The sequence below is a fragment of the Streptomyces sp. NPDC054866 genome, from assembly GCF_053610745.1.
Map to the genome: position 1 here is coordinate 1,144,328 of NZ_JBSGZA010000001.1, position 115,343 is coordinate 1,259,670.

At 67.8% G+C, this 115,343-nt stretch carries 97 protein-coding genes, 1 tRNA gene and 8 pseudogenes (2 of these 106 running past the window's edge); 48 read left to right on the plus strand and 58 right to left on the minus strand.

Features of this window, described 5'->3' with window-relative positions; all coding sequences use genetic code 11:
* The 6 genes and pseudogenes from ACWGI2_RS04815 to ACWGI2_RS04840 all read left to right on the plus strand — a co-directional run.
* On the plus strand, window positions 1-117 hold the 3' end of the coding sequence (locus tag ACWGI2_RS04815) for a hypothetical protein (protein WP_453693896.1). The gene continues 261 nt to the left of window position 1, outside the view; only the last 117 of its 378 coding nucleotides appear in the window; its start codon lies off the left edge, out of view; it ends in the stop codon at window positions 115-117.
* 76 nt (window positions 118-193) lie between these two features.
* Window positions 194-670, plus strand: coding sequence for a hypothetical protein (locus tag ACWGI2_RS04820; protein ID WP_453693898.1), 477 nt, complete (start codon window positions 194-196; stop codon window positions 668-670).
* Between the two features lie 39 nt (window positions 671-709).
* On the plus strand, window positions 710-1,144 hold the full coding sequence (locus tag ACWGI2_RS04825; protein ID WP_453693900.1) for a hypothetical protein: 435 nt from the start codon (window positions 710-712) through the stop codon (window positions 1,142-1,144).
* Between the two features lie 108 nt (window positions 1,145-1,252).
* Complete coding sequence (locus ACWGI2_RS04830; protein ID WP_453693902.1) at window positions 1,253-1,639, plus strand: hypothetical protein; 387 nt, start codon at window positions 1,253-1,255, stop codon at window positions 1,637-1,639.
* A gap of 447 nt (window positions 1,640-2,086) precedes the next feature.
* Window positions 2,087-2,499: pseudogene (locus ACWGI2_RS04835) on the plus strand (transposase family protein).
* A gap of 82 nt (window positions 2,500-2,581) precedes the next feature.
* On the plus strand, window positions 2,582-3,283 hold the full coding sequence (locus ACWGI2_RS04840) for a hypothetical protein (protein ID WP_453693904.1): 702 nt from the start codon (window positions 2,582-2,584) through the stop codon (window positions 3,281-3,283).
* Window positions 3,284-3,324: 41 nt separating this feature from the next.
* Here ACWGI2_RS04840 and ACWGI2_RS04845 read toward each other — a convergent pair whose 3' ends face one another.
* The gene (locus ACWGI2_RS04845; protein ID WP_453693906.1) at window positions 3,325-4,263 is read right to left on the minus strand and encodes a hypothetical protein; all 939 of its coding nucleotides are present in this window, start codon (window positions 4,261-4,263) and stop codon (window positions 3,325-3,327) included.
* A gap of 128 nt (window positions 4,264-4,391) precedes the next feature.
* Between ACWGI2_RS04845 and ACWGI2_RS04850 the strand changes: the two are divergent.
* Window positions 4,392-4,729 (plus strand): annotated as a pseudogene (locus ACWGI2_RS04850) (transposase family protein); the annotation flags it as partial.
* Between the two features lie 118 nt (window positions 4,730-4,847).
* Here the strand turns inward: ACWGI2_RS04850 and ACWGI2_RS04855 are convergent.
* Window positions 4,848-5,288 carry a DUF6188 family protein gene (locus tag ACWGI2_RS04855; protein WP_453693908.1) on the minus strand — a complete coding sequence of 147 codons (441 nt, stop codon included), beginning with the start codon at window positions 5,286-5,288 and terminating at the stop codon, window positions 4,848-4,850.
* 285 nt (window positions 5,289-5,573) lie between these two features.
* On the opposite strand from ACWGI2_RS04855, the gene ACWGI2_RS04860 reads away from it, so the two are divergent.
* Window positions 5,574-5,987, plus strand: coding sequence for a DUF6086 family protein (locus tag ACWGI2_RS04860; protein WP_453693912.1), 414 nt, complete (start codon window positions 5,574-5,576; stop codon window positions 5,985-5,987).
* Window positions 5,988-6,029: 42 nt separating this feature from the next.
* On the opposite strand, the gene ACWGI2_RS04865 is transcribed toward ACWGI2_RS04860, so the two are convergent.
* The 7 genes from ACWGI2_RS04865 to ACWGI2_RS04895 form a co-directional block, all read right to left on the minus strand.
* A complete protein-coding gene (locus ACWGI2_RS04865) occupies window positions 6,030-7,628 on the minus strand; it encodes an ISL3 family transposase (protein ID WP_453693914.1) in 1,599 nt (532 codons plus the stop codon).
* Between the two features lie 444 nt (window positions 7,629-8,072).
* Complete coding sequence (locus ACWGI2_RS04870) at window positions 8,073-8,285, minus strand: bacteriocin immunity protein (protein WP_453693916.1); 213 nt, start codon at window positions 8,283-8,285, stop codon at window positions 8,073-8,075.
* Between the two features lie 174 nt (window positions 8,286-8,459).
* Window positions 8,460-9,176, minus strand: a complete 717-nt coding sequence (locus ACWGI2_RS04875) for a hypothetical protein (RefSeq protein ID WP_453693918.1) — start codon at window positions 9,174-9,176, stop codon at window positions 8,460-8,462.
* A 321-nt stretch (window positions 9,177-9,497) separates the two neighbouring features.
* Window positions 9,498-14,042, minus strand: a complete 4,545-nt coding sequence (locus tag ACWGI2_RS04880) for a DUF6531 domain-containing protein (RefSeq protein ID WP_453693920.1) — start codon at window positions 14,040-14,042, stop codon at window positions 9,498-9,500.
* Window positions 14,043-14,049: 7 nt separating this feature from the next.
* Window positions 14,050-14,361 (minus strand): hypothetical protein, encoded by a 312-nt coding sequence (locus ACWGI2_RS04885; RefSeq protein WP_453693922.1) that lies wholly within the window; start codon window positions 14,359-14,361, stop codon window positions 14,050-14,052.
* 64 nt (window positions 14,362-14,425) lie between these two features.
* Window positions 14,426-15,517, minus strand: a complete 1,092-nt coding sequence (locus tag ACWGI2_RS04890) for a hypothetical protein (protein WP_453693924.1) — start codon at window positions 15,515-15,517, stop codon at window positions 14,426-14,428.
* A gap of 2 nt (window positions 15,518-15,519) precedes the next feature.
* A complete protein-coding gene (locus ACWGI2_RS04895) occupies window positions 15,520-16,167 on the minus strand; it encodes a hypothetical protein (protein ID WP_453693926.1) in 648 nt (215 codons plus the stop codon).
* A 375-nt stretch (window positions 16,168-16,542) separates the two neighbouring features.
* Here ACWGI2_RS04895 and ACWGI2_RS04900 point away from each other — a divergent pair, with 375 nt between their 5' ends.
* The 3 genes and pseudogenes from ACWGI2_RS04900 to ACWGI2_RS04910 all read left to right on the plus strand — a co-directional run.
* Window positions 16,543-16,722, plus strand: coding sequence for a helix-turn-helix domain-containing protein (locus ACWGI2_RS04900; RefSeq protein WP_453693928.1), 180 nt, complete (start codon window positions 16,543-16,545; stop codon window positions 16,720-16,722).
* Window positions 16,723-17,491: 769 nt separating this feature from the next.
* Window positions 17,492-18,112: a hypothetical protein gene (locus ACWGI2_RS04905; RefSeq protein ID WP_453693930.1), complete on the plus strand. Its 621-nt coding sequence runs from the start codon at window positions 17,492-17,494 to the stop codon at window positions 18,110-18,112.
* A gap of 257 nt (window positions 18,113-18,369) precedes the next feature.
* Window positions 18,370-19,073: pseudogene (locus ACWGI2_RS04910) on the plus strand (transposase); the annotation flags it as partial.
* A gap of 132 nt (window positions 19,074-19,205) precedes the next feature.
* Here ACWGI2_RS04910 and ACWGI2_RS04915 read toward each other — a convergent pair.
* Window positions 19,206-20,024: a WD40 repeat domain-containing protein gene (locus ACWGI2_RS04915; RefSeq protein WP_453694662.1), complete on the minus strand. Its 819-nt coding sequence runs from the start codon at window positions 20,022-20,024 to the stop codon at window positions 19,206-19,208.
* A 450-nt stretch (window positions 20,025-20,474) separates the two neighbouring features.
* Between ACWGI2_RS04915 and ACWGI2_RS04920 the strand changes: the two genes are divergently transcribed.
* Window positions 20,475-20,660: a hypothetical protein gene (locus ACWGI2_RS04920; RefSeq protein WP_453694696.1), complete on the plus strand. Its 186-nt coding sequence runs from the start codon at window positions 20,475-20,477 to the stop codon at window positions 20,658-20,660.
* A gap of 114 nt (window positions 20,661-20,774) precedes the next feature.
* On the opposite strand, the pseudogene ACWGI2_RS04925 reads toward ACWGI2_RS04920, so the two are convergent.
* From ACWGI2_RS04925 to ACWGI2_RS04990, 14 genes and pseudogenes are all read right to left on the minus strand, one after another.
* Window positions 20,775-21,422: pseudogene (locus tag ACWGI2_RS04925) on the minus strand (caspase family protein); the annotation flags it as partial.
* Window positions 21,423-21,432: 10 nt separating this feature from the next.
* Complete coding sequence (locus ACWGI2_RS04930; RefSeq protein WP_453693932.1) at window positions 21,433-21,786, minus strand: effector-associated constant component EACC1; 354 nt, start codon at window positions 21,784-21,786, stop codon at window positions 21,433-21,435.
* A 146-nt stretch (window positions 21,787-21,932) separates the two neighbouring features.
* Window positions 21,933-22,055, minus strand: a pseudogene (locus ACWGI2_RS04935) (IS5/IS1182 family transposase); the annotation flags it as partial.
* Window positions 22,056-22,204: 149 nt separating this feature from the next.
* Window positions 22,205-22,363 (minus strand): annotated as a pseudogene (locus ACWGI2_RS04940) (LysE family transporter); the annotation flags it as partial.
* Between the two features lie 125 nt (window positions 22,364-22,488).
* Window positions 22,489-23,259 (minus strand): hypothetical protein, encoded by a 771-nt coding sequence (locus ACWGI2_RS04945; RefSeq protein ID WP_453693934.1) that lies wholly within the window; start codon window positions 23,257-23,259, stop codon window positions 22,489-22,491.
* Window positions 23,260-23,510: 251 nt separating this feature from the next.
* Window positions 23,511-24,350, minus strand: coding sequence for an extensin (locus tag ACWGI2_RS04950; RefSeq protein WP_453693936.1), 840 nt, complete (start codon window positions 24,348-24,350; stop codon window positions 23,511-23,513).
* Window positions 24,347-25,273, minus strand: a complete 927-nt coding sequence (locus tag ACWGI2_RS04955; protein ID WP_453693938.1) for an NlpC/P60 family protein — start codon at window positions 25,271-25,273, stop codon at window positions 24,347-24,349. The genes ACWGI2_RS04950 and ACWGI2_RS04955 overlap by 4 nt, the downstream gene beginning before the upstream one ends.
* Window positions 25,274-25,275: 2 nt before the next feature.
* A complete protein-coding gene (locus ACWGI2_RS04960) occupies window positions 25,276-26,247 on the minus strand; it encodes a replication-relaxation family protein (RefSeq protein ID WP_453693940.1) in 972 nt (323 codons plus the stop codon).
* A 24-nt stretch (window positions 26,248-26,271) separates the two neighbouring features.
* Window positions 26,272-28,668, minus strand: a complete 2,397-nt coding sequence (locus tag ACWGI2_RS04965; RefSeq protein WP_453693942.1) for a type IV secretory system conjugative DNA transfer family protein — start codon at window positions 28,666-28,668, stop codon at window positions 26,272-26,274.
* Window positions 28,665-30,494, minus strand: a complete 1,830-nt coding sequence (locus ACWGI2_RS04970; protein ID WP_453693944.1) for a VirB4 family type IV secretion system protein — start codon at window positions 30,492-30,494, stop codon at window positions 28,665-28,667. The genes ACWGI2_RS04965 and ACWGI2_RS04970 overlap by 4 nt, the downstream gene beginning before the upstream one ends.
* Window positions 30,494-31,399 (minus strand): PrgI family protein, encoded by a 906-nt coding sequence (locus ACWGI2_RS04975; protein WP_453693946.1) that lies wholly within the window; start codon window positions 31,397-31,399, stop codon window positions 30,494-30,496. The genes ACWGI2_RS04970 and ACWGI2_RS04975 overlap by 1 nt, the downstream gene beginning before the upstream one ends.
* Window positions 31,396-33,084, minus strand: coding sequence for a hypothetical protein (locus ACWGI2_RS04980; RefSeq protein ID WP_453693948.1), 1,689 nt, complete (start codon window positions 33,082-33,084; stop codon window positions 31,396-31,398). The genes ACWGI2_RS04975 and ACWGI2_RS04980 overlap by 4 nt, the downstream gene beginning before the upstream one ends.
* A gap of 398 nt (window positions 33,085-33,482) precedes the next feature.
* The gene (locus ACWGI2_RS04985; RefSeq protein ID WP_453693950.1) at window positions 33,483-34,010 is read right to left on the minus strand and encodes a pilin; all 528 of its coding nucleotides are present in this window, start codon (window positions 34,008-34,010) and stop codon (window positions 33,483-33,485) included.
* Window positions 34,011-34,185: 175 nt separating this feature from the next.
* On the minus strand, window positions 34,186-34,941 hold the full coding sequence (locus tag ACWGI2_RS04990; protein WP_453693952.1) for a hypothetical protein: 756 nt from the start codon (window positions 34,939-34,941) through the stop codon (window positions 34,186-34,188).
* Between the two features lie 332 nt (window positions 34,942-35,273).
* On the opposite strand from ACWGI2_RS04990, the gene ACWGI2_RS04995 reads away from it, so the two are divergent.
* From ACWGI2_RS04995 to ACWGI2_RS05020, 6 genes and pseudogenes are all read left to right on the plus strand, one after another.
* The gene (locus tag ACWGI2_RS04995; RefSeq protein WP_453693954.1) at window positions 35,274-35,984 is read left to right on the plus strand and encodes a hypothetical protein; all 711 of its coding nucleotides are present in this window, start codon (window positions 35,274-35,276) and stop codon (window positions 35,982-35,984) included.
* An 11-nt stretch (window positions 35,985-35,995) separates the two neighbouring features.
* Window positions 35,996-36,976 (plus strand): TRM11 family SAM-dependent methyltransferase, encoded by a 981-nt coding sequence (locus tag ACWGI2_RS05000; protein WP_453693956.1) that lies wholly within the window; start codon window positions 35,996-35,998, stop codon window positions 36,974-36,976.
* Window positions 36,963-37,520: pseudogene (locus ACWGI2_RS05005) on the plus strand (DNA cytosine methyltransferase); the annotation flags it as partial. The gene ACWGI2_RS05000 and the pseudogene ACWGI2_RS05005, both read left to right, overlap by 14 nt.
* A gap of 507 nt (window positions 37,521-38,027) precedes the next feature.
* A complete protein-coding gene (locus ACWGI2_RS05010) occupies window positions 38,028-38,285 on the plus strand; it encodes a hypothetical protein (RefSeq protein WP_453694697.1) in 258 nt (85 codons plus the stop codon).
* Between the two features lie 226 nt (window positions 38,286-38,511).
* Window positions 38,512-39,204 (plus strand): excisionase family DNA-binding protein, encoded by a 693-nt coding sequence (locus tag ACWGI2_RS05015; RefSeq protein ID WP_453693958.1) that lies wholly within the window; start codon window positions 38,512-38,514, stop codon window positions 39,202-39,204.
* A 485-nt stretch (window positions 39,205-39,689) separates the two neighbouring features.
* Window positions 39,690-40,667 carry a tyrosine-type recombinase/integrase gene (locus ACWGI2_RS05020; RefSeq protein WP_453693960.1) on the plus strand — a complete coding sequence of 326 codons (978 nt, stop codon included), beginning with the start codon at window positions 39,690-39,692 and terminating at the stop codon, window positions 40,665-40,667.
* A 192-nt stretch (window positions 40,668-40,859) separates the two neighbouring features.
* Here the strand turns inward: ACWGI2_RS05020 and ACWGI2_RS05025 are convergent, their stop codons facing one another.
* Window positions 40,860-41,051: a hypothetical protein gene (locus ACWGI2_RS05025; RefSeq protein WP_453693962.1), complete on the minus strand. Its 192-nt coding sequence runs from the start codon at window positions 41,049-41,051 to the stop codon at window positions 40,860-40,862.
* Between the two features lie 797 nt (window positions 41,052-41,848).
* On the opposite strand from ACWGI2_RS05025, the gene ACWGI2_RS05030 reads away from it, so the two are divergent.
* A protein-coding gene (locus ACWGI2_RS05030) for an IS5 family transposase (protein ID WP_453694663.1) occupies window positions 41,849-42,672 on the plus strand; the annotation gives its coding sequence in 2 pieces (ribosomal slippage) (window positions 41,849-42,200 and window positions 42,200-42,672; 825 coding nt in all).
* A 219-nt stretch (window positions 42,673-42,891) separates the two neighbouring features.
* On the opposite strand, the gene ACWGI2_RS05035 is transcribed toward ACWGI2_RS05030, so the two are convergent.
* A complete protein-coding gene (locus ACWGI2_RS05035; RefSeq protein ID WP_453693964.1) occupies window positions 42,892-43,380 on the minus strand; it encodes a hypothetical protein in 489 nt (162 codons plus the stop codon).
* Window positions 43,381-43,641: 261 nt separating this feature from the next.
* Complete coding sequence (locus ACWGI2_RS05040; protein WP_453693966.1) at window positions 43,642-44,922, minus strand: IS701 family transposase; 1,281 nt, start codon at window positions 44,920-44,922, stop codon at window positions 43,642-43,644.
* Window positions 44,923-45,009: 87 nt separating this feature from the next.
* Here ACWGI2_RS05040 and ACWGI2_RS05045 point away from each other — a divergent pair.
* From ACWGI2_RS05045 to ACWGI2_RS05095, 11 genes and pseudogenes are all read left to right on the plus strand, one after another.
* Window positions 45,010-45,560, plus strand: a pseudogene (locus ACWGI2_RS05045) (IS701 family transposase); the annotation flags it as partial.
* Window positions 45,561-45,990: 430 nt separating this feature from the next.
* A complete protein-coding gene (locus tag ACWGI2_RS05050; RefSeq protein WP_453693968.1) occupies window positions 45,991-46,248 on the plus strand; it encodes a PqqD family protein in 258 nt (85 codons plus the stop codon).
* Between the two features lie 221 nt (window positions 46,249-46,469).
* Window positions 46,470-46,973 (plus strand): CPBP family glutamic-type intramembrane protease, encoded by a 504-nt coding sequence (locus tag ACWGI2_RS05055; RefSeq protein ID WP_453693970.1) that lies wholly within the window; start codon window positions 46,470-46,472, stop codon window positions 46,971-46,973.
* A gap of 83 nt (window positions 46,974-47,056) precedes the next feature.
* The gene (locus tag ACWGI2_RS05060) at window positions 47,057-47,860 is read left to right on the plus strand and encodes a nucleotidyltransferase domain-containing protein (protein ID WP_453693972.1); all 804 of its coding nucleotides are present in this window, start codon (window positions 47,057-47,059) and stop codon (window positions 47,858-47,860) included.
* 44 nt (window positions 47,861-47,904) lie between these two features.
* Window positions 47,905-49,164, plus strand: coding sequence for an MFS transporter (locus ACWGI2_RS05065; protein WP_453693974.1), 1,260 nt, complete (start codon window positions 47,905-47,907; stop codon window positions 49,162-49,164).
* Between the two features lie 89 nt (window positions 49,165-49,253).
* Entirely contained in the window at window positions 49,254-50,219 is a 966-nt protein-coding gene (locus ACWGI2_RS05070) for a polyprenyl synthetase family protein (RefSeq protein WP_453693976.1), read from the plus strand.
* A gap of 93 nt (window positions 50,220-50,312) precedes the next feature.
* Window positions 50,313-51,176, plus strand: a complete 864-nt coding sequence (locus ACWGI2_RS05075) for a hypothetical protein (RefSeq protein WP_453693978.1) — start codon at window positions 50,313-50,315, stop codon at window positions 51,174-51,176.
* Window positions 51,173-52,918, plus strand: coding sequence for an adenosylcobalamin-dependent ribonucleoside-diphosphate reductase (locus ACWGI2_RS05080; RefSeq protein WP_453693980.1), 1,746 nt, complete (start codon window positions 51,173-51,175; stop codon window positions 52,916-52,918). Before ACWGI2_RS05075 ends, ACWGI2_RS05080 begins: the two co-directional genes overlap by 4 nt.
* A 1-nt stretch (window position 52,919) precedes the next feature.
* Window positions 52,920-54,167 carry a DegT/DnrJ/EryC1/StrS aminotransferase family protein gene (locus ACWGI2_RS05085; RefSeq protein ID WP_453693982.1) on the plus strand — a complete coding sequence of 416 codons (1,248 nt, stop codon included), beginning with the start codon at window positions 52,920-52,922 and terminating at the stop codon, window positions 54,165-54,167.
* Window positions 54,148-54,858 carry a flavin reductase family protein gene (locus tag ACWGI2_RS05090; protein ID WP_453693984.1) on the plus strand — a complete coding sequence of 237 codons (711 nt, stop codon included), beginning with the start codon at window positions 54,148-54,150 and terminating at the stop codon, window positions 54,856-54,858. The genes ACWGI2_RS05085 and ACWGI2_RS05090 overlap by 20 nt, the downstream gene beginning before the upstream one ends.
* Window positions 54,845-55,741, plus strand: coding sequence for a hypothetical protein (locus tag ACWGI2_RS05095; RefSeq protein WP_453693986.1), 897 nt, complete (start codon window positions 54,845-54,847; stop codon window positions 55,739-55,741). Before ACWGI2_RS05090 ends, ACWGI2_RS05095 begins: the two co-directional genes overlap by 14 nt.
* Before the next feature lie 41 nt (window positions 55,742-55,782).
* Here ACWGI2_RS05095 and ACWGI2_RS05100 read toward each other — a convergent pair whose 3' ends face one another.
* Window positions 55,783-56,280, minus strand: coding sequence for an NUDIX domain-containing protein (locus tag ACWGI2_RS05100; RefSeq protein WP_453693988.1), 498 nt, complete (start codon window positions 56,278-56,280; stop codon window positions 55,783-55,785).
* A gap of 78 nt (window positions 56,281-56,358) precedes the next feature.
* Between ACWGI2_RS05100 and ACWGI2_RS05105 the strand changes: the two genes are divergently transcribed.
* The 7 genes from ACWGI2_RS05105 (at window position 56,359) to ACWGI2_RS05135 (ending at window position 69,908) form a co-directional block, all read left to right on the plus strand.
* Entirely contained in the window at window positions 56,359-57,117 is a 759-nt protein-coding gene (locus ACWGI2_RS05105) for a class I SAM-dependent methyltransferase (RefSeq protein WP_453693990.1), read from the plus strand.
* Window positions 57,118-57,456: 339 nt separating this feature from the next.
* Window positions 57,457-57,765 carry a transposase gene (locus ACWGI2_RS05110; RefSeq protein ID WP_453693992.1) on the plus strand — a complete coding sequence of 103 codons (309 nt, stop codon included), beginning with the start codon at window positions 57,457-57,459 and terminating at the stop codon, window positions 57,763-57,765.
* Window positions 57,762-57,881, plus strand: a complete 120-nt coding sequence (locus tag ACWGI2_RS05115) for a winged helix-turn-helix domain-containing protein (RefSeq protein ID WP_453694664.1) — start codon at window positions 57,762-57,764, stop codon at window positions 57,879-57,881. The genes ACWGI2_RS05110 and ACWGI2_RS05115 overlap by 4 nt, the downstream gene beginning before the upstream one ends.
* A gap of 127 nt (window positions 57,882-58,008) precedes the next feature.
* The gene (locus tag ACWGI2_RS05120; protein WP_453693994.1) at window positions 58,009-58,455 is read left to right on the plus strand and encodes a transposase; all 447 of its coding nucleotides are present in this window, start codon (window positions 58,009-58,011) and stop codon (window positions 58,453-58,455) included.
* 627 nt (window positions 58,456-59,082) lie between these two features.
* A complete protein-coding gene (locus tag ACWGI2_RS05125; RefSeq protein ID WP_453694665.1) occupies window positions 59,083-62,838 on the plus strand; it encodes a LamG-like jellyroll fold domain-containing protein in 3,756 nt (1,251 codons plus the stop codon).
* A 103-nt stretch (window positions 62,839-62,941) separates the two neighbouring features.
* A complete protein-coding gene (locus ACWGI2_RS05130; RefSeq protein ID WP_453693996.1) occupies window positions 62,942-69,451 on the plus strand; it encodes an RHS repeat-associated core domain-containing protein in 6,510 nt (2,169 codons plus the stop codon).
* Window positions 69,429-69,908, plus strand: a complete 480-nt coding sequence (locus tag ACWGI2_RS05135; RefSeq protein ID WP_453693998.1) for a hypothetical protein — start codon at window positions 69,429-69,431, stop codon at window positions 69,906-69,908. The genes ACWGI2_RS05130 and ACWGI2_RS05135 overlap by 23 nt, the downstream gene beginning before the upstream one ends.
* A gap of 804 nt (window positions 69,909-70,712) precedes the next feature.
* Here the strand turns inward: ACWGI2_RS05135 and ACWGI2_RS05140 are convergent.
* From ACWGI2_RS05140 to ACWGI2_RS05150, 3 genes are all read right to left on the minus strand, one after another.
* Window positions 70,713-71,963, minus strand: a complete 1,251-nt coding sequence (locus tag ACWGI2_RS05140; protein WP_453694000.1) for a tyrosine-type recombinase/integrase — start codon at window positions 71,961-71,963, stop codon at window positions 70,713-70,715.
* Window positions 71,964-72,515: 552 nt separating this feature from the next.
* The gene (locus tag ACWGI2_RS05145) at window positions 72,516-72,905 is read right to left on the minus strand and encodes an integrase core domain-containing protein (RefSeq protein WP_453694002.1); all 390 of its coding nucleotides are present in this window, start codon (window positions 72,903-72,905) and stop codon (window positions 72,516-72,518) included.
* A gap of 251 nt (window positions 72,906-73,156) precedes the next feature.
* Complete coding sequence (locus ACWGI2_RS05150) at window positions 73,157-73,420, minus strand: hypothetical protein (RefSeq protein WP_453694004.1); 264 nt, start codon at window positions 73,418-73,420, stop codon at window positions 73,157-73,159.
* A 919-nt stretch (window positions 73,421-74,339) separates the two neighbouring features.
* On the opposite strand from ACWGI2_RS05150, the gene ACWGI2_RS05155 reads away from it, so the two are divergent.
* The 4 genes from ACWGI2_RS05155 (at window position 74,340) to ACWGI2_RS05170 (ending at window position 76,591) form a co-directional block, all read left to right on the plus strand.
* Window positions 74,340-75,440 (plus strand): pentapeptide repeat-containing protein, encoded by a 1,101-nt coding sequence (locus ACWGI2_RS05155; protein ID WP_453694006.1) that lies wholly within the window; start codon window positions 74,340-74,342, stop codon window positions 75,438-75,440.
* 40 nt (window positions 75,441-75,480) lie between these two features.
* Complete coding sequence (locus ACWGI2_RS05160) at window positions 75,481-75,693, plus strand: DUF6181 family protein (protein WP_453694008.1); 213 nt, start codon at window positions 75,481-75,483, stop codon at window positions 75,691-75,693.
* Window positions 75,694-75,852: 159 nt separating this feature from the next.
* A complete protein-coding gene (locus ACWGI2_RS05165) occupies window positions 75,853-76,110 on the plus strand; it encodes a hypothetical protein (protein ID WP_453694010.1) in 258 nt (85 codons plus the stop codon).
* 347 nt (window positions 76,111-76,457) lie between these two features.
* A tRNA-Pro gene (locus tag ACWGI2_RS05170) sits at window positions 76,458-76,591 on the plus strand.
* 85 nt (window positions 76,592-76,676) lie between these two features.
* Here the strand turns inward: ACWGI2_RS05170 and ACWGI2_RS05175 are convergent.
* From ACWGI2_RS05175 to ACWGI2_RS05190, 4 genes are all read right to left on the minus strand, one after another.
* Window positions 76,677-76,955 carry a hypothetical protein gene (locus tag ACWGI2_RS05175; protein ID WP_453394657.1) on the minus strand — a complete coding sequence of 93 codons (279 nt, stop codon included), beginning with the start codon at window positions 76,953-76,955 and terminating at the stop codon, window positions 76,677-76,679.
* 175 nt (window positions 76,956-77,130) lie between these two features.
* A complete protein-coding gene (locus tag ACWGI2_RS05180; protein ID WP_453694012.1) occupies window positions 77,131-77,937 on the minus strand; it encodes an alpha/beta fold hydrolase in 807 nt (268 codons plus the stop codon).
* Window positions 77,938-77,999: 62 nt separating this feature from the next.
* Window positions 78,000-78,623, minus strand: coding sequence for a TetR/AcrR family transcriptional regulator (locus tag ACWGI2_RS05185; protein WP_453694014.1), 624 nt, complete (start codon window positions 78,621-78,623; stop codon window positions 78,000-78,002).
* A gap of 143 nt (window positions 78,624-78,766) precedes the next feature.
* A complete protein-coding gene (locus ACWGI2_RS05190) occupies window positions 78,767-82,669 on the minus strand; it encodes a type I polyketide synthase (RefSeq protein WP_453694016.1) in 3,903 nt (1,300 codons plus the stop codon).
* A gap of 266 nt (window positions 82,670-82,935) precedes the next feature.
* Between ACWGI2_RS05190 and ACWGI2_RS05195 the strand changes: the two genes are divergently transcribed.
* A complete protein-coding gene (locus tag ACWGI2_RS05195) occupies window positions 82,936-83,982 on the plus strand; it encodes a hypothetical protein (protein WP_453694018.1) in 1,047 nt (348 codons plus the stop codon).
* Between the two features lie 87 nt (window positions 83,983-84,069).
* Here the strand turns inward: ACWGI2_RS05195 and ACWGI2_RS05200 are convergent, their stop codons facing one another.
* A complete protein-coding gene (locus tag ACWGI2_RS05200; protein WP_453694020.1) occupies window positions 84,070-85,467 on the minus strand; it encodes an MFS transporter in 1,398 nt (465 codons plus the stop codon).
* A gap of 238 nt (window positions 85,468-85,705) precedes the next feature.
* Between ACWGI2_RS05200 and ACWGI2_RS05205 the strand changes: the two genes are divergently transcribed.
* Window positions 85,706-86,578, plus strand: coding sequence for a helix-turn-helix domain-containing protein (locus ACWGI2_RS05205; RefSeq protein ID WP_453694022.1), 873 nt, complete (start codon window positions 85,706-85,708; stop codon window positions 86,576-86,578).
* Between the two features lie 3 nt (window positions 86,579-86,581).
* Here ACWGI2_RS05205 and ACWGI2_RS05210 read toward each other — a convergent pair whose 3' ends face one another.
* From ACWGI2_RS05210 to ACWGI2_RS05275, 14 genes are all read right to left on the minus strand, one after another.
* Window positions 86,582-88,180, minus strand: a complete 1,599-nt coding sequence (locus ACWGI2_RS05210; protein ID WP_453694024.1) for an FAD-dependent monooxygenase — start codon at window positions 88,178-88,180, stop codon at window positions 86,582-86,584.
* 65 nt (window positions 88,181-88,245) lie between these two features.
* The gene (locus ACWGI2_RS05215; protein WP_453694026.1) at window positions 88,246-89,313 is read right to left on the minus strand and encodes an NAD(P)-dependent alcohol dehydrogenase; all 1,068 of its coding nucleotides are present in this window, start codon (window positions 89,311-89,313) and stop codon (window positions 88,246-88,248) included.
* 43 nt (window positions 89,314-89,356) lie between these two features.
* Complete coding sequence (locus ACWGI2_RS05220) at window positions 89,357-89,827, minus strand: allene oxide cyclase barrel-like domain-containing protein (protein ID WP_453694028.1); 471 nt, start codon at window positions 89,825-89,827, stop codon at window positions 89,357-89,359.
* A gap of 25 nt (window positions 89,828-89,852) precedes the next feature.
* Window positions 89,853-91,496, minus strand: a complete 1,644-nt coding sequence (locus ACWGI2_RS05225) for an aromatic amino acid lyase (RefSeq protein ID WP_453694030.1) — start codon at window positions 91,494-91,496, stop codon at window positions 89,853-89,855.
* A complete protein-coding gene (locus tag ACWGI2_RS05230) occupies window positions 91,496-92,548 on the minus strand; it encodes a phenazine antibiotic biosynthesis protein (protein ID WP_453694032.1) in 1,053 nt (350 codons plus the stop codon). Before ACWGI2_RS05230 ends, ACWGI2_RS05225 begins: the two co-directional genes overlap by 1 nt.
* A gap of 54 nt (window positions 92,549-92,602) precedes the next feature.
* The gene (locus ACWGI2_RS05235) at window positions 92,603-93,352 is read right to left on the minus strand and encodes an SDR family NAD(P)-dependent oxidoreductase (protein ID WP_453694034.1); all 750 of its coding nucleotides are present in this window, start codon (window positions 93,350-93,352) and stop codon (window positions 92,603-92,605) included.
* An 84-nt stretch (window positions 93,353-93,436) separates the two neighbouring features.
* Window positions 93,437-94,456, minus strand: a complete 1,020-nt coding sequence (locus tag ACWGI2_RS05240) for an acyl-CoA synthetase (protein WP_453694036.1) — start codon at window positions 94,454-94,456, stop codon at window positions 93,437-93,439.
* A complete protein-coding gene (locus tag ACWGI2_RS05245) occupies window positions 94,453-94,752 on the minus strand; it encodes an acyl carrier protein (RefSeq protein ID WP_453694038.1) in 300 nt (99 codons plus the stop codon). Before ACWGI2_RS05245 ends, ACWGI2_RS05240 begins: the two co-directional genes overlap by 4 nt.
* Window positions 94,739-95,185: a hypothetical protein gene (locus ACWGI2_RS05250; RefSeq protein WP_453694040.1), complete on the minus strand. Its 447-nt coding sequence runs from the start codon at window positions 95,183-95,185 to the stop codon at window positions 94,739-94,741. Before ACWGI2_RS05250 ends, ACWGI2_RS05245 begins: the two co-directional genes overlap by 14 nt.
* 36 nt (window positions 95,186-95,221) lie before the next feature.
* A complete protein-coding gene (locus ACWGI2_RS05255; protein WP_453694042.1) occupies window positions 95,222-96,961 on the minus strand; it encodes a prenyltransferase/squalene oxidase repeat-containing protein in 1,740 nt (579 codons plus the stop codon).
* Entirely contained in the window at window positions 96,958-98,283 is a 1,326-nt protein-coding gene (locus tag ACWGI2_RS05260; protein ID WP_453694044.1) for a phenylacetate--CoA ligase family protein, read from the minus strand. Before ACWGI2_RS05260 ends, ACWGI2_RS05255 begins: the two co-directional genes overlap by 4 nt.
* A 33-nt stretch (window positions 98,284-98,316) precedes the next feature.
* The gene (locus ACWGI2_RS05265) at window positions 98,317-99,681 is read right to left on the minus strand and encodes an aldehyde dehydrogenase family protein (protein ID WP_453694046.1); all 1,365 of its coding nucleotides are present in this window, start codon (window positions 99,679-99,681) and stop codon (window positions 98,317-98,319) included.
* Between the two features lie 11 nt (window positions 99,682-99,692).
* Window positions 99,693-100,799: a 3-deoxy-7-phosphoheptulonate synthase gene (locus ACWGI2_RS05270; protein WP_453694048.1), complete on the minus strand. Its 1,107-nt coding sequence runs from the start codon at window positions 100,797-100,799 to the stop codon at window positions 99,693-99,695.
* A 233-nt stretch (window positions 100,800-101,032) separates the two neighbouring features.
* Entirely contained in the window at window positions 101,033-103,045 is a 2,013-nt protein-coding gene (locus ACWGI2_RS05275; RefSeq protein ID WP_453694050.1) for a glycoside hydrolase, read from the minus strand.
* 138 nt (window positions 103,046-103,183) lie between these two features.
* Here ACWGI2_RS05275 and ACWGI2_RS05280 point away from each other — a divergent pair, with 138 nt between their 5' ends.
* The gene (locus ACWGI2_RS05280) at window positions 103,184-104,389 is read left to right on the plus strand and encodes an MFS transporter (RefSeq protein WP_453694052.1); all 1,206 of its coding nucleotides are present in this window, start codon (window positions 103,184-103,186) and stop codon (window positions 104,387-104,389) included.
* Here ACWGI2_RS05280 and ACWGI2_RS05285 read toward each other — a convergent pair.
* Complete coding sequence (locus ACWGI2_RS05285) at window positions 104,376-105,767, minus strand: hypothetical protein (protein WP_453694054.1); 1,392 nt, start codon at window positions 105,765-105,767, stop codon at window positions 104,376-104,378. The two genes, ACWGI2_RS05280 and ACWGI2_RS05285, sit on opposite strands and share 14 nt — an antisense overlap.
* A 113-nt stretch (window positions 105,768-105,880) precedes the next feature.
* Between ACWGI2_RS05285 and ACWGI2_RS05290 the strand changes: the two genes are divergently transcribed.
* Both ACWGI2_RS05290 and ACWGI2_RS05295 read left to right on the plus strand, forming a co-directional pair.
* Window positions 105,881-107,158, plus strand: coding sequence for a molybdopterin-dependent oxidoreductase (locus tag ACWGI2_RS05290; RefSeq protein ID WP_453694056.1), 1,278 nt, complete (start codon window positions 105,881-105,883; stop codon window positions 107,156-107,158).
* The gene (locus ACWGI2_RS05295; RefSeq protein ID WP_453694058.1) at window positions 107,158-107,670 is read left to right on the plus strand and encodes a hypothetical protein; all 513 of its coding nucleotides are present in this window, start codon (window positions 107,158-107,160) and stop codon (window positions 107,668-107,670) included. Before ACWGI2_RS05290 ends, ACWGI2_RS05295 begins: the two co-directional genes overlap by 1 nt.
* Here the strand turns inward: ACWGI2_RS05295 and ACWGI2_RS05300 are convergent.
* The 4 genes from ACWGI2_RS05300 to ACWGI2_RS05315 all read right to left on the minus strand — a co-directional run bounded on the left by ACWGI2_RS05300 (window position 107,613) and on the right by ACWGI2_RS05315 (window position 110,354).
* Window positions 107,613-108,305, minus strand: a complete 693-nt coding sequence (locus tag ACWGI2_RS05300) for a class I SAM-dependent methyltransferase (RefSeq protein ID WP_453694060.1) — start codon at window positions 108,303-108,305, stop codon at window positions 107,613-107,615. The two genes, ACWGI2_RS05295 and ACWGI2_RS05300, sit on opposite strands and share 58 nt — an antisense overlap.
* Window positions 108,302-108,517: a hypothetical protein gene (locus ACWGI2_RS05305; protein ID WP_453694062.1), complete on the minus strand. Its 216-nt coding sequence runs from the start codon at window positions 108,515-108,517 to the stop codon at window positions 108,302-108,304. The genes ACWGI2_RS05300 and ACWGI2_RS05305 overlap by 4 nt, the downstream gene beginning before the upstream one ends.
* Window positions 108,514-109,191 carry a TIGR04282 family arsenosugar biosynthesis glycosyltransferase gene (locus tag ACWGI2_RS05310; protein ID WP_453694064.1) on the minus strand — a complete coding sequence of 226 codons (678 nt, stop codon included), beginning with the start codon at window positions 109,189-109,191 and terminating at the stop codon, window positions 108,514-108,516. The genes ACWGI2_RS05305 and ACWGI2_RS05310 overlap by 4 nt, the downstream gene beginning before the upstream one ends.
* Window positions 109,192-109,565: 374 nt before the next feature.
* A complete protein-coding gene (locus tag ACWGI2_RS05315; RefSeq protein WP_453694066.1) occupies window positions 109,566-110,354 on the minus strand; it encodes a glycosyltransferase family 2 protein in 789 nt (262 codons plus the stop codon).
* Between the two features lie 124 nt (window positions 110,355-110,478).
* Between ACWGI2_RS05315 and ACWGI2_RS05320 the strand changes: the two genes are divergently transcribed.
* Window positions 110,479-111,354 carry a response regulator transcription factor gene (locus ACWGI2_RS05320; protein WP_453694068.1) on the plus strand — a complete coding sequence of 292 codons (876 nt, stop codon included), beginning with the start codon at window positions 110,479-110,481 and terminating at the stop codon, window positions 111,352-111,354.
* A gap of 5 nt (window positions 111,355-111,359) precedes the next feature.
* Entirely contained in the window at window positions 111,360-112,472 is a 1,113-nt protein-coding gene (locus tag ACWGI2_RS05325) for a sensor histidine kinase (protein ID WP_453694070.1), read from the plus strand.
* 68 nt (window positions 112,473-112,540) lie between these two features.
* On the opposite strand, the gene ACWGI2_RS05330 is transcribed toward ACWGI2_RS05325, so the two are convergent.
* The 3 genes from ACWGI2_RS05330 to ACWGI2_RS05340 form a co-directional block, all read right to left on the minus strand.
* Window positions 112,541-113,263, minus strand: coding sequence for a hypothetical protein (locus tag ACWGI2_RS05330; protein WP_453694072.1), 723 nt, complete (start codon window positions 113,261-113,263; stop codon window positions 112,541-112,543).
* Between the two features lie 45 nt (window positions 113,264-113,308).
* Complete coding sequence (locus tag ACWGI2_RS05335; RefSeq protein WP_453694074.1) at window positions 113,309-114,358, minus strand: NAD-dependent epimerase/dehydratase family protein; 1,050 nt, start codon at window positions 114,356-114,358, stop codon at window positions 113,309-113,311.
* 156 nt (window positions 114,359-114,514) lie between these two features.
* Window positions 114,515-115,343, minus strand: the 3' portion of a protein-coding gene (locus ACWGI2_RS05340) for a carboxyl transferase domain-containing protein (protein ID WP_453694076.1). Its footprint extends 593 nt past the window's final position; only the last 829 of its 1,422 coding nucleotides appear in the window; its start codon lies off the right edge, out of view; it ends in the stop codon at window positions 114,515-114,517.

Below are 115,343 nucleotides of genomic sequence, written 5' to 3' on the forward strand. Positions count from 1 at the left end.
GACGCCGAAGCCGCCCGCATCACCGCCACCCAGCTGACCCAGGCCTGCGCCGCCCGCCAGTGGACCACCACCACCCTGCGACGCCTGCTCACCGCCTACGCCGCCAGCACCCCCTGACCCGCCACTGGGCCGCCGCCTTCCGGGCGGCGACCCCCACTCCGGACAACGAAAGCCAATGAGAAGGAAGCCGACCATGACAAGTCTCGCCGAACGCGCACACGCCGCCGCCGTCTTCATCCGGCACAACAAGGCCGTCAGCCCGCACGGCCGCTATCGCGGCGAAGAACACGCCATGACCGCCGTACGCCTGGCCGCGGCCCTCGGACTCGGCCTGGACCAGATCACCACCGAACCGGACTGGCTGCGCCGCCGCACCGCCCCCGGCGAGCCGGTCCTGGCCACGGCCACCTGCCCGGACAACGGCGAGCGGTACGTCTTCCTCACCCGATTCCCGATCTACGAGGACGAACCGTTCGAACTCCTCGGCCCCTGCCCCGAATGCACCGCCCAGGTCCCCCTGGCGAGCATCCGCCACCTCGCCGATCTCGGCACCCACCTCGCCCACGCCCCCATCACGAGCGCAGACCTCACCCGCCCCGGCAGCGTCCCCGACACCTTCCCCACCGACCAGGCCCACACCACCACCTGCCACTACGGCGAAACCCCCTGAGCCCCAGCACACCCCCCCGTACGGAAGGACCCCCAGGCCATGAACAACCCGACCAGTCGCGTACGCGGCACCGCCAAGAACTTGTCAGCCGACACGAGTTCACCTGCCACCGAGCCGATGGAACCAGGCGAGCAAGCCGTACGCGAAGTGCTCGGCAACGACGAGGCCTACCGCCTCCTGCGCACCCGCGCCCACGGCGGCACCTCCGACGCCCTGCTGGCCCAGCTCGTCCTGGACACCGCCAAGGAGGTCGACCGGCTCTACGCCCGCCTGCGACTGCAGGCCGCCCACGCCCGAGACCGCCTCAACGACGCACTCAACTGCCGCCGCACAGCCGCCTTCATCCCCATCAGCGGCGTACTCAACTCCTGCGGCCACAGCACCGACCTGCTGGCCGCTCGAACCGCCCAGCAGCTCAATCAGCTCGGCCTGGTCCTCGACGCCTACCGCGCCTCCCGCCCGCCAACCACGTGACACACCCCGGGCCGCCCCTCCCAGAGCGGGCGGCCCGGGCCACCGCCCCATAACCGAAACACCAACAGAACTACCGGGCACTGCACCGCACATGGAGAAGGACCCGTCATGCGCCTGAACGACCATGCCATCCTCACCGCCCTACTGCCCGCGGACACCCGCCTGTGGTGGCCGATCATCGGCGACCACGCCTACGCCAGCCCGGCCCAGGACTCCCCGGTACGCGTCATCCTTGCCATCCACCGGGGCTCCACCACCGGCACGCCTCTCGGCCTGACGCTGCGCGCCGTTCACCTCCAGCGCGGTGAACTCGACACCACCGTGCTGCCCTTCGACCGCGACGAAGACCCCTGGCAAGTCGCGAACTTCAACTTCACCACCGGCACCGTCCGACCCGGACCCTGCTTCGACGCATATTTCCGCCAGGTCCACGCCTACCGGGACGTGTGGCAGAACGGCCGGAGCCGCCCGCCGGAGGCGCCTCTACCTGGGTAAGAGCTCCGCGCATGTACAGTCCGGGCCGTGCGGCGGCAGTGTCTCCCTGACCAAGGTTCGGTATCAGTGTCCGCGGCGCCGATCCGCGCGCATGGCGGGCTGCGGGTGGACAACGTGTCCATGGGCACGGCGACGATCACTCCGGTGGCTAACAAGCCGACGTTCCTCACCCTGACCGGCGGCAACATCAAAGGCACGAACTTCGTGCCTTTGTCACACCCAACGCCTCAGTGCCTGGCAAGAAGGTCGTGGGCGTCAGCGTCACCGGCGTCTCATCAAGCGGCCTGACGATCTGGGTGCACCGCACCAACACCACGCAGACCCAGGTGCACTGAACCTCTTCCAACCTCACGGGTGGTTGGGCTGGCAGCCCCGGCGGCGGGCATGAAGAAAGCGCCTGGTAGACGGGTTCACGACCAAGATCACCAGTCCGCCAGGAGCTTTCGCGTGCTTGTCTACCCGTCCGGCACTGATCTGTCCAGCCGCACTCTGGGGCATCTCTCCGGTCTTCTCGCAGGTCACCGTCGTCGGATCGGTTCACGCTGGCGTCGCCTGACCTGCGGCCAGCAGGTCCTGCTCGTCCTGGCCCACCTGCGCTGCGGCGACACCTACGCCCGCCTTGCCGCAGGCTTCCGCATCGGGATCAGGACGCCGGCCCTGCGATCCGTGTCCCGATCCGTGGCAAGCACCTGCGCGGCTGGCGCCGACGCCACAATCGCGATCACGCCAAGATTCGCAGCCTCGGCGAACGCGCCATGGTCATCCTCAAGTCTTGGCGGCTCCTGCGGAAACTCCGCTGCAGTACCACCCGGATCACAGCCGCTGTCCGTGCCGTCGTTGCCCTCGAACTCGCCACCTGATCAAGATGGGAAGGGCTCTCTGCGCGATGACTGGCCGGCACGGTGACGGTCCGCTCGCGGGATGCTCGTAGGCTTGCATGCCATGACGACGCGGATAGCGGGGGATCAGGTGCTCAATCCGTGGACCCGCACGACCAAGAACGCACCGTACGCGGTCCCCGAAGACCTGCCGCACTTGCAAGCCCTCGCCGCCGCCCAAGTCCACCCCTCGCACGCGCCGTACCAGCTCAACCTGTCACTCCCGCCGGAACCGTTCATCGGCTTCCACGACGCGCCCCTGGTCATGCTGCTGGCCAACCCAGGCGTGAGCGACGCAGACCCGGCCGCCTACGCCCGGCCCGGCGCGACCGAGCGCACCCTGCAACACATCGCGAAGGCCGGCGGGACCCCCAACCACTTCCTGACGAACCCCGACAAGGACCATCCAGGACTCCGGTGGTGGTCCCGGACCCTGAACGGCCTGACGAAGCAGGGGTACAGACATGACGAACTCGCCCGGCAGATCCTTGCCGTGCAGTTCCACGGCTACCACTCGCAATCGTGGCGGCCGATCCCGTACACACTGCCCTCCCAGTCCTTCGCCTTCTACCTGGTGCGCCGCGCCATGTCCCGTGACGCGGTGATCGTCCTCGGGCGCATCGCGGCCACCTGGAAGATCGCCGTGCCGGAGCTGGCGTCGTATCCGAATGTGGTGACGCCGAAACAAAACCGGAGCGTGCAGATCAGCCGGGGCAACTTCAGCCCTGAGAACTTCGAGCGGATCGAGCAAGCCCTCAAGAGCTGAGCACGCACAGCGATGCGGTGCGCGCCTAGCGGGAAAAGCGGTCAGAGGTTGGCGCGCGCTTCGGCCAGCTTCACGTCCGCCGCCCGCATCTCCCCGCATGCCTGCGGGTGCCTCTGATTCATCTCCTCAAGCCGTACCGGCGACTTGGACAGAGCCGTGGTCGCCTTCTGGTCCAGTTCGGCGTCGAACTCGTACGGCTTTTGCGAGCCGATCGGTGCCGGTCGCGGCGACGACTTCACATGCGCCATCGCCGCGATCTTTCCTTCGACCCCGCCGAAGTAGATCCACAGCCGGTCGCCGTCCCTCATCCGCTTCAGCGGCTTCCCGAGCCACCACTCGGTCGGACCGGAGTCTTCGCGCGCCAGCCTCGAGACCCGCGCTGGGGTGGAGGGGCCGTTCTCGATCGTGTCGCGCTCCGGGTCCAGGCAGTACAGCCAGTCCCGAGGGCCGACAACCTGGTAGACGGCGCGTCCGCCTCGGTTCGGAATCTTTTCCAGCACCATTTGCTCGGTCAGCGCCCGCAGCAGTGCGCGGGCCCGCTTTTCGTCGGTCTCCCAGCCGTAGCTGTTCATGGTGGCGACGACGCGGGCCGGGTCCCACTCTCCGTCCTCGCCGGTCACCCGGCTCTCCAGCACGTCCACCTGGGTCAGCCGTGTCTGATTGCGTGGCCGGCCGTGCCGTTCCAGCAGGTCGTACAGCTTTGCCGCGCCCATGTTCGCGGCGATGCCGAGGGCGCTCCGGTCCACGGCGCCGCTCTCGTCGACCGCCACGATGGCCCTCTCCCGCCAATCCTCCAGTCCCTCCAGCAGCCTGGTCACGGCTTCGATGTCCCGCCACAGGTCATGAGGCGCGGCCTGCTCCGACAGCAGCACCTTGTCTTGCAGTGCGGCGCGCACCACTCGGGCGAGCTGATCGGAGGAGACCACGACGCTCTCCTGGCTTCCGTCGTCACCGAAATTAAATTCAACCCGCGTCGCCATGACGACTCCCCTTCTCTGGGTTGGAGAGGAGGTTACATCCTGCTTCTGTCGGCGCGCCACTGCTTTGACGGCACTGGGCAGTTGGGCATCCCGAAGCGACCGGTCAGGTCGCGGGCGCGGCCCGGGGTGAGGTCATCGAGGTCCTGGCCGCCCGTGCCCCGACCCTGGCCGAGGCCATAGGACCGCCACAGTCAAGGCGTGCGTCATCCTGGACGGCACACTGCTGCCCATCGACAAGATCACCGTCGAAACCCCGTACTACTCGGGCAAACACAAACGGCACGGCATGAACGTTCAGGTCCTCACATTGGGCCGACTGCTGTGGGCTTCCCCGGCCCTGCCCGGCTCCGCCCAAGACCTGACCGCTGCCTGCTAGCGCGGGATCGTCGACGCACTCGCCGCCGCGGGACTGAGGTGCTGGGCGGACAAGGTGCACCAAGGCGCCGGACGGCAAATCCGAGTCCCTTCCGGGACCGTCGGCTCTGCGGCGCGATCGTCGACAGGCTCACCTTCGGCAGCAACATCATCGAGACCGGCACCGACTCCTACCGCCTCGCACGGACCCGCGCTCAACAGACCGATGGCTAACGGCTCTTGGTATCTCCGGCTCCCGGAGTCCCGGACCACACCGCAAGTTCTCCGCCCGGCATCGCCACGAAGCGGCAGCCTCCCGGGCCCGTCACCTGCCAGGCCTCAAATGCCGGATCCGGCTGGCAGGTGAGCTCCAGCCCATTGTCGAAGGCCAGTTGCAGCGTCCCCGTCTTGAAGGCGACAGCCGATACGACGTTGGCGCCGAACAAGGCCAGAGCAGCCGCCACATCCTGCCGATCAGGATCCAACAGCTTCTCCCGACGGTCTCCGGCGGATGGATCCGGCGACAGCCGGCAGGGGCCTTCCAGGACAACCCACACACCCGCCTCGAGCAGTAGCGACAGCTGATAGTCGACGGTGATCTTGGTGACGCCCAACCCCCGAAACCCCAGGACCCACCGATCTTCGTGCTCGGCAAAGCCAGATTCGTTCACCACCGCACGATGCACTGCGACAGTCCGATCGCGCCAACTAGTTCCCCTCAGGGACCTCAACATCACCGGCAAGTGGGGCCAAAACTCACCGGGGATCAAGGCCACTCCGAGGCCCGAGTGGGGCCAAAACCCATTCCCAAACGGGGCCAACGCTCATCCGTGAAGCCAGGAGCACCGACGTCGTGAAGGCTGGCTCTATTCACGAGTTCCGGCTCTGGTCCACTTTTCGTGGAGGGCTGACTGACCGTAATGTCGGCCTCCTATGACCAGCAGTGAGAGGCTGACGTGAGCCAGTACTACGACTTGGGCGACCGAACCCTGTGGAACCCGTCCAACGGGGCGTCCCGGCTGTTCATGAGCCAGGTCACCGTCTATCAAGCCGAAGTGGGTCTGCCATCCGGCATCGGCCCCATGGAAGCTGATGAGTGTCAGATCGACCCCATCTCATTCGCAGTGTTCGTCGACGCCCTGCTCGACTGGCATAGCAAAACCAGACACGCCGTCATGGCCACACTGTCCGAAGGGTTCGTTGCCACGGTGCTGGCCTTGGCTGAGACGGCGAACATCGAGGTGAACTGGCCGACGACCGAGCGCGCCGAGAGCCATTATCTCAAGACGGCTTCGAACCCCCATGCAAAGGAGTGGACAGCCGCGCTGCAGCAGAAGTCACGGGAGCTCGTCCGACACATGGCGCCCTGAGCTTCATCTGCCCGCACCTTTCGGCAACTCGCGAACGTGGCCCTACGTGTAGAGCAGGACACGCTTGCGGAGGAGACCGAAGCCGCCTCGGCCGAACATCTGGCGCTTGAGCATTTTGATCCTGTTGACGTGGCCTTCCACGACGCCGGAGTTCCAGGGCAGGCTGAGGCCAGCCGTGACGGCGTTGAGGTCGCGCAGGAGGTGCTGAGCGAAGTGGCGAAGGCTGGGCAGTTCGGTGGTGGCACTGGCTGCTTCGATCCAGTCGTGGAGCCGGTCGCCGTGTAGGTGGGTGAGCATGTGGCCGAAGAAGCGCACGTGCTCGGCGAGTGCCGTCAGTTCGGGGCAGTTGGCCAGGGCTGCTTTGAGCTGGATCCGGTCACACTCCGCCAGGGCGTCGGGGTGGGTGAGGATCCAGCGCGTGACCGCGCGGGCCGATGGCGGCCGGGGGCCGACCGGTTGGGGCTTGCCGCGAAGAGTCCTGCTGATGTAGTCGCGGACGCTGGCGTATCCGCGTGGATAGCCCTGTTCCTTGATCTCCTCCCACAGTTTCCAGGCGTTGGTGCAGCCTTCCTGCCAGCGCTGATCGAGGTAGGGCTTGTAGGCGTCGAGCCTGGTCGCACGGCCTTGCCACTGACCGGTGAACATCTCCTCCGGAGTCGTGGCGCGGGAGAAGCGCAAGATCGTGTTGAGGGTCATGCCGAGCTGCCGGGCGACGAACCGCTTGCTGTGACCGGCGGCGAGGAGGGCGTGAATGGTCGCGTGCTTGGCGCGGGTGCGCTCGGCGAACCGGTGCCCTGTCGGCCAGGGCGACGAGCCGGTCGGCTCCGCCTGCTCTTGCAGTTTCTCCGGCCGTGCCGGCATGGGACGCAAGCAGCCTCGGTGCCGGTAGACGCATTCTTCCGCGGCTTCGCCCAGGTTGTGCCACAGGTGCCATCGGTCGGCGACCTGGAGGGCCTGTGGGGCGCCGCGGGTGGCGCCTTCGGCGAAGAAGGTGGCCCGGTCACGACAGATGATCTCGATGCCGGGCCGCTCGGCGAGCCAGACCGCGAGCGTGTCGGCCTCCCGGTCGGGAAGGAGGTCGATCGGACGTCGTGTTTCGACGTCGACAAGCACGGTTCCGTAGACGCGGCCTTTTCGCTGGGCGTATTCGTCCACGCCGACCACGCGGGGCGTGGTGGCGGCGGGATCCGGAAGGGAGGCGATCAGCCTCAGCAGGGTATTCCGGCTCACCGGCGCCCCGAAGGTAGCCGTCATACGGGCGCCTGCCCGGCCTGCGAGCGCAAGGCCGACCGACACCAGTGTCGATCGCAACTGCTCCGTACGTCGTCCGAACCGGCGAGTGAGCCCTGGGACTTGCTCAGCGAAGGTCTTGCGCGGGCAGCAGTGCTTGGCGCAGACGAGCCGCCGCACCCGTAACGACACCACGACGGACTTGCCCGCCGTCGGCAAATCATGAGGAAACCGCAGGTAGGAGCCATGTATTCGCCCCGACCAGCATCCGCACCCCGGGCAGGCCGCCCGTCCTGCGGTCGTACGAGCGTCGATCCGGACGACCGTGTCGGTCACCTCGACCGATTCCACCAATACGCCCTCGACCGAGGAGAACAGCAGCTCATCCAGCTGTGGCAGCACTTCGTTCACGGCGAAGAACTGTCGACCACACCACCGTCCAGCCCGGCGATTTTCGGGCGAACTCAACCGGCATCACGTGAAGATCAACGGTCACCCTGCGTACGCGACCACACGATGTGGACCAGAGCCGTAACTGGTGAACAAAGCCATGAAGGCCGTCCTCGTCCTTCACTACGCCTCAACGTGAGGTTGGAAAGGGCTCACTGGATGATCGTCGGAGAGGACTGAAATGCCCGTGGATGATCGAGTCCGGTGACTCTGCTCGCGCCGTGCCGCACGTCGGCATGCTCGGTTGCAGGACAGCCGTTCACTGCCCTCTTCCACAGGAACATCGAGCCCCCTCAGGGGCAGGTGTATGCGCTGCGGCCAGGAACTCACCGATCTCGTAGCCGCCTACGCCTCCGGAGAGCAGAGCGGAACGGAGCAAAGGGAGTAGGCCAACCTGCTACGCCACTACAGTTCGATGGGGCGGTACGCCAATGCCTGGTCGACCACTTGCTCTGCGGTCAGCGGGGGGTCCTGGTAGAAGATCAAGTCAGATACTCGCGGGTGCGGAACACTCACCATCAACTCTTCCAATAGTGCATCTTCTTCCACTTCCGGAAGAGTCGCATCAATAAACTTCTGCACTATCTCGATGAGTTCCGCGCGAGCCTTGAGGGACACTGAGAACCTCCCTTCAAGGCAACTCTCATCTAGCGGAATGGCAATCGTCTCTGAGTTTTCTTGCGTCTTGAATCATGATCATTTAATGATCGAGATTCACGTCGGGCAAACACTCTCTCTTGTTCTGGAAGGTCTCCGTTCGTTGGGTAAGCCCGGCGGTCATGCTGCAGTTGATCACTGCAGGGTGATTTGGTGTTCGTGTGTGGGATCCGAGGGACAGGCGAAGATACTCAAGGAGCCGTCTCTGCCTACAGTGACACGGGTGGGGATGTTCGCCTCGAGCTCCTCGGCGAGGTGGCGGTCCTCCACCGGCGCCCAGCTCATGGTCTCGTCATCCCACTCGGTGCTGGCGATGGTCAGCAACGGGCTCATCGGCGTGCCGCAGCCACACACGACCTCGTATGGGTCACTGGTCTCCCAGGTCGCATATCCTCCGACCTTCCACCCGGGTGCCGTGGAGAGGTCAGTCTGATAGCGAGGCGGCTCGACATCCTCGAAGTCGTCAGTCTCCGCTTGCCCTTCCTCCCATCCGTAAATCCGCTCCTGCAGCCCGGGGTCCAGCAGCCCGACGTATTCATGCTCCGTGACACGCTCAGGGTGCAGAACGCAGGGCTCGGGCACGTACTCATCGTCCCCGACCACCGCGGGGAGCGGAGGGTGTGCCAGGAGCTCGCCGACGTCTGATGAGTTGCGCCACTCGATGTGGATGCCCGGGGTCGCCAGATCACCGTGCGCGCTGAAGGGGCACCACAGGACCTGGAGCAGATCGGCTCCCTCAGGTGTGGGAAGGCCCGGAACGTCCCGAGCGAAGAGCTGTGCCAGGGGCAGCAGCGGGACAGGAGAGGTGTCGGTGCCCTCCGAGACGTGGTGTTCTTGCTCGAGCGTGGACAAGTGCTGCAGCTCCTCCGGGGTCGGACCGCTGCTCGGAGACCTGCGCCACGCCGCCGCGAGGATGCGGCGCCACTCATGAACGTCTTCGACCCTGCGGCCCCGATCCCGGGCATGCGGCTCCCGGCAGGTGGGCCACGGTTCATCAGCAGGCCACAGAAACAGGCCCCCGACGGAACTGTCGGTGGGCTTGGGGCTGCCAGGGCGAGGGTGCAGACGAGTGCAGTCCCGTCGATGAGAGCTCAGCTCGGGGAAGACTGCTTCGATGTCTACCGGCCGTGGCGGGGTGGTCCGGGTCATTGCTTGCCTCACATTGCAGTCGGTCTACTTGGGGACAGGGATTCGTACGCCGGCGGCGGGATTTTCCAGGGGCCGGTTCAGGCTGAATCCGCGGTCGCCGTGCGCCGAGATGTTGAGCCTGATGGGTACGGGGTTTGTTCCCTCGTAGACGGGCACGACTGAGTACTGGACGTTTTCTCCCTTCGCCACCACCTTGTATACATCTTTCTCGATTCCGCGCATTACTGGGGTGTTCACTGGATTCTGTGTCAATGTGACCAGATTCCGGTAGCCGTTCTCGCCCGACCCCGGCCCGCCGAGCTTTCTGGCCAGCAGGTGGCCACGTGCCTCGTTGAAGAGGCGCCCCTCCCCACGCCAACCGGGCGGCCAGATGGAGGACGATGCTCCGCTGCCGCCTTTCATGGTGTCCCTGCGGAGTGCCGCCCAGGCACCGGTGGGGCGCCCGAGGTCGTCCAGTTTGCCAAATCTGACGCTGCCGTCCCACAGGTAGGCGTCCATCTCGAGACATGCCTTCGGGACGAGTCCGAGCGGGTCGCTCCAGGTGTGGGGGTTGTGCGGGTAGGTGACAGGGTTGGGGGCAGGGTCAAGGCCGAGAGGGTCGGGGCTGGTGAAGCGGGCCGTGTCGGGGTCGTAGTGGCGGAGGAAGTTGTAATGCAGGCCGGTCTCGTGATCGGCGTACTGGCCGGGGAAGCGCAGCGGTGTGTAGGCGGAGGCGTCGCGGTTCCAGGTGGTGGTGCCCCACAAGGTGGTGCGGGACTGCCAGGCGATGTCGCCGTGTTCATCGACGAGTTCCGTTGGCGTTCCGACCAGGTCGGTGACGATGGCGAAGAAGCGGGCGTCGACCTCGGTCTGCGGCATCCCTTCCCCGGAAGCGCGGCGTTCGAGTTGGGCCAGGGGGAATTCGTCGTGGTACTCCCACGTGGTGATGACGCCTGTGGTGCTCTCGGTCTGTTCGGCGAGGTTGGTGCCGTCCCAGGTGAAGCGGATGGTCTGGCGGATCGTTTCGCCATCGGATGCCATGCGGTGTTTGGCGGTGCGGCGGCCAAGTGCGTCGTAGTGGTAGCGCCAGGTCGTGCCGTCGGGGGTGACGCAGGTGATGAGGTGGTCCTCGGCGTCGTACTCGTAGCGCCAGGTGTCGGGTTTGTGGGACAGGCGTGTCTTCTGGCGCAGGATCATGCGACCGGCTGCGTCGTATTCGTAGCGAATGTCGCCGGCCATGCGTATTCGGGTGCCGGCGTAGGAGCGTTCGCCGCGGGCCTCGGGGTGGGGTGCCGTGTCGGGCCAGCGTGCGCTGGTTTGGTTGCCTGCCGTGTCGTAGGCATACGACTCGCTCCAGCCCTCCGCGGTGACCGTGAGTGGCCTTCCGATCGGGTCGAGGGAAATGGTGCGCTGTTCGCCTGTGAGTTGATCGGTGATCGTGGTGAGGACGCTGTCCGCGCGGTAGGCATAGGCACGGGACCGCACTGCCTGTCCCGAGGTTGTCAACTGCTGGTTGGTTGGGCGGCCGGCGCTGTCGAAGGCACGGCTGAGCGTCACAGGGGCTACGGGCGCCCCAAACACGCGGTGGGTTTCCCGGTCGAGGCTGTCGCGGGTGAAGGCGAGAGCATGACCGGCGAGGGCCAGCTCCGTGGGGCTTCCTGCGGCGTTGCGGGCGATGCGGGTGACCGCGCCGCTGGGCGTGCTGCGGCTGGACCGCTGCCCCAGGACGTCGTAGGTGTATCGGGTGGTGCTCCCGTCGACCGCCTCGGCCAGGACGCGGCCCAATGGGTCGAGGTGCCATGCGAGGGACGAGGACGAGGACGTCGCGGCAGTGAGCTGCCCGGCAGCGTTGTAGGTGTATGTAGTGCGCTCGCCGTCGACGTCCTTGCTGACGATCCGGCCTGCGGAATCGAGTTCGTGGCTGATCACCTGGCCGAGCGGCGTTGTCCGGGCCACGAAGCGGCCAGCGGCGTCATAGGCGTAACTGAGGGTACGGCCGTCGAAATCCGTTTCCGAGATCAAGCGCCCGGCGGGGTCGTACTCATATTTCCACGTAAGACCCTGGGGATTGGTTACCTGGGTCAGCCGCAGCTCGGCGTCGTGCGTGAACGTGAACCGGGCACCGTCTGGATCAGTCCGAGCCGCCAGTAGGTCGAAATCCCCGTACTCGAAGCGCGTGATGCCGCCGATCGGATCCGTCTGCGTGACACGGTTTCCCTCGTCGTCATAGGTGTACGTCTCGCTCGTCCCGTCGGCGTTCGTACGACGCGCCAGGTGGCCTTCGATAGTCCACTCCAGGTGCGTGACGTTGCCTGCCGCGTCCGTGACGGTCGAGCGTCGGCCCATGCTGTCGTACCCGTACGAGGTCACAGCCCGCAGCGGGTCCGTGACCTCGACGGGCAGACCTGCCTCGTCGTACCGAATCCGGCTGACGTTGCCGAGCGCATCGGCCAACGAGGCCACTTGCCCGGCCGGGTTGTAGGTGTAACGCGTGGTGGACCCGGTCGGGTCGGTGACTGCCGTGCGGTTGCCGTGCGCGTCGTATTCCTGGCGCCATATGCCCCCGTCGGGACCGGTGATGAGCGTCGGAAGACCGCTCTCGTTGTACTCGCACGTAGTCTCCCGGCCGTCCGGCCCGATGACGGAGACCGCCTGGCCCAACCCGTTGAACTGCGTTCGAAGCGTGTGGCCCAACGGGTCGGTGGTCGCTGTCCGGCGTCCAGCGGCATCCCACTCATAGCGGGTGGTGTTGCCGAGAGGATCGGTCTGCCGGACCAGCCGGAACGCCTCGTTGTGTTCGAACATCGTGGCGTGGCCCAGGGCGTTGGTGACCGTGGTGGTGCGAGTCGCGTCCTGGTAGTGCAGTGTGCCCGACAGGTAGCCACCGCTGCCCTCCGTACGCACCACGCGGCCACGCCCGTCATAGATGTAGGCGTACGTGTTTCCGGTGCGGTCCGCCCAGGAGGTGATCCGGCCTGCGCTGTCGTAGGTGAAGCGCATCGGCGCGCCCGAGGAGTTGCGCACCTCGGACAGGTTGCCGTCCTCGTCGTAGCCGAAGGAGACCAGCACTGTGCCACGCCCATTGAGACGCTCTGGGCCGAGCAGCCGCAAAGCAGTGATGCGGGGCAGAGTGTCGTCGCGGTCGAGTGCGATGCGATAGCCGGCGGAATGAGCGACCTCCGCAGGAGCGCCACACTCGTCGTAATGAACGGTGATCCGCTGCCCGAAACGGGAGGCGATGAACTGAAGGGGCAGGTCAACGGCCCTATCGTCCGCGGCTGGCTGCGGGCTGTGGAAGACATAACTCAAGCCGTTGGCAGGGTTGGTGATGCGCAGCGCGCCGTCGACCTCGGAGTCCCAGGCCAGGGGAAGGCGGGGCCCCACCTCGGGGAAAACGGGCTCCGTGGCGTGCGGAGCCGGGTGAGGGTAGATCAGCCGAGATCCGTCCGGAGCGGCGAATGTGACGCTCTCATCGTCAATCTGAAGGCGTTGGTCAAGGGTGGAGGCCCAAGAGGGCCCGAACCAGCCGCCCCACCTGTAGGAGGAGAGGTGTGTGCGTTCCAGGATCAATGGCAACGCTGCGGGCAATTCGACATCGGTCTGCGGCAGCAGCATTGTGCCTGTGGCGACATCGATGGGGTCGAGCTTGCATTCTTTCTCCGCCGCGCGGATAGCAGCTTCGAGCTTCTCGGCCTCGCCAGGCCGCAGCTTGAGTTTGGAGAGGTCGGTGGTGCCAAGCTTCGTCGTCCTGGCTAGCTTGGCGAGTTCGCTGGGCTTGAGCTTGCCCAGGCCCTTACCGAGGGCCTTCCCCAGGGCGCCCGCACCGACTCCGAAGGCGGCACCGGTGGCCAGCAACTCCGCCAGCCTGCCCGGATCCTTGAAAACGCCAGGGTCTTGCAGGGCAGCATCGAAGGCCGAGAACTTCATACCCTCGCCAGCGAGCTTGCCTGCCTTGGCGATCGTCTTGATCTCTCCGAGAGCCTTCAGCGCCCGCTCCAGGCCGCGGATGGCCTCCATGACGGTGCGGATGACCCGGGCCATGCGGGTGCCGGACTTCTCGATCCGGGCGATCAGCGCCACGACCTTCGCGGCCCGTGCACCAGCAGCGAGGCTGCCGGCGATCGCGGACAGGCCGCCGGTCAGCACGGACAGGGCCAGGCCCGCGATCTCGAACTCGACGATTTCCGCGAGGATCACGCCGATCTCGGACAGCAGTTCGTGGGCTTCGTCGGCGAATTCGTCTAGCGCCTTGGCGCCCTCACGCAGCGAGTCGGCCATGTCGGTGGCCTGCGTGCGGGATGCCTTGGCCCGCTTGTGGAGTGCCTTGGCGGCTTGGCCGTCCCACTCCAGGTCCTGGAGCGCCGCTTTGGCGTCGTGAGCGGCGTCGTCGAGGCCCTTGGCCAGGGCCCGCCACTGCTTGGCGATCTCGCGGATACCGTCGGGGTCGACGGCGGGGTCGGTGATGCCGAGGAACTCCAGGCCGCTGGCGAGGGTGTCGCCGAAGGCGTGGTTGGCCTTGTTGATCCAGTGCAGCGGGTTGAGGTCTTCGGCGTCGATGTCGATGTCGCCGGGGATGATGTCGAAGCCCATGTACGGCTCAGCCCTTCTTGGCGCGGGCCGCGGCGGTCAGCAGGACGTCCAGCAGGTCGAAAGCGTCGGAGACGTCGCCCATGAACTTAGCCTCGGCCTCCCACTCCTTGTGAAGGTTCTTGGTGAGTTTGGCGATGGTGTCCATGCCGTCCTGGATGTCGTCCTTGGCGCTCATCAGCGAGCCCAGCACGCCGAAGGCGGACAGGTCGTGCGAAGCGGCCTTGAAGTCATGGAGGGGTTTGCGGGTGTGGTGATCCACTTTGCCCAGCGCGGAGGCCGCCTTGTGTAGGGCTTCCGCATCCTTCTTCAGGTCCGACATGCTGCCCGCCCCCATGGGTTGAGATGGTTCCGCGTGTAGTGCGCTGATCGGCTGGGAGACTCGGTCAGCGGTTGATGGACTGGATCTCCTGGACAGTCATGTCCTGGGCCGTCTCGAAGGCGCCGTCCGGCAGGTCGCCCTTCGCGCCGCCCGTGCCCTCCCAGGAGATCTCCCAGGTGATCGACGCCTTCAGCTCGTACGGTTCGCCGCTCGTGGCGCGGAGGTACTGGATCCCGCACGGCGGCTCCTGCCCGGCGTTGCCCTTCTTGTAAGGGGCACCGATGGAACCGTCCTCGTTGACCGGGCAATCACCGGAAGCGGGGAAGGTCTTCGCATCCTCGGTGCCCGGCTCCAGATGGAGGGCGACGGGCTTGGCCGTGGTCACCGCATACAGGCCGGTGCCGGGCAGGTCGGCGCGGACCGTGACGTCCTTGAAGGTGGTCTTGTCCAACCACGCCCAGGTGGGCAGGTTCACCGTCGACTTGCCCTCGGGCTTCAGCTCGATCTCAGTGTCCGGGACCCTGATCTTGTCGTAGGCGAAGGCGGCGAGAGTCTCGGGAGTCGGGGCGTTCTTGTCCTTGGGGATCGTGCCCTCGTCCTGCCAGAACATGATGCGGCCGCAGTCCCACGCCTTGGCGTCCTGGTACATGCCCTTACGGACCGTGCTGCGCCAGAACATGCCCTTCTTGCCGAGATTGTACTTCTTGTACCCGTCGGCCGTCGTGTCTCCGGGGCGATTCAGGTCGAAGTTGGAGTCCGCCTTGCCCTTCTCGTAGTGGTCCACCCACAGGCCGTTGCTCCACCACACGTGGGCGTTCACGAGCCCGCCCTCGCCGGTCGCGACCGCGTCCTTCAACTGTTTTGGTGAGAAGACCGGCTCGTACCAGCAGGCCGGCGGCTTCCAGTTGGGATCCACGGACCTCAGCTCGCCGGCCGACGCCTTCGCCGTCTGGCCGCCGGGGTACGTGAGCTTGATCTTCGAGTTGGACACCGATGCCATGAGTGACTTGCCGGAGGCGTCGCCGCTGGGGCCTGAGGGCTTGCTCGGCTGTTTGGACTTGTCGTCTTCGCCGAACGCGTGCGCCATGCCGGGCACCGCAACAACCACGAACACTGAGGCGATCAGCAGACTTGTCGCCCTGGAGGAGCGCGACATACTCAGCAGCCACCCCGTTCGGTTTCCGAGTAACTCGTCTTCCACACACCCTGTGACGTCTTGTCGAGCCGGTTGCGGTACTGGACGCGCGCCTTGGAATCCTGGGGTGTCCGCTCGACCTCGCCGGTCTTGGTGTTCTTGGTGGAGCCCCTGCTCTCGTCGACGCAGTAGAACAACACACCGCTGCCGTCATCGGCGATGCTCACCTGCGGTTTCGATACTGTGGCGCGGCCGATCAGGACCAGGTCGTCGTCGACGAAACCCTTGATCCACTTGCGGGCCGACTGGCCGGCGGCACCGTCGGTGTAGAAAGCCACCGCTTTGGAGTCCGGGTTCCCCTCAAGGATCGCGGCGTACTCGGCGAGCAGTTCCTGCTTGCCGTCATCCATGATGGCCTGCAGCTTCGGATCGCTGTTCGTCCATCCGGCGAACTCCGCCTGAAATGACTTGGGCAGCTTGATCTCCGGCCGCTTGGCTCCGCCCGGCTTCACCGACGGACTGGCGGACGCCGAGCTGTCCTTGCCTCCGCCCCCGGCACCCTTGATCTTGTCGGACGAGTCATCGTCACCGCCGCCCGAACCACATCCGGTGAGCAAGAGCGCGGTGCTTGCGGTGATCGCGACCGCAACGGGCAGGAAACGGCGGTTCACTTCTGACTCCAGGTGGGGGGACGGCATCTCGCGGGCAACTGACGATGCCCAAGGTGCAAATGCTTTCATGCGAACGATCCGCCTCGGCCTGTGGGGCGATGAGGTGGCCGATATCGCATGTGTCGAGGATCTACATCTTGCGCATGTCCCACTTGGTCGGCATAACAATCGCGGCGCCGTCCACCACGCCTGTCGGTGTGACACACGCCATCCTCGCTTCCCCTCAACAGCTTGGACGCCGGACGTCGAGCCGGACGGCGAGATCCGCGACAGCACCCTCTCTCTGTCCGTCCGGCGACGGATGCGTTGGAGGAAGCGAAGGTCCGCAGGCTGGCCGGGGCCCGGCATGCGCCCGCCGACTGGATTCAACAGGCAATGATCACCGCGAGCTGGGAAGGACTGCGGGTCCCGGCGATCACGCAGCGGCTGGGATGCCATGAGAAGACGGTCCGTAAGTGGCTGCACTGGTTCAACGAGCAGGGCTGGATGGGATCGGTGGCCGGCCCGGCTATGGGCACAAGCACCGGATCACCGAGGCCGAACGCTCCCGGATGACCGCGCTGGTCAAGCTGCCCCCTGCCCGGCGGGCTGAAGATCCAGCCGTCCGGCGCGTTGTCGGCGGCTGACGTGAAGGGGCCGGAGGAGTGGCCCCTGGACGCGCTGGCCGCCATCGCACGCGAGGCAAGGATCGAGGTGGGCCGCTCGCAGGTCCGCAGGATTCCTGACCGAGGGGGCGCTGGCGACGTACCCAGCCCTGGACCCGCTCCAGGGACCCGGACTTCGTCCCAAAAGGACCCGGATCGTCGGCCTCTACACCCAGCCACCCGACGGCGCGACAGTGATCTGCGCCGATGAGCTGGTGGCGGCGATCCCGCGCGCCTTCCCACCCCGGCGCCGGCTGGTCACCCGACGGCCACCGGACCAAGGCCGAGCTCGACCACAGCCGCGGCCCGGAGAGACCTGGGTCTACGGCGGCCTCCGCGTCCGCGACGGCATTGAGATCACCACGACCGCGCCCTGATCCACGCCATCCTGAAGGGCGCTGCGTTCGCCCTGAGCTCTGGCAGCGACCGGGAAGGCTTTTGCCTTGCACGCTTGTTGACTACCTCAACGGTCCCGTACATCCGTCTTTCGTGCGATGGACAGGGCCATGCCCATGCGCTTGTATCAATGGTGGCCTCTGCGGAGGGTGCGGACACGCAGGCTGCGGAGGGCGGTGATGATCCGGCAAAGGGCATTGCGTGGGCGAGTTATCCCAAACTAGCCCCGCCCGCCACAGGCCTGGAGGAGACTGCCGCTCACCTTCGTGAGATCCAGGGGCCCCATGACCGATACACCCCGGCGCCCGCCGCGTCCGGACGAGGAACTCCTCGCCCGGTTCCACAACGGCGACACCCTCGACAGCATCCCGATTGTCCGCCCCACAGTCCCGCCGGGGGGCCCGCGGTATGTACGGCTCCTCCTCCTGGCACTCGGTGTTGCCGCAGTCGGCGCACTGGCCGGAGTTGGGCTCGTCTCGCTCGCTGACGGCGGAGAACCATCCGGGAGGGATGAGGCAGCGGCGGTGCCCACGAGGACCAGCCAGCCGCCGGACACGTACCACGCACCGAGCGACCCAGCGCCCTCCACCACCCCCACGCGGCTAGAGCATGTGCGCGTCATCGAGACGCCGCTCACGGGTGGTGATCCCGGGTCGGTCTACTGCCTCGTCTACACCGGTTCTTCCTCTGGCATGGCGCGGGAGGCGATCCTGCTCATGGGGGCTCCGGCATACCAGTGTTCGGAGCTGCTGCCGTTCGATCCCAGCGGGGCGACGTCGGCCTTCTCGGTGGAGGTGCCGGACTGTGTGGCGCCTGCCCGGCCCGCGATGCTGACGTACGCGGAGTCTGAGGGCTGGGAGGAAGGCGTGGAGTACACGTGTCTGACCGAGCACCATGGCGCCTAGCTCGACCGATGTTCTCGGCCTGCCCCACAGGCGGGCCGCAGGGGGCAGAGTCAGGCTGCTCGCTGCACGGCGAGGGGCGCCCCGCGAGTCAGGCGGAAAAGGGAGCGAAATGCCGTCGAGCGGTGCATCGCCAGGCTCAAGCAGTGGCGCCGCCTGGCCCTACGAGCTCGTAACAGGATCTTGTTGAAGTGCTCTGGCCGGGCGTGACTGTTGTGACGATCTGACCGTTCGGGGGGGGTGACGAATCGGCCCCGTGGATTGTGGATGACGAGTTGTGGACGCTGACCGACCCGTTGCTGCCGCCCTGGCCCGAGCGATCGCCCGGACCGAAGCCTGTCGCCGACCGGCTGTGCTGCAGGGCATCCTGTACGTCGTGCACCAGGACATCGCCTGGCAACTGTTGCCCTTCGAGCTCGGCTTCTGGTCCGGACAGACGTGCTGGCGGCGTCTGGAACGTTGGCAACAGGCAGGGGTGTTAGACCAGTTGCACCGCTTCCTGCTCGCGAAACTGAACGCGGCTGGCGACCTCGAATGGTCTCGTGCGTGCTGGGACGGCTCCCACATTCGCGCGAAACGAGGGGAGCCGCGACTGGTCCGTCGCCGGTCGACGGCCGGAAAACGGGCAGCAAACACCACCTAATCCGCGATGGACGCGGCATCCCGCCGGTGGCCGGTCGCCCGGCCACCCCCGCCGTCGCCCCGAGACCCTCCTGGGCGACAAGGCGTACGACTCCCGGGCTGCCCACCGTGAACTGCGCGAGCGCCGGATCATGCCGATGATCTCCCGCAAGGCGGCCCGAATATCAAGGGCCTGGGCAAACTCCGCTACGTCGTCGAGCAGACGTTCGCCCTGCTCCACCAGTTCGAACACACCGTCCGGTGGGAACGGCACCTCGAACTCCACGACGCCTTCGTCTCGTTGGCCTGCAGTTTGAACTGCTGGAGACGTCTCAAGAAAAGCCCACTCATGATCCTGTTACGAGCTCATAGGCATTGCCGGCAGATAAGTCAACACTCCAATGAGGCGAATGCCTTACTGAGTCCGAGGTGCCTTCGCGGCGCGCGGAGTCCAACTTGTGAACGTGTTCGATTTCTACGGGTCGAGCGGAACGATCAATTTATGGAGCTGCTTTCCGGATGCGGCATCCCAAAGCCGTGCCGTCCCGTCCTCGCTGGCGCTTGCCAGAATCTTGCCGTCCGGGCTGAATGCCACTGCATTGACATCGTCAGTGTGACCAGAAAATTTGCGGATTTGCTGACCCGAGCGAGGTTCCCACAGCCGCACCGTTCCGTCTTTACCGCCGCTGGCTAGCCTGCCGGTGGTGCTGAAAGCCACACTGTTTACCCACCCTGTGTGGCCGGTCAGAAAGCGGTAGGGTGGCTTTGCGTCCTTGTCATCCCATAGCCGCACGTCGTGAGTGACCGAGGCAATAGCGAGAGTCTTTCCGTCCGGACTGAAGGCGAGGTCGATGGGGAAGTGAGTACGGAGACGATTGGTCCATTTGCCTGTCCTCAGATCGGACACCAGGGCGAAGTCGTCATTGCCTGCTGTGCTTGCAATTCTTGTACCGGCTGGGTTGATAGCTACGCTACTGACAACATCCGCATGGCTGTCCATCGACCTGATCGGTTTTCCTGTATCCAGACTCCACAACTCGACCGAGCCTTCGCGGCTGCCGATGGCGAGTACATTGGGTTTGGTGTTGAATGCCAGGCTCGAAATATCACGGCCCTTCATGTCGACCCTCTTGGTGATGCTGCCGTTCGCAGGGTTGATGATTTCCACAGCGTTTGAAATGCCTCGAGCAATGGCCTTCCCGTCGGGACTGAATGCCAGGCAGCCGCTACTCGGTTCGACTGGTTCGACGTCCTTGGCTTTGATCTTGCTACCAGACAGATCCCAAAGATGCATCTGTCCAATAGTGGACGTAGCTATAGTCTTCCCGTCAGGACTGAAAGCGATGTCATGTATGTGTGCGTGCTCAAACTTCTCCTTGGAGTCGCCTACGTCCTCAGAGCCTTCCCTGAAAGGGGCCGTCGCCCTGGTGGTGGATGGGCTGCTGCCGGTCAGGGCGAGGGATATCAGCAGTAGACCGGCGGACCGTCGGACAGTCTGACGCGACCAGGCCGTCCGTGACTGCGCCACAAACCGCTGTAGGCGATGCTCGATTGCGAACAGAAATGAAGACAGAAGCCGAAGAGTGAGCCGTGGCAGAGTACGGAGACTGCCCCCGCGCGTGGCGGCGGCGATAGGGGGCTGAAAGCCTGGTCGGCCCTCGGTCCATCCAGCGTGTGAGCTGTCTGCCTGTCCGGCAGCGCTAGGGCCCTTTGATTCATCGCGACCGTCGCGGCCCTCGTGGGCATGAGTGAGGAGAAGGGTGCGCGCGGCTTCGGCCACCACCGCGATGTCGGTGTCGGCTACCTGGGCAAGGGCTTCGCGGGCGGTGACTTCCTGGGACGGATGGCCACTGGCCAGCCAGCCCCCAAGGGCGGCCACAGCGCCGAGTCGGATGGCCGGGTGCGGGTTGTCCAAGCCGCTGCGTACTGATGCTGGAATGGGAGACGGGGCAATCGAGGGAGGGGTAAAGGCCGCATTGCGTGCGAAGGCCAAACGGCCCACTTGATTACGACCCAGGGATTGCGGCTCGGGCCGTCCCCTACTCCTCAGTAGAGCGCGCAGGCGGTCGAAGACCGTGTCCAGATCCAGTAGTTCGGGTCCTCCTTCGACGCCGGTGCGCAGCACTTCCGTCAACCCCGCGGTAAATGCCGTGAGCGGATCCCCAGGTGGAGCCTGCGCCACGGCAGTTTCCGCAGCGGCGGCCAGAACGTAAGTACCGTCGACTTCTGCAAGATCGACCACATAGCCGGACTGAGAACCGAAAGCCCGTGCACTGTAGCAGCAGTCAAGTATCACGATTCGGCGGCTCGCAGGGCTACGCTCGACCGCATTCCTGATCCACTCGTACGGGATGGCTGTGTCATGGACAGATGCTGGATCGCTGTCCGCCACTGCCAGGTGTAACTGCCCACCGGAGTCGAGCAGTCCATGGCCGGCGTAGTAGACCAGCAGGGTGTCGGTTGCCTGGGATGCGGCTTCCCGCACCAGTCGTGATGCGGCCCCCGGAGAAACGGGATCCAATAGCGACTTGCAATTATCTGTAGGCAAACCCCATGCATTTGCCACAAGTTGCTTGGCAACGACCCTCATATTGCCTTCGACAGCCGAAAGATCCTCCAGCATCTCGAAGGTGCTCGCACCGAGCAATGCCACGCGGGAATCTGCCGGGCGGGGGAGCCTGTCCGACGTCATCGCCGTGATCTCAAAGCTCGGGGTTGAGTAGCTGGCGCATCAGTTGTTGCTCCACTTCAGGCGCAGCACCTGAAATGCTCACTTTGGTGCCGTCGGGGCGTTCAACCGTCACGGTGGGGTGCTGCGCTCGCGTAACGCGCCAGTTGGCGAGGCTGACGCCGAGAGAAGCCATACTGAAGCCACTGCTGAGTACGAGCGACAGAATGTCGACGGCCGAAGATTGCTGGCCGGCCATTGGTGGCTTCGACGACGCCAGTTCCGCTAGGGCGCCCCGCCGCACCGTCCTGTCGGTCATCAACCAGTCGTAGAGGGAACGCAATTCATCCTCGGCCGAACCTTCACCAACGCTGATCACCAAGCGCATGCGTCCCCCGAACGTCCTGGCAGGTCTCCCCGCAGGTGGTTACAGAGTAGATGTCTGCCATCTGCTGAGCGACGCAAACGCTGTGACTCGTCCTGCGGGAGATTGCCCCCTGCTCCCACAAGGGTTGCCCTGCGCACAGCAACCACGTTGACGTTCGCGGCCGTCGTGATGAGCTTGAGCGGGGCGCCACGGCCGTCGCAGATCAGATGGTGGCTGTTGCCCGTCTTCCGCCGGTCGACCGGCGACGGGCCGGTTTTGGCGCCCCCGGCACATCAACAAGATCGTGTTGCGAGCTCCACGGACAATCAAACTTGCCATTGCCTACCAGGCCGCACTCGCGTCCGTTTTCATCTGGATTCGGTGCTGAGCAGGTCGCCTGATCCTGACCTTCGGGGCGCCCGTTGGCGAAAGCCAGCCTGATGCCGAAGGCGCCGATGACGGTGCCGGTGATCCGGTCGAGCAGACGGCGAACCTGGGGCTTGCGGAGCCACCCCTGCAAAAAGCGAGCGAAGCCGATGAGGACGGCGGACCAGAGCAGACCGCTCAGAATGTGCACCGTGGTGAGCAGGAGGCCCAAGGTGAAGTGGCCGTGATGTGCGCACTTGCCAAGATTGTTCGCGCGTGGCCATACGTGCCGCAGTGCGCGACGGCGGGTGCCGCCCCGAGCGACGACGCTCGGGGCGGCACCCGCCGTAGGGGTGGCTACTGGGCCTTTGACGGTTCAATCCCTGCCAGCCGATAGGTGCGGGGCCGTTCGGTCACCTGCTCGCTGATCCCCTGCCTGGTCAGAGTGACCAGGGCGTTGGCGATGGCTCCCGAACTCTTCTCGATCACGCGGCTGATCCTGGTGGCGGTGAACGCCTCGGCCGGATGGGCTTGCAGGTGGTCGATGACCATCTGGCGCAGGCCGCCGGGAGCTAGCCGCGCCCTGTGCCCGATGGGGGCGGCCATGCGTACGACCGGATGCTCGGCTTCGCGGGCGCGGGCGTTTGCGGCTTCGGCATCCTCGCCCTCGTCGGGGTCTTCCGCGTCGTCCGCTACGTCGGCCTCCGCAGGGGCGGCGGGAGTGACGCCCTGCGGAATGTCGCTTGGGTGGGTGATGGTGACGGCGGCAGGCGTCGGGACGGTGGCTTCCGTGTCTGCGCCGTCCTCGTGCGGCTCCGAGTCCTCCTCTGTCTCCGTCTGCTGCTCCCGGCACGCGCCGATCGGAGCGGGGTCCCAGCGGTCGGGGGTGCGGCGTGCGCCCTCGTGGCCGCCGGGGGTGCGGATGGCCAGGCCGTGCTCTTCGAGGGTGACCAGGGCCTTTCCAGCGGTGGAGCGGCCGAGGCCTGCGGCGAGGGCGAGTTGGGCGCCGGTGGTGCCGGGGGAGGCGACGAGTTCGGTGTAGATCGCGGCGGGTGCGCCCGTCAGGCCGGTCAGTGGTTCGGGGTCGGGCACGGGGTGCAGGGTGCGGGTGTTGTCGGTGTTGGACATGGTGGGGCCTCGGTTCCGTGTGAGCGGTGGATGGGGCCCCGGCCGGGGATCAGCGCCAGGCGCTGTGGTGTCCGATCCGGCGCGTGCGCATCGCGGAGTTCCGGTCGAACGCGGCCTTGGTGACAGCGAGTTCAGGGGTTCTGAATTCGTGGCCGTCGGCCGGTACGACCATGGACGCTCTGGACCCGGCGACAAGTCAAGCGGCAGCGATCCATCGGGCCGATCGATCGTGATGCGGGGATCGGTGCTGGTCATGAGAGCGGGGGGTCGCTGTCGGGGCGGCGGATGAGGAGCTGGGTCTGGATCTGACGGGCCCGGTCCGGGCCGATGTGCAGCTGGGTGCGCAGCCGCCAGATGCTGGCCGGGCGGCCGGTTGTCGCACGGGCGGTGTCATCGATCGCGGTGGCGCGTGCCCACGTGTCGCCGTCTGCCGCCCGAGCCGGGTTTCCTTGGCGGGCGGGTGCCGTCGGAGGGGCGGAGGGCGTGTCGTCGCCGGACGTGGGCTGCACCGGCGCCGGGCCGTCGTGGCCCCGTTGATTCCGGAGTGTGACTGGCACCGGCTCGGCGGGGGGTGAGGGTGATGGTTCGCATCGGATGGGATCCGGTCTGGGGCCAGTCGCGGTGATCGCCCGATCGGCGTCGTCGATCGGGAGCAGGAGCGGGGCGATGGTGCGGCGGTAGGCGGCGATCGTCTCGGTGAGCAGGATCAGCAGGATGGTCGGTACGCCGTGCAGGAGGATGCCGGCGGGGTCGGCGTGGGTCGGCCAGCCGATCTGGCCGTCGGGCCAGATCGAGGTCCAGGTGTTCATCAGGGTGGCGGCGGTCGCTGTGAACCAGCGCAGGGCCGCCGACCAGGCCGGCGGGTCCAGGCCCCAGGCCGCCAGGCGTGCGTCCGCGTACAGGACCGTGGCCAGGGCGAGGGCCACCATGGGGTCCAGCAGGATGGCGATGCCCAGGGAGACGCCCCTGCTGGTGGCGAACAGTGTCACGTTGACCGCGGTGAAGACGAGGGTGAGGACGGCGACGCCGGCCAGGGCGCGGGTGAGGGCGGTCAGCAGGGTGTGGGCCTGGGCCGGCGTCGGGTGCGTCACCGAGAGTCCTTGCGCGCGGTGGGACGCGTGGCGCCGTGGTAGTCGTGCCAGCGGTAGTCCTCGATGCGCACGACGGAGTGGCTGTTCGGTGCGTTGATCATCTTGTTGTCGCCGATGTAGAGGCCGACGTGGTGGAGGTTGCCGGGGCTGCCGTAGAAGACGAGGTCGCCGGGGAGCAGGGGCTGTCCGGTGCCGACTTTGGTGGTGGCCTGGTACTGGGTCTGAGCCGTGCGGGGCAGGGAGATGCCCGCTTTGGCGTAGGCGGCCTTGGTCAGGCCCGAGCAGTCGAAGCCGCCGTCGGCCGGTCCGTTGCCGCCCCATCGGTAGGGGACGCCGAGCTGGGAGCGTGCGTAGGCAACTGCCTTGCCTGCGGAGCCGGTTGCCGGGGCTGCGGCGGCCTCGTACTCGTCGGCGATCTTGAGGACTTTGTTCACGTACCAGTCGGCGTGGTTGTAGTGCCAGATCGCCCGGCGCAGGTTCTTGTTGTTGCGGGCGCCGTTGGCGCACAGCAGGCGGGCCGCGGCGTAGACGGCGTCGACCGGGTCCCAGGGGGTGGGCGGCTTCTTCCCGCCGGGCGGTACGGGGTGGGCGTAGGCCTTGAAGGTGGAGGGCAGGAACTGCATCGGTCCGACCGCGCCCGCCGAGGAGGTCATGGTGGGGTAGCGGCCGTGGTCGGTCTCGACCTTGCCGATCGCCGCGAGCACCGTCCAGGAGAGGCCCGGGCACTCCGGTGCCGCCCGCTGGTAGAGCGCGAGCATTTTGGGCGGGATGTCGGCCAGCGCGTGCTTGCTCGGGCTCGCCGACGCACCGCTGCTGCCGGCCATGGAGCCGCTGAGCAGGGTGGCGGCGATGACGGCAACCAGCAGCGGCAGAGCCAGGATTGCGCATCCGGCCCCGGCGGCCGTTCTGGCCAGCGCGCTCACGCTCAATCCCCGGGAGTGGGAGGCCGGGGCGGGATGGGGCGCCAGGGGAAAGCGGTGTGGCGGCCGGGGGTAGCGAGCGCTGCTTCGGGGGTGAGGGCCGGGACGAGGCCGGGCCAGTGGATCGCCAGTTGGGCCGGGGTGAGCCGGGTGGCCGGGGCGGGGCCCAGGGGGAGCCAGGCGGCGCCGTCCGGTTCGGCGAGCTGGGTGTTGCCGGTGGCGATGGGCAGTTCGAGGCGCTCGGTGCTCTCGGCGAGGCGGTGGCGCAGGGCGGCTTCGCGGCGGGCGGTGGCGGTGTGGAGGAGGAGGGGGGTGCGGGTGCCGGTGGTGGCGGCGAGGGCGGCGTAGCCGGGGAGTTTGGCCTCGACGCGGGCGAGGTTGTAGGAGCCGGTGTCGTACTCCAGGAAGAACGGCAGGAGTTGCCCGTCAGTGGTGTGGTGGGCGTAGGCGTCGGGGCGGATCCAGTCGCCCCACAGCCGGGTCGCGGAGCGTTCGGAGAGCCACTCCACCAAAGCGCCTGTGGTGGCGAGGCGAGTGAGGAGGGTGTTGACGCCCAGGGTGTGGTCCAGGATGGGGGAGAAGGCGACGCGGGTGCAGTGGTCCTTGCGCCAGCCGGTGGCGGCCAGATCGCATCCGGCGCGGGCGGCGAGGAGTTCGGCTCCGGCCCGTCCCAGGGCGTAGTGCTCGGGGGCGGAGCCGCTCTGGCGCAGGGGGCGGAAGGAGTCGACGACGCCCAGCAGGTAGAGCTCGCGCAGGCGCCGGTTGGCGGTGCGGTGGCCGGTGAAGGCGAGTGCGGTGATGTGGTGCGAGGTGAGGACCTTGTGCTCGTGGAGCATTTCGATGAGCCACAGGTCGCGCGGGGTGAGGCGGGTGGCGAGCCGGGAGAGGTCGGTGCGGGCCCGGTCGGGTGGGGCGGGGCGGCGTCGGCGGGAGGCCGCGCGCGGGACGTAGCCGGGGTTGGAACTCGTCGTGGGCATGACCTACTCCTTCGGTGGCTGGGGTTAAAGGGGCAGGTAGGTGGAGCGGCTGGTGGTGGCGCCGAAGTGGTCGGCGGCAGCGGCCCGCAGTGCGGTCGAGCGCCCGGCCACGGGCGGGGGAAGGGGGCGGGTGGTGAGGGTGAAGGCGGCTGTTTCGGCGCCGTCGGCCAGGAGGTGGGCGGCGGCCTGGTAGGGGCCGAGGTGGGCGAGGTCGTGCGCGCCCAGGGTGGGCAGGGTGTGGCGTTCCAGGGCGTTCGCGTCCTCGGGGGAGGCGTTGAAGAAGACCTTGTTGCGGGCGTTGGCGGAGATGCCTTCGCGCAGGTCGCGGGGGAGCTGGGCGAGGTGCTGGTGGGCCAGGTTCATGGATAGCCGGTAGCCGCGGGCCTCGGCGAGCATGTCCTCCAGCGGGTAGGGGAGGGTAAGGAAGTTGTGCGCCTCGTCCACATACAGCGCGGCGTCGATCCGGTCGCGTTCGGGGGTGCGGGCGCGGGCCGCGGCGGCCTGCCAGGTCTTGGCAACGATGAACGAGCCGAGCAGCCGGGTGGTCTCCTCGCCCAGGGCGCCCTTGGGCAGGCGGGCCAGGAGGATGCCGCCGTCCAGGACGTCGGGCAGCTGGAAGGTCGACTCGCCCGAGGCGATGGTCTGGCGGGCGAAGGAGCGCAGCAGGAACGCGCGGAGCTTGTTCATGATCGGGCCGATGACCGCGGCGCGGGAGGGCTCGGACAGGGCCTCGTACCAGATCCAGAAGCCCTTGAGGACGGGGTCCTTGATGGTGGGCATCATGCGGATGCGGTAAGCGGGCTCGCCCAGCAGGCGGGGGATGTCGGCGAGGGTGACCAGGCGGCTGGTGACCTGGGCGTGGCGCAGGAGGGTGAGGCAGGCGGCGCGCATGATGTCGTCGGTGCGTGGGCCCCAGAAGGCGGCGAAGATGCGGCGGAAGATGCCGGTGATGTTGTCGACGACGACGTCGATGTCGCTGCCGTCCAGGACATTCAGGCAGGGCGGGGTGTGGGTGTCATCGGGGTCGATGAGTACCAGCTTGTCGGCGCAGGAGGGCGGCAGGCGGTGCAGGAGGTCGGCGACGAGGTCGCCCTTGGGGTCGATGACGATCGCGCCCCGGCCCTCGCGCACGTCGTCCAGGACGAGTTGGCCGATCAGGGTGGACTTGCCGGAGCCGGTGGCGCCCATCAGATGCAGGTGATGGCGGGCATCGGGGACCGTCAGCCCGACATCCCGGCGGGCGCCGGTGTCCGAGGCGCCGAGTGGTTTGACGCCGGGGCCGGGCTGCGGCACGGCAGGGGGTGGGGCGATGGAGCGGGCGCCCGCGCGGGCCAGGCCGGGAGCGTCCGGGTCGGCCGGGAGGTGGGCCAGGGCGGCGAGTTCGGGCACCGAGAGCAGGTCACCCCGGTGGCGGGGGAAGCGGCGGGCACTCAGGGCCGGGTGCGGATCGCGCAGGCGGTGGCGTGCCAGCCAGTTGCGGGCCGCGTACAGGGAGAAGGCGGAAGCCAGGGCATGGGCGCGACCGCGCAGCCGGGCCTCGGCAGCCTCGGATTTCTGCGGCAGGGCGATGGCGTAGCGGAGGCTCACCTCCCACTGGGGGCCGGTGAGTTTGCCGACGCTCTGGCGCACCTCAACGCCGTGCGAGGGGTCGGTGGCGGCGGGCGAGGTGCGCTGCGGTGCGTGGGCGAACAGCCGGAAGAGGGCGGAGAGGCGGGGTGCGGTGTGTCCGGCCTTCAGACGGCGGGCGCTGCGCCTTGTGCGGCGCAGCCGGGCGCCGGTCGCGGGCCGGGCGAGCAACTGCACCAGCGCGTGCTCGCCCTCCGTCATTCCGGTGGCCGCCTGGAGCAGGGCGCGCAGAGGATCGTCCTTGTGGTCGGTGCGCAGCGGCAGCACCTCGGGCCGGGCGAGGCGCAGAGCGCCGGCGGTGCACCGGTAGTCGGCCGGGAAGGGTGGTGTGGCGTCGGAGAGGGTGGTGTGGGCGCCGGGCCAGGCGGCCTCCACCGCGCGTCGTACGAGGGTGGTGGGGGTGGAGCCGGGCAGCCAGAGCCGGATGGTCAGCCCGCCGGTGTCCCAGGCGTATTCGAAGCCGACGTGTGGCTGGCCGTGCAGCAGGCGTTGGTGCCAGGGGCGCAGCAGGCCGGAGAGCTGGGCCCAGAGCACCTCGCCGCCCTTGCCGGGCACTGTGGGCGGGGCGAGGATCGTCACCAGCCGGGCGCCCTCGGCGAAGGCCTGCTGCCGCCGTTGGCGGACGGCGGTGCGCCCAGCGACGAATGTGGCAGTGGTCAGTGCCGTGCCGGGTGTCAGCCAGGGCCAGGCGTCGGCGATGGAGTCCTCGCCGCGGTGCAGCAGGGTGTGCCAGAAGTGGTGGGGATCGGTCAGCAGGGTGCCGAGCAGGCCGCCCGGGCCAGCGGTGGCGCTCACAGCTGGAGTCCTGTCAGGTCGGGCAGCCCGTAGGGGTCGCTCGCCTCGTCCCGTACGGCCTGCTCGTCCGCCTCGAGCTCGACGGGGTCGGTGGTGATCAGATCGTGCTCGCTGGTGGCGGCGACCGGCGTGAAGGAGATCTTCGTGCGGCCCGACAGCAGGAGCGCGCAGCCCCGGGGAGCGGACAGCAGATGATGCCGCTCGCCGCGCGAGAGGCGGAAGGCGGCGGCGATCTGGTCGATGGCCTGCGGAGCCTGCCGCATGAGCACCTGGGTCGCGGCGTTGGTGACGATCGCCCGGCCCAACTCGCTGGCCAACACGTCGTCGGCGTCCTGGGTGACCACCGCCAGACCGGTCCAGTACTTGCGGGCGGCCTTGGCCATCCGGAACAAGAAACGCGCCCCGTGCCCGTCGCGCATCAACAGCCACGCCTCGTCGACCACCACCAGGCGCCGCTTGCGGTGGCCGGAGTGGGCGACCTGCCGCCAGATGGCATCGAGCGCCAGGAGCATGCTCGCCGTCTTCAGCTCGTCGGGCACCTCCCGCAGACAGAAGACGACCAAATGTCCGGCGGGGCGGGTGGTGGTCGGACCGGAGAACAACTGCCGATGGGAGCCCTCCACGTACGGATCCAGGCGCACGGCCAGTTCGCCCGCGGCCGGCTCGGTCATCGCGGCGAGCTGGGTGGCCAGGTCGGCGAGCAGCGGCGCGGGGCGGGTGAAGGTGACGGGATCAGTGGTGATCCCGGCGTGGTGGTAGGTGGCAAGGACCGCCCGGTCCAGCACCGCCCGCTCGGCGGAGGAGAGTTCGCCGCCCAGCAGGACGGCCAGGAAGGTGTGCAGGAACAGCACGCGGCGGGCAAGCGCGTCCTGCTCGCCGCTCGTCGTCGGCGGCAGGTCGAAGGGGTTGAGCCGCACGGCGGGATCGCCGAGACGGATGACGGTGCCGCCGACCGACTCGGCTAGGGCGACGTACTCGTCCTCCGGGTCGATGACCATGGCTTCGGTACCGGTGAACAGCTGCCGCAGCAGTTCGAGTTTGGTCAGATACGACTTGCCGGCCCCGGAGCGGGCCAGGGTGATGGAGTTGTAGTTGTCCTGGGCGAAGCGGTCCCACAACACCAGTGACCCGCTGGAGGTGTTGATGCCGTAGAGCACGCCGCCCGGGGCCAGCGCGATGTCGGCGGGCAGGTCGGGGGAGGCGAAGGGGAAGCAGGCGGCGAGGGCTTCGGTGTCGAAGGTGCGCCGTACCTTGAGGGTGTCCAGGCCCAGGGGGAGGGTGGCCAGCCAGCCGGGCAGCGCCCGGTAGGTGGCCGGCGCGGTCGCCACCAGGAGCGAGTCGGCGAAGGAGCGGACCGAGGCCACTTCGTCGGCCAGATGCTCCTCACTCTGGCCGTAGACGGTCATGTACAGGCCGAGGCGGAAGAGCTTCCCCTCCCCGCGCGCGATGCGGTAGGCGAGTTCACTCGCGTCCGCGGCGGCTGCTTCGGTGTCCGGGTCGTCCAGGCGGCCGTGGTCGGCGCCGGTGCGGCGGGAGGATTCCAGGCGGGCCCGCTGCTTCTTGAGCTGCTGGGCGGCCAGTGAGCTGGGGACCGGTTCGATGTGCAGGGCCACGTCCAGGCGGCCGGGGTAGGTGAGCAGCGGGTCCAGCCAGCCGGGTGCTACTTCGGCCGGGTAGCCGGTCACCACCAGGGTGGCGGCCAGGTGCCCGCCGACGGCGAGCGTGCGGGCATGGACTTCGAGCCCGTCCGGTCCGTGCTGGGCCAGCACGTCACGGGCGTCGACGGAGGTCTCGGGCGTGGAGTTGCGGCGCAGGAGTCGGAGCATCACACACCTGCCAGGGGCGCGGCGTCGGGGTCGGCTGCCAGCCGCAGTGCCTCGGCGGCGGCCGGTGCCTCCAGTGCCGAGACGGTGATCTCGGCGGCCTCCAGGACGCGGGCGGCCTCGGTGAGGCGGTGGCCGGCCCGGGCTGCCCCGGTGGCCGAGGGTTCGCGGGCCACCAGCAGGACCTGGCGGGTGAGCAGATCGCGCTCGGCGGCCAGCTCGTCAAGGAAGGCGGCGTGGCCGAGTGCTGCCCGCTCCAGCGCCGGGTGGGGGAGGGCGGGCGCGGTCTGGGCCAGCTCGTCGACCAGCGGAGCGATCTCAAGGCGGTGGGCACGGATGAGGATCTGGGTGGGCCCGGTCAGGGAGTTCAGCCAGCGGGCGAACGCCTCGGTCAGAGCCTGCTGTTCACCGCCGGTGCGCAGGTGGAAGTTGATCGTGCTGCACACCGCCAACGCCGCCCGGCCATCCGCGGCGAGATCCAGCGTGCCCGTCTCGGCGACCGCCCGGCACGGCGGACGCAGCGCCGCCGGTTGCCGAGACGTCTGCTTCTTCCAGGGGGCGGGCGTGATGGCGGGCAGCGCGGGGACGCCCTCGGGGGCGGGCACCTGCCGCTTGGGTGCGGAATGGAAGCGAAGGGCGGCGAGCAGGAGTTGATCCATGCCGATGCCGTCGCGCCGCCCCACCGCGACCACGGTCACCAGCAGGGCTACGGGGGAGACGAGGGCCACGTAGGCCAGAGGGGCCATCAGCGGGCGGCTGGCCCCGTAACCGCCGTACAGCACGAGCGCGGTCACGGCCAGGATCGCGGTCTGCCGCGCGGTCAGCGGCCCGAGAATATGGTCTTCACGCGATACGTCGGCGGGGATGCGGGCGGGGGTGACGACGTCGTCGTCGGCGGGTTCGGTCATGGCGTGCGCCTCCGGGGGGTGCGGGGCGGGCAGAGCGGTTCCAGGGGCAGGCGCAGTTGCACGGGGCGGGCGGGGCGTACGCGGACGCGAGGGGCCGGGATGGGCAGGGCGAGCTGTCGGCGGCGGGGCGCAGGGGCGCGTGCGGTGGGGGTAGCGGGGGCGGGCGTGGCTGGCGGAGCGGGGGTGGCCGGTAGAGCGGTGGGGAGTACGGGGCTGAGGCCGGGGCCGGGGCGGGGGACGTGGGGAGCGGCGATGGGGAGCCAGGTCTGAACTGGGCGGGGTGAGTTGGCCGGTATGCGGTTGGCGGGGATGGGCAGCGCCAACTGCTGCTGGCGCCGCGCCTGCGCGGGGTGAGGGACGGCAGGTGGACTCTGCGCCGGTCGCGGGCGGGGAGCAGCGCGCTGACCTGCGCCCGCACGTCGACCCGGGCCAGCTCCCCGGCCGCTGCCGGGTCGCGCTGGGGCGCCAGATCCGCGAGGTGCGGCGGGAGGCGTGGCTGGGGTGGGTGCTGGGGGAGACGGCGGGGCGCCGACTGCGGGTCCTCCACCTGCGGCGGGCGGACCTGCCCCTGCGGGCTGGGCGCCACCGGGGCGAGGGGCGCGGCGAGGAGCAGCACCTGCGGCTGCACCGCCGGGCCTGGGCCGGGGTGGCCTGACGCCACCGCCACCGCCACCGCCACCGCCACCGCCACCGCCACCGCCACCGCCACCGCCACCGCCACCGCCACCGCGGCCGCGGCCGGGCCGCGGGCCGCCTCTGCCGCGCGGGCCGCCGCCTCCACCGCCGCCCGGAGGGATGCCACCACCCCGCCTGGGTCGGCGGGCGGCACCTCCACCTCCGGGCAGGTAGCGGCCCATCAGCTGATACATGGCCAGTTGCCGCAGCATGCGCACCGGCGCCGGGGCGTGCGGCTGCTGAATCGGGCTGCCGCGCAGGACGACTTGGAGAGTCCAGCCGGGAATCTTGAACAGCACCCAGAACAGGGCCACTCCGGCCAGCAGCGTGCCCAGCTGATCGGCCTTGGGGATACCGAGGGCGGTGGCGCCGGGGGCGAAGAACAGCTTCAGCGCGAGGATGAACGTCATCGACTGTGCGATCTGGATGACCAGACAACCACCCAGGCCCCGCCACCACAGCCGGGCGACGGGATCGGTGAGCGGGTGGGCATGGCAGGCCAGTGCCAGCGGCGCGAGCACCGCGAGCAGCGCCATCAACGCGACCCGCACGATGAACCCGATCAACACCGCGACGATCAGGACGAGTTCGACGACGGCGAGCAACAGCAGATAGATCGCGATGCCGGTAGGGCCGAACATGGCGAAGGGCAGGGCCCGTTCGATAAGTCCCTGTCCGGCGTCCGCCATGTCCGTACCCATGATCGCGTGGGCGAGGGAGTTGCCCAGCCTGATCGTCTTGCCCATGACGGTCAGCGAGGAGGCCGCGGCGGCGATGCCCAGCAGCAGCCGCGGGGCGATCTGTTTGAGGGCGTAGCTGGTCTGTACCGTCTCGTGGCCCATGACGGTGACGCCGCCCGCCGTCACGAACAGCACGTAGATGCCTGCCGTGATGCCCATTGAGGCGGTCCACAGCCGCTTGATGTCCGCGTGCTTGGTGACGTCCGGGGCGGCCAGCAGTGTGTCGGCGATCAGTTCCCGCAACGGCTTCATGGCCTCTTCGAGGAGCATGCCGAGGAACGCGGTGATTGCGTTGATGACCAGGCCGGGGAGGTTCAGGAGGTTGCCGAAGAATCCCTCCGCATTCGGATCCGACGGAGTGGCGGGCGGTGTCGGCCCTGGTGTCGGCTCCGGACCTGAGGGCCGCGGCGGGGGCTTGGGCTTTCCCGGCGAGGGGGATGGCCCGGGGGCGGGTTCCGGCCGGGCGGTGCCGGGCCCGGATTCCGGCGGCGGCACTACCGGACCGGGCTGCGGCTGTGGTTGCGGCTCCGGCTCCCAAGGAGCAGCGGGTGCATGCGCGATGGCTACCGGAGGCGCGGCGGCGTGAGCGGCCGGCACAACGGCAAGGACACCCGTGGTCAGCAGGAGCGCGGGAAGTAACAGGGCGCGCACGAGACAGCGGGCACTGATCATTGCCCCGCCCCGGCGCCGACGATGCCTTTAAGGACGGTGACGATGACCGGTGCCAGGATCGCCAGGCCGTAGCCGACCGCGGCGGCCCGCAAGGCCCGCTTGGCGGACTCGACTTCCCCCGGATCGCCCCCGGCCATCAGGTAGCGCAGCCCGCCGAAGGTCAGGAACAGGGTGGCGAGTGCGGCGAGGATCCCGACGATCCAGTTGCGCAGGTTCGTGATCACCTGCGGGATGGTCGCCACCGCCCACGAACTGGGCGGGTCTGCAAGGAGAGTGCACGTTACGAGTACGAAGACGAAGAGCGCCCGGGCCGCGCCGTGGAGCAGGCGACGCGGACCGGGGCGGAGGGCCCCTGCCCGCAGCCGGGATGACGGCAGAGCACGCACGAAGATCACCTCCAGCAAGGCAGACAGGGGAGAGAGGGAGACGGCGCCTGTGGCGCCGGACATGAGCCGAGACAGGTCCCCGGGGGCCGGACAGGCCTGCGGCGGCGCACCACCTCCTTGTGCGGGAGTGGGGCGCATCGCGCGAGGGGCAAGGGTTTTCGGGTGTCAGCACGAAGCGCCGAACCCGGACCCCAGGGACCTTCGGTGAGACGAAAGCTCAGCCAGGCGCCGGCGGCCTCGTGTGCTCTCACTCCCTTAAGGAGAAAAAGCCGGCCGATCGTGCCAGCAACCCGACGGAGCTACCTACCCCGTCTCACAGCTCGTCTGCGATCAGGGCCTGCGCGAGGCGCTGTTCGGCGGCTGAGCGGCGCCGGAACATCGCGCGGACGCTGATGCCCGCACCGTTCGCGCACTCCTTCGCGCTCTGCCCGTCCAACCGTGTGGCGGCGATCAGCTCGGCCTCCGCAGACGTGATGACCTCGGCCCGGGCAGCGCGCTCCAGGACCACGTACGCCTGCGCCTGTGATCCGGTAGCCAGCGGCTGCCCGACCGTGCCCTCGTCCAGCGGCAGGGGGCCAAGACGACGGTCGCGCTGCGTGGCGTAGAGCAGGCGGTGGGCTGCCCGGTCGCCGGCCCGCACCAGCTGCAGCCCGATCTCCTCGGGCATCTCGTCCGGTGTCAGAACGGCGAGCTGCTCGATGACCGCGGTCAGGACCTCCTGCTCCAACTCGCCCCTCTCCAGCTCCCGGAGCCGGGGCAGCCGGGCCATCGCCCGGCGCAGTACGGGCACCGTCATCGCGACAGCGACCGTGCCCCACGGCTCGCCGAACGTGAGACGGCGGCGCACGATTTCGGCCCACACCTGTGCCCGTGCGGTGCCAGGAGTGGAGGGGTGTGCCATCCGGGCGCGGACGAGGTCGACCGGCCAGGCGGCGCCCGGCTCACTTGTCGAGAGCAGTGCGGCCGGCAGGGTCAGCGGGCGCGGGGCTGAGGCCAGGTCCAGCAGAGCGGCATCGACCTGGTCGAACGGGGATACGGCGGAGGGCGAGACGGAGGTGGTGCGGTGCATGAGTGGGCTCCTTGCCGGCGACGGCGAAACGGGACGCCGCCCATCGCGCCAGGCCGCTCTGCCACCACCGCGCCACCGGCTCGCCGCGCCTTCGTCACCGCCTCGCCCTCGGTCTGCCATCCCCTGGAATTCCCGTGCCGGATGAGCCGCTGACCAGCACCTTCACCCACCACCACGCGGCCAGAAAATGCCCGGGATGACCCGTTGGCTCCCCTGCGCGGTCCTCTTGGCCTCCTCCACGCGACGGTGCGGATAGCCCCATGACGGATCGGGCGCTGACCAGCATCTTTACCGGCAGGCGGCACGAATAGCCGGGATTTCCTCCTTAAGAGGTGTCAGTACGTAACCACCAGCGCCCGGCCCGCGGCGGCGCACCCGCCATGACCCACTCCCGCCGCAGCAGTTCCTCCACCCGTCGAGGCACACCCGCACCGCTCCCGACGACGGTCTGGCTCCCCGCTCCCGACGACCTCGCCGATACCCCGGCAGGACGGGTGCTGCCCGACTGGGCCATCGACAAGCTCCGCGCCCAGTTCACCCGCAGCTCCGGTGAACGGCCCGCTCCGCTCCTGCGCTTGGAGATCAACGACACCGGAGCTGGGATGGACGCCCGCTCCCGCTGCACCCCACACCGCGACACGGACGCCGGAGCGGGCGGCAACGCCCGCTCCTCGGTGATCCTCGCCGAGCTGCACCCCGACACCCTGCCCTGCGCACCGCTGCACAGCGACTACGGGCCCGAGGAACGCGGCGCGATGGACGACGGCTGGCCCGGCTTCTTCCACCGGGCCCACCGCCTACTGCGCGCCGACGGCCTGCTCCTTCTCGCCACCCGACAACGCCGTGACGCCGGGCACCTGAGGGACCCGCTCGGCCTGCTCATCGCCACCGCCCGCACCGCGGGCTTCCGCTACCTCCAGCACATCGCGGTCGTCCACGGCCACGCGATCGAGGCCCGCATCGCGCCCGCGCCACCCGACGCCACCACGCCCGAGCTGATCCACTCCGACCTCATCGTGCTGTCCGCCGTCCGCGCGCAGTAAAGGAACGCCCCGTGCCGAACTCCCCCTCGGTGTGGAACACCGCACCCACCTCCGCCCCCGCCCAGCGCGCTGATCGCTACGTGCCCGGCTCGGCCGCCCACCCCGCCAAAATGCTCCCCGCCATCGCCCGCCACGCGATCACCACGTACACCGAGCCCGGCGGCCTGGTCCTGGACCCGATGTGCGGCATCGGCACCACCCTGATCGAAGCCCTCCACCTCGGCCGCCACGCCCTGGGCACCGAGTACGAACCCAAGTGGGCGCAGCTCGCCCAGGCCAACCTCCGTCACGCCGAACGCCAGGGCGCCACATGCTCCGCAGCCGTCTACTGCGGCGACGCCCGCCAGCTCACCGCCCACATCCCCGCCGCGTTCCACGGCCTGGTCGACCTCGTCATCACCTCCCCGCCGTATGGGGCCAGCGTGCACGGCCAGGTCCGCTCCACCCGCGAGTCCGGCGAACGCGGCGTGACGAAAAGGGACTACCGCTACAGCAGCGACCCCAACAACCTCGCCCACGTCGGCCTTGAAGCCCTCATGGAGGCCTTCACCGACATCCTCGTCCAGTGCCGCCACGCCTTGCGCCCTGGAGGCCACGCCGTGATCACCACGCGTCCCTGGCGCGATCGCGGTGAACTCATCGACCTTCCCTCGGCCGTTCTCGCGGCAGCCGAGACCGCCGGGCTCATCCCCGTGGAGCGCAACATCGCCCTCCTCGCCGGTATCCGTGATGGGCACCTCGTCGCCCGTCCCTCGTTCTTCCAGATGAAGAACGTCGGCGACGCCCGCCGCGCCGGCCTTCCGCTGGCGCTGATCGTGCACGAGGACACCCTCGTCGTGCGCCGCCCAACCGCGCCCCCGCCTTCTCTCTCGCCTCGCGAGCGCGGACACTCGGCCAGCCCGCAAGGTCGGCGGACCAAGCCGACCGCCACGGCCACCGTCCGCACCCGCATCCGCACCTGCACGGCGGGGGCCCGCGATGGCCGCCGCTGAGCTACGGATCGGCTCGCTCTACAGCGGTGTGGGCGGCCTGGACCTCGGGGTGCAGAGCGCGTTCGGCGGCCGCGTCGCCTGGCACGCCGAGAACGACCCGCTCGCCCTCCAGGTCCTGGCCCGGCACTGGCCCAAGACGCCGAACCTGGGAGACATCCGGGCAGCGGACTGGAGACAGGCCGAACCCGTTGACGTCCTCACCGCCGGCTTCCCCTGCCAGGAGCTGTCGGTGGCCGGGCCGCGCACCGGACTCGCCGGTGTCCGCTCGGGTCTGTGGCAGTACGCCGCCGAGGCCATCCACATCCTGCGACCCCGCCTGGTGGTGATCGAGAATGTCCGCGGCCTGCTCTCAACTCGCGCCGGAACAAGCCCCCTTCGCCCACTGGAACCCGGTAACCCGCCGCTGGGAGACACGCCCCCACAACCCTCCATGCGGGCGCTGGGAGTGCTACTCGGCGACCTGGCCGACCGCGGGTATGACGCAGCATGGCGCTGCGTACGCGCAAGTGACGTCGGTGCCCCGCACCGGCGCGAGCGGGTCTTCATCACCGCCTGGCCCACAACAGCGCCCCCAGCGCGTTCTGTTGAAGACGCCGACGGCGAACCTCCGTGTGATCGGCGGATCCCAGCACCCTGCCAAACGCAAGGCGGGCGGACATGGCCCCACGCTTGCCGACGAGGTCGAACATCTCCTGCCCACCCCGACCGCCAGCGACGGTGCCAAAGGCTCCCCGAACCAGCGCCACGGCAACGGCTGCCTCACCCTGGCCTCTACCGCGGCGACACTCGCAGAGCCGCATATCGCGACGGGTGCTGCCCCAGCGCATCAGGCTGTCGCGCCAGCGTCCAGCGCCACCCGCACGGCCACCGGGCATGGCTTCACCCCGGCGCAGGAGATCGAGCGCCTGCTACCCACCCCGACCACGTCGGACGGGAGGGGCGGCGCGGGCACGACTCCGAAACGCAAGGGCGGCATGAACCTACGAACGGCCGTCACTCACCTGCCTCTTGGTGGGGCGACTACCTCCCGGCCATCCGACGCTGGGAGCAAGTGACCGAACGCGCCGCGCCCATGGCCACCGTGCCCGGCGCGCGCCGGCTATCCGCCGAATTCGTCGAATGGATGATGGGCCTGCCCGAAGGGTGGGTCACCGCCGCAGGCCTCTCCAGAGCCGCCCAGCTGCGCTTGCTCGGCAACAGCGTCGTACCCCGGCAAGCCGCCTATGCCCTGGGGACTCTGCTGCCTGACGGTTGTCCGACGCACGCGCCAGGGTCAAACGCCGGTCGACGCCCCGGAGACGAGGCGTGACCCCGGCAGCACGCCCCCGCGCCAGACCCGGTGGTCGGCGTTCGAGCCCGGCCACGTACGCACGCCGTGCACACGCCGCCGTGCGCGCATTGCAGACCGCCGCCCGCAATGCGGGGAAGGACAGGACTGCCAGCGCAGCGTCAGCACCTATCGCAGCGCCCTGGGACCACGTCGCGGGGAATCGGGCGTCTGCCGTGGTCCTGCACGCTCGGCCTCAAGGCAAACGATGAGCCGCCCCGGACGGAGCAGCCGAAAGAGCACCCCGACACCACGGGGTGCAGAACCTTCCGGCACCGGCACCAACGGTCAGCGAGCTCAGCGGCGGGTCACGAGCCGACGCGCGAAGCGCGAAGACCTGCACAACATCCTGCGGCTGTCACCGGCTGACCAACTGGAACAGCCCGCCGCTCACCGTTCACCCGCCCACCCCGCATCAGGAGAACCGCCCAGTCCCGGCAAGCGCGCTCGCAAGAAGCCGCCCCCCGCCCCGACGGAGGAACCGTCCACCATCGGCGCCTCAGCATCTCCACCCGTTCTCAGCAACGCTTCCACCCCGGAGCACGAAGCCGGATCCCGCACCTCCCCACTCAGACAGACAACCCCACCACGAATCGACGCCGGGCAAGCCCAGAATTCCGATCCCGACGAGTCAGCCGACGCGCCTGGCCGATTGCAGGACGACAGCAATCCGGGCCTCCCAAGCCCTGACACGGAGGCCAGCACCCCGCGCCTATACACACCCGAACAAGCCGCCCGCCTGCTGCAGGTGCCCGCCTCCTGGCTCCGCAAGAGGGCAGCGGACCACGCCATCGCGCACACCCGCATCGGCCGCCACCTGCGCTTCTCGACCGCTGATCTGCACGCGCTCGTCCACGCAGGTCAGCATCCACCCGCTGAGCCGTCCACCGACCCGTCATAACGCCACCCGTTCGGGTCGAGGTGCACCCTGTTCACCGATCGCGGCTTCCGCTTCCACCCGGCACCGAGCGTCCATGGACCCGCCCGCCGCCCATCCACACCCGCCGGCGGGCGACGGCGCCCCGACGTTCCTGACGGGGCCATTCTCGTACTCCACAAGGAGGTAGTCCCATGGCCTGGGTTGAACGCCGAGGCAACCGATGGCGAGTCCGCTACTGGGCGGAATCCGGCAAAGCAGCAACCGCCGCCACATTCGACACCCACGACGACGCGACCAACTGCGCGGACAACTTCACGGAGCCTCACCTCCCGCCCCGCACCTCCGGCCCCCACGCGATGCAACTGCCCGAACCACCCGCCTCCGTAGGCGAGAAGGCTGCGCCCGAAAGCCCCAACGCTGAGTCCGTGGTTGTGCCCGAGCTGCAGGGCAGCGACGCCCCCCACCTGCCTCGCTCTACCGTGACTAGGACAGCTGGCTCCGCGCAGATGACTACGTTTGCGCAGTGGACCGAGTCATGGTCCGCCAGCCTCGAAGTCGGCCCGAACACCGCCGCCGGATACCAGAGCCTGCTGAAGAACCATCTCCTGCCCGCCTGGGGCGACATGCCGATCGACGAGATCACCCCCACCGCCGTCACTACCTGGCTCAAGCAGCTCCGCGTCCGCTACAAGCCGACCACCGTCGCCGCGATCGGCAAACTCCTCAGCCTCATCCTCTCCGCGGCCGTCCTCGAACGCCTCATCCCGGTCAACCCCGTACGCATCCCACGCCAGCGCGGCCGCACCCGCCATGAAGAAGCCGCCTGGTGCGACGAGTACCACGTCCTGGACATCGCCCGCCGCATCACCCACCTCGGCAGCCCCAACCTCGGCCTGCTAATCATCACCGCCGCCTACACGGGCATGCGCTGGGGCGAACTCACCGGCCTGCGCCGCGACGCCGTCGACCTGGATGCCGCAACCCTCAGCGTCCATCCCGAGCACGGCGCCCTCCACGAGATCAACGGCCACCACTCCTACGGCCCGCCCAAAACTGCCGCCTCCGTACGCACCGTCACCCTGCCCCCCTTCCTCACCACGCTCCTCACCCAGAACCTCGCCACCCACCGCCGCGACCACGTCTTCACCACCGTCACCGGCAAACTCCTGCGCCGCTCCACCACACAACGCCGCTACTGGGCACCGGCCGTATCCGGCTGCACCCTCCCCGACGACACCGTGTGGAAGCCGATCAAGCCCGGCCTGACCTTCCACGGCCTGCGCCACTCCCACAAAACCTGGCTCATCGAGGACAACATCCCCGACGTCGCCCAGGCCCGCCGCCTCGGCCACACCATGAACAACGAGATCGACGACATCTACTCCCACGTCGCCCACAAGATCAACACCCGCATCCTCAAAGTGCTCGAAGACCGCTGGCAACGCTCCCTCAAGCGTGGCCGCGGGGGCTCCCGAAGGCTGTAGGGAGGTGCGGCGGCATCCCAAACTTGCCATGACCGCCAGGTCAGCGCAGCAGTCGAGTGATCCCATGTACCGACGCCTCGGCCCTAGTCGCTCAGTGAGCTGGCGGACGAGGAAGACTGGAACGAAAACCGGCGCCTGCGGGAGCAGTCCACTTTCCCGCAGGCACGGCGGGGCACGGTGAGGCTGCGAGCGCTACAGGTCCGCTTCTGCGGTCGGCAGCTCGGTCTCGCTGCGGTTGTGCAGCCAGTTCAGCAGCCGGAATCCGCGCTCGCTCTGTTCGGGGTTTCCCCACAGCGCGGCCGAGAACGCTGCGACGGTGAGCGCCGCAACGGTGCCGAGCACGACCTGCTGCGGGCTGGTGAGTGGCTGGCTTGGGGTGTCCATCGGTGCTCCTCCGTGTCGGGTGAATGAGAGTGATTCACCGTAGGAGCCGCTCGGGGTGGGCCGTACAGATATCCGGTGGAACGCTCCTTGCCGGGCAGGGGCGTGCTACAGATGAGGCCGAGGTGCGTAGGCCCGGGCGCTTCCTTACTCACCGACCTGTTGTGTCGGATGCATCAATGTTGTGTTGGGCTATCACCGTGCAGGTCAGCACACCGAGCGAATCCCAGGCTCGCCGGGGACGTGCCCCCGGCGACCTGGGAGAAGGCTGGCCCCATTACTGTGTGGAATGTTGCATCTAATGCAATTAAGCACGTTTCGTGCATGTGACGGGAATCTGACCGCCCCGGACCAGACGCCAATCCTGGCCCGAGCGCCCGCACTTGAAATACCGGCCATCGGTGCCGCGATTGAAAGTGGTCATACACGAGCGCACCTTTTGGCCGCGACGCACGTAGTGATGCACCGGGTCATTCACCGTGGCGGACACTCGATTCTGCGGAGGCCTGCGCACCGCGACCCGCTTGCCGGTGATCCGAAACGTCGCACAGCGCTTGGCGGCCGCAGGAGCAGCCGCGGAAGCGCTCACCGCGTACACGGCAGGCGCAGCCTGGGGAGCAGCCGAGGTTTGGGGAGCCAGCAGGGCGCTGACGACGACAGCAGCCGCGACTGCGGCCGTGGAGAAGATCTTTCGCATGCCACGCTCAACTGGCCGATGAGTCCACGGAGACACGGCCAGCACTAACTGTTTCTAACAAAAGCGGTTGATCATGTGACTCTTGGCGTGTCGGCTCGTTGGTCTGGTTGTGGCGAAGCGTCAGTCGCGGCCGTGGATCGTGTCGGATGAACTGTGGTCGCTCATCGAGCCGTTGCTGCCCGAGCCGGGACCGAAGCTGGTGCAGGGCAGACCGCGGGTGCCCGATCGACAGGCCCTGTGCGGCATCTTGTTCGTGCTGCATACCGGCATCCAGTGGGAGTACCTGCCCCAGGAGCTGGGCTTCGGCTCGGGAATAACCTGCTGGCCACGCCTGGCAGCCTGGAATGACGCCGGCGTCTGGGACCAACTCCACGTCGTTCCACTGGAAAAGCTGCGCTCGAAGAACCAGATCGACTGGAACCGGGCGGTGATCGACTCCTCCCACGTGCGGGCGGCCCGGCGGGGCCCAAAAGTGGTCCCAGCCCGGTCGACCGTGCGCGGCCGGGCAGCAAGCACCACCTCATCGTCGACGGCCAGGGCATCCCGCTCGCGGTGTCGCTGACCGGCGGAAACCGCCACGACGTCACGCAGTTGATGCCCTTGTTGGACAAGATTCCGGCGGTGGCAGGCGTGGTCGGCCGCCCCAGACGCAGACCCGATGCCCTGCTCGCCGACCGTGCCTACGATCACGACAAGTACCGCCGGCTGCTCTGGCAGCGCGGCATTCGTCCGGTGATCGCCGAACGAGGCGTCGAACACGGCTCTGGCCTGGGTGTTTTCCGTTGGGTGGTGGAGCGCACGATCGCCTGGCTGCACGGCTTCCGACGGCTGCGGATCCGCTGGGAACGACGCGACGACATCCACGAGGCCTTCCTCGGCCTCGCCACCTGCCTGATCACCCACCGACACGTCCAACGTCTTTGTTAGGACCTCTAAGTGATCACCCTTGCGCGCAATCCCTACCTTCGCCACGTCACTCGACCTGGTGGACTATCCGAGACCGCAGTACGCCTCCGCCCCGGCCCGCGCGCAGCGCCCCGCGTGGCGCCTCGACTGGTAGCACCGCGCTCCGCGGGTTCACGGCAGACGTACAACTCCCGGGGCGCTTGCATGATGTTCCGTATCAGATCAGCGTGTAGAAGCTGATCAAGAAGAGGGCTGCTGCGCCGAGCTGGCGTCTGTGCTGGGGGCCGACGGCGGCTGTGCGCGGCGGGCGAGCCACTCCTGCAGCTCGCGATGGCGGAACTGGTAGGCGTTTCCCGAGATGCGCAGCAGCCCGCCTCGGTAGGCCCAGTCGAGAAACGTGCCGAGCCGCCAGGGAAGGAACCGCCACGCGCAGAGCAGCAGTACGACGTAACGTGTCCAGGCGTTTGCCACAAGGATCACCGCGAGCAGTGACACGGCACCCAGCGGTACGCCGAACGAGACTCCCATGGCAACGCCTGCCCCGATCCCCACGACCAGGCCAAAGACCACGGCGACCAGGAGCCCCGAGAAGAGGTCGCCGCGCAACACCCGTCGCGGATCGCTCTCCAGGCGGTCCGCGTCGTCCGCAGGCTGCGATGTGGCCTTGCCGAGGAAAGCCGTGCTCGCCAGCATCACGACGCCCGCCGCGGCGCCGAGAGCGATCACCAAGCTCCGGGGCTCTCACGAACGGTCGCTTTCCCGACGCATAGTCATGCCCCGACACACGGTTTGCTGCAGCTTCTGCCCTTCTTGGTCGGTCAGTCTGCGCGCACGGACAGGCTCGGCCACCGCACGTCCCACCACCATGACCACCGACCCGGTGAACCTATGCAGTCACAGCACTAGTAGGACTCCGTTAGGTCTGTCTCGGTCTTGGTGTTCGTGTGGACAGGGGCTGATGGCAGGTGGTGCAGATGCCGTTCCAACACCTCAGAGTGTTCTGGAGGGCGTCGAGGATTTGGTAGAGGGTGAGTCCGACCCGGGCGCTTTTGGGGACAGGCGTCGTTCGGTGAGGAAGGCATGGGCGGCGGTCACGAGGGTTACGTGGTGGTGCCAGCGGGGCCAGGATCGGCCTTCGAAGTGGTCCAGGCCCAGGCCGTGCTTGAGTTCGCGGTAGTCGTGTTCGATGCGCCAGCGGACCTTGGCCAGCCGGACGATGTCGGCCATCGGGGTTTCCGTCGCCAGGTTCGACAGCCAGTAGTCCGCGGGAGTCCCGGCGTCTTCGGGCCATTCGATCAGCAGCCAGCAGTCGGGCAGGATCCCGTCCCACCAGCCCTGTTCGGCGGAGGCAGCGGCTTTGACTGGACGCTCGACAGCTTTGCCGGCCGGCCGGACACGGATAGCGGCGAAGCGGGAACGTAACTCCCCTCGCGAGCCATGTCGCCAGGTGAGCGTGGTGAAGGCCCCTGGCTCGAGTCCCGCGGCAAGGGCCGCCACTGAAGGTGCGGGGTCGCGGTAGCGGGGCTGGGGCCAGCAGCCGACCGTCCCCTTGCGGGGCGGGGTTTGAGGCTTGGCGTCGAACGGGTGGGCCGTCACATCGGCCCGGATGGCGAGCACGTAGGTCAGTTGGCGGTCCTCGAGTGCGGCGCGCAGGTGTGCGTTGGTGCCGTAGGCGGCATCGGCCACCACCGCCGGCGGCGTCATGCCCCAGTCGGCGAGGGTGTCGAGCATGTCCACCGCCAGACGCCATTTCTCCCGGTGTGTGACCTCGGGCGGAACGAGGGTCTTGGCCCGACGGTCACTGTCCCGGGCCCATTCCTCGGGAAGGAACAACCGCCATTGCAGCGGACAGGAGGCGGTGTCGCTCGCCGCGTGGACGCTGACGGCGACCTGGCAGTTGGCGCGTTTGCCCAGGGCTCCGCAGTACTGCGCAGCCGTCCCGACCGACATCCGGCCGTCCTTGGGCACCGATACATCGTCGATCACCCAGGCCACCGGGCTGACCAGCGGCAACAGACGCTCATTGATCCGCCGCTGCACCGGCACCGGATCCCACGTCGACTGGTTCACGAACTGCTGCAGGTTCTGCTCGTTGCCGTCCGGCAGCCGCGAGGCCATCGCCTGAACCGACTTGCGCCGGCCATCGAGCATCAGACCCCGCAGATAACAGTCGCCCTTGGCCCGCTGGTCCTTGCGCGGCACCGTGGCGAACGCATCCGCCACGAACAGCGCCAACATCGCCCGAACACGGTTCACTTCATGCGCGTCCACCCATCCAACATGCTCCTGATCAGGAACATCCGGAAGACCTAACGGAGTCCTACTAGAGACCGACCCCGCGTCCTGACGAGGGGCTGCCCCGACTCACCCTGCCGACTGGTCGTGGCCACCACCGACCCAGCCACCCTGCCGGAGAAGGCCACCTGGTACCTGGCCACCAACCTGCCCCACCCCAACGCAGCCTGAGCCGCCACCAGCCCGCACCCGTCGGCCGACTTCACCGAGATCGTCCGCCTCTACGGCTTGCGGCCCTGGATCGAGCAGAGCTACAAGCAGGTCAAGGACGAACTCGGCTGGGCCGACTTCCAAGTCCGCTCTGACCGTGCCGTCCACCGCCACTGGACCCTGGTCAACTGGTCTTCTCCCTGTGCTGGGACCAATGGTTCGCCCCCCCCGGACCAGTGGATACCACCGCGCCGGACCCGTGCCCCAGCCAGGGGCCAGAGAGGAGAGGCCGACCTCGTCCCACCAGCACCAACAGCTCTGCTGGCCCAGGGCCTTACAAACGAGCCGTTCCTGGCTCGCCCCGCCGTCACCCTCAGCCAATGGTGGCGAGCCTGGACGGACAAGGCCCCACCCTCCGCGCTCCAGGCGCTGATCGACGCGGTCACCACCGGACACGGCATTGACCTCTACCGCCGGATATAACGAACTACCGGTAGTCCCTCCATGCTGTCTATATCCAAGTGAATTCGCTAATCGTCGATCTTTATAAGGTCATGATCGACGCATAATGGACATTCTGTAACGAAGATAGCGGAGAGCGGGTATAAAAGCGAGGCGCGCAACGATTTTAGGCCATCGCTGAATGCAAACGAGTCACCGTTGTCGTACGCAAGGAACCTCGATAGTTTTCAGCCTATCGTTGGCTCTGTGGCGTTCGTCAACGCTACTTGGTTTTATTCAGAGAGGGGGTGTTTCCCATGGCCCAGGAATACCGTGCACCCGAGCTGCGTAAGGTATCTATCCGTCGCGCTAGCATCGAGCCGTAACGATGTGGACCGGGTGGCGCCTATCGAGCGGCGCTGCCCGGTCTCTGCATGAAAGGGAACATCAAATATGGATGCGAAGCCTCAGCGATCTTTCGATGTCCGAACCGATGTTGCTACCGGCGCAGTGTTGCTGGTTAAAGGCTTGGATGCCTATGAACTGGATGATATCGGCGCCAGGGTATGGACTCACTGTGACGGAAGGAACTCTGTCGACCAGATAGTCGACATCATATCCACCGAGTATGAGGTGAGTCGTGAAGTCGTCCTAGCCGATGTCAATGCGTTCGTGAAGTCACTCCTGAAGGCCGGACTGCTCGAAGGATGAATAAACGTGCGCTTAGCTGGCTCATGGGCACTGCGGCGGTGGCCGCTCTGCTCGTGATACCGATAGGGCGTAACCAGCCCGTTTTTTCCGCTGCTGCGGCAGTCGCGTTGGTGTATTTGTCATCGAGGTCTGCACTGCAGTGGATAGACCTATTTCCATTGCCGCACGGGGCCTGTCTTATGATACGCCGTGTGCTACGCAGCGCAGTCTATTTGCCTTGCATGATCTTCTTGCCTCTCCCCTCCTTCTCTCCGGCGTGGTGGGCTCTCCTCGCGGGCTTCTTGGTGGGTGCTACAGGTGTGGCTCTGGAGTGGAAGGAGGTAAATCGATGGCTTCAGCCGACGTACCTCCGACTGTTTCCCTCAATAACGCCACTTGATCGGTCGAGGGACATTCTCCACTTCGCCTTCTGTGGAGCAGCGCAGGAGTATCTATACCGATACGTGGTGATATTTGCAGTTGCCCCTGTAATGGGCCCTATTGCTATCTTGCTCTCGGCTGCTTTGTTCGTCGGAGAGCATATGGTGCAACGAAGTGCCGGAGCGTGGGACCGGAGAGACTTGGTGATTCATGCCGGAATGGGGCTTGCTTTGGGCGGATTGGCATATGGCAACGGCTTGCTGCCCGCTCTGATCGGACACACCGTTTACAACGCCCCCAATCTGCTGGTATCGGCCCGGCGGCCAGGTACATCTCATGCCGCTTCCTTGACCACTTCGAAGTGACAAAGAAAGGCGGCTCGCTCCAACGCGTCACCCGAACAGTAACGAACTTTCATTGAGGACGTTGACCGTAGGGAAAGGGCAGCATGAACCAGTCAGCACCACAACTGAGCCAGGGTCGGCTGACGGCCACCGGACGTAAGATCGCAGACCTGTACAGCAATGTTGCGCTTGCTTATGTCTGCGGATCTCTGGTGGAGGGTTTCGGTAACAGTCAGTCCGACCTGGACGTTTTTGTTCTCACCGAAGGTCCCGCGAAGGCGCGCGACGACAACGGCACATCTGCAAACGCCACAGCAGATGACTACCGGATCGATATTGACTACATGGACGAATTTCGGGTGGATACCGAGTGCTGGGACATCAACCACGTCCGTGAGATCGCTGAGCGCTTGAACGGTTGCTCGGTAGACGCATGGACTGCGCCGATTCATCTGGAATCACAATGGTTTCAGCTGGCACACGGCATACGCATCGGTTGGGCAGTTCAGAATGATCGGGAATTCGAGGAGCTGCGTTCCTCCTTCGACTGGGGTCACATCAGTCACCTCCTGTACTGCCGTTACATGATCAATTACACCGGCGCCGCAGAGGATACAGTTGGCGCCATCGGCGCTGGCGATGCGGGCACGGCAATGCTCAGCTCCCGCTCCACGCTGGGTTTTGCCACTGACGCGCTCCTCGCCGCAGCGGGCTCTACCAACATCAAGCCCAAGTGGCGGTTCGCGAAGTTGCGGCGCCAGGGCCTGACGGACGAACTCGAACGGTACTTCGCGGCGGAGGCCGACGGTCACGACACCCACGACGGTGTGCTTCTGGCCAGCAAGGAAAGGATGAGGCTGGCTGCGGACTTCACGCTCGCCGCTGCTGACCTTGTCGGTCGGCTGTGACTGACGTGAAGCCTGAGTCGCACGGACTGCTGGGGTAGTCGAGAATGCGGCGAATCGATAAGGAAGACGCTGCTGGTGATACCAGTCTGAAGACCGGACATCAGCGGTTGTGGTTCGTCTGGTTCGGTCAAGGCCTCTCCGGTATCGGCAGCCAAACGACTACTATTGCCTTCCCGTTGATCGCGGCGCTCACGCTGGATGCTGGGCCTGCTGAGATGAGCCTGCTCGTTGCCGCGTCGAAGTTGCCGAATATTTTCGTGGGCGTCTTTGCGGCTCTTCTGATCGACCGAATTGGGCCGCGGCGGGTTCTCTTTCTCACCGAGTACGGTCGAGCCGCGGCGATGCTCTCAGTTCCTCTGCTCGCTTGGCTAGGCTGGCTTTCGATCCCCTACCTGGCCACCATTTCCTTCATAGCAGGATCATTGACCGCGGCCTACGAGTTGTCCTATTTCGTTATCGTCCCGATGCTCGTATCCGAGGAACGGTTAATTCGTGTCAATGGCCTGATGGAGGGCACACACTCCGCCAGTCAGATTGCTGGCATTCCCTTGGGAGGGCTTCTAGTTCAGGCCATTGGGGCCACGCGAACACTTTTTGTGGACGCTGTCTCGTTTCTGTTCTCGGCCCTGACGATCCATTCGATCCGGCTGATCAAGGAACGGCCGCCGGACCGGACTGGGGCTGGGGTGAAGAGTTTCTTCCACGAGATCGGTGCAGGCATGCAGTCCGTGTGGAAGGACAAGCGGTTACGACTACTCGGATTGAGTAATGGGGGTTTCAACTTATTCCTTGGCATTGGTATTTCAGTTGAGGTTCTGTACGTATTTGATGTGACAGACATGAGTCCCGGTGAATTCGGGCTTGCCGTGGGTATTGGCCTCATTGGCGGGTTGCTGGGATCTATCTTCGCTGAGCGGATCATCAACCGGCTAGGGGTACGGGTCGTCTTCGCCGGAGGCCTCTTCCTTGCCTCTTCAGGTCCGATATTCGTTTACGCGGCAGGAGACGCCGAAGGAATGGCGCCCCTTCTGGTCGGAGCCGGACAGTTCGCTAATTCTGCTGGGGAGGCCATTTCCATTGTTACGTCACTGAGTCTCCGTCAAAAGATCGTGCCTCAAAAATTGAGAGCGCAAGTGTTTGCCTCGATGCGGGTTCTTTCCCGCGGGGGCACGCCTCTGGGGGCGATGGCTGGCGCAGTGGCGACATCCTTCATTTCACTCGGTGGAGCTCTCGTAATAGCAGCCCTTGGGCAGGCAACGATCGCCCTTGTGAGCTGGAGTTTCAGGAGAGTGCTCCCCAGATAGACGGCTCGTTCCACGTAACATCCAAGAGAGGGTTAGGCGTGAATCTCCCCGAGGCGCTAACGACAGCCAGGGCACTTGCGATGCCGGCTATGGAAGATGCTCTCGTGAGGCTTTCTCCCGAGATCAGGCGTGTGATCGATTACCACATGGGATGGCGGGATGCCGACGGACAGCCCGTGCAACGCCGGGGAAGCAAGTCCGTCCGCCCCGCGCTGGCCTTCTTGTCCGCCCAGGTCGGCGGAGGCATAGCGCGTGACGCCGTACCGGGGGCACTGGCCGTCGAGTTCCTGAACAACTGGGCCTTCCTCATCGATGATGTGATGGACCGTGATCGCTACAGGCGGCAGCGGCCGACAGCGTGGGTCGTCTTCGGGGAAGGGCAGGCAATCTGTGCCGGAACCGCATTGCTGACACTTGCGCAGCAGGTACTGCTGGAATGCGAATCACCGGAACGACTCAAGGCGCTGAACCTCACCTTGGACACATCCGCTCGGATGTTGGCGGGGCAGACGCTGGACATGACGTTCGAGCAGAGGCTCGATTACACGGTCGACGAGTCCATGACCATGACACAGTCCAAGACTGCCTCGCTTATGCGGTGTGCCACCTCAATAGGGGCCGTACTGGTCGGCGCCCCTGACAAAGATGTGGACACCCTGTCCGAGTTCGGGCAGTGCCTCGGTGTTGCCTTCCAAGCGCGCGACGACATGCTGGGCATCTGGGGCGCCCCGGAGCAAACGGGAGGTCGGCCCCCAGGCTTCGACCTGAAGGCTCGTAAGGGAACGTTGCCGATCGCTGTCGCGCTCAATGCGGAAGGCGGGAGCGGTGAACTCTGGGAACTGCTTGGCCGGGATCAGGGGCTTACGGCCGCGGACGTTGCACGGGCCGCCAACCTGGTTGAGGCTGCGGGAGGCCGTCAGTGGACTGAGGATCTCGCGCGGAACATGGTGGCGCAGGCCACGGCGGCAATTGACCGCCTCGACCTCGCCGACGAACTTCGGGGCCACTTCCGGCAGCTGGCAGCCATGGGCCTTCCGGACGACGTTTCACGCTGACCGTCGCGCGGCCCGCGGCCAGGCTGCTCGGACGGATTTACTTCATCTCTATCATGAACACAGGGGACTCCGGTGGTAGGCATATCCGTCGCAATGATGGGGATCGATGGGGCAGGCAAGACGGCTCTCGCTGAGGCACTCCGCAAGGAGCTGACCGGGCATGGTGTGGAGGTCGTTAATGTCACCTGGGCGGGGGCCGTCGATGCCCTTCCGAACGCATACCCGCGCACGAGCATCGAACAGCTTGGTGTCGAGGGGTGGCGGCTTTTCTACGCGGGACGCACCGTCGACGGCCGACCCGTCGACCAGCTCCTGCCCCAGCTGTTCGCCGACTTCGGCGCGTCGGAGCTCCCGCGCCGTATTGGGGAGGCTGAAGGGCAGGCGCGTCAGTCCGGCGTGATCGCCGCAGCCCTGGTCGAGCTTGCCGGTCACTATCTGCTGCGGGCCGCCGTGGCCGCGCCCGTGGTCGCCCGTGGCGGTGTCGCCCTCAATGACGGTTTCGGGCTCAAGAACGTCCTCAAGGGTCTCCGGCTGGCGCAGCAAATGCCCGACGGAGAGACTCCTGAGGAGACGTTGCAGGTCTTTGCCGACCATGTGATGGGGATTTTCTCAGACCCATTTTTCCAGCCCGACGTCGGATTTTTGTTAGATGCAGACCCGAGCCTCACGTACGAGTGGCGAATGGCCCAGAACGGACGGCTCGGCGCCGGTGAGGATCTCGGATTCGCGGGTCGGCCGGGTCGCGAGGCATATCTGTCCTTCCAGGGCGCGCTGGCGGCCGAGTACCGATACGCGGCGTGTCGATGGGGATGGCACGTCCTCATCGTGGACGGCCGTCCGCAGTCGGAGACCGTGTCCGAGGCAGTCCGAGTCCTACTGCGGCATGAGCGAGTGCGCGATCTGCTGCCGGATGCCGACTCGCCGGCACCACAGTCGAATGTGAGGACGGTGTCGTGAACACTGATGTGTTGCTGGCAAAGCTGGCCTCTCGCGACGTCGAGGGGCAGCGTGTCGAGTCGGCGGAGCAAGTCCTCGGCCGTGTCTCGCGCACTCTTGGTGAAGTCGAGCGCCAGTACGGGGGCGGGGACAAGGGTGTGGAGCGCTGGGCGGAGCGATTCAGGGCCCTCATGGAGGAAAACCGTTTCTGGCCATCGGGTCGCATCCTCAACAACAGTGGTACTGCACAAGGCCAACTCGCCTCATGCTTCGTCCTGCCGCTCCGCGACGAGTTCGACAGCATCTTCGACACCCTGAAGGGCGCGGCCGCCTGCCATCGGACTGGTGGGGGAACCGGATTTGACTTCAGTCCTCTGCGGGAGCGCGGCGCCCCCATCAGCACCGCAGAGGCCGCAGGCGCCAGCGGCCCGGTGTCGTGGCTCCGATTGTTCGACATGGAGACCACTGTGGTCGCCCAGGGCGGAAAGATGCGCGGGGCCAATCTGGCATCCCTGTCCATTCGCCACCCGGACATCATGGAGTTCATCGACGCCAAACGGACCGTTGGAAGACTGCACAACTTCAACATCTCCGTGGCGGTCGATGACGCGTTCATGCGAGCGGTCGATGAAAAGCGGGAGATTGAACTGGTCAGCCCGCTGACTGGACGCACCACTCGTCGGATGTCGGCGACCGAGATCTGGCAGCGCCTTTGCGAGAACGCCTGGCGTACCGGCGACCCCGGGCTGCTCTTCGTGGATGCCATCAACCGGTCCAACCCGCTCCTGGAGCGCCTCGGCCCGATTCACACCACCAACCCGTGCGGAGAGCAGACCCTCTACCCGTATGAGGCGAGCAACCTGGGTTCGCTCAACCTGGCGGCGTACCTGTTGCCGGACCGCACGGATGTCGACTGGCCCTTGCTCCGGGAGACCGTCGGTCAAGCCGTTCGGCTGCTCGACAACGCGATCGACGCATCCCGGTACCCGGACCCCCGGATCAGGGAGATGGCGCACGCCAACCGGAGACTCGGACTCGGCGTCATGGGATACGCAGACCTGCTCATCCGGCTCGGTGTCCGGTACGACTCCGAGCCGGCCATGGAACTGATCGACCGTCTGGGCAGCACGATTCGGGATGCCGCCTGGACCGCCAGCCACGAGCTGGCTCAGGAGCGGGGCACTTTCCCCAACTGGCAGTACACCGGCTGTCAGACGCGGACCCGGAACTGCGCCATCACTACGATCGCGCCGACGGGAACGATCTCGATGGTCGCCGAATGCTCGAGCGGCATCGAACCACGCTTCGCGCCGGTCTGGAACAAGGACGTCATCACCACGGACGGCATGGTCCACGTTGATCAGGACCTCGTCGACGATCTCCAGCGACACGGTGGCGTCCACCGGGACGCAGCGGTCGAGCTGCTCCGGTCGAAGCCGTTCAATGAACTTCCCCTTCCCGAACACGTGCTGGCCCCGTACCGATACGCCCACGCGATTTCCGGCGAGTGGCATGTACGCATCGTGGCCCGTTGGCAGCAGTACACGGACAACGCGGTGTCCAAGACGGTCAACCTGCAGCACGGATGCGAGGTCGAAGACGTCTCCCGTGTCTTCCTCGACGCATGGCGACTGGGTTGCAAGGGACTGTCGGTCTACCGCGAGGGTTCCCGCGATCATGACTTGCTCAGTGTCTCGCGCCTCGAGACCGAGCCGGAGCCACCTCGTCAAAGCAAGCAACTCGTCGCAGCTGGAGAGCAATGACATGACTCAGCTCGCCCTACACGGCGGTGCGCATGCTGTCCGGGCACCGCTTCCCCCTCCCTGGCCCCACCTCTCCGCCGGGGCCAGGCAGCGGATCGACGCCCTGCTCGATGCCGCCGATCTGTCGGACTACGCGCTCGGCCCGGAGATGGCTCGGTTTGAGGAACTGGTGGCCGACTACCACGACGTGCCGTATGTCCTGGGCGCGTCCAGCGGCACCGCCGCGCTGCACATGGCCTTTCATGCAATCGGCATCGAGCCCGGTGACGAGGTGATCGTTCCGAGCTATAGCTTCCACGCCACCGTCGCCCCGCTGTTCCTGCTCAGCGCCGTACCTGTCCTGTGCGATGTAGACCCGGCCACGGGGAACATTGATGTATTCGATGCCGAGCATCGGATAACCAGGCGTACCAAAGCCATCGTGGTGACGCACATGTGGGGACACCCGGTTGAGCTCGACGAGCTGGGCGCGCTGGCGGCCCGTCATGGGGTTCGCGTGGTGGAAGACGGCTCGCACGCCCATGGTGCGCGGTACCGGGGCAGGCGCGTCGGCGGGTTCTCTGACGCCGCCGTCTTCAGCCTGGGCGCACGCAAGATGGTGACTGGCGGCACGGGAGGGATGCTCCTGACTTCCGACGAGGAGGTGTACCGCCGGGCGTTGATGCTCGGGCACTGCCACGAACGTGCGCAGTTGAGCCTGCCGCCGGACGACTGCACCGTGGGCTACGGCGCCAATTACCACCTCAGTCCGCTGACTGCAGTCGTGTGTACCGAGCAGTACCGCGACCTCGATGAGCGGATCGCGGTTAAGACGGCGGTGCTGGAGGGGTTGAGCTGCCGTCTCGACGGGGTACCGGGGCTGCGGCCGCCCACTACTGCCCCAGAGGTCGCCCGCGGTGGCTGGTACGGCTACAAGGCGCTGTACCACCCTGACGAGTTGGACGGCCTCCCACTTGACCTCTTCATCGAGGCCCTACAGGCGGAGGGCCTCTCGGTCGACCGCCCTTCAAACCAGCCGCTGCACTGGCTGAACATGTTCACGTCTCATCGCCTGGAGCCCGCCTACTACCGGCCCGGTCGCGAACGGCCGCTCTACCAAGTCGGAGAACTACCGGGTGCGGAGGCGTACTACGAAAGATGCCTCAGCTTCCCGGCACCCCATCTGCACGAACCCTGCGACGACCTCCTCGACCAGTACGTGGGCGGCATGCTCAAGGTGGTGAAGAACATTGAGTCCCTCCGACGATGAGACGCAGGATGAAGCCCCCGAACAGGGCGCGGGAAGTCGTGTGCGCGGGCGCACTTCGATCCCGCCCAACGCCTTTTACCTACCGTCGCCGGTCGTCCTGCTGAGCACGCAGAGTGAAGACGGTGAGGTTGATGTGTCGGCGATGTCGGCTGTCGGTGTGGTCTGCCTCGACCCACCGATCCTCGCTGTGGGGATCAAGCCCCGTCGGCATACCTACCGGAATATCCGGCGCACGGGGGAATTCGTCGTCAACCTGCCCTTCCAGGACCACCTTGAGGCCGTTGACTACACGGGCACCCGTTCGTGGCGGAAGGAGCCGGAGAAGATTAGAAAGGCTGGCCTGGAGGTGGCGCACCTGCCAGAGAGTGATCTTCCCTATCTACCCAGCTGCCCCATCTCGATGGCCTGCACCCTGGTGGGCAATCTCGGACGACACGAACTCGATCTCGACAGTGCGCCCTCTCACCAGGTCGTCCTGGGACGTATGACCGAGTGCTCGGTGGACAGCGACTGGCTGGGTGACGACGAGGTCAGGTTGGAGGATATGCCGATCCTCGTCTACCTCAATCGCGTGTACGCGGGCCGGGGAGCCAATCTTCAGGTTCAGCGCTTCACCGATGACGCAGTCAAGCGCGACGCCAAGATGCGTGAGTACCGGAGCCTGAGGAGTGAAGACTGTGAACGTGAATGACATCGCGGCAACTGATGGCCGCGGCCTTTATATTTCGCTGCTTGGTATCGACGGCATCGGTAAGTCGACGCTGTCCGAACACTTGGTGGGGGATTTACGTGACCGCGGCCTGACTGTCAGGCCGGTTTCATGGCGCGGCATGCTCGATGCCGAACTTCAGACCTGGCCCCAGGAAGCCCTGCGAACCATGTGGATGGACACCTTCAGGCTGTTGTTCGGTGGGGCTGTCGAAGGGGGTCGGCACATCGCGTTGCCGGAGCGGTACGAGGACTGGCGGGAGGAGCGGACGGAGGATCGACTCCATGATCTGGCGGTCACGGCCTCCTCTCCCAGTGGGCCGCTCGCAGCCTCGGTGGTTGAGTTTGCCGGCAACATCGTCCTGTACTCCGAGGTCATTCGGCCTGCCCTTGAGCGGGGCGAAGTTGTGGTCCAAGAGACCTTTCCCTACAAGCATGTACTTAAGGAGTACCTGCTTGCGTCGGAGCTGTCTCAAGGGCCCGATGCCGCACCGTACAGCCTCGACGAGATCGACTCGCTCTTCAGCTCGTTCGAAGAGTTTTTTGGCGGCGCTCTCAGTCCAGACCTTGGTGTATTGGTGGACGGGCCGGTGGAGTTGGCCCTTGAATGGCGCCTCAGGCAGTCAGGTCAGGTAGGGGTTCTTGAGGATCTGCGCACTGCAGGGCTGCCCGGAAACGCAGGGTTCATCAAGCTTCAGTCCATCTCGGCCCGTCGGTTCCATGACTTTGCCCGGAAGCACGGTTGGCGCATCCACATGGTTGAGGATGCGCCAGTCGAAATGAACGTTAAGAGGGGCTTGGACCTGGTGCTTTCGGAGATGGCCCGGATGCGTCCCGCCTGGCCGTTGGGTCAATGTGATCACTGAACTGGCAACCCACGGGAATGGGGCAGGGGAATCGAACTTGGTCAATTCTCCGTAGTGTTGCCCCTAGAGGTGTTTTCGACGGTGGTAGCGGCCCACGGCCCTTCGGGCGCCAGCTCAGCCAGCACTTCCAGGAGCTGCGGTGGTTCCACTCGTTGCAGGTGGTGGAGCTCGTTCCAGGGAAACCAGCGGTGGCCCTGAAACTGCTCGACCTCATAGTCTTCCAGGCCGCCGGCATTGAGTTCGGGCGAGAGGGTGAGCTGACAGAGGAAGAAGGACTCGTCGCCCTCGAAGTCCACGCCGTTCCAGCGTAGTTTCCGCGGAACCACGACGAAGTTCTCACCGATGACCGCACCCGAGAGCCCGGTCTCCTCGCGCAGTTCTCTCTGTGCTGCAGTAAGCGGGTCTTCACCCGGCTCGATGCCGCCTCCAGGCGGCTCCCAGATATAGGTCCCACTTTCGGGGTCCTGCCAGCGGAGTAACAGAATGTGCTGTTTCGGGTCGACGCAGACAATTCGCACCGAGGGGCGTGGTGAATCCATGCCGGGCAGCATAGCGCTAGTAGAGCCACGGCGCCGGTTCACCTGACCATTGGTCAACAAACGGAACGGAGATGGGTAATGCCTGAGAAGGACGCGGCGCACTGGTCAACCTCAGAAGATTTCTGGGCGGAACTGCAAGATGTGATCTTTGACGAAGACAGGATGCACCGGGGAGACCGGGAGGCAGTCGAGCTCGAAAAACTCGTTGGCCTGGACTCGCCCTCAAGGATCGTCGACATGTGCTGCGGGCCGGGGCGTCACGCGATCCCCCTTGCCCGTCGCGGCCATCACGTGATCGGTGTCGACAACACTCGGCGCTATCTGGACAGCGCAAAGGAGCTGGCGGAGAACGAGGGCGTCCGGGCCAGCTTCATTCACGCCGACGCGCGTCACTACCGCAGCTCTCCACCCGCCGATCTGGTTCTCAATCTCTGGTCCTCCTTTGGGCACTTCGCGGACCCCGCAGACAATCTGCGGGTACTTCAGCAAGCGTATTTGTCCCTGCGGAAGGGAGGGCTTTTTGTGCTCCACGTCCGGTCGCGGGAGACACACAGCGCCCGTTTGACGGCAGAGCGATCCTGGACGGAACGGGACGGGGTGCTCTACCTCGAAGAGCGTTGTGTGGTCGACGATTGGCGTCGTGTACGCGGACGGTGGATCGTCGTCGACGGGGCCGAACGGCGTGACTTTCCCTATGAGGCGTGGCTCTACTCCGGCGAGGAACTGAGGGCGATGCTCGGGCAGATCGGCTTCAAGACGGTCACTCTCTACGGGGACTTCACCGGCGCTCCCTATGGGCAGCAGGCTAAGCATCTGGTGGCTGTCGCGCAGCGTTGAGGGCCGAGGTGGCCTCGTCGCCCGCTTTCTGCGATGGCGTCCTGCCGAGGACACTGTTGGCGAATTCGGCGGTGGGCACCAACTGACCTTGCGATGGCGGGATGATGGCCTGGTTTGCGTGGCGTGAGCGTGAGGCGATCACGGTGTCACTCCATCCGCTCATCCCGGGGGATGCCGCCCCAGACCGCTGAGGCGGCCCGGCTAGCTTTCCCGAAGGGCTGTCTGTGCATGCGGATCCGTGAAGCGATCGGTCCGCTGTTCACCGACCAGGACTTCGTGGGTCTCTTTCCGCGCCGCGGTCAGTCGGCCTGGTCGCCGAGCTAGTTGTCGGTGGTCTCGGTGCTGCAATTCATGGAGGGACTCTCGGACCGGCAGGCCGCCGTAGCAGCGGTCCGGGCCCGCCTCGACTGGAAAATCCTCCCAGGGCTGGAACTGACCGACCTCGGCTTCGACTTCTCCGTGCTCAGCGAATTCCGTGCCCTCATCGTCGCGCTGGCGGTCGGCCGGAGCTGCGGCGTTCGACCGCATCGATCACGACCACCTGCTGAGCTCTCTCGGACTATTCCCCGCCAGGGAACTGGTCCGCGAATGGCTGACAGCGGCGCGCGCTCTTTGATGCGCACCGGGGCATACGCGGACACCTGCTGACCGGGCGGCTGGGGTGGAGTCTGAAGCGGCCCCGGCGTCAGGCCGTCGAGCGGGACGAGTCCGAGATCGCCCGACGGGTCGCCCGGGAGTGGCCGCGCATCAAAAAGGGCCAGTGAAGAAACGTGCCTGGCTCGTGTTCTTCGACGAATCGGGCGTGTCGCTGCGGCCCCAGGTCCGCCGCACCTACGCACCCCGCGGGCGCACTCCCGACTGCGGCACCGGCTGAACTGGAAGCGAGCCGGGATGGCCGCCGCGCGCTGGGCTACCACGCCGCTGACCGCGAACGGGGGCCCGCGGCTGTGCTTCCACCTCAAGCCGGGCAGCTATGACACCACGTCCCTGATCGAGGTGCTAAAGCACATCAAGACCTTCTACGCCGGCGAGCCGGTGGTATTGGTCTGGGACGGACTGTCGGCCCACTGGAGCCGGGGCATGTGGGCGTGGGTGGCCGAGCAGGACTGGCTGACGCTGGAGCGGCTGTCGGCCTACGCCCCCGAACTCAACCCGGTGGAACTGCTGTGGTCGGCCATCAAGGCCCGTGAGCTGGCCAACCTCGCCGGTGATCACCTCGCCGATGTCGCCGACGCAGCCGAACGCGGCATCCACCGGATCTGCTCCAACGAACAACTCCCGTGGTCCTTCCTCACCCACGCTGGACTGATAATTCATCCCGAAACACCACAGAAATAATGAAAACCTCAGTAGGAGGCTGGCCGGGATCCGCGGAGCTACCGGGCCCGGGAAGCGGAACTTGATGTATTAGTTTCCGAATATTGCGGCTGATGCGTGGAGGCTGGGGCAGGCGGCTGAGGTGACGTTCTGAGGTGCCGGTAAGGGCACGTTGCGTTACCGGACGGATAGTGAGCTGCCAGTCCATGGCTGGTTCTGGCCGATAGAGCTATTTGCCGTGTTGTTGCTCCCGTGAGTCGCTTCAGGCTCGGACTGCCAGCATGAAGCGCGTGAGCACGTCACTGGCGGCCGCGTGCGCTGGGTGACTCGACTGGCAGTCGGGGGTTGGCGTGTTCACGATAGGGGTCGTGCCCATGCGGCTACTTTGGGTAGTCATGCATTGTGGTCGCCCGGGCGGGGGCAGGTCGGTCATCCCTTGCCATTTCGCCTGATCAGAGCGACGTGAAAACCAGATGTTGGTCTTTGGTTTGCATTGACGTGGGGGGCTGGTGGGGCGTTAACTCACTCAGTCTGTGAAGAACTTGTGACTCTGGGGTGGGGACTGTGGGGTTTGGGTGGGGGCACCGCTATGCCGGTGACCGAAGATCAGTGTCACGTCGTGTGACTGGCGGGGCGGCGGCAGCGGCGATGCTGCTGTCGCTTCTACCGTCCGTGGTACATGCGGCCGCCGACCAGACTCCTCTCGAGGCTCCGGCATCGGGGGTCAGTGAACAGACCGCCTCTGAGCGGGCGGTGGCCTCCGGGGAGCCGGTCGAGGTGACCTCGGAGCGCACCGAGTACACGACGACGATGGCCAACCCGGACGGGACGTTCGTCATCACCCAGGCCACCGAACCGCAGCGCGCCAAGGCCACGGACGGTACTTGGCGCGGCATCGACCTCACCCTGGAAAAGCGGCCGGACGGAACAATCGGCCCGAAGTCGGCTGTGGTGGATCTGTCGTTCTCCGGGGGTGGCAGTGGTTCCGGCATGCTGCGTCTGGGGCATGAGGAGCAGGGCCTGAAGCTGGGCTGGCCGACCTCTCTGCCGGCGCCGACCGTGGAGGGGGCGACCGCGACGTATGCGGATGTGCCGATCAAGGGCGTGGATCTGCAGCTGACGGCGACCGCCGAGGGCTACCGAGAGGTGCTGGCCGTCAAGAGCGCCGAAGCAGCGGCCAGCCCCGAACTCGAGAAGGTCAGACTCACCGCCACCGGCGACGGGTTGAGCCTGGTGCCGGGGGAGGGCGGCGGCCTGCGCGCGCTGGACGCCGACGGCAATGCCGTCTTTCGAGGACCTGCCGGTCAGATGTGGGACTCCGCTGGCGATGCCGCCGAACAGCCGCAGTTGGAGGCGAAGTCCCGGTCGGCCAAGGCCTCCACGGCACAGCAGGCAGAACAGGACGCGGAAGAGCATCCAACCCAGCCCGGTGAGGGAGATGCTAGCGCCGAGCTTCCGGTGACGGTCGGCAACGGAGCTGTGTCGGTCTCTCCGGATCTGGACCTGCTGCGCGGCAAGGACACCGTCTACCCGGTGTTCATCGACCCAGCCGTCGGCTTGGGCAAGTCGGAGTGGACCAAACTCTCCTCGGACGGCGACAAGTTCTGGAAGTTCAACGAGCCCAAGGGCGTGGGCCGCTGCGGCATCGCCGAGGGGTATTACTGCTCGGCCAACGGCAGCTACACCGACCGCATGTATTTCGAGTTCGGCGCCTCCAAGCTGGCCGGCAAGCACGTACTGGACGCCACCTTCCGCGCCTATGAGACCTGGTCGTTCACCTGCAACCCGTACTGGGTGGACCTGGAGCGCACCGACAACATCTCCGAGGGCACCCGCTGGCCGGGCCCCAAGCAGCTGGACCAGATGGGCGACCGCTACGTCTCGGCCGGCCGCGGTGACCTGTGCAGCCCCGACCAGCCCAACGCCTGGGTGGAGTTCAACGACAACCCCGACGAGAACGACGAGAACCTCACCTCCACCGTGCGTTCCTTGGCGGACGGAAAGATCTCCCGGCTGACGCTGATGCTGCGCGCCAAGGACGAGGGCGAGCCCCGGGCATGGAAGCGCTTTGACTCCAACGCCGAGCTCAAGGTCTGGTATGTGCACAAGCCCGGCGTGCCGACCTCGGTCGGGGCTATCCCCGGCACGGGTACCAAGGCATATTGCCGAGCTGCGTCGGCACCGCTGACGGTGACGACGGCGACCCCGATGGTGCAGGCCCGGGTACAGACGAAGGTCGAGCAGCATGAGGGCGAAGAAGAGGGCTACCTGCAGGCCGAGTTCGTGATGCAGCGCTCCAGCACAGACACGAGCTCCGGCAACTGGTCGCAGGTCTGGACCGATTACGAACCGGATTCAGGATGGCACCCGGATGGCACCCTGGAGAAGACCAAGACGGGTAACCGCGCGGATGGTGGCCTGTACCGGTTCCGGGCCCGCACGCAGTCGCACTGGAACTACAACGGCCGGTCCGACGACCTCTTCTCGCCGTACTCGGGCTGGTGTTACCTGCGCATCGACTCCACCGCGCCCAAAGAGCCGACCATCGTGCCCGGCGCCCCCTACACCGAATGCACCACCAATGCCTGCGATGCTCACGGCGGGCCGGGCGAACCGGGCAGTTTCACCTTCAAGCCCAATACGGCAGACAAGGATGTGAAGGCCTACCGGTGGCGGCTGCTGACCTCGGATGCGGAGGCCACGAAGACGGTGAACGCGCAGACGACCAATGCGCCGGTGAAGGTCGAGAACGTCAAGCCGGGCCTGCCGGGCACCCAGACCCTCGCCGTCGAGGCCAGCGACCTCAAGCTCGACAAGGACGGGCGCAAGCGGTGGGGGCCACCGGCCGAGTTCGTCTTCAAGACCGGTCTCGCCCAGGGCCCCACCGGTCGCTGGCGCTTCAACGACGGACCCCCGGGGTCCGCACTCATGACGGCCAAGGACACCGGTGAGACGGGCACCCGCCACGATGCCGTACTGCGCGATGAGGCGGGAACCGGCTGGTCGACCATGGGCAGGCGCGGCGCGTCGGACTACTCGCTGCGCCTCAACGACAACCTCAGCGACCCGGCCCAGCAGGTCGGATACGCCTCCACCGACGGGGTGCCGGTCAACTCCCAGGACTCCTTCACCGTGTCCGCCTGGGCCTACCTCACCGACGCCTCGGCCAACCGCACCGTGCTCTCCGCGCCGGGGGAGCACGGGTCGGCCTTCACGCTCTACTACTCGGCCACGCACAAGAAGTGGGTCTTCAACCGCACCGACCAGGACAAGGACGGCCCGGTCTACATCCGTGCCCTGGGCAATGCGGCCAGCCCGCCGCTGAAGGTGTGGACGCACTTGGCCGGGGTCTTCAACACCTACGACGACGGGGACAACAGCAACGACACCATCCAGCTCTTTGTCAACGGACAGCCCCAGGGCCCGCCGGTGGTATTGGCCGATGCCGCGGCCACCTACACACCCTGGACCGCCGACCGGAATCTGATGATGGGACGCTCCAAGGTCGGCGGGAACTATGGCGAGTACTTCCACGGACGCATCGACGAGATCGCAACCTGGCAGCAGGCTCTCGAACCCGAGCAGATCCGAGTGGAGAACCGGCTGGAGGACTCAACCGGTTCGGCAGCCAATGAACTGGTCGCCCACTGGGACGCCACTATCTCCTCCGGCAGCCAGGTCACCGAAAGCCCGGAAGACCCTGACGATCCGAACAGCAGTTCTTTCCCCTACCGCCGCGGCGGGCTGGCGCTGTCGGGATCGGGAGCAGGGCTGACGGGCGAGGACGCCACCGCGCTGGTACTCAACGGCACCTCCGGATACGCGTCGGGCTCAGGCCCGGTGGTCGATGAGAGTGGATCGTTCACCGTGTCGGCGCGGGTACGGCTGAGCAGGGCGCTTCTGGCGGGTAAACCGGTCGGCTACCGCGGGCTGGTCGCAGCGCAGGCCACCCCGGTCGGCAAGGAGTCGTCCTGGGGCCTGTGGGTGGAGAAGGTATCCGACGACGTCTACCAGTGGAGGTTCGGCCGCAGCGCCGTGGACGCCAGCGGCAAGATCGTCGACACCGCGCTCGCACCGGCCCAGGAGCCGGTCGGTGAGAAGGAGTGGGACACCTGGGTGGATGTGACCGGCGTCTTCGACGCCGGCCTGGAATTCACCGATGACCAGGGCGAGCAGAAGTCCGGCATCGCCCAGCTGTACGTCGGCCCCTTCATCCAGCAGGGCGAAGAGGACCCCGGCTTGGGCACAGTGCAACAGGGCAGTGGCGCCCTCTCGGTGGGGCGTGGGTCGGCCAAGGGCACGACCGGGCACTACCTGCCGGGTGACCTGGCGAAGCTGCGCGTGTGGACCGGGGCGATGGGGCTCGATCAGGTGAGCAGCCAGATCGCCCAGCCCTCGACCTAGTGGCACCGCCGAACGCCCTTCTGCTCTTCCTGCTCCTTTCTTGCTGACTTTCGACGGCGTGCGGCCACTTGCAATCGGGTGGCCGCACGCGAGGAGATGCGTGATGAACCTGTCTGCCTTCGGCCTGCCCTGGAGGGGCGGCACCAAGAGACCCTCGCCGAGACGCGCGCGGCGGATCGCGGCGGTGACCGGTTTCGCCTTGCTGCCGGGACTGTTGAGCCCGGTGGCGCTCGCGGCTGACACGGACCCGCTGGGCAGGCCGAAACTGGGGGCGCCGCGCGCATCGAAGGTGACGCCGTTCACCGCCAAGACGAACACGAAGAACGCGGCGGTGGTGGCCAAGTCCGCCGCGGCCGACAAGACCGCGGCCCGGCGCTCCCGCACTGCCCAGCAGCGCACTGTCGCCTGGCCCAAGGGCGGGCAGACGACGCTGGTCCTGCCCCCGTCAGGCAAGGGCAAGGGGAAGGCGAATCCGGGCAGCCTGCCCCTCACTCTTGCGGCTTCGAAGCAGAAGAAGGGCAAGCAGCAGACGCCGGCCGCCGAGGAACTCACAGTTCAGGTCCTCAACCAGAAGAAGACCAGGAAGCTTGGCGTCAAGGGCGTCGTGCTGAGCGTCACCGCGCCGGAGGATGGCGGTCAGGCTCAACTGGGCCTGAAGTATGCGGCATTCGCCTCCGCCTACGGCGGTGACTGGGCCGGCCGCCTGCAGGTGTTGAAGCTGCCCGACTGCGCGCTCAGCGCCCCGGCCAAGGCCCACTGCCGCACCCGCACACCGCTCAACTCCACCAACGACCGGAAGAACCACCAGGTCACCGCCCCGCTCGCCTTCCCCGCGGCAGCCAAGAGGGGGGCGGCCATCGAGGACCGGACGATGGTGCTGGCCCTGGCGGCGGGCACCAAGTCAGGCTCCGGCGACTATAAGGCCACCCCGCTGGCGGCATCCTCCACGTGGGAGGCGGGCGGATCCTCGGGATCCTTCACCTGGTCCTATCCGCTGCGCACACCGCCCGCTGCGGCCGGTCCGACGCCGGGCATGTCGATCTCCTACGACTCCGGCAGCGTGGACGGGCGCACCGCCTCCACCAACAACCAAGGCACTGCGATCGGTGAGGGCTTCGACCTCACCTCCTCCTACATCGAGCGCAAGTACGGCTCGTGCGACGACGACGGCCAGGACAAGAAGTACGACCTGTGCTGGAAGTACGACAACGCCTCCCTGGTCCTGAACGGCAAGGCAACCGAGCTCGTCAAGGATGACACCAGCGGCAAGTGGCGTCTGAAGAATGACGACGCCTCCACCGTGACCAAAACCACCGGTGCCGACAACGGCGACGACAACGGCGAGTACTGGACGGTCACCACCGGCGACGGCACCACCTACACCTTCGGCCTGAACAAGCTGAAGGGCGCCGGCGCCGACGATCGCACCCAGTCGGTGTGGACGGTGCCGGTCTTCGGCGACGACGAGGGCGAGCCCGGCTATACGGACGGCACCTCCTTCTCAGGACGCGACAAGAAGCAGGCCTGGCGGTGGAACCTCGACCTGGTCGAGGACACCCACGCTAACGCCATGACGTACTGGTACACGGCCGAGCACAACAACTACGACAAGCTCGGCGACGACACCACCGGCACCGACTACACCCGCGGCGGCTACCTCAAGGAAATCCGCTACGGCCAGCGCGCTGCCTCCCTCTTCTCTGCCACCCCGGCCGCCTCCAACAAGGTCACCTTCACCTATGCCGAGCGCTGCCTGGCCACTGGCACCGGCTGCGACGCACTGACCGAGGACAAGCGCGACAACTGGCCCGACGTGCCCTACGACACCGTCTGCAAGGACGGCGACAAGTGCACCGGCAACACCGGCCCGGCGTTCTTCACGCGCAAGCGCATGACCACCATTACCACCTACGCGTGGGACGCGGCTGCCGGAACCCCTGGGTATGCCGCAGCGGACATGTGGGAACTCAAACAGCTCTACCTGGATCCGGGAGACACCGGGGACACCAGCGACCAGTCCCTGTGGCTGGACGAGATCAAGCACACCGGCAAGCGCGGCACTGATCTCGCCCTGGACCCGGTGAAATTCACCCACGTTTTCCTGCCCAACCGGGTCGACGGTGCCTCCGACGACATCCTCTCCCTGGACAAGCCCCGCCTGCGCACCGTCACCTCCGAGGCCGGCGCGCAGACGATCGTCTCTTACATGGAGGCGGACTGCGTGGCCGGGCAGACCATGCCCAAGCCGGATGAGAACACCCGTCGCTGCTACCCGGTGTACTGGTCGCCCAACGGCGAGAAGACCCCAATCCTGGACTGGTTCCAGAAGTACCCGGTCACCGCAGTCTCCACCACTGACCCGCACGGCGGCTCGGACGCCGTCCAGCACACCTACCAGTACTCCGGAGGCGGCGCCTGGCACTATAACGACGACCCCATGACCCCTGCTAAGGAACGCACCTGGTCCATCTGGCGCGGCTACGGGAAGGTCACCCACCTCACCGGCGACAAGGACAGCAACCAGCTCAAAGAGGTCAGCGTCTACCTCCGCGGCATGAACGGCGACCGCGTAGCAGGATCTGACGGCAAAACACCCGACCCGGACAAGCGCAAGACCGCAAAGGTGAGCGGCATCAAGGCCGCCGAAATCACCGACTCCAACCAATACGCCGGCTTCACCCGCGAAAGCGTCACCTACAACGGCGACGCCGAAGTCTCTGGCACCGTCAACGACCCTTGGTCGAAGAAGACGGCAACCCAACACAAGTCGTACGCCGATACCGAGGCCTACTACGTCCGGACGGGCGCCAGCCGCGCCCGTACCAACATCACCACGACCGCGACGCCACGGGACAGCATTCGCACCACCAAGACCACCTACGATGACTACGGCATGGCCGAAGCCGTCGAGGACGGTGGCGACGACGCCCACCCCGGCGATGAGAGCTGCACCCGGACTTGGTACGCCCGCAACGACGCCGCCGGCATCAACTCCCTCGTCTCACGCACCCGCACCGTCGCCAAGCCCTGCACGACCACGGAAGCGAACCTGGATCTGCCGACCGACTCGGACAAGCCCGGCGACGTGGTGTCCGACACGGCGACGGTGTATGACGACGCGGCGGCGACCGGCTGGTCGGCCTCCCAAAAGCCCGCCAGGGGCGAAGGTACCTGGACCGGCCGTGCCAAGTCCTACACCAGCGACAACACGCCCACCTGGCAGAAGACGGCCACGACGGGCTACGACAGCCTGGGCCGCCCCCTGGTGGTCAAGGACACCAACGACCTGACGACCTCGACCATCACCTACACGCCGAGCGCCGCGGGCCCACTGACCTCTAGCAGCGCAACCAACGCGAAGCAACACAAAACAACCACTGCGGTCGACTTCGCCACGGGGGCGCCGGTAAAGGTCACTGACCCCAACGACAAGGTCACCGAAACCGAGTACGACAGTGTGGGCCGCGTCACCAAAGTCTGGCTGCCCAACCGCCTCAGGGCCCTGGCAAAGACACCCAACTACGTCTACGAGTACAAGGTGACCAGCAAAGACCTGTCCTGGGTGTCCACCGGCACGCTCAAGGGCGACGGCTCTGGCTACAACACCGCCTACGAGTTCTATGACTCCCTCCTGCGCGCCCGCCAGACCCAGACCCCCACCCCAGTCGGTGGTCGGCTCGTCTCGCTGACCCTCTACGACGACCGCGGCCTGGCGGTCAGCGCCCAGGGCGACATCTGGGACAACACCTCGCCACCGTCTGCCGAAGATGTGCAGACCGAGGGCAGCCAGGCCCCCATCCAGACGGACACCACCTACGATGGCGCAGGCCGCGCCACCAAGACCGTTACGAAGAACTATGGCGTCTCCCGCTGGGCCACCAACGCCACCTACACCGGAGACACGGTTGCCACCAGCGCCCCCACCGGCGGCCAAGCCACCGCAGAAGTCACTAATGCCCTTGGCCAAGTGACACAGCGCCGCGAGTACGGCAGCTCGCAGCCGACCGGCGCCGATTTCACCACCACTGACTACACCTACACCCCTGCCGGTCAGCAGGAGACCATTACGGGACCTGACGACGCGAAGTGGTCCTACAGCTACGACCTCTTCGGTCGCCAAGTCGCCACCAGCGATCCGGACAAGGGCACGACCAGCACCACCTACGACATGCTGGACCGGCCGATCACCGCGACCGACGAGGAGAACCGCAAACTCCTCACCGCATACGACGACCTGAACCGCAAAACCGGCCTGTGGCAGACCGACACGACCACCGCCAACAAGCTCGCAGCCTGGACCTTCGATTCCCTCGCCAAGGGTCAACAGGACACGGCCGTCCGCTATGACGGCGGCGCAACCGGTAAGGCCTATACCCAGAAGGTCACCCAATACGACAGTCTCTACCAGGTCATGGGCAGTCAGCTCACGCTGCCAGACGATGACCCGCTTGTGCAGGCCGGCGTGCCGAAGACGTTCTCGTTCACCACCGGCTACCGCCTGGACGGAACTATCAGCCAGGCTTCCCAGCCCGCGGTGGCAGGGCTCGCAGCCGAGACGATCGGCTACACCTACAACGCCACCGGCCAGCAGCTTAAATCGGTGGGAACCAGCGGCTACCTCCAGAGTGCGGTGTTCTCTCCCCAAGGTGACCTGCGCCAGCACACCCTGGGCATGAGCAGCGCCACTTCAGCCAAGAAGGCCTACCTCAACTACGACTACGAGCCGGGTACCCGCCGTTTGACCCGCTCCTACGTCACCGACGACGTCCACGGCTACATGCCGCAGGAACTGAAGTACACGCAGGACGATGCTGGCAATGTCATGTCTGTCCTCGACAGCACGACGCAAGGCGGCACGAAGGAAGCCGACCACCAGTGCTTCGAGTACGACGGCTACAGCCGTCTGACAGAAGCCTGGACCCCGAAGACGGCGGACTGTGCCACCGCGAAGCGCACAAAGTCCACCATCGACGGAGCGGCCCCCTACTGGACGTCGTATACGTACAACAAAGCAGGCCAGCGCAAGTCGGAAACCCAGCACATGACATCGGGTGACGCCGAGACCACGACATACGAATACGGCACGCCAGAGGGACAGCCTCATCCGCTCAGCGGGACAACGGGCTCGCGCGCGGCTACGTACGCCTATGACAAGACCGGCAACACGACGCAGCGGCCCGGGCCGAAGGCCCGCCAGACCCTGACGTGGAATACGGAGGGCAGACTGGCCAAGACCGTCGAAGCCTCATCGGAGACCGGGTACCTGTACGACGCTGATGGTGAACTTCTCATCCGACGCTCCGTAGGAGAGGGAGACACTGTCCTGTACCTCGGGGCAACAGAAGTTCGCGTGACAACGAAGGGCACGAAGAAGACGCTCTCCGGCACCCGTTATTACGCAGCGAACGGCCAGATGATCGCGGTGCGCACGGCAACGGGCGGTGTATCGGGAACTAACCTCAACTTCATGGCCGCGGATCACCACGGCACGTCGAGTGTGGCGCTTGATGCGACCACATACGCGGTAACGAAGCGCTACACCTCGCCCTTCGGAGCGTCACGCGGGGAGAAGGTGTCCACCTGGCCGGACGACAAGGAATTCCTCGGCAAGTCTGTTGACGCTGTAAGTGGTCTGACGCACGTCGGGGCGCGGGAGTATGACCCCCTTATCGGGCAATTCATCAGTGTCGACCCTCTTATGGTGCCCGAGAAGCATCAGTCGCTGAACGGTTATGGATACTCGGGCAACAGTCCGGTGACGTTCAGTGACCCGACAGGGCTGGACTTCTGCGGCGACGATCACTGCAAAGCCAACTCCGGCCGGGTGGACAGGGACGGAGAGTTCCATAAGGGGAATCCAAATCCCGGAAGCATGGGCCCTGGTTATGGCCGCGGCGGTGGCAGCCGAGGTGGTGGTGCCGGAGGTGGCGGGGGGTCCTACGGTGGTGGTGGAACGGCGCGTTCCGGAGGCGGTGGGAGCATCTGCAGCGCTGCTTGCCAGGTGAACAAGGTGGGCTGGCGGCAAGGTGTGACCGTGGACGTGAACAGGGTCGACTCGTACGTCATCCTGCAGGCGTGGCTGATGGGGCTTTCGCCGACCGCATGGAAGTTCGGCCCGGGTGACGCCTTCACTCAGGAAGTCCAGGAGCAGCGGTGGCTCGACCAGGTGCGGAAGAGGCTCAAGAGGGATCTGAAGGGAATGAAGGCGGGGCAGTCGAAGGCGTACGACCGGAGGATGTCGGATCTGGGGCAAATCGAGAAACTGGTCCAGATTATGGAGGATGCGTTTGGAATCGTCACGGCGGGGCGCTTCTCGGATGAGGAAGACAAGGGGCGGACGTTCAACCGCTCCAGTGCAGTGCTCGGCTCCTACCAGCTGACTGCCACCGCCGGCAGGGCGAGAAGTGGGGGCGGCAGGGACGTCACCTTCACGGTGAAGGATACGATGGACCGCGAGTCTGGTATGCGAAGCCCGACCGGGGAAGGCTACAAGACCGGTAGATCCTCTACCCCTTTGAAGGTCACCTTCAACGCGGCCCGGAAGCTGTTCCCCGAGGGGCAACGGCCCATGGGTCTGGAAGTCTCATGGAATGAGCGAATCGTTGTCGACTAGAAGAAGCCGCCTGTGTCTTCTGCTGCTAGTGCCCGCGCTGGGAATCCAGTTGGGATGCTCTGGTGCCGGTAAAGGGGATGATTCAGGTCGACCTGAAGAGCTGAACCGGAAGCAGATCATCGGTGCATGGGAAGGTGCTGGCTCACGGGAGGCTGAGTTTTCCGGAGGCGGCAGTATCAGACTTCACGCCACTCCCTGTGAGGATGTATTCACCAGTGGAGCGAAGCCGGTGGACATGGAAGGTAAGTGGGAAGTCAGGGCGCGCATCCCAGACATGGTTGAGAACGTCTGGATCGGCCTCGAGTTCCCGGCAGGAACGTGTGGAAACAAAGGGGTGAGTGAGAGTGGTTTCTACGCGTCAGTGAATGCGGGCGAGTTGACCCTGCATCTCCGTGATCCGGATATGCTCGACAAGCAGCGAAGCTTCCATAAAGCATCGGGTCGCAAGGCCACGTGACGTTGAACGGACGCGCTGGAACTCCCGCCCTGTAGAGGGAGGGAGTTACTGGCTGCTCGAGAGGGATCGGAGGGCCGCGGGGGAGGGGGCAGCTCTCTTGTCGAGGCTGCGACCCGGCCCACTGGGCTGCGCGTAGGGTGTCCGTCGGCCAGGGACTGTGCGAAATTCACGTCGCTTCGCTGCTGTGCGGGCGGTCGAGTGTGGCGCCGGGGTTTTGCAGGATGCGATCCTGAGCGGTGAGCTCTGCCCCGGCGGGCGTCAGCTCCACCGTCCAGAACGCCTGCGGAAGCCTCGACTCGTGTGCGCGGTCAAGTGATGCGGCGCCTTCGTGAGCCCCGCTTCGGACCACGGGCGCGACTGCGGCAACGTCGCGGTGAAGGTCTCTGTCATCTGCATGAGGTGAGGCTTCCACCTTTCGACGACGGCGCACGCCAACAGCAAGGGTTGTGCCAAACCACTACCGCAACCCGTTCACCAGCGCAGACCACGAGTCTGCCACCTCCACGCGCAGGGTTGCAGCCGCAAGCGTGTGGCCGTCGAGAATGTCGCCAAGGCGCTCACTTTAGTCCATGAGGTCTCTGAGCTGACGCCAAGTACAGCAGCGGGGGATCGCTGTCGGTAGGGGCTAGCGGCGCCGCTGGGGGTCAAGGGGTCGCAGGTTCAAATCCTGTCGTCCCGACAGTGATGTCGGATGTTTCCGCAGTTCAAAGGCCGTTCTCTCCGTAGGGAGGGAGCGGCCTTCGTGGTGCATGGGGGGTGATGGTCGCAGTGTGGTCGCACCGCCGGTGTAGTGGCCGGGTGCGGTCAGCGATGGTGGTCGCGGCGTGACCGCGTCCGGATGTGAATCCGGCGGGGAAGCGGTCGGTGGCGGGGGCGCAGGGCCTTTTCCGCGTCACCGGTGGCATGGCGGGCTGCGGCCGGGGTGAGGTGGCCGTAGACGTTCGCGGTGGTCGAGAGGGTGGAGTGGCGCAGTGTCTTGGACGTGATGGTGAGGGGCACGCCCGAGGTGAGCATGAGGGTGGCGGTCAGGTGGCGCAGGTCGTGCAGGTGGATGCGGGGGACTCCGGCTTCGAGGCTGCGGCGGTGGAAGTGGTCCAGGATGCGCTGGGGGTGCAGCGGGCCGCCGTCGGGCCGGTGGAAGACGAGGCCGGTGCGGGCGGAGGGGGCGGCGCGGCGGCGCAGGGTGTTCAGGGCGTGTGGTGAGAGTGGGACCCAGTCCTTGCTGGCCGGGGTCTTCGGTCCGGTGAGCTGGAGTTGGTTGTTGTCGATCGCGGCGAGGGTGTGGCGGACGAACAGCCGGTGGCCGCGGAGATCGATGTCCTCCCAGTGCAGTGCGAGGGCTTCGCCGCGGCGGAGGCCGGTGGCGATCATGAGGGTGCACAGGTCGTGCAGGAGCGGGTCGATACGCCGGCAGTGGCGCAGGAAGAGCGCGGCCTGGTGGGTGCTCCAGATCGGCCGCTCGGCGGTGACCGGCCTGGGCAGGAGTGCGGGCTGGGCGGGATTGTGGGTGAGGCGGTGGTCGCGGACGGCGTCGCCCAGGGCGCTGGAGAGTGTGGCGAGGATGCGGTAGACGGCAACACGGCCGCGTCCGGCGGCGAGTTGCTGGTGCGCGTATGTCCGGATGTGGTGGCGGGTGAGCTGGTCCAGGCGTAGGTGGCCGAGGGCGGGGATGAGGTCTTTGAGGACGTGGTCGCGGTAGCGGGCCAGGGTGGTGGGCTTGAGGTGGCGGGCCTTGGCGGGCAGCCAGGTGGTGAGGTGGTCGGCGAGGGTTTGGTTCGGGTCGGCGCAGCCGCCCGCCGTGTCGGCCTCGCACCAGCGGCGCAGGGCCAGGGCGGCCTCGGCCTGGGTGGGAAAGCCGCCGCGGCGCACGGTGCGGCGTCGGCCGTCGCCGGTGTGGGCGTCGACGGCGAAGGTCCAGGTGCCGTGCTGCGGGTCGCGGACCATAGCCGGGCAGCGCTGGCCGAGTTGGCGTCCGTTTGTGTCACGGAAGCCGCAGCGCCGGTAGACCCGGCCACGCGGTGACGCGGAGAAGGAAGTAAGGGACGAGGAGCGCATCGGAATCACCGCCGGATCGGATGAGTAGATGCCGGCCGAGTGGCCGTGTCCGGCGTGGCGTACGCGGTGGCGCTGCCTGGCGATCCTGGGCGAAGTTGCGGGGGGAAGCGCATGGCCGGGTCCGGGCGGAGTAGATCTGATCGACGGCCGTCAAGTGAGTCGATCGGGTACGAGAGTTGCCATGTCTGAAGGTTGCGCCAGCACCGGACCTCGCGCGTTTTTGGCCGGAGCAGGCCCAGGAGCACAGTTCTCTCGGCTCGGCCTACGGCTGGATTGCGCTCTTCCGCGCGTTGCCCCTCCTCTGCAGACTTCCTCCCACCAGATCGCGAACGTTAGTGGCAAGCGGGCAGTAGGGGGTTGGGCGCGGATTTCGAGCAAGTCGTCCGAACCGCCACCGCGATCACCCGCCCACATCCCAAGCTGCACAAGAACGCCGCGCCGCCGATGCCGGCACTTGCTCCGCCCGCCGAACCGGCCGCCGGGGGACCGCCGTCGCATTCCGGCATCTCCGACGTCACCGAATGGCCTGTGGGTGCCCGAAACTGGGGCGCCCTATGCGACCTGGGTGTATTCGTGGATCACGCCGCCGAGTAGATCTCGACGGATGATCTTGCCGTCCGGGTCGACCGGGTTGGGCAGCGGCCGCAGTGGTGCTGCTCCGCAGAGGGCGCGGTGTGGGCGGTGGGTGTTGAAGTGCGTTTTGTATGTGGCCAGTACGTTGCGCAGGTGCCGTTCGTTGACGATCAGTGTGCGGTCGAGGAGTTCTCGGCGGCATCCGCCGATCCAGCGTTCGATGTATGCGTTTGCCCGCGGGGCCCGCACGGGAGTGAGCAGTACCTGGATGGTCTCGGATGCGAAGACAGCGTCGAAGGCGTCAGTGAACTTCGCGTCTCTGTCCCGGATCAAAAACCTCACTCGGTCAATGCGATCGTCCAGTGCCATGGCAAGCTCGCGCGCCTGCTGGACTGCCCGACTGCCCAACTGCCGGTCGGGTGGGCGGTGACGCCCAGGAGGTGTACTCGGCGGGTGGAGATCTCCATGACCAACATGCAGTACAGGCGCCGTAGCAACACGGTGTCGACGTGGTAGAAGTCCACCGCGAGGATCCCGGAGGCCTGGCTGCGCAGGAACTGTGCCCAGGTCGGGCCCGAGCGTCGTGGTGCCGGGTCGACCCCGGCTCTTTTCAGGATCGCCTATACCGTCGAGGCGCCAACTGGACGACCGGCGCGGGCCAGTTCGCCGGCGATCCTGCGGTATCCCCAGTGCGGGTTCTCCGCGGCCATCCTTGGCAGCAGCTCCCGCACGGTGGGCGGGGTCGGCGGTCGGCCTGGTCCTCGGTGTTGGTAGGTCCAGCGGCGCTTGATCAGGTCGGCGTGCCTGCGCAGCAGCGTGCCCGGGGTGACGAACTGATGCCCTCGTAGGGCCTTGGGCGGCAGCCGGGACGGCGCCGCGATCACTGCCCGGTCCGCCCACGAGGGCTGGGGCCGGGGGACCTGACGGCGGAGTACCGCGAGTTGATGCCGCAGTAGGAGGACCTCCGCGTTCGTGGAAGCCTCCGATCGTGCCAGCAGCGCAATCCATCCCAGGACCTTCAAGAAGGTCAGCTACAGCAGTCGCAGAGCCATGCCCCAGGATCTCGCCACGCCTGACCTCGACCGCAAGGCCAAGTCAGCGATGTAGCCGAGTTTCGGGCCCCCACACGGTGACATGGCACTGGTAGTGCTGCGTGTTGGTGATGCCGTGCGCGAACGGGCCGCGTAGTTAGTGCTGCTCGCGTAGTGTCGCCAGCCGCAGCCCAATCTGAGTCTTCTCAGCGCCTGTGTGCGCCAGCAGTACCGTTAGGGGCAGACCGAACGTGAACGTCCCCTCGGCTACGGGCTGTGGGATGCCAGCGGAAGGTGCCGCCGGAATCTGCGAATAGATCTAGTTACGCCACTAGAGCTTGTCCGGCAGGTGGTGTCCTGTAATCCAGCCAACGAGGGCTGCAACTGGTGCAGTGCTGAGGGAGACGTAGCAGCGCCTCCCAGGCCCATCGCTCCTACCCATGCGAACGGCCGTCGGGACATCTATGGGTCACGCCCAACCTCAAGTAGTCCTCTGAACCTCGCAGCCCGAGCGACGGCCAAGGTGCCGGTCTGATGCACTCTGAGCATGTCAGCGTTCACTCGGTGGTGGTCTCAACAACGGCGGCAGGCGAGCGACTGGTGCGACGCCCGATCTCGCAAGGCAGCCAAGGAGCGATGGCGTCCCGCCTTCTCGCGCTTCGACACAGGACCTGCTCGTCGGCGCCGTCGTGTTCTCGTCCTCATGGGTCTCCTACTCTTTGCCCAATCACAATGGAACTGGGCCCCGGCGTTCGTGCACGCAATCGTCCCGATGAGCCGTCCAAATTGGAGTAATCTGCCCGAGGCGGCGAAAGCTACGGTGGAAGGCCAGTTCCGCCTCGCAATGGTTCAGGTCGCGGCGGCCGTCGGGGCCACGCTGGCGCTCACTTACACAGCGCGGATGTATTGGCTGGCTCGACGTGGTCAAGTCACCGACCGGTTCACCAAAGCGCTCGAACGACTTGGAGCTGATGAGTCCTACATCCGAGTGGGGGCAGTAAATGCGCTGGAACAAATCCTGTATGACGATCCGGACCAGGCTGAGTCGGCTGCGCAAGTATTGACGGAGTTCGTTCGTTTCCGCGCACCGCTCCCGGATTACCGGTGCGCGTCAGAGCCGGACGAGCGATTGCCTGGCGATGTGCAGGCGGCATTGCACACCATGACCCGGATCAACATCCGCTCGACCCGATCTGTCGATCTTTCCCAGTTGGAGCTTCCAGGAGCAAAACTCTCACTGTCCGACCTGAGTAGGGCAGTCCTCAAACAGTCGAACCTCACGAACGCTGAGTTCCAGTTCGCACGTCTCATCAGCGCGAACTTCTCAGATGCTCGCTGCGAAGCGGCGGCATTCTATCGTTCGGATCTTGAATGTTCCGACTTGACAGGTGCAGATTTGCATCGAGCGGACTTCCGCCATGCCGACCTTACGGAGGCCTGGATGTCGGATAGTTATGCGCATTGGGCACACTTCGACCACGCTCGTCTTGTCATGGCAGGTCTCCAACGCATCAAAGCAGAGCGAGCGACGTTCGATGGGGCGGATCTGCGCGGTGCGCGATTCGGGGAGGCGAATCTGTCAGGTGCCTGGTTCCGAGGGGCTCGCGTGGAAAGCGCTGATTTCTATGAGGCTGATCTCGACTTGGCAGATCTGTACTATGCGAAGGGCCTCAAGGTTGACCAGGTGCTGGCTGCGCGACCTACGTCGTGGACCGTGCTTCCCCACGACATCGGTCGGGATCGTCGCATTCTCGCTCGCATCTTGGAGGTTGAGATTGCGCGAAGGGACAAGCGGCCCTTACGGAGTGGTTTCGAGGTCCTGCTTGAGATCGCGGGTCTGCAACTGCCTCCTGAGGTCCACTCATGGATGTGACCTTCACCGCTCCTCACGCCACGGTCCCCTCAGCACGGGTATGCAGATCCGCAAGGCGACAGAGACGACAGAATCGCACAGCGCCACGAAATCACCGAGCCGCCGCGGTGCAGCCACCCCGTGCCGGGACGGTGTCCACCGGATCGGTGTACCCCTTCAACCCAGACTCGGCGCGTCCGAGCTGATCCGCGTACTCCTCGCGGCCCATGTGGAGAATGACCTCCACGCCCTCGACCCTCGAGGTCCGAAGTGAACTTCACCCGGTCCGCACGGAGCTGCCGCTTCAGTACGGCGAGTTGGTGGCGCAGGGCCTGTTCCGGACCGAGGGGTTCGGGTTGGACGCGACCTGGAGTGGTGGGTGTGTGCGGTGTTTGTTGTGATGCTGCTCGTGTTGACTCCGTGTGTGGCGTAGGTGCTGCTCGCTCCAGATCAGGGTGCGATCGAGGAGTTCGCGTCGGAGGGTTCCAACGCAGCGTTCCGTGAACGAGTTCCGCACCGCGCCGTGAAGACGCACGAGGCGTGGCGCGTCGGCGCTGAGCACATGGCCTGGCTGGAGCGGGGCATCGCGGAGCAGGGGTGGCCGGGGATCGAGATGGTCGGTGAGCGAGGCGCCGAGGCAGCATGGCCTCTCACCCAGCTCGCGGATGGCGCCACAGTGGCGGGCACTTGAGCCCATGAAGACCGCGGTCGTAGCAGGAGAGGCATCTGCACGTCACCTTGCCTACCTCACCGAATGGGTTCTGGGCGCGGCAAGTGAGCCTCAGCCGTACGGGACGCAGTACACCCACGAGCCAGACGTCTCGGATATGCCTCCGCAACCGGTGGCTGACCAGGAATGTCTCGACGAACGCCGTGCCGCCGCGGGTCTGGAACCGGCTACAGAACACGAGCGTCACATGCGCAGCTAAGGGCTGCCCTGCAACTGACCTCGAGGTCGGGCAGCCACCCGGGGGACGTTCTACCCACAGGGGCAGTGTGGGCTGTCGCGGAGTTCGGCAGGGCAGGAGATCGGCCGGACGGAGGTGGCGCAGCGGCGCTGTACTTCCACATACGGCGTCGTACGGGCGCCAACGGGGCTTCAGAGCTCCGAACCAGAATCGCGCACTTGACTGGGGGTCAAGGGGTCGCAGGTTCAAATCCTGTCGTCCCGACGGAAACGTCGCAGGTAGGGGTCACCTTCGGGTGGCCCCTACTTCGTTTTCGGGGGTGGGTGCGTGAGCGATTGCGTGGTTCCGCTCAGGGGATCCAGTAGTTGTGCACTGAGGACGATTCGGGCTGTCCTCCAGGGCCCGACAAGCCGACCGACTCGGCGATGGGCATGATCTTCTGGGTGAACGCCTGCATGTGCTGCTCGGACTCCCAGACGTCGTAGATGTCCAGGCCGTCGCCGCTCGGAACGCAGACGTGGGCGATGCAGCCGTCGAAGATCTCGGGCGTTTCCTGGAGCTTGGCGTTGAGGGTGTCGTACTGGTCGGTGGTGACACCAGGGAGTGAAGCGTGCATGAAGATCGCCATGGCGGCTGCTCCTTTTTGGTGATGTGGGGCTCGGTGAGGGGTGAGGCAGGGGCGCCGCGGGGTGGGCGCTGCCTCATGGTCAGGACAGCACGCCCGTCCACCGATGGCATCCGCAAGCAGTACGGTCGGCGCGGTAGGGCCGGGGGTTCGGATTGGGGACGGCCCTGGTCGGTGATCAGGTGGCGTCCTTGGTGAAGGCGGCGATGTCCCTCGCCAACCGTTCCGGCCTTTCCCAGTACGCGACGTGGCCCACGCCCTCGTAGACGATCAGCCGGGAGCCGATGACGGTGTCGAGGATCGTCTGTTGTTCCTCGCGCGTCAGAATCGGGTCGCGGTCGCCCCAGACGGCCAGGGTGGGGACGAGGATCCCGGACAGCGTGGCCCGCAGATCGGTTTCCAGCAGGCCGCGCAGCGTCTCCCGCCATACGCGGGCGGGTGCCTTCAGGTTCTCCTCGACGACCGTCTCCAGGAAGCCGCGAGCGACGGGCTCGGCCGTCATGCCCAGCGCGAACCGTTCCACGAAGCCACGGTCCACCGGGTCCTCCAGCTGCCGCACGGTCTCCCACAGCTCAGCGGCGGCGGGCTTGTCGGCGAGGGTGACCGGGACGCCCAGGAGTACGAGCCCGGCCACCCGGTCGGGATAGCGGCCCGCGACGATCCGCGCCTGCACCCCTCCGCTCGATGCCCCGACGAGCACGGCGCGCTCGATCCCCACCCTGTCCATGAAGGCGACGAGGTCGGTCGCGAAGTCCTCGGGGAGGTAGCCGTCCGGGGGCTTGTCGGCGTCTCCGTGGCCTCGCTGCGTGGGTGCGTAGGCGTGCAGCGAGGACGGCAAGCGCCGCAACAGCGGCTCGAACGTCCACCAGGAGTCGACGTAGCCGTGGACCAGGACGACCGGCGTACCGGAAGGGTCGCCCACCTCGGCATACGGGAGGACGAGACCCTCGCGCAGCGCTGCCTCACGCACGGTGACGGCGGACATGACAGCCTCCTCACCTCTGCGTCCAGCGTAAGGAGAGGCGGGCCGTGGGGCAGGTCGAGCTTCTAGCGACGTGCCGGCGCGGTCATGCCCTCGAGGAGCAGTCGCAGGATCTGCTGCAGCTCTTCGGCCAGTGATCCGGTCGCGTCCGTCGGTTGGTGGGCCCAGCGGTAGAGGGCGCCGAGATAGACGTCGCGCAGGACGTTGCCGACGCTGATCGATGACATTCCCGGGCTGAGCTCTCCCTGCTGCACCCCGCTGTCGACGATCCTGGCGAACACCTCCGCCACATACGGTTCCTCGAGGATCGGCCGGCCCGCCTTCACCCAGGCGATGAGCATGGCGGTGGTGAGTTGAGGTTCCTCCTGGTTGATCCGGACGAGGACCGCCATGCACTGCTGAAGTTGCGCGACCGAACCGGGGTTGAACGCGCCGTTCGCATCGAGGCCCGTCACGAGTGCGGCACGCCTCCTCTCTCCCCAGGCGCCGATGATGTCTTCCTTGCGCTGGAAGTAGTTGAAGAAGGTTCCCCGTGCGACATCGGCCCGCTCCGCGATCTCGTCGATGGAGGTGTGGTCATATCCCTTCTCCACGAAGAGCTCGACCGCCGCTGAGTAGAGGCGTTCCCGGACCCGCTGTTTATTGCGTTCCCGGCGGCTGACCGGCGGCGTCGTTGCGCGCGAGTCCATTCCGTCCCTCCTGTATGTGGTGAGCTCCTCGGGGGCGCGGCGCGCATCTTCATGGCCACTGCCAGCCCGGCTGTACGTTTTTTTATACCACAGTACAAGTTTGACGGTTCCCTGCTTGCTGCTTCCTGCTCCCGGCTTCCTGTCTACTGCTGTGCGTCGTGCTGTGCGTCGTGTCCGGCGAGGCTCCCGCGCAGGTCCGCGATGCTCTCCGCCCCCAGGAGCCGCCCGGCGGTTATCTCTATGCCGTGACTGCGGCGCAGGTGCCCCCGGAGCTGGGAGGCCATCAGGGAGTCGAGCCCGAGGTCGCGCAGCGTCCGCCGCTCGTCGATGTCCGACGCGGGCATGCCCAGCAATGCCGCGGAGTACGCGACGAGGGTTTCCGCGGGGTCTCCACGGTGAGGGCGGCTGGTGAGCGGTGTCGCGCGCTGCGACGACGTACGTGCGAGTCGCCGCATACGGATCCCGGAGAACCGCGCCAGGAGGCGACGGTCCGGCGCGATCAGGAGGACGTCGGCCCGGAGTGAGGCTCCGTCGTTCTCGGACCGCACGGTGCTCAGACTCCAGAACTCCGGTTCCAGTTCCGCGTGGAACCGGACGGAGTCGAAGGAGAGGGGAACGTGGGCGAAGTCGTCGTTGCCGGACGCGGCTCCGGGCCGGGCCGCCAGGAGTGGCAACAGGCCTGTCTCCCAGCCGACTTGTGGCAGGGGCTTTGTCGGCCGGACACGAGCCACGGCCTCGCCGTCGCGCCGCCACAGATGCTCCACGGCCCGGAACGGCTCTCCGATGTCGTACCCGTGACGCCGGGCGAGGGACAGGAAGTCCTGTGCCCCCAGATAGTCCCGGCACCGTGCGAGAGCATCGTCGAGGGCGCCCGCGGCCGCGGGGTCGGCCTCGTCGGTGTCCGCCCTGACGACGGTCTCCGCTCTGACGTCGGCGTCCGCCCTGACGACCCGCCCCGAAGCACAGAAGACAGGAGAAGGGGAGCCCCGGAGCGCGGCCTGCACCGTCACGGTGTGCGCGTGTCGGTCTCCTTCTTGGTGCCCGTCCAGGGTTACTTGGAGGGTGGTGTCGCCGGCCGCCTCGACGGGCACATGCGCGTCGCCCAGCTTGACGTCCCGCAGTTCGAACGGCGTGCCGCGATCGGCCTCTTGGGCCGTTTCCAGCATCGCCGCGAGATACACGACGGGTGGTACGGGTGAGACTCCGTGGACCGCAACTCCCTCGCCCCAGTCGGCAGTTGAGCCCCAGGACGAGAGGTCGATCCGCCGGACGCGGGAGGCGGCGGTTCCGCGTGTGGCCACGGGGTCGGCCGCCTCGCGCCGGAACTGCGTGACGTCCCAGGCGTACATGGGAAGTGACGGTACGTGCCGTGGGCCTCCGCCGTACCACCGCTGCCAGTCCACCCGCCCGCCATGGGCGAAGATCCTGCCCGCCGCCCGGGCCAGTTCGGTGGGCTCGTCGCAGGCGCGGTGGAGCGAGGAGAGTGCGGCCGAGTCGCCGTGCTCGTCGCCCAGGGTGTCGCTCAGTGCGTCGCCCAGTGTGTCGTCCATGGCGGCGACCAGGACCGGATGCGGGCTGACCTCGACGAAGACGCTCTCCGTCTCGTGGGCCACCTCCCGTACGGTGTCGGCGAACTGCACGGGGCGGCGAAGGTTGTCCATCCAGTAGTCGGCCGTCAGTTCCGGCCCTTGGATCTTGGAGCCGTGAACGGTGGAGACCATGCCTGTCGTGACGGGCACGGGGGAGAGATCGGTCAGTTCCTTGAGCAGGTCGTCGCGCAGGGAGTCCATCTGCGGCGAGTGCGAGGCCACGTTCACCTTCACGAGGCGGCACAGGATGCCGCTCTCCTCCAGTTCGGCCTGGAGGGCGGCCAAGGAGACAGGGTCGCCCGCGAGCACGGTGGTGGTGGGTGCGTTCTCGACCGCCACGCACACCGTCTCCCGGTAGGCCTCGGTGTACTGCCGGGCCCGGGCGGCCGACAACTCGACGACGAGCATGGCGCCTTGTCCCGCCAGGCGCTGCATCAGCCTGCTGCGCCGGCAGATCACCGCGGCCGCGTCGTCGAGCGACAGGGCGCCGGAGACATGGGCGGCCGCGATCTCTCCCATGCTGTGGCCCATGCACAGATCCGGCTCCACACCGCGGTCGCGCCAGGCGGCGGCGAGCGCCACCTGCACGGCCCAGAGGGCAGGTTGGACGGTGCTCACGTCAGTGGGGAACTCGGCTTCGTCGGACGCGAGTTGCTCCAGAACCGACCAGCCGAGCTCCTTGCGCACGGCCCGGTCACAGGCGTCCAGTGCCGTCCGGAAGGCGGGCAAGGAGTGGTGCAGAGCCCGGCTCATGCCCACCCACTGCGAACCCTGTCCCGAGAAGACGAAGACGACGCGCTTGTCACCCGAAAGACCCGCCTCCGCGATTCCGCCGTCGGGAATCGTCTGACCCGCGGCGAGGGCGCGCAACCGCTGTGACAGGGAGTCGTGGTCGTCGCCGACGACCCACAGGCGGTGCGGATGGGCGTCGCGTCCGGTGGCCGCGGCGGAGCATATGTCGCCAAGCCGGTGCAGCCGTCCGGGTCCGGAGGGGCCGAGGAAGTCCGCGTAATACTCAGCCAGGCGGCGGAGGGAGCCGGACGTACGCGCACTGAGCACGAGCAGGTGGGGCCAGGGGTCCGGGGCCGTGCGCCGGGCCTCGGGGGTGGGATCAGGTTCGGGTTCGGGTTCGGGTTCGGGATCGGGCTCGCGGACGTGGGCGCCGACGACCAGGTGGGCGTTCGTTCCGGACAGGCCGAAGGAGCTGACGCCGAGCAGGGCACCGGAACGGGCGGTGTCCAAGGGCCGGTTGCGCGTCACCACGCGTACCGGGAAGTCGTCCTGCGCGAGCAGGGCGTGCGGCTCGTCAAGGTGCAGCGACGCGGGGATGACGCCGTGCCGCAGGATCAGCGCCGTCTTGATCAGCCCGGCGATGCCGGCCGCGGCCTCGGCGTGACCGACGTTGGTCTTGACCGATCCGGTCAGCAACGGCCGGTCCGTGGGGCGGCCTTGACCGGCCGACTCGGCGAGCGCCCGGAGCTCGACTTCGTCCCCGACGTGCGTTCCGGTGCCATGCGCTTCGACGTAGTCGAGTTCGGACGGCTTGATGCCCGCGCTGACGCACGCTTCGCGCATCATGTCGGCCTGGCCCTCCACGGAGGGGCGGATCAGCAGTCCGCTCGCCGCACCGTCGTTGGTGACCGCGCTGCCGAGCAGCACCGCGCTCACGGGGTCACCGTCCCGGAGCGCGTCGTCCAGCCGCTTGAGCACCACCGCTCCTACGCCTTCGCTGCGAACGAACCCGTCGGCTCCGGCGTCACCGAACCGGCAGCGGCCTCCGGGGGAGAGCATGTCCCCCTGGGAGTAGGCGATGGAGTCGTGCGGCGACACCATGACGTTGACACCCGCGGCGATGCACAGGTCGCTCTCGCCGGTGAGCAGACTCTGCCGTGCGGCGTGCACGGCGACCAGCGACGAGGAGCACGCGGTGTCAAGGACGACGCTCGGCCCGCGCAGGTCGAAGGCGTAGGAGATGCGGCCGGCCGTGACGGCACGCAGCCGGCTGCCCACCATGCCGCGGACGTCGGGCTCGTGGGCCCGGGGGGCGGTGTCCGCGTACTCGGACGTCGCTTGCCCGACGAACACGCCGCTCCGGCTGCCCGCGAGCCGGGAGGGGAGTGTCCCGGCCGATTCCAGGGCTTCCCACACGACGTGCAGCAGGAGCCGTTGCTGCGGATCCATCTCGCGTGCTTCCACGGGGGAGATGCCGAAGAACGCCGCGTCGAAGCCGAAGGGGTCGGTGAGGAAACCGCCGTGCCGGGACACGGTTCGGCCGGGAGTCATGGGGGTGGGGTCGTAGAAGTCGCTGATGTCGAAGCGCTCGTGAGGTACGGGCCGCACGGTGTCGACGTTGGCCACGAGCACGTCCCACAGTTCGTCGACGCTCTCGATCCCTGGGAACCGGCATCCCATGCCGACGATCGCGATGGGTGTCGTGCTCGAGAGTTCTGGGCGCATGGACGACTCCAAGCTTCACGGCATGGGCGAGTCAAATGATCGTTAGAAAACGGGATCCAAAAATACACTCGCGACCATTATTTGCCTGGGATGCCCTGATGCTTTTCACCAAATCTTGGGGTCAGTCGGGTGTCAGCCGGGTGGAGACAGCTACTTTGACCCGCTTTGCCCATGCGGGCAGCCGAAATAAACTTGGACTTGCGTTCATATATAGCTCGGTGTTTATTCTTAGGTCGCAGTTGTCGAAGCGGCCAAGGGGGAAAGCTGTGGACATCGCCCAGATCGTTCCGCTGATGGGTGACGAGGAGCTGGTGGCCTATCAGTTCCTCGTCACCACCGGCGGAGCCACCCTCGAGAAGCTGTCGAGAAGTCTGGGGTGGGGTACGGGACAGGCGGAGCGCGTGCTGTCCGGGCTGCGAAGAATGCGGCTTGCGCGCTCCGAGGCGGAGGGCCGCAGCGACTGGACCGCGGTCCACCCGGAAACGGTCAAGCTCCAGTACGCCAAGCCGCTCTCGGGCGTCATCGATGCCTGGCAGGCGCAGCTCGACGGGATCCGCGAGCAGCTCGACACGCTCTCCGGCCTGGGCGGCGACGGCCCGGAGGGCGGCGGCCTCAGCCCCGTGGTCACGATCGAGGGTGTGCCCGACATCCGGGACGCGCTCGAGGACTGTGCCGCACGGTGCACCGAGGAGGTGTTCGCCGTGCAGCCCTTGGGGCGGGGAGCTCCGGCTCTCGCGCGGGACGTGGTCTGCCGGGATTCCGGACGGATGGCGTCGTCGGTCGGCGTGCGGGTCTTACTCCCTCACCTGTCCCGTTACGACGCGGAGGTGCGCGACTGTGTCGAACTGATCTCGGCGACAGGGGGCGAGGTCAGGACCACCGCCGCGTCCTTGCCCGCGCTGATCGTCTTCGACCGCTCTGTGGCGTTCCTGCTGGAGGGCGAGGACTCGGGCAAGGCGCACATGGTGCGGCACGGAGCCTTGGTGGAGTTCATCGTGCACATGGTGGTGAATTCCTGGGCGACCAGCGCGGCCTTCCAGGGAGGGGGCGGCAGCACCAGAATCCCGGAGTCTTTGACCCAGGAGACGAAGAGCGCGATCGTCCAACTGCTCGCCGCGGGCTACAAGGACGAAGTGGTGGCCAGACGCCTGGGTATCGGTGTGCGGACGTGCCGGAAGTACATCGCCGAGATATTCGACGACCTGGGGGCGCAGAGCCGCTTCCAGGCGGGATGGATGGTGCGCGACCACGTGCTCGTGTCCGGCCTCGAAGGGCCTTGGCGGGCCGAGGCATTGGCCGAGAGACCTGCCTGAGCCGCCGTCACGAGTCCGCCTGAGCCGCCGTCACGAGTGAAGACCGGCCGCCCTCCCTGACCGGGAGGGCGGCCACCGTCGGTGTCCTCACCTCCGCGGCAGCAACGTCGCCGCGCCCAGCGCATTGGCCAGCAGCAGGCAGCCGGCGAGCAGCAGACTCTCCCGCATCCCCGGCGCGAAGTCCCCGGCGAGCAGCGCGCCGAAGACGGCGATGCTCAGCGCTCCGCCCGTCTGGCGACTGGTGTTGAGCAGCGCCGCCGCGGTGCCGGCCCGCTCGGAGGGGACGCTCTCGAGCATCAGGGAGGTCAGTGCGGGCATGGCGAGGGAGCCGCCGATACCCAGCGGGATCATCAGCAGGGCGGTCACCCACCAGGGCGTGCCGGTGTCGACGGTGAGCAGCCCGCCGCAGCCCACAGCGCCGGTCAGCAGCCCCGCGACGATCACCGCTCGCGCGCCGTAGCGGGAAACCGCCCGCGGCGACAGGTAGTTGAAGTTCGCGGTGATCACCGCCATCGGCACGAACATCAGCCCGGCGGACAGCGCCGACTGCCCCCGCTCCTCCTGGAAGAAGAGGCTCAGTACGAACACCCCGCCGTAGAAGGCCGCGTTGAGGGCGAAGCCCGCGACGACCGGCACGCTGACACCGCGCTCACGGAACAGCCGCAGCGGCAGCATCGGCGTGCGCCGCCGCGCCTCGACTGCCACGAAAGCGGCCCCGGATACCACCGCGACCCCGGCAGCGGTCAGCACCGTGCCGGTGAGCCCGTCGTGCCCGCCCTCGATCACGGCGAAGGTCAGGGCGGCCAGCGCGACAACCGCCGTCAGCTGCCCGGGCAGGTCGAACGCGGCAGCGTGGCGCGGGGAGCGCGCGGCCCGCAGCAGGAAGAGGAAACCGGCGATCCCGGCGGGCACGTTGAGGCAGAACACCGCGCGCCAGCTCCACTCCGTGGTGAGCAGCCCGCCGAGCACAGGCCCCGCGGCTACGGCCACCGCGCCGCCGACCGTCCACAGGGCGATACCACGCGCCCGCGCCTGGGCATCGGGGAACGCCTGCCGGATCAGCGCGAGCGAGGCGGGCACCATCATGGCCGCCGCCGTCCCCTGCACCACGCGCGCCCCCATCAACGCCCCGAGCGTCGGCGCCGCCCCGCAGGCCAGCGAGGCAAGGGTGAAGACGCCGAGCCCCCAGCCGTACGCGCGCCGCGCACCCACCGCGTCCGAGAAGGCACCGGCGGAGAGCATCAACGCCGCGAACATCAGGGTGTAGCTGTCGGCGACCCACTGGATCCCTGCCATCGAGCCGCCGAGTTCGTCCCGCACGGCGGGCAGTGCCACGTTGACGCCGGAGACGTCGAGAGTGATCACGAAGAAGCCGAGGACGGAGGCGATCAGAGCCGCGCGGGCGGATCCGGGCTCCTTCGGCTCTTCCCGGGGGACCGCGCTCGCCTCGACTCCCCGGCCTGTCCCGGATTGCGTCACCTTCATCGTGCACTGCTCCTTACTGTGTGTCTGTCTGTCGCTGTCGGATACGGGTGGGATCGGGGGGCGTGGGTGTGGGCGAGAGCGGGAGCGGATCGGATCGGACCGGACCGGACCGGGGCAGCCACGGAGAACAGCCTGCTCGGCCTGGGCGGCCCCCGGCAGACCGAGACGTTCGGGGGAGTGCTGTTCCAGGCCCTGACAGGGCCTCTCTGGTCGCGCGCCCCTTTGCGACAATGAACGGATGAGCGAAGGTACGGAACTGGGTCGTTTCCTCCGCGCCCGCCGCGGGCAGATCCGCCCGCAGGACGTGGGCCTGCGCGGCAGCACAGGCATCCGCCGCACTCCGGGGCTGCGCCGCGAGGAACTGGCGACGCTGGCCGGGGTCAGCGTCGACTACTACACGCGACTCGAGCGCGGCAGCGAGACCAGACCGTCGCCCTCCGTCGTCACCGCGATCGGCGAGGTGCTCCAGCTCTCCCCCGACGCGCTGCACCGGTTGCACGAGCTGGTGGCGCTCGCCGCGGGCCAGTCGCCCGCGCCGTCCCCGGGCCCGGCGCGTGCCGTACGGGAGTCGGTCCGCACCCTGCTGGAGACGCTGCGTCCGGCGCCCGCGTACGTCGTCGGCCGTGCCAACGACCTGCTGGCCGCCAACCGGCCCGGCCTGCGCCTCTTCCCCGGCATCACGGACTGGCCGTGGGAGCGCCGCAACCTCACCCGCTACATGTTCCTGCACCCCATGGGCCGCAGTCTGTACCGCGACTGGGAGGACATGGCGGCACACAGCGCGGCCCATCTGCGGGCCATGGCGGGCGCCGACCCGGACATGCCGGAGCTGGCCCAGCTCGTCGGTGAACTCGTCGTGAAGAGCCCGGAGTTCGCCCGGCTCTGGGAGCGGTACGACGTACAGGCGCGCGGCGGCGGCGAGAAGCACTTCCAGCATCCCGAGGTCGGCTCGATGTGCCTCTCGTTCGAGGTGATGGCGATCTTCCGCACGGACGGCCAGCGCCTCGTCATCTACCAGGCACCGCCCGGCACCCCGGACCACGACGCGATGCTGCTCCTGGACATGGCGAGCCCCACGGAGGCGGAACTTTCCGAGGGGGCCGAGGAGTAGCCATCAGCGCGCGAGTATCGCGGTGAGCGCTGCCGTCAGTTCGCCCTCCGGATCGTCAGCGGCCTTCTTGGCGCGCCAGGCCACGACGGCATCGGGGCGGATCAACGCCGCTCCGGTGGGGTCGACCCCGTAACGGTCGCACCAGGTGTCGCCGCCCGCGACGAAGCGGTCGCCGATCCGGTAGGCGGCCAGGGTGGTCCCGAGACCGCGGGCGGTCTTCTCGGCGGCGGCGACCCACTCGGGTGCTTTGTCCCCTGCCAGCAGCACGAAACCGCGACCGAACAGGTCGTGGGTGGAGAGCTCCCGCGGGCCTTCGGTGAGGGCGACGTGCGGTGCTCGTCCACCGGGACGCCCGGTGGCCTTCCAGGGGTCCTCCTGGAGACTGCCGTCGTCGTCGGCCTCGGTGCGGACAGCGGCGGAGTGGTACCGGAACCCCAGGAACTCCTTGGGCATGGGGATGGGGGCGTCGGGGTCGGACGGGTTGTAGCTGGCGGGCACCCGGCCCTCGGAGATTTTCGCCAGTTCGACCTCGCGCTCAAGAGTGATGGTGACGACCGGGCGCCGCTCGGTCTCGTACGTGTCCAGCAGGTCACCTCCCGCCTGTCCGGTGAGAACCAGCGCGAGCCGCCAGGACAGTTCGTACGCGTCCTGGATGGCGAGGTTGCCGCCCTGCCCTCCGTTGGGCGGGCAGGCGTGCGCGGAGTCGCCGGCCAGGAACACACGGCCCTGGCGGAACCGCTCGGCCAGCTTGTGATTGATGGCGAAGAAGCGGGCGTTGACGAAGGTGACGTCGATTTCCGGGTCGCCGATGGCGCGGCGTATCCGCTCCAGGCAGCGCTCCTCGGTGAAGTCCTCCGGCGTCTCGCCCCGCTCGGGGAAGTAGTCGACCCAGAGCGTGTGCCGCTCCGAGCCGTCCAGGATGAAGCTGGATCCGCTGCCGGGCATCCCGATGACCTCGACCGCGCCCTTCTCCACGTATCGCGTCAGATCGGCCTCGAAGGTGAGGATGTACATGTGGCCGATGGTTCCGCTGCCTTCGACGCCGATGCCGAGCATGTCCCGGATCGGGCTCGTGTTCCCGTCGGCCGCCACCATGTAGTCCGCCTCGACCACGTACTCGCGGCCACTGGAGACCTCACGCAGCGTCGCGGTGACCTTCTCGTCGTCCTGAGTGAAGGAGACCATCTCGGTGCCGAGGCGGATGTCCGCGTCGCTCTCCTCGGCGCTTGTACGGAGGATCTCCTCGACCTGGGCCTGGGACACCCAGGCAAGCGGTGGCACAGCCGACAACTCCTGCGGGTCGGGCAGCCCGGCCTGCGGGTCGAGGTGGAGCCGCTCGGGGTCGGCCATGGAGGCGCCGTGGCTGATGCGGGGCCACTGCGTGTCCGCGAGGGCGGTGCGGAGCCGCTGGGCCACGCCGGGGAGCGTGTGGAGCAGCTCCTGGGAACGGGTGTTCAGTCCCCACGCCTTCGGCAGCGTGGAGGTGTTCGGTCGCCGCTCCACCAGAAGAGGGCGCACACCACGCGCGGCCAGACTCAGCGCCGTGGTGAGCCCGGTATATGCACCACCGACGACGAGTACAGGAACTCGCTGGACTGACATGGTCTCTGCCTCCGTTATTGCTGTCATTGGCCGGCTGATTTGTGCGCGTCTGTTGTGCGCGTCATTCAAAACGCGGGCGGTGAAGGGTGAAGGGTGCCGAGCGTGGCGACATCGATGACATATCGGTAGCGGACGCCGGACAGATTCGCCCATGCCGCGGAAACCCGGTCCGCGGGGATTTTCTCGATCTCCGATGTGATGTGGTGCCGCGCGCAGAAGTCGAGCATGTCCTGGGTCTCGCGTATGCCACCGATGGACGAACCCGCGATGCTGCGGCGGGCACCCAAGAGGGAGAACACGTTGTACGAGGCGGTCGGTTCGCCCGGCGCGCCCACGTGGACGAGGGTGCCGTCGATGCCGAGCAGGTTCAGATGGGTGTCCATGTCGATCTGGGCCGGCACCGTGTTGACGAGAAGGTCGAAGTGGCCTGCGAGCTCGGCGAGTTGCTCGCTGTCGCGGGTGTCCACGAACCGTGCGGCGCCGAAGCTCAGGGCGTCGTCCTGCTTGTCCGGCGACCGGCCGAGCAAGGTGACCTCGGCGCCCATGGCCGCGGCGATCTTCACTCCTAGGTGCCCTAGGCCTCCCATGCCGAGCACGCCGACACGCATGCCCGGACCCGCCTGCCAGCGGCGCAGGGGCGAGTAGACCGTGGCGCCCGCGCACAACAGCGGTGCAGCGCCGTCGAGTTCGAGCGCGTCGGGAATCCGCAGGACGAAGTGCTCCGTGACGGTGATGGACTGGCTGTAACCGCCCAGCGTCACCGTCCCGTCGTGGTCACGCGCCGAGTACGTCTTGACGAAGCCTTCCGTGCAGTACTGCTCGTCGCCCGACCGGCAAGGGGCGCACTTGCCGCAGGAGTTGACCATGCAGCCCACACCCACCCGATCGCCCGGTGTGAACTCCGTGACGGCGCCGCCGACTTCCGCCACCACTCCCGTTATCTCGTGTCCGGGTACGAGGGGGAAGAACGTCCCACCCCAGTCGTCGTGCCCGAAGTGCAGGTCGGTGTGGCAGATACCGGAGAATCTGATGTCGATCCGGACGTCGTTGTCGCGCAGCGGGCGCCGCTCGATGGTGGTCAGCGTGAAGGGCGCTCCCTTGGCGGGCAGCGACAGCGCGAGGGTACTGGGCATGGCGATCCTGTTTCCCTTGGAAGCTGTATTCAGGGGCGTTTGCTTAGCTGTCCAACGTGATGCGGTAGGTCTCCTTCGGCGTCTGGATGTTCTTCGCCGCCAGCTCGCCGCTCGCGCCGCGATAGGCGCCGGTACCGCCCGTGATGGCCATCCGCACCGTGTCGCTGCCCTTCACCCAGAGGGACTGTGCCGTGAGCTGCCCCTTGGGCAGCTGTATCGACAGCACACAGCTTGTGGTGACATCCGAACCGCGCAGCTCGGTCACCTGGCAGGAACTGCCGTCCTCACCGATCTGCTCACCGCCACGGGAGAGCTTGTCCGCGTACACGTACTCGTCCCCGACGCTCAACCCGTGGGTACCGACATCGGTGTGCACGACGCCGTTGTTGCCCACGTCCAGGTCGATGACCTTCTCGGACGTGGCCTGCGCGGGGACGGTCAGCGCGGCGGATATTCCCAGTGCCAGCAATCCGCTCGCGACAGCACCGGAAATGGCCAGAGCCTTCTTCGACATGCGATGAACCTCCTTGGTGAATGCACTACTTGACTTGGTGAAAGTCGTCGTCGCCGATCCCCGCGGCGCGTCGCAGCGACCCGGTCTCGATCAGTCCGATCACCGCCGCTATGTCCTGGTCCAGACGGCGGTCGTGGGTGACGAAGGCGCTGTGCTCCCTGATGAGCGCGTGCACGGCCCGGATGGCAGGCGACGCCTTCTCGACGCCCCGCAGATCGAGGGCCTGGGCGAGGGCGAGCAGATGGATGGCCGCAACCTCGCGCACCAGGCCGTTGACGGTGCGCGCGTCACGGGCCGAGATGGTGCCCATGCTGACGATGTCCTGGTTGTGCGCCTCCGTGGAGCGGGAGAACACCGATGCGGGACCTGTCTGTTTGAGGGCTTCGGCGGTGACGGCCGAGGCTGCTATCTGCATCCCCTTGAACCCGTGGTGCAGCCCCGCCTCGGGATCGTCCGGGTCCCGTGCCACGACCAGGTTGGGCGGCAGCCCCTCGTTGAACTTCTCGTCCACGACGAGCGCGAGCTGACGGTCGAGCAGGTTGGCGAGGCCGGCCACCGCGGTCTTCAGACTGTCCATGGACTGCCCGACATGACCTGCGTAGAAATTGCCGCCGAGATGGAGCCCGGACTCGTCGACGTCGAACAGGGGGTTGTCGGTCGCGGAGTTGATCTCGGTGGTGAGCCAGCTCTCCGTCCAGTCGAGCGTGTCGCGGACGATGCCGATGATCTGCGGTGCGCAGCGCACCGAGTACTTGTCCTGGATCCTCTCGTTCAGCTGCAGGAAACTCCGCCCGGCCAGCTTCTCGCGGCGCACCAGGATGTCGTCGAAGGAGGTGGCGAGCCGCGACCCCGCCAGCAACGTACGGATGGCGTCTGCTGACTTGACCTGGCCCTGGTGCGGCTTGTTCGCGTGGACGAAGGGATTCAGGGCGGACGCGTTGCCGTGCAGGGCCTCCAGTGTCATGGCCGTCGCGATCTCGGCGACGCAGGCCAACTCCCGGGCGTCCGAGGCAGCGAGGACCGCGTACGCGGCGGCGAAGGAGGTTCCGTTGATCAGCGCGATTCCCTCCTTGGGCGCGAGGGACAGCGGCTCGATGCCCTCGTCGCGCAGGGCGTCGAGCGCCGGACGCACGGTGCCGCGGTGCAGGACCTGCCCCTCGCCGATCAGCGCCGCGGCGAGATAGCACAGCGGTACCAGATCACCGCTCGCGCCGACCGATCCGCGTTCAGGGATCAAGGGCAGGATGTCGCGGCCCAGGCACTCCAGCAGGGTCGACACCGCCTGCGGCCGGATGGCCGAGACGCCCTTGGCCAGCGCGTTGGCCCTGATGAGCATGGCTGCCCGGGCGACCTCCGGTACGGCTGCAGGACCCACTCCGTTGAGGTGGTAGAGCACCAGGTTGCGCTGGAGTTCGTGCGCCTTGTCCGGCGAGATCTGCCGGACGCAGCTGTCGCCGAAGCCCGTGGTGACGGCGTACATGGGAACTTCCTGCGCCAGCAGCGACTCCTTGAGTCCGACGGAGTCACGCATCCGCTCGGCGGCCGCGGCACCGAGCGTCACGCGAGTCCCGCCGCCGCCGTGGCGCGCGGCCGCGGCCACCGAGCGGGGGGAGAGGCCGGTCCCGTCGAGTTCCAAGTGCCGGGCCGTGGCCGTGGGTGCGTGCGGCATCAATAGACGCCTTCGATCATCTTCTGGCCGTCCATTTCGGCGACCGGATGAATGTTTCGCAGGGAGTCCCCGGCACCCGTGGGGCTGGGGACCCGTGTGGCCAGGTCGCGTTCGAGGCTGTTGGGCACGAGGCCGTACTTGGTGAGGTAGTTCATGACCACGGCTCCCTCCGCCCCGAACTCGACGGGCCGACCGGAATCCGGGTCGACCACGCGGTAGAAGACGAAGGGGGCGTACGAATCGAAGACCGTGTCGCCGGTGCCCTCCGCGTCGGGGCGCTGGACCGTGCCGCTGAGGACGGATGTGCTGCCGTACGACCCCCGGAACCGCGTCTTGGGGAAGAGCTCCGTGGAGAGATAGTCCAGGGTGTCGAGGTCCATGTGCGCTCCCGTCCAGATCACGAGGCGCACCTTCTCCTGGATCAGGGCGCGGACCGAGGTCCGTTCGGACAGCCGGGCAAGGAGCGGCGGCGTTGTGATCAGGAACGCGATGTCCTGTGACTGCAGGACCAGTTCGGCCTGGTCGACGAGGTGGTCGACGTACGCGCCGGCGCCGGCGGAGTCACCGGCCGCGATGAGGCGCTTCACCCAGCGCGGATCCAGGTCGATGGAGAACCGGATCCCGCCCCGGGCCTGCGCGATCCTCCTGGAGTACTCGCCGAGCATATGGGGGCCGCTGGGCGCCACCGCCAGGGCGTGTCCCTCACCGTCATCGGGGTAGTGGGAGTTCTCCCACGCCATGTACTGATCGAACCACTTCTCAAACATCATGAAGCGCTTGGGGGCTCCGGTGGTGCCACCGCTCTCGTAGACGGCGAACACCTTCTCCGTCGCGTCCAGGCCGCGGGGGATCAGGTCCTCGACCGGCACGTCGCGGAGTTCGTCCACCAGGTTGGGGAACTTCAGCAGGTCGTCGACGCACCGCACGTCCTCGACCGGATCGAAACCCAGCCGGTCGCGGCGCTCCACCCAGTAGCGGGAGCCCGTGGCCGGGTCGAAGTGCCAGCGCATCATGGCTCGGACGTGCGCGTCCGCCTGCTCGCGGGCGTTCATGGATTGTCACCGTGCTTTCGCGGTCGGGGGTTGAAGGGCAGGGCAGGCGTGAGGTCAAACGCCGTGGTACGAGCCGCCGTTGATCTGGAGAATCTGAGAAGTGACATAGCCGCCGGGCTCTGAGCACAGGTAGAAGCCGAGCTCCGCGACGTCGGCCGGATCCCCCGGGCGTCCAAGGGCGGTCTGCCGGACGAGCATGGTCTCCCGCGCGGCGGAGAGGCCGTCGCCGAAGAGGTCGGTGTCCGCGACGTATCCCGGCGCGATGGCGTTGGCACTGATGCCGCGCGGCCCCAGGCGTGTCGCGAGCGTGTGGACGTACGAGTGGAGGGCCGCTTTCGCGGCGCCGTACCCACCTGAACCGCCGGATCCGCGGTAGGCGGCGATGGAGCTGTAGAGCACGATGCTGCCGCCGTCGGCCATGAGGGGGACCAAGCCCTCCACGGCGATGACGGAGGTCATCACGTTCGACTGGTACGCATCCTGCCATTCCGTCACGACCGACTTCACGTCCTCGCTTCCTGACGGCGGGACCGAACCGGCGCAGCACACAAGGCCGTTGACCGGAAGTCCGGTCGACCTGACGTGGTTCTGGAGGAGCTCCGCCGAATCGGCGTCGGACATGTCGAGGGCGAGTGTCTCGACGTCCGCTCCGGGAACGCTCGATTCGATCTCCTCGGCCGCCTGCGCGAGCCGGTTCTGCTGCCTCGCGATCAGCAGCACCTTGTCGTTGTTCTCGGCGAACCGCTTCGCCGTGGCCTTGCCGATGCCTGCGCTCGCACCGGTCACCACGATCAACCTGGACACAGAAAAATCCTCTGAAGAATTGCGGGGGAAAGAGAGAAGGAAAGAATGAAAGGGGACGGCGGTCAGACGGTGGTCGGACGGCGGTCAGAGCGCTGAGAGCAGGGCTTCCCGGTCCGGTTTTCCGGTGGAAGTCCTTGGTATGTACGCCAGTTCCACGATCCGCGACGGGCCGGGGAAATCTCCGAGAGCCGCTCTGATGTCCGCCACGCCCACTCCGCTGCCCCGGCCGGACCACAGGACGACGTATCCCTCCCCCGCGAGCGAATCGCTCGGCAGGGGGAGCGCGACGCATTCCGCCTGTGGCAGTCGGGCGCCCAGCCGCTCGTCGACCCTGGCGAGATGCACCTTGATGCCGTTCACCTTGATCAGGGAGCTGGCGCGCCCGACGAGTCGGAACGTACGGGGCCCTGTGAACCGCACCAGGTCGCCGGTGGCCCACTGAGCGGGCGGCCCCGTCCCGCTCTCCGGACGGGCCAGGCGCGGACTGCGCACCACCAGTTCTTCCTTCCGTTCCGCCGGGGTGCCGGCGTCACGTACGAAGGAAATGTCGGGGAAGGCCTCCCATGGCGCCGCGCTGTTCCCCTCGGGCGTCAGCGGCCGGTGGGCGATACCCCCGGTCTCGGTCGACCCCAGGATCTCGTGAGCCCGAAGGAGCGGAGCGGCGCGGCGGGCGAGCGCGTGGGCGGTCGGCGGCGGGGCCGCCGAGCTGTGCAGGGCGACGACGGACCTCGCGTGCTTCAGCGTCGGCCAGCCACGGCGCAGCAGGTCCCAGGCCATCGGGACGCAGACGACCAGGACTCGCTCGCCGGGGCGCACCGAGAGGGGCTCGAAGGGGTCGGCCCATGCCTGGTGTACGGGGACCTTCGCCATGCGCGGCAGCCACTGACCGAACAGGGCGCCGAACAGGTGCCGCGGCGGAGCGTAGTTGACCACGTGATCGACCTGACCGACGAGACGCGTGCCGATCAGCTCCACCTCACGCTCCATCTGGTGCGGCAGCCGGAACCAGCGACGCGCGACACCCGTGCTGCCGGACGTGTCGAAGCGGATCTCGTCACGCCCCTCGGCCCGGGGCTCAGCCGTACGAGCCGCCCTCGCCGTCATGCCGCCTGATCCTCGACGCACTCGCGTACGTACTCGGCGGTCCGGTCGAGCGTGCTGAACCAGTAGCGCACGTCGTCGCCGACGAAATCGACCTCGATGCCGAACTCGCCCTCGACGGCGGTGACGTACTCAAGAGCCGCCAGGCTGTCGAACCCCGGCAGCGCGTCGGACAGATCCGCGTCCGGGGCCAGCGTGCGGGCGGCGTCGCCGAAGCGCTTCTCGAGTACCGCCAGGATGCGGGTGCGGGTCTCGGCGTGGCCGGAGGCGCGGTCAGAGATGTGTTCAGAGGTGTGCATGCTGGGAACCTTTCTCTTCGCTGCGGCCGCCCGATTGCGTGCCGCCGCTCGTCATCGACCCCGAGTCCAGGTAGAAGACCCGGTCGGGTTGCGTGGGTTCGAGCCGGACCATCAGGTGGGCGGTGCCGGCGTCGAGACCGAGCGCCTCCCTGATCTCCTCGGCCAGCTCCGCCCGGTACGCGGGGTCGCGGTCTGGATGGATGTGGCACACGACGGACGCCCACCGGGCGCGCTTGTCCTCGTCCGTGCCGTCCCCGTAGGGCGTCAACGGCACCCCGCCGGCGAAGTACGTCATGGGCTCCGCGGTGCGGAAGGTGACCACGACGTGCGCGGCGTCCGAACCGTGCGCGGCCATCCACCGGGTGAGGCGCAGAGCGGCTTTCAGCCGCGCGGAGGGGGTCAACGGGGTGCTGGTCACATCAATGGTCGGCAAGATTCCGTGCCTTTCACGAGCAAGATTCCGCGCCTTTCACGAGAGGGCCAGCGGCGGCAGAGCGTGCCCCTCGGGCGAGAGCCGCATCTCCAGGCGCCGTCCCAGACAGTCGGCGAGCGGGCCGCCGCTCGTGGCCATCAAAGGAGTCCAGGCGAACCCGCCGTCCACCGTGCGTACGCTGTCCAGGAACTTCGTCAGATGGCCGGCATCCCACGCGAGGCCGAACTCGTCGCCCGCGAGCACGGCTTCGTAGGTGCTCAGCAGATCCGGGACCCGGTTGCCCTCGTTCGCGAATCCGCCGCCGCGGACCCGGTGCCGGGCGAGCGCGTCACAGGCGCGGGCGCCCTCGGTCCCGACTGCACGGTTCAGCGCCCTGAGCGCCTGAAGGGTGGCCCGCAGCGTGGGCCGGCCACCGGGCACGTTGGCGTACTGGCCGGGTGCCGTCTCGCAGGTGGCCACGTATCCGGCGATGTCCCGCAGGGGGACGGCCACAGCTTCCCCGCCGGTCCGGTGGAGGATCTCAGCGGCCGCGCACGTCGACACCATGTCCGACGCGCGGCCCTCCCAGTACCCGAACCCGCCGTCGGGGTTCTGGATGGAACCGGCGAGCCAGTCCGCGATCCTGGCACGGGCCGCGGTGTCGTCCTTGAACGCCCCCGCCGACAGGGCCCAGAGGGTGCACCGCACCTCACTTCCCCGCCCGGGCATGTACATGATGCCGTCCTCGTTCGGCAGCATGCAGCTCTCCGTCCACCGAAGGGCGTCGCGCTCCCCGGCGTCCGAGAAGTGGCCCGCGATCAGGTGGGCGGAGGTGGTGAGCACATCCGACGCGAGTTCGGGAGCGCGATACGTGAATCCGCCCTGTCCGGTCCGGAACGACAGCACCGTTTCGACCACCCGGTCGGCGACGTCCTCGAAGTCCTCGGCTCCGGCGCCGAGTTCCCTCAGCGCTCCCACCCCGCAGAACGCGGCCCACACATCAGACACGGGGTATCCGGGCCACCGAGTGAACGATCCGCCAGGCGCGAGCCGGGCCCGTATCCAGGCGACGCAGCCCTCGGGGCCCCGCGGGGTCTCGCCGAGGCGGCTCAGGGCGCTGGTGGCCCGGAACGTCGCCCACAGACAGTCGGTGTCGTCGCCCGCCTGGAAGGTGAAGCCGCCGGCCTCGCTCTGCCGGTCCTTGAGCCAGCTCGTGAGCCGCTCGCGGTCCCATGGCAGGGGACCCCGTCCGCCCGTGGCCGTGCTCCAGGCCGTGAGGGCGTAATAGCAGGCCCGCACGTCGGACGTGCCGTCCTTCGCGTGGGCGGGGCTCCACGCGAGTCCGCCGTCCTTGGCCTGAAGCGCCGCCAGCCAGTCGAACAGCCCCTCCGGCGGGCGCTCACCGAAGATCTCCACCAGGGTGCGTACGGCGTAGTAGGTGGCCCACACGTCCGACGCCTGACCGGGCGTCATCGCGAACCCGCCGTCCGCGTGGGCGGCACTCCACACCCATGCGGAACCCGCACCGCCGACCGGGTCACGGCCGCCGCTGGTCAGATCGGCCATGGCCTGGGTGCAGTAGTAGGTGGCCCAGGCGTCGGAGCTCATGCCGGCCGACCACGCGTATCCGCCGTCGGAGTTCTGCCGGGAGGAGAGGAAGCCGGCGACGGTCTCGGGCGATGGCAGGTCGTCGACACGGCCGAGCCAGGTGAGGGTACGCACGGCCGCGTACGTGCACCACAGGTCCGAGTCTCCGGAGACGACTCCGGACGACCTCTGCAACATGTCGTACGTCATGCCGGTACCACCTCGTCGACGATCCGGAAGTTGGAGCGCTTCCAGCTCTTCTGGGAGCCGCCGCTCTTCGTCGTCACCGGCAGCCGGTTGACGAACCGGACCTCGTCCCACCGGAAGCCGAGGTGTTCGTCCGTACGCCGCTGGACGGCGTCGTTCTTCGCGGACTCGGCCTCACGGTCGGTGCTCGGGTCCCGCTCAAGCAGCAGCCTGGCCCACGTGCCGCCCTCGTCGACCTCGATCAGGTAGCCCATGACGTCGCGGTTCGCGTAGATGATGCCTTCGAGGTCGCGGGTGCGCACCCGGCTGCCCTTGATCTCGGTTCCGTCGCTTCCCCGGCCGTGGACCGTCACCACGGTGCTGTCCTCGCCGCAGGGGCAGCCGTCGGTCAGGGACACGTCGTCGCCCATGTCGAGGCGGAGGAGCGGACGGGCGTCGTTGTTGAGCGGGGTGACGACGAGCCGGCCTTCGCGTCCGGCCTCGGCGGGCACGATGCCGTCCTCGTTCGCGATCTCGAAGTAGTTGGCCCCGCGCAGCAGGTGCAGTCGGTCCTGTGCGCAGCACGCGGCCAGCGTGCCGCTTTCCGTGCTGCCGTAACTCGCGTCGTAGGCACGCGCGTTCCACCAGTGCCCGGCCATGGCGCGCAGCTCAGGGGTGCTCACCTCCCCGAGCAGCATGAGGAGTTCCACGGACTCACGCAGCTGGTCGAGGAGGCCGCGCTTCATCATGATCTGGGAGAACTGGAGCAGCACACCGGGCGCCACGAACAGCACGGTCGGCCGGAAGACCTCCCACAGACCGACGATGCGGTCCCAGTCGGAGATCCCGGTGGTGTAGGGGTAAGCCTTGACGTGGGGAACGCTCAGGAACTCGCAGACGCCGACCATCAGGTCGGCCACCGGCACGATGTCCGACGGCAGCAGGATCAGAGCGCGGTGACCGCTGTCCGCGAGCATCGTGCGCCAGGTCTCGGCGACGGACACGGTGTTGGCGATCATGTCCTGGGCCGTGCGGGGCGTGGGCGTGGGGGCCCCTGTCGTCCCTGTGGTCTGGTAGTACTTCAGACCCGCGTCGATCGGGACCCGCAGGTATTCGAGGGGCCGGGCCTTGAGGTCGTCCTTGGACGTCGCGCGCAGGTCCCGGAACGCCCGCATCGAGAACGGGTCGAGCGAGGCGTAGGCGGACGTTCCCTCCGCGCGGTGCCAGACCTCGGCCAGCTTCGACGTGTAGTAGGCCTCGTCGGAACGGCTCTCGCGGCGGTGGGCTGCCACCTCCTGCTGTATCCGCTCCATGAAGTCGAGGTCGCTCCTGGAGTTGATCTTCACTTGCCACTCCTTGATCGCGGCGGATGCTTGAGGTCAGTCGGCATGGGCGAGCCCCTTGGCGCGCATCAGAAACTCTCCGAGGAACCCGTCGTGCGGTACGTCCGGATGGACCCAGGAAGTCGGCCTGCTCCGGTACACGTTGGAGACCGACGTGAGCCGCGTGGCCTCGTCGACAAGGCCCAGGTCTTCGGTGTGCAGCGACAGGACCAGGGATCCGTCGAGGACATCCACGGCACCCCGCTCGAACGGGGCGACCCATACGCAGGTGAAGGGCGCCTCGTACGACAGCGCCGGGCTCCTCGGGGACGTCAGCTCCACGACCGCGGGCGTCACGGTCGCCAAGAAGCCCTCGCCGCCGAGCCGTTCGACTCTCGGCGCCAGATGCACCGTCGCGTCCTCGGCCCGCCGCATGACCGCCGCCGCCAGTCGTTCCGCGTCGGCCTCCGGCATGCAGGGGAGCAGGGCCTCGTCGTCCAGGGGCCCGGCAGGTGCCACCTTCCGCAGCGTGGCGGCCAGTTCGCCGGCGAATCCCGCCGGATCCTGTTCGACCAGTACGCCCGTGGTCGCGGTGCACGCGGTTCCCGCGTGATAGAGCGCGCCCGTGCCGGCGAGGCCGAGACCGGAGTGCCGGTCCGCGTCGGCGGTCACGACCAGTTTCGAGCGGCCAGGGCCCTGCAGTCGTACGTCGCAGCGGTTGCGGTACTTGTCCACGACGTCCTGGCCGCCGTACACCAGGGCACGGTCCGCACGCTCGATGATCAGATCCGCTGTCGCGTGGTCGCAGGGCGCCATGACCAGCTGCGTGGTCGGTACTCCCGCCTGCCAGAGCGCGGTGACGAGGCGGAAGGGGGTGAGCGGGTCCCGGGTGGAGGGGCGGACGACGACCCGGTAGCCGAGCGCCAGCGCCTGGGGCCACATGGCGTGCACGCCGGGGCTGTTGCCCGCCGCGTGCACGGCGAAGACGTCCCCTGTACGGCACCACGCGGCGCCCGCCGACGGGGCGTCGCGCACGGCGGTGCCTGCCGGGGCGCAGCCCGTGGGGCGTGCCGCCGACGGCGCGCGTCCCACGTCGCGCAGGGTCGCCGTGATCAGCCTGTCGCACTCGCGCACGACCGTGACGGGCGTTCCCGTCAGCGCCGACACGCGGCGCTCGTGGGCTTCCAGGTCGTCTCCCAGGACCTCCTGGCCCTCGAAGATGTCGGCCGCCTTGCTGAGCACGGCGGCTGTCTCCGCGACGGGCAGAGGCTCGCTTCCGCGCAGCTGATCGATCCAGTGGGAGACCACGAGGCCTGGGACCGAGGCCAGTTCAAGGGCCGGTGTGCCCGAGGCGTCCGCCACGGTGGTGCGGTTCCGCGTCCGGTAGGGCCCGTTCGGACCCAGAGCGGCGATGTCAAACATGCTCGCTCCCCTCAGCGTCCGGCGGCCGTCAGAGCGCGGCACCGGCGGGTCGCGGACGCGAGGTCCCTGAGCACGTCCACGGTGGCGTCCCACCCCATGCAGGCGTCGGTGATGCTCTGGCCGAACACGGCCTCGCCGATGCCGAGTTCCTGGCGTCCTGGGACGAGGAAGCCCTCCAGCATGACGCCCCGGATGTCCGTGTCGCCGGCCGCGACCTGCGCGCCTATCTCCCGGGCGACCAGGGCCTGTTGTTCGTGGTCCTTGCCGCTGTTGCCGTGGCTGGCATCGATGACGAGGCCGGTCGGCAGTGCGGCCGCCGACAGCAGCCGCGCCGCGTCGCGCACGTTCTCGGCGCGGTAGTTGGGCTGCCCCGACCCGCCCCGGAGTACTACGTGGCAGTCGGGATTGCCGCTCGTTCGCAGCGTGACGGGCCTGCCGTTCCGGCCGAGGCCGAGGTACGCGTGGGGGGCGGCCGCGGACCGGATGGCGTCGACGGCGACGCCCACCGAGCCGGTGCTGCCGTTCTTCATGCCCACGGGCATGGGGAGACCGCTCGCCAACTGGCGATGCACCTGGCTCTCCACGGTCCGCGCGCCGATGGCTCCCCAGGAGATCAGGTCCGCCAGATAGGCGGGAGCCGCCGGGCTCAGCCACTCCGTGCCGATGGCAAGACCCAGTTCGGCGATCTCCAGCATGAGGGAACGGGCGGTGCGAAGCCCTCGGTCGAGATCGAGGTTGCCGTCCAGCGCCGGATCGGCGAGCAGCCCGGTCCAACCGACCGTGGTGCGGGGCTTCTCGACATACACCCGCATGACGATCGCCAGGTCGTCGGCGAGTTCGGCGGCCAGTTCGGCCAGTGATCTCGCGTACGCCAGACCGGCGTTGACGTCGTGGATCGAGCACGGGCCGACCACGACGAGCAGTCGGTCGTCCTCACCGCTCAGTACACGGCGGGTCATCAGGCGGCCGGAGCTCACCGAACGGGCCGCGTCCGCGGTCAGCGGCAGCTCGGTCAGGAGTTCGTCAGGGGTGCTCGCCAGGTGCGTACGGTGCTTGCCACCGATGTCACCCGGCGAGAACTGTTCGACCACGGAACGGGGCTTTTCCTCGGTCAGCATGTCAAGACTCTGCATCGATCCTCAATTCGTGCTAATCAGCGCAAGAGTTGTGCGTCGGCAACGAATCATTCGGGCGGACCGCGATCTCCTGAGTGCCCAACTGGAAAGACCGATTGGATCGGCGATGCTGAGGGAGATACCGCGGTGCAGCCGTTCGGTAAGCACGTGATTCACCGTGCCCCATCCCGTGGGTGGGCCGCCACCTGCACCGCGTGCAGCAAGTTGTGGTGCATTTAGCTGCAGAGGCGGTGGGACCTCTTCTCGTTCTTGAGCTTGGCGTCCACGCAGTCGCCGGGCAGCGACCCGTACGCCTTGCTACCGAAGTTGGCGGTCACGGTCAGCTTCCCGTCGCCGAACTCCGAGCGCTGTACCGTCCCGTCAGCGGTGAGCCGCTGATAGCCGGTCATCCGCTCGGTGCCCGCGGCCTTGTGCAGAGGCGCGAAATAGCGCTGGAGTTCCGCCATTTCCTTGCCCGTGGACTTCAGGTTCTTGTCCCCGAGTGTGAAGTTGAGCGGCGTGTTGTAGAGGGCGGACATCAATGCCCGGTCGGTCTTCTGGGCCGGGAGCTTGTTGTACGGCATTTCCCAGCGGTCCGTGTTGATGACGGAGCCGTGCAGCGCGGTTTCGTAAAGGGGGACGCGGTAGCGCGGGTCGTACATCGCCTTCGCCAGTGAGGACGGCAGCTCGGCCTCCTTGAAGAAGACCGCGGGCGCGCCCTGCGGCGCGTAGCCGCCCCACTTCTCCTTGTCCCTCTCCAGCTTCCACAAGCCGTCCGCGACCGGCGTCTGCCCACCGTGGTTGAAGGCGAGCACGGGGGCGGCCCAGGCGCCTGCGGACTCGGAGCCGAGGACGAACTTGTCGTCGGACGCGAGCTTTCGCATGCGCTCCAGGCGGTTGGCGCGGTCCTGCTTCTTGTTCATGCGGTGGCCCTCGCTGCTGTCGGTGAACAGCTCGCCCGCCGCGTCGACATCGAGGAAGTAACTGTCGGCGCCGTTGGCCGTCATCTTCTTCGCCCGGTCGGCCAGGTAGTGCTTGCTCGGCTCGGCCTGCTTGAACGCCTGGGTGCTGACGTAGCAGCCCCGGCCACGGAAGCCTTCCTTGATCTCACCCTTCCAGTTCCGTATGCAGAAGTCGGGGTAGACCGAACCGGGCCACTTCGACGAGGGGTTGTCGGCGCTCTGGGCGGGCTGGCCGTTGGCGTAGGAGTCGTACGGGCCGACCAGGTAGCCGTGTCGTTGCGCGGCCCGCACGGCTGCCTTGTCCATCGGCTGGTCGTCGGCGTCGTAACCGAGCCAGAGCCGGGATACGCCGAGCTTGCGCAGCTCGTTCACGCCCTTCGCGGTACGGGCGCTGCCCCATGCGTAGGCGTGCACTGCCCCGAGCAGCCGCCCGATCTCGGGGTTCTCCTTGATCTTCTGCGCCAGGGACCGCAGCTTGCCGTGCTCGTCGAGGTAGGCGCGGTAGTTGGCGGCGGAGGAGACCGGGGAGGAGCCGGTGAGGGAGAAGTGCACGGTGTAGTCGCGGGTCTGCTCGCGCCGCGAGAACTCGTGCCGCGCGGTGGAGCCGATGCGGCCGTCCTTCGACGCGAAGCCCAGCGACGTGCCGACCTCCTCCGGCACGATGTAGCCGACGCCGTGCTTGCCCTGGGTGTAGCCCCAGGCCGGGAGGGTGAGGCCACCCGAGAGTTCGGCCTCCGAGCCCTTGAGACCGGCCTCGCCGGAGTTCCAGAAGGTGTCGCTCACCGGGACGCGCAGGCCCTCGCCGCGCGGGATCTGAAGGGCTCCGTCGGCGCCAGGCGCGGTAGTGGGCCAAGGCAGCTTCTGGTCGGTGTCGGAGTGGACCGTCATGCGCAGCCGACCGTGATCGCTCTTCGCCGTGACGGTGAGCTTCTTGTCGGGGTACGACCAGCGGGCCGTGCCGCCGTCCACGCTGACCGCGCCGGGCTTGCCGAGCTGCCGGCCCGCCGCGCCGGACATCGGGAGCGAGGCCCCGTCGTCGGCGTGCCCGGTGACGCGCAGCGACCCGGTGTCCACGCGCGCGGTGCCGCCGCGCACGGTGAAGTCGACCGCGCTGCCGTGCACTTGGGGCGCCACGTCCGCCGTACCACCGCCCGACGGAGGCTCTGCCATGGCCAGGTAGCCGGCCGACGCCGTGGTGACGGTCAGTACGACGGCCGTGGCGATGCCGTACGTACGGAAGCGGCGCCGACGTCGCGGCTGACTGCTTTTGCTCTTCACGTAGTTCACGGGGGAGAGCGTCGGGGGAGAGCGTAAGAAGTTTCTAAGAGCCGAACTCCGGGCTGATGGCAGAGCATGGCGGAACATCGGCATCTTCTGGCAGGTTATCGGAAGTGCGACACGGCCCCCGGCGTCGACGATGACGGGGTGCGAAGGAATACATCCATCACTCTGCTGTCCGCCGGGCACGTCTGCGTCGATGTGTACCAGGGCGCCGTGGCGTCCCTGGTGCCGTTCTTCGTCGCCGAACGCGCCTACAGCTATGCCGCCGTCTCGGGCATCGTGCTCGCCGCCTCCCTGCTGTCCTCGGTGGCGCAACCGCTGTTCGGTGTCCTCACCGACCGCTGGGCGATGCCGTGGCTGCTGCCGGTCAGCACGCTGCTGGGCGGTCTGGGCATCGCGCTGAGCGGGGTGAGCGGCTCCTACGCGCTGACCCTCGTCTTCGTGGCGGTGTCCGGGGTGGGCGTGGCCGCCTATCACCCCGAGTCCGCACGCGTCGCCCGGCTCGCCGCCCGGGGCAGCCACAGCGGGATGGGCTGGTTCTCGCTCGGCGGCAACCTCGGCTTCGCTGCGGCCCCGCTCCTGGTCACCGCTGTCGTGGCGACGGGAGGTCTGCGCCTGACGCCGCTGCTCGTGCTGCCGGCGCTCGTCGGCGCCGTGCTGTGCCTGCCCGTGCTGCGTGCGCTGGAGAAGCAACGACAGGACGCCGGGGCCGGTACGGCGGTGACGACGGCCCGAGACGACGACCGGGCGTCGTTCGTGAAGCTGTCGCTGGCCGTGGTGTGCCGCTCGATCGTCTTCGTCGGCCTCAGCACCTTCATCTCGCTGTTCGCCGAGGAGCGCATGGGCGGGAGCGCGGCGGCCGGTACCGCGGCGCTGTTCGTGCTCTATCTCGGTGGCGCTGTGGGCTCCGTGCTGGGCGGCAGGCTGGCCGACCGCTGGGACCGGGTCACCGTCGCGCGCTGGTCGTATCTGCTCACGGCCATATGCGTGGCGGGTGTGGTGTTCGTACCCGGCCCGGCGCTGTATCTGTGCGTGGCGCTGACCTCGGCCGGTCTGTACGTCCCCTTCTCATTGCAGGTCACGCTTGGGCAGGACTACCTGCCCTCCCGCATGGGCACCGCCTCCGGGATCACGCTCGGACTGACCGTCAGCGTCGGCGGTCTGGTGAGTCCGCTCATCGGCGGCCTCGCCGACGCGACGTCCCTGCGAACCGCCCTGGCACCCCTCGCCCTGATGCCCGTACTGAGCTGGCTGCTGTTCCGCACCCTCCCCGAACCCGCCGTGCCGCGGCCTGCGGACGCGGTCCACGGCGGCGAAGGCGGTGAGCGTCGCGCCCTCACCAGCCCGTGAACAGCAGGTGGTTCAGCGCGAGCGCGAGTACGGCCTGTGCGCCGAGCCAGTGGCGCTGACCCGCCTTCGGCAGAAGCGCGGTCGCCGCCGGAAGGAACGTGGCGAACGGCAGCCAGATGCGCTCCGTCTCCGCCTTGCTCATCCCGGAGAGGTCGGCGGCAAGCAGGGCGAGCAGGGCGGCCAGGACGAGAACGACCAGGCGGTCGGCGGGCGTTGTCCGGTCGGCGCGCAGGCGGCCGATCGCGCCGGGCGCCGAAGCCACCGTCCTGCGGAGACCCGCGACCGTGGCGAGGCCGACGACAAGCACCGTGCAGGCGAGGTTGGCCCAGACGAAGTAGGCGTACGGCCTGATGCCGCCCGCCCCCTGGTAGTAGCGCTCGACGAGCAGGCGGTACGCCTCCCACCAGTCGAAGCCCGCCAGAGTGAAGACGAGCGGGGCCACGGCTGCCCCTGCCAGGAACAGCGGGAGCGGGCGCAGGGTACGCGTGATCAGCAGGACGGAAGCGGCGATGACGGCGAACAGCGTCAGGCCGTACGAGAGATAGCAGGTGAGGCCGAACAGCAGCCCGGAGCCGAGCGCCGCGGCGGCGGGGGAGCGGACGTCGCGCGTCGATGCCAGCGCGAGCAGGGCGATCATCCAGGCGGTTACGGCGGCGAAGTAGCCGTCCGCGGACGCGCCGACCCAGATCGCGGCCGGGGTCAGGACGAGGAAGGGAGCCGCCCGTCGGGCGGTCGCCTCCTCGGCCAGCGCGCGCATGGTGATCAGGACGGCCGCCACGGCGGTGCTGCCCACCGTGACGCAGAAGGCCCCGGCCCAGGCACCGCCTCCGAGGCCGACGCGGTCAAGGAGGACGAAGGTGAGGGTGGCGCCGGGCGGATGGCCCGCGGTGTGGGCGGGCCAGTGGTCGGGGGAGTCGATGAGGATGTGCCGTGTGAAGTCCCGCAGCGTCGCGGGGATGTCCTCGAAACGGTCGGTGACCTGGAGATACTCGTACTTGGTGGTGAGCCGCCGCGCCACGCCCCGGTGCCAGCCGTCGATCAGCGCGAGCGACCAGATCCAGGCCGTCGAAGCGGTCCACGCGGTGAGGAGAAGCGCCCACCAGGAGAGCCGGGCGGCGAGGGCGGGGCCGTACGCGATCACCGCGACGGCGACCGCGAGCGCGGCGGGTGTGCCCGGCCCGACGTGCGGGTCCCACTGGGCGTACAGGGGCGGCCAGTTGAGGTGCAGGGTGCCGTCCGCGTGCTCGATGGAGGCGCCGACGACGACGGCCGCGGCGACGAGCAGCGCCGCGACTCCGGCAGCGGCCAGGTCACGGCGGCGCCCGCCGCGCTCAGCGGCCAGGTCACGGGGGCGTCCTGTGCGCTCTGTGGTGCTCACGTCTGCACCGTAGGCGCAGGTGGCGCGTGTGAACGGCCTCCGAGGGATGACGTCAGCGTTTCGTCATGAGTCGTGGCCCCGCTGGACGACAGGGTCCGGCATACGGTCGTTTCATGCCCCCAGCATCACGCGTCACCCCTCCCACCGACCCCGGTTTCTGGCGCAGCCCGCTGCGCGGGACCTGGCTCACCTCGGTTCTGGGCGTCGTACTGCTGGTCGGTGTCACGCTGCTTTTCGTGACCGGCCTGCTGTCGTACGCGGCGTACAACCCGAACCTGTCACCCGTCAACGACAAGACACCGGACAAGGGCCTCCTCGGCTTCTACCTCTTCGACTGGCCGACCGACCCGCACTGGCTCTACCGCCTCAACCAGGGCCTGCACGTCACGGTGGGCATCACGCTGATCCCGGTGCTCCTCGCGAAGCTGTGGTCGGTGATCCCGAAGCTCTTCGCGCTGCCCCCGGCGCGGTCGGTGGGGCACGCCCTTGAGCGGGTGTCGCTGCTCCTGCTGGTCGGCGGCGCGCTGTTCGAGTTCGTCACCGGTGTCCTCAACGTCCAGCTGGAGTACCTCTTTCCCGGCTCGTTCTATCCGCTGCACTTCTACGGCGCCTGGGTGTTCTTCGGCGCGTTCGTCGCCCATGTCGTGCTGCGCCTGCCCCAGGTCGTACGGGTTCTGCGGGAGCAGGGGTGGCGCGAACGGCTGCGGGATCCACGCCCTGAGCCGCCCGACGAAGCGGGCCTGGTGGCGCCCAGGGCCGCCGAGCCGACCGTGTCGCGGCGGGGAGCGCTCGGCATGGTCGGCGCGGGCTCCGCCCTGCTGTTCGTGACGACGGCGGGGCAGAACTTCGACGGGCCCCTGCGGCGTACCGCCCTGTTCGCCCCGCACGGTGGCGGCGATCCGGGAAGCGGACCGAACGGCTTTCAGATCAACAAGACGGCCGCGAGGGTGGGCATCGAGCGGCGGGACACGGGTGAGCTGTGGCGGCTCGTCGTCGGCGGACCACGGGGAGACGTCAGGCTGTCTCGTGACGACCTGCTCCAACTGCCGCTGCACAGCGCCGCGTTGCCCATCGCCTGCGTGGAGGGATGGTCGACATCGGACCAGTGGTGGCGCGGCGTGCGGCTGCGTGACCTCGCGGCCCTTGCCGGATTCGACGAGGACGAGGACCCTCCGGGCGTGCTCGTGGAGTCCTTGCAGCGCCATGGCGCCTTCCGCAAGGCCGCGTTGCGCGACAACCAGGTCCGCGACCCGAGGTCCCTTCTCGCCCTGCACGTCAACGGGGAGGATCTGTCGCCGGACCATGGCTATCCGGCGCGGATCATCGTTCCGGCCGCGCCCGGCGTGCTCAACACCAAGTGGGTGTCCCGCCTGACCTTCGGGGAGCTGTGATGACCGGTCTCACGCGTCGGTTCCGGATCTTCAGGCGGTGGTACGGCGAGGGCCCGCTGCAACTCCTCGTGCTGCTGGCCTCATTCGCGCTCGCGGGGTATGCGGGGGTGCGCCTCCTGGACGGCGACTGGCTGCTGATCGCCGTCTGGTTCGTCGGCGCGGCGCTGGTGCATGATCTGCTGTTCGTGCCCGCGTACGCACTTGCCGACCGGGCGCTGCGGGCCGTCGCCAGCGGGGGGCGGGTCACTGGGGGGTGGGCCAGCGGGGGATGGGTCAACTTCGTGCGTGTTCCGGCCTTCCTGTCCGGGCTGCTGTTGCTGGTGTGGTTCCCGCTCGTCGCCGGACAGGTGGAGCGCTATGAGTCCGCTACCGGGCTCCCCGCCGGTGTCTTCCTCGCTCGCTGGCTGGCCGTCACGGCCCTGCTGTTCGCGGGAGCGGCGCTGTGCCGGGTGCTTCAGATGTGGCGCGCGCGGCGCAGTGCCAGGAAGGAACGGCCCCCGGCGGTCCACTGACCGGCCGCGCTCCACCCGGCCGGACGGGCGTGGCGCAGCAGGGCGGGGGTGCCGAGGCGGGCCCAGGGGAACGGCTCGCCCGGTGCGGCGTGCCCGTCGTCGACGTGCACCTCCACTCGCTCGTCGACGTCCATAGGCGCGGCCTCGGCGATCAAAAGCCCCTCGGGGGCAACGAGTTGGGAAACCCGCGCGAGCAGCGCGGTGGGGTCTCCGCCGATACCCACGTTGCCGTCGATGAGCAGGGCGGTTCCCCAACGCCCTTCGCCGGGCAGCGCGTCGAAGACGGAGCGGAGCAGGGCGGTGCCTCCGAGCCGGATCGTGTGGTCGACGGCTGCCTGGCTGACGTCGACTCCCAGAACACGATGGCCTCGGGCCGCGGCCCCGGCCACCAGACGGCCGGGGCCGCAGCCGATGTCGAGGACACTGCCCTCGCAGCGGCGCAACGCGGAGAGATCAGCCGCGTCGGCACTCGCGCACCAGCGCTCGACGTCGAGGGGCAGCAGCCAACCGTCGCTGCGGCGCAGGAACAACGGTCCGTGGCCGTTGCGCAGGGCATTGGTGTAGGGATCCGCGTGCCAGGGGGCGGTTGCGGGGGCTGTTCTGCGCGGGGCGGTGCCCGGTGGTGCCGTGCTCATCGGTCACCGCCTCCTCGGCTCGGGTGCCCGGCTGCCGTCGTGAGGCGGGTGAGTGTGGCGGCGAACTGGCTGTCGGGCGCGGCTTTGGCGACCTTCCTGGCGTCGTCGGCCGTGTCGACGTTGTGCAGGGCATTGGGGTGGGGATCCGCGTGCCAGGGCGTGGCTGTGGGGGCTGTTCTGCGCGGGCTGGTGTCCGGTGGTGCCGTGCTCATTGGTCACCGCCTTGGCTCGGGTGTCCGGCTGCGGTGGTGAGGCGGGTGAGTGTGGCGGCGAACTGGCTGTCGGGCGCGGCTTGGGCGACTTTTTCGGCGTCGTCGGGCGTGTCGACGTCGCGTAGCAGGGGCAGCTTGCGCACCCGCAGTCCGGCTTCGGTGAGCCGGGCCCGTTGCAGGGCTCCGGTGTCGGGCCTCGACATGGGGACGCCCCGCAGCAGCCGCGGATCGGGATCGGCCAGGCCGAGCGCCCAGAATCCGCCGTCGACGGCGGGCCCGAACCAGGCGTCGCAGTCCTGCCAGGCGTCGGGGCCGAGCGCGGGGGCGAGCAGGCCGGGGGTGAGCTGGGGGGTGTCCATGCCGACCAGGAGCGCGGGCCCGGTGCAGCAGGCGAACGCCGCGGCGAGCCGTTCGTCCAGGCCGCCCGCGCACTGGGGCACCACCTCGATGCCGGAAGGCAGCCAGGGCCCCGGCCGCCCGTCGAGAACCAGCACGCGTCGGCGGGCGGGCGCGGCGAGTACGGCGTCGAGCGTGTCGGTGAGGGAGGCCGCGGCCAACTCGGCGGCCTCTTCCGGGGTGTAGGCCGGTGTGAGGCGGGTCTTGACTCGTCCCGGCAGTGGTTCTTTGGCGATGACGAGCAGGGTTGTTCCGTGGGCGGTCCTGTTGGTGGTCATACGGCGCCGCCCCTCGGTCGGTGTGTGTGGGTGGCGGGGGTTGACGTTGCCTGTGGTGGTGTTGCGAGTGCGGTGGTGAGGGGTGGGGTGAGGTGTGTCCTGTCCGGTCCTGGTGGTGGTTGCTTGGCGGTGGCGAGCAGGGTTGTTCCGTGGAGGGTCACGCGGCACCGTCCGATGCTTGCTGCTTGCTGCTTGCTGCTTGCTGGTTGAGGGCGGGGTGCTGCGTGCCTTTTCGGGGCCGGGGACAGGGGTTCTGGCGTGGGTGGGGAGGGGTGCGCAGTCGGTGGTCACGGGGCGTCGTCCCGATGCTTGCTGGCGTGGGCGGCGGGGGTCGCTCGCGGTGGCGTAGGCAGGGAGGCGTGCGCTGCCGGGGGTCACGCGGCACCGCCCGACGCTCGCCGCGCAGGGGCGGCGGGGACTGCCTGGGGGGCCTCCGCCAGTACCGCCCGCATGTCGCGCACCGCGTGCCACGTCCCGAGCCACGTCCCCGTGACCTTCGACTTCCCGGCGCGCGGCAGATACGGCACGTCCCGCTCCTCGATCCGCCAGCCGGCGTCGGCCGCCCGTACGACCATCTGCAGCGGATATCCGCTGCGCCGGTCGGTCAGGTCAAGGCCGAGCAGCTCCTCGCGCCGCGCCGCCCGCATCGGGCCCAGATCGTGCAGTCGTACGCCGGTTCGCCGCCGCAGCATCCGCGCGAGCGCCAGGTTGCCCGCCCGTGCGTGCGGCGGCCAGGCCCCGCGCCCCTGCGGGCGCCGCCGTCCGACGACCAGATCGGCTTCCCCGTCCTGCACCCTGCGTACGAACGGCCGCAACAGCCCCGGATCGAGGGAGGCGTCGCAGTCGCAGAAGCACACGATGTCCGCGTCGGACGCCATGAGGCCCGCGTGGCATGCGGCCCCGAAGCCGCGCCGCGGCTCCCGTACGACGGTGGCGCCCAGGGCGCGGGCGATGTCCGGTGAACCGTCGGTGGAGCCGTTGTCGACGACGACGGCCCGCCAGTCGTCGGGAACGCGTTCCAGGACCCAGGGCAGCGCCGCGGCCTCGTCGAGGCAGGGCAGGACGACATCGACCCGAACAGCGCGAGAGCCGGGCGGGTCGGCCGGGTCGGCCGGGTCGGGAACGTCAGGTCCATCGGGTTCCGCGGAGGAGGAGGGGGTCATGGGACTCACCCTATGAATCCGAACCGGACATATTGGACTTGAGGTTCTTACGAAACAGGGACGTCGGCAACCGGAGTCAGGTCTGACCGGCAGGTCCACGCGCCGCAGGTGCGAGGCTTGCGGCATGCAGCCACCACCACCGCAGGGCCACCCGCCCACCGAGCCCGGCGGGCCCACCGCGCTTCGGGTGCTCGTCGTGGACGACGACCCGACCGTCGCCGAGGTCGTCGCGGGCTATCTGGAGCGCGGCGGCTACACGGTCGACCGCGCCGAGGACGGCCCCGGCGCGCTGGAGCGCGCCGGGGCGTTCCGGCCCGACCTCGTCGTCCTCGACCTGATGCTGCCCGGCATGGACGGCCTGGAGGTGTGCCGCCGCCTGCGCATCAAGGGCCCGGTGCCCGTCATCATGCTCACCGCCCGTGGCGACGAGGACGACCGGATCCTGGGCCTGGAGGTGGGGGCCGACGACTACGTCACCAAGCCGTTCAGCCCGCGCGAGCTGGTCCTGCGGGTGGAGTCGGTGCTGCGGCGCAGCCACGTCGCTCGCGCTCCCGAGGGGGGTGTCACCACGCTGGGTGCCGCGGGCCTGTGGCTGGACCCGGCGGCGCGCCGTGCGACGAAGGACGGGACGGAACTCGCCCTCACCCTGCGGGAGTTCGACCTCCTCGCCTTCCTGCTGCGCCATCCGGGGCAGGCCTTCGGGCGGGAGGAGCTGATGCGGGAAGTGTGGGGCTGGGAGTTCGGCGATCTGTCCACCGTCACGGTCCATGTCCGCAGACTGCGCGGCAAGGTCGAGGACGACCCGGCGAAGCCGCGGCTCATCCAGACGGTGTGGGGCGTCGGCTACCGCTTCGACGCCCCGGACGGGGAGGCTCCGCCGGACGCCGGTGATGCAGCAGCGGTCCGCACCCAGCCCGTTCCCCGCGATCCCGGCGATGCCCACGACCCCCACCCCACCCCGGGCGACCAGGGTGGCGTACCGCCCCGAGCCAAAGGCTGACCCCCGTGCAGGACATCCTCCTCATCGCCCTCTTCGCCTTCCTCGGTGCCGCGAGCGCCGGGCTTCTCGGCGCCCTGACGCTGCGCCTGCTGCGGCACCGCTCGCTCGTGGTGGCGATGACCGTCGTGGCGGCCGTCGCGGTGCTCGCGATGCTGGCCGGGACGCTCGCGGTGGCCTGGGAGATGTTCCTGTCGGCGCACGACCTGAAGGTGGTCACCGTCGTCGTGGCGATGGCCGCCGTGGTCTCGCTCGCCACAGCGCTGCTGCTCGGCCGCTGGGTGGTCGCCCGCAGCAAGGCCCTGACTCTGGCGGCCCGTTCCTTCGGTGACGGCGGCAGTTTCGCGGCTCCCACCGAACCTGTCAGCGCCGAACTCGCGGCGCTGACGCGGGAGTTGGAGTCGACCAGTGCCAAGCTCGCCGAGTCGAGGGAGCGTGAGCGGGCCCTGGAGCGGTCCCGGCGCGAACTGGTCGCCTGGATCTCGCACGATCTACGCACCCCGCTGGCGGGACTGCGGGCCATGTCCGAGGCGCTCGAGGACGGCGTGGCCGCCGAACCGGAGCGCTATCTGCGCCAGATCCGTACCGAGGTCGAACGGCTCAACTCCATGGTCGGCGACCTCTTCGAGCTCTCCCGCATCCACGCGGGCGCGCTGGCTCTCTCGCCCGCCCGCATCTCCGTCTACGACCTTGTGGGCGACGCGCTCGCGGGCGTCGATCCGCTCGCCCGCGAGCTCCGGGTCCATCTCGTCGGCGACAGTGTCGAGGCCGTCCCGGTGGAGGTCGACAGCAAGGAGATGAGCCGCGTCCTGGGCAATCTCCTGATCAACGCGATCCGCCGTACGCCGGCGGACGGGACGGTGGCGGTGGCGGCGGAGCGCTCCCCGGAGGGCGTGGTCCTGTCCGTGACGGACGGCTGCGGCGGCATCCCGGAGGAGGACCTGTCCCGAGTCTTCGACACCGGCTGGCGCGGCAGCCAGTCCCGCACACCCCCGGCGGGCGCGGGCCTCGGCCTCGCGATCGTACGAGGCATTGTCGAGGCCCACCAGGGCAGGGCGGCCGTACGAAACGTGGCAGGCGGCTGCCGCTTCGAGGTAACGCTGCCAACCCCCCAGCCCTAACAGCCACCCCACGGCACAGGTCCCCGGCGGCCAACACTCGGGAACCAAAGCCGAACGCTGCTTGAGCGTCACGGTGCCAGCGCTGTGGCCACCCGGGCCAGACGATCCGGTGACAAGGCGAAGCGGTTGGCAGGGTTACGGAAGGAGTACTCGCCGTCGTTCACGGAGAAAGCGTGCATGGCTGTTGTCCAGTGCGCGGGGCCGGGGGCCGCTTGACCCTCCAGAAGGGCAGAGGCGAGGGCTTCGGGGTCATCCACACCGGTGCGGGAGCGTAGCGCGTCCGCCAGGCGGCCAACGGCACCGTCGGGTACGGCGTCATCGCCGAATGCAGGCAGTAGGAGCAACAGACGGGCGTGGGGATCGTTGGTGCTGCCGCCGGGCAGCGCGTTGTCCGCCGCGGCCATGAGCTCGGGCCAGGACAGGCCCGGTCCCATGAAGTGACCGTCGTCCCGGGCCAGGAGTTCGGCCTGGTCCCAGTCGGGGTGATGGAGTAGGTAGTCGATGCCGGTGTCGTCGGCGAAGGTGCGATAGACCACGTGGAGACAGTGCTCAGCGGCGAGCGGAACAGTGAATGCCGGCCACTCGGCTCGCTCCCACAGCCGCCGCTGAAACTCGCCGGCCGCATCGTAGTCCGCGCCGAACAGCAGTTCCGCGGCCTCCTCGCTGTGGGTACACGAGTAGAGGTGCCCCAGCCAGAAGAGTGGCTCGTCCAGGAGCCCGGCCTGGTAGGTGAGGGGGCCACCCTCGTAGCCCGGTATCCGGGCAGGACGCAGGTCCGCACTATTGGTCACGCAAGACATCATGCCGCCCAGGCGCCCTCGGCTTGGGGCTGCCCCCTACCCCCGTAGCGGTGCCTTCGCGAAGGATGTCATTCCCTCCGTGAAGTCCACCTCCGCCCGCCAGCCCAGCTCCGACCGCAGTCGTCCGGAGTCCGCCGTGACGTGGCGGACGTCCCCGAGGCGGTACTCGCCCGTCACCTGCGGAGTCGGGCCGCCGAACGCCCGCGCCAGTTCGCGGGCCATCTCCCCGACCGTGTGCGGCTCCCCGCTGCCTGTGTTGTACGCCGTGAACGACCCCGCCTCCCGCTCTCGCACCGCCTCCAGCGCCATCGCGTTCGCCGCCGCCACATCCCGTACGTGCACGAAGTCCCGCCGCTGGCGGCCGTCCTCGTAGACCTGAGGTGCCTCGCCCCGCTCCAGCGAAGAGCGGAAGAACGAAGCCACCCCCGCGTACGGGGTATCGCGCGGCATGCCGGGGCCGTACACGTTGTGGTAGCGCAACGACACCGCGCGGCCACCGCTCGCCCGCGCCCACGCGGCGGCCAGATGCTCCTGCGCCAGCTTGGTCGACGCGTACACATTGCGCGGATCGGCAGGCGCCTCCTCGCCCACCAGGCCAGGCCTCAACTCTGCCCCGCAGTCCGGGCAGAGAGGCTCGAAGCGCCCGGCATCCAGATCCGCAGCCGCGCGCGGTCCGGGCCGGACCACACCGTGCCGGGAGCACTCGTACCGCCCCTCCCCGTACACCACCATCGACCCGGCGAGCACCAGTTCACGTACCCCCGCATCGGCCATCGCGGCGAGCAGGACGGCCGTGCCCAGGTCGTTGCAGCCGACGTACTCGGGGGCGTCCGCGAAGTCCTTGCCGAGCCCCACCATCGCCGCCTGATGGCAGACCGCGTCCACCCCGCGCAGCGCGCCCCGCACCGCGTCCCGGTCCCGGACATCGGCGACGGTCCACCGCTGCCCGTGGGGCGGCCGCGGCGGATCGGCATGGGCGGAGGGCAGCAGGGCGTCGTACACCACCACCTCGTGCCCGCGTTCGGTGAGTGCTTCGACCACGTGCGATCCGATGAACCCGGCGCCGCCGGTGACAAGTACGCGCATGCGGCCCACGCTAGGCGCGCCGAGCATGGGCGACGGTCACCGACGGGGCTTCGTCACGGGTCCGTAAGAACCGCACGGTGACGGACCGCGGTGACGGACCGCGGCGGCGGATGCCCCGGAAGGTGCCCGCGCGCACAGCGTCGCACGCGGTGCTGATCAGCCATGACGTGCCGTCACAATGCCGCGTGCTACACCGAGTACCACCAGATCCTGTGGGCGCAGACGCAGATGCTCCGCCGTCGACCGGATCTCCCCCTCCCCTCGTTTGAGGATCGCGGTGGCCAGCTCCGGGGCGATCACCGAGAAGTAACTGTCCGGCGTCGCCCAGAGGTTGTCCGGTGACGCGAGCGCGAGCGCCCCGCCGGAGCCGCCCTCACCGATGACCAGGGAAGTTACCGGCACCGGCGCCGTGGCGACGGCGGCGAACAGATCGGCGATCGCCGCGCCCGCGCCCGCCCGTTCGGCCTCCGCCCCGTTCGCGGCACCCGGCGTGTCGACGAGCGTCAGGACGGGGATGCCGAGCCGCCCCGCGAGCCGGACAAGACGTGCCGCGGTGCGGTACCCCGCGGGCGTCGTCGCCGTCCCGCACTGCGCCGCGTAGGCGACCGTCCGCCCCTCACGCCGCCCGAAACCGCAGAGCATCCCCGGGTCCGCGCCGCCGCACCGGTCACCGCGCAACGGTGCCCGGACCGTGAAGTAGGCGTCCAAGTAGGCCTCGGCGCGCGGGCGTTCAGGAGCGCGGGCCCGGCTGACCGCTTCCCATCCGGTGGCAGGCAGGTCGGAGCGGCCGAGTGCGCCGGGGGGTTCGGCGGGTTCGGGGGCGGCAGACGTGGGCCCGTCGGCCAAAGGGCGGACGGCCCCGGGAGCGGCCAGCAGCCCCAGGCGCAACGCCAGCGCTTCGCGCAGCTCCTCCGGGCGTACGACGTCATCGATCGCACCCGCCGCCAGTTGAGCCTCGGCGGTGTACGCGGCCGGGTCCGTGTCC

Coding starts and splice junctions, on each gene's coding strand:
- ACWGI2_RS04820 (WP_453693898.1), top strand. CDS start 194: ATGACAAGTCTCGCCGAACGCGCACACGCCGCCGCCGTCTTCATCCGG.
- ACWGI2_RS04825 (WP_453693900.1), top strand. CDS start 710: ATGAACAACCCGACCAGTCGCGTACGCGGCACCGCCAAGAACTTGTCA.
- ACWGI2_RS04830 (WP_453693902.1), top strand. CDS start 1,253: ATGCGCCTGAACGACCATGCCATCCTCACCGCCCTACTGCCCGCGGAC.
- ACWGI2_RS04840 (WP_453693904.1), top strand. CDS start 2,582: ATGACGACGCGGATAGCGGGGGATCAGGTGCTCAATCCGTGGACCCGC.
- ACWGI2_RS04845 (WP_453693906.1), bottom strand. CDS start 4,263: ATGGCGACGCGGGTTGAATTTAATTTCGGTGACGACGGAAGCCAGGAG.
- ACWGI2_RS04880 (WP_453693920.1), bottom strand. CDS start 14,042: ATGGGCTTCGACATCATCCCCGGCGACATCGACATCGACGCCGAAGAC.
- ACWGI2_RS04885 (WP_453693922.1), bottom strand. CDS start 14,361: ATGTCGGACCTGAAGAAGGATGCGGAAGCCCTACACAAGGCGGCCTCC.
- ACWGI2_RS04890 (WP_453693924.1), bottom strand. CDS start 15,517: ATGTCGCGCTCCTCCAGGGCGACAAGTCTGCTGATCGCCTCAGTGTTC.
- ACWGI2_RS04900 (WP_453693928.1), top strand. CDS start 16,543: ATGATCACCGCGAGCTGGGAAGGACTGCGGGTCCCGGCGATCACGCAG.
- ACWGI2_RS04905 (WP_453693930.1), top strand. CDS start 17,492: ATGACCGATACACCCCGGCGCCCGCCGCGTCCGGACGAGGAACTCCTC.
- ACWGI2_RS04915 (WP_453694662.1), bottom strand. CDS start 20,024: ATGCATCTTTGGGATCTGTCTGGTAGCAAGATCAAAGCCAAGGACGTC.
- ACWGI2_RS04920 (WP_453694696.1), top strand. CDS start 20,475: ATGAGTGAGGAGAAGGGTGCGCGCGGCTTCGGCCACCACCGCGATGTC.
- ACWGI2_RS04930 (WP_453693932.1), bottom strand. CDS start 21,786: ATGCGCTTGGTGATCAGCGTTGGTGAAGGTTCGGCCGAGGATGAATTG.
- ACWGI2_RS04945 (WP_453693934.1), bottom strand. CDS start 23,259: ATGTCCAACACCGACAACACCCGCACCCTGCACCCCGTGCCCGACCCC.
- ACWGI2_RS04960 (WP_453693940.1), bottom strand. CDS start 26,247: ATGCCCACGACGAGTTCCAACCCCGGCTACGTCCCGCGCGCGGCCTCC.
- ACWGI2_RS04970 (WP_453693944.1), bottom strand. CDS start 30,494: ATGCTCCGACTCCTGCGCCGCAACTCCACGCCCGAGACCTCCGTCGAC.
- ACWGI2_RS04975 (WP_453693946.1), bottom strand. CDS start 31,399: ATGACCGAACCCGCCGACGACGACGTCGTCACCCCCGCCCGCATCCCC.
- ACWGI2_RS04980 (WP_453693948.1), bottom strand. CDS start 33,084: ATGCTCCTCGAAGAGGCCATGAAGCCGTTGCGGGAACTGATCGCCGAC.
- ACWGI2_RS04985 (WP_453693950.1), bottom strand. CDS start 34,010: ATGCGCCCCACTCCCGCACAAGGAGGTGGTGCGCCGCCGCAGGCCTGT.
- ACWGI2_RS04990 (WP_453693952.1), bottom strand. CDS start 34,941: ATGCACCGCACCACCTCCGTCTCGCCCTCCGCCGTATCCCCGTTCGAC.
- ACWGI2_RS05015 (WP_453693958.1), top strand. CDS start 38,512: ATGAGCCGCCCCGGACGGAGCAGCCGAAAGAGCACCCCGACACCACGG.
- ACWGI2_RS05020 (WP_453693960.1), top strand. CDS start 39,690: ATGACTACGTTTGCGCAGTGGACCGAGTCATGGTCCGCCAGCCTCGAA.
- ACWGI2_RS05025 (WP_453693962.1), bottom strand. CDS start 41,051: ATGGACACCCCAAGCCAGCCACTCACCAGCCCGCAGCAGGTCGTGCTC.
- ACWGI2_RS05050 (WP_453693968.1), top strand. CDS start 45,991: ATGGATGCGAAGCCTCAGCGATCTTTCGATGTCCGAACCGATGTTGCT.
- ACWGI2_RS05055 (WP_453693970.1), top strand. CDS start 46,470: ATGATCTTCTTGCCTCTCCCCTCCTTCTCTCCGGCGTGGTGGGCTCTC.
- ACWGI2_RS05060 (WP_453693972.1), top strand. CDS start 47,057: ATGAACCAGTCAGCACCACAACTGAGCCAGGGTCGGCTGACGGCCACC.
- ACWGI2_RS05065 (WP_453693974.1), top strand. CDS start 47,905: ATGCGGCGAATCGATAAGGAAGACGCTGCTGGTGATACCAGTCTGAAG.
- ACWGI2_RS05070 (WP_453693976.1), top strand. CDS start 49,254: ATGGAAGATGCTCTCGTGAGGCTTTCTCCCGAGATCAGGCGTGTGATC.
- ACWGI2_RS05075 (WP_453693978.1), top strand. CDS start 50,313: ATGATGGGGATCGATGGGGCAGGCAAGACGGCTCTCGCTGAGGCACTC.
- ACWGI2_RS05085 (WP_453693982.1), top strand. CDS start 52,920: ATGACTCAGCTCGCCCTACACGGCGGTGCGCATGCTGTCCGGGCACCG.
- ACWGI2_RS05100 (WP_453693988.1), bottom strand. CDS start 56,280: ATGGATTCACCACGCCCCTCGGTGCGAATTGTCTGCGTCGACCCGAAA.
- ACWGI2_RS05105 (WP_453693990.1), top strand. CDS start 56,359: ATGCCTGAGAAGGACGCGGCGCACTGGTCAACCTCAGAAGATTTCTGG.
- ACWGI2_RS05120 (WP_453693994.1), top strand. CDS start 58,009: ATGGCCGCCGCGCGCTGGGCTACCACGCCGCTGACCGCGAACGGGGGC.
- ACWGI2_RS05125 (WP_453694665.1), top strand. CDS start 59,083: ATGCTGCTGTCGCTTCTACCGTCCGTGGTACATGCGGCCGCCGACCAG.
- ACWGI2_RS05130 (WP_453693996.1), top strand. CDS start 62,942: ATGAACCTGTCTGCCTTCGGCCTGCCCTGGAGGGGCGGCACCAAGAGA.
- ACWGI2_RS05135 (WP_453693998.1), top strand. CDS start 69,429: ATGAGCGAATCGTTGTCGACTAGAAGAAGCCGCCTGTGTCTTCTGCTG.
- ACWGI2_RS05140 (WP_453694000.1), bottom strand. CDS start 71,963: ATGCGCTCCTCGTCCCTTACTTCCTTCTCCGCGTCACCGCGTGGCCGG.
- ACWGI2_RS05145 (WP_453694002.1), bottom strand. CDS start 72,905: ATGGCACTGGACGATCGCATTGACCGAGTGAGGTTTTTGATCCGGGAC.
- ACWGI2_RS05155 (WP_453694006.1), top strand. CDS start 74,340: ATGAGCCGTCCAAATTGGAGTAATCTGCCCGAGGCGGCGAAAGCTACG.
- ACWGI2_RS05160 (WP_453694008.1), top strand. CDS start 75,481: ATGCAGATCCGCAAGGCGACAGAGACGACAGAATCGCACAGCGCCACG.
- ACWGI2_RS05175 (WP_453394657.1), bottom strand. CDS start 76,955: ATGGCGATCTTCATGCACGCTTCACTCCCTGGTGTCACCACCGACCAG.
- ACWGI2_RS05180 (WP_453694012.1), bottom strand. CDS start 77,937: ATGTCCGCCGTCACCGTGCGTGAGGCAGCGCTGCGCGAGGGTCTCGTC.
- ACWGI2_RS05185 (WP_453694014.1), bottom strand. CDS start 78,623: ATGGACTCGCGCGCAACGACGCCGCCGGTCAGCCGCCGGGAACGCAAT.
- ACWGI2_RS05190 (WP_453694016.1), bottom strand. CDS start 82,669: ATGCGCCCAGAACTCTCGAGCACGACACCCATCGCGATCGTCGGCATG.
- ACWGI2_RS05200 (WP_453694020.1), bottom strand. CDS start 85,467: ATGAAGGTGACGCAATCCGGGACAGGCCGGGGAGTCGAGGCGAGCGCG.
- ACWGI2_RS05205 (WP_453694022.1), top strand. CDS start 85,706: ATGAGCGAAGGTACGGAACTGGGTCGTTTCCTCCGCGCCCGCCGCGGG.
- ACWGI2_RS05210 (WP_453694024.1), bottom strand. CDS start 88,180: ATGTCAGTCCAGCGAGTTCCTGTACTCGTCGTCGGTGGTGCATATACC.
- ACWGI2_RS05215 (WP_453694026.1), bottom strand. CDS start 89,313: ATGCCCAGTACCCTCGCGCTGTCGCTGCCCGCCAAGGGAGCGCCCTTC.
- ACWGI2_RS05220 (WP_453694028.1), bottom strand. CDS start 89,827: ATGTCGAAGAAGGCTCTGGCCATTTCCGGTGCTGTCGCGAGCGGATTG.
- ACWGI2_RS05225 (WP_453694030.1), bottom strand. CDS start 91,496: ATGCCGCACGCACCCACGGCCACGGCCCGGCACTTGGAACTCGACGGG.
- ACWGI2_RS05230 (WP_453694032.1), bottom strand. CDS start 92,548: ATGAACGCCCGCGAGCAGGCGGACGCGCACGTCCGAGCCATGATGCGC.
- ACWGI2_RS05240 (WP_453694036.1), bottom strand. CDS start 94,456: ATGACGGCGAGGGCGGCTCGTACGGCTGAGCCCCGGGCCGAGGGGCGT.
- ACWGI2_RS05245 (WP_453694038.1), bottom strand. CDS start 94,752: ATGCACACCTCTGAACACATCTCTGACCGCGCCTCCGGCCACGCCGAG.
- ACWGI2_RS05255 (WP_453694042.1), bottom strand. CDS start 96,961: ATGACGTACGACATGTTGCAGAGGTCGTCCGGAGTCGTCTCCGGAGAC.
- ACWGI2_RS05265 (WP_453694046.1), bottom strand. CDS start 99,681: ATGTTTGACATCGCCGCTCTGGGTCCGAACGGGCCCTACCGGACGCGG.
- ACWGI2_RS05270 (WP_453694048.1), bottom strand. CDS start 100,799: ATGCTGACCGAGGAAAAGCCCCGTTCCGTGGTCGAACAGTTCTCGCCG.
- ACWGI2_RS05290 (WP_453694056.1), top strand. CDS start 105,881: ATGCCCCCAGCATCACGCGTCACCCCTCCCACCGACCCCGGTTTCTGG.
- ACWGI2_RS05295 (WP_453694058.1), top strand. CDS start 107,158: ATGACCGGTCTCACGCGTCGGTTCCGGATCTTCAGGCGGTGGTACGGC.
- ACWGI2_RS05300 (WP_453694060.1), bottom strand. CDS start 108,305: ATGAGCACGGCACCACCGGGCACCGCCCCGCGCAGAACAGCCCCCGCA.
- ACWGI2_RS05305 (WP_453694062.1), bottom strand. CDS start 108,517: ATGAGCACGGCACCACCGGACACCAGCCCGCGCAGAACAGCCCCCACA.
- ACWGI2_RS05310 (WP_453694064.1), bottom strand. CDS start 109,191: ATGACCACCAACAGGACCGCCCACGGAACAACCCTGCTCGTCATCGCC.
- ACWGI2_RS05315 (WP_453694066.1), bottom strand. CDS start 110,354: ATGACCCCCTCCTCCTCCGCGGAACCCGATGGACCTGACGTTCCCGAC.
- ACWGI2_RS05320 (WP_453694068.1), top strand. CDS start 110,479: ATGCAGCCACCACCACCGCAGGGCCACCCGCCCACCGAGCCCGGCGGG.
- ACWGI2_RS05335 (WP_453694074.1), bottom strand. CDS start 114,358: ATGCGCGTACTTGTCACCGGCGGCGCCGGGTTCATCGGATCGCACGTG.